A 115,343-nucleotide genomic window follows, 5' to 3' on the forward strand; every position below is an offset into this window, starting at 1 on the left:
TCCGCCGCCTGCTTGATGATCTGAACGGCGGCGTAGGAATAGAGCACGTAGCCTTCCGGATCGATGCCCTTGGCCTTGAACCGGTCCACCACTTCCTTGGCGGCCGGGCTCTTGCGCGGATCCGGGCCGAAGGTCATCAGGGTTCCGGCGGCGCCGGGACCGGCGATGGTCCAGAATTCCTTGTCGGTGATGCCGTCGCCGGAGAACAGCACGGTCTTCAGGCCCTGGTCGCGCATCTGGCGCACCAGCAGGCCGGCTTCGGGGTGCAGGCCGCCGTAATAGAGCACGTCGACGTTGGCGGCCTTCAGCTTGGACACCAGCGCGGAATAGTCCTTCTCGCCCGGGGCGATGCCTTCATAGACGACTTCCTTGATGCCGCCCTTGTTGATGGCCTTCTGTGTCTCGTCCGCCAAGCCCTTCCCGTAGGGGGTCTTGTCGTGGACCACCGCGATCTTCTTGTCCTTGAAGTTCTTCAGAATGTATTCGCCGGCCACCGCGCCCTGCTGGTCATCGCGGCCGCAGGTGCGGAACACGTTCCACAGCTTGCGCTCGGTGAAGGTCGGGTTGGTGGAGGCGGGCGTGATCTGCAGGATGCCGCCTTCCTCATAGTTCGTGGAGGCGGGGATCGAGACACCCGAGTTGAAGTGGCCGACCACGTATTTCACGCCGTCCGAGATCAGCTTGTTGGCCACCGAGGTGCCCTGGGCCGGCGTCGAGGCGTCGTCGCCGCTGTACGGCTGGATCTTCTGGCCGAGGATGCCGCCGGAGGCATTGATGTCCGACACCGCTTGGTCGAAGCCGTTCTTGAGCTGCGCGCCGAAGGCGGCGTTGGGGCCGGTCATCGGCGCGGCGACCGCCATCTTGACCTGGGCCTGGGCCTGGGCCGCGAAGGCCAGACCGGCGCCGAGCGCGAGCCCGGCGAGTAGAAGCTTCCTCATCCGTATCTCCTCTGGTTTTCCGGGCCCATGGTTTGCCATGCGGTCCGGCTGCAATGGGCAGATCGTGCGACTGAAGGCTCGAACCTGAACTTCAGCAGATGGTGATGGGCATTCTGCCGCAAAACCGCCGCCTGTCGATGGCGCCAATAGTGCGATGTGAGTGGCTCACGCCTTCGAGGCGGGGCCATCCCGGCGCATCCGCCAGGCGAACGGTCCGGCGTTCTCATAGATCCAGCCATAACGCTGGGTCATTTGCTGCTTGCGCACGGTGCGAAAGCCCAGCGTGGCGATGGCGAACAGGACCACCAGTTCCAGCAGGAAATGGTCCAAGGCGAATAGCGTCCCGTTGAACAATGCGAAGTGACAGAATCGGACCGCGCAGGTGACCAGCGCGGCATAGATGAACACTTGCAGGAAGGGATTCCAGCCCTTCGCCACCGCGCGCCCCGCCATCCAGGCGGCCCCGCCGCCCAAGGCGACGGTCACTAGCAGGAAATCGCCCAGGGACACCTCCACCACCGCCTGCGGGCGGGCGATGTAGAGTGCGAGCACGGCCACCAATGCCACGGCCGGGAAGACGATCATGGGCGAGGAGGAGCGCCCCGGATTGGGAATGGGAGTGACCATGTCAGTGGCCTCCTTCCAGATAGGCGGCCTGGACCTCGGGCCGCTCCAGCAGTTCGCGACCGGTGCCGCTCAGCGTCACCAGGCCGTTCACCAGCACATAGGCGCGGTGGGCAAGGCGCAGGGCATGATAGGCGTTCTGCTCCACCAGGAACACGGTCAGCCCCTCGGTGCGGTTGAGATTGCGGATGGCGTCGAAGATCTGCTTCACCACCAGCGGAGCCAGACCGAGCGAGGGCTCATCCAGCAGCAGCAGGCGCGGGCGGGTCATCAAGGCGCGGGCGATGGCCAGCATCTGCTGCTCGCCACCGGACAAGGTGCCGCCGCGCTGGTGCAGCCGCTCCTTGAGGCGGGGGAACAGATCGAACATGCGCTCCAGATCCTGCTGGAAGTGGGTGTTGCCATCCACCGCCGCGCCCATCTGCAGGTTTTCATAGACGCTCATGCGCCCGAAGATGCGCCGGCCTTCCGGCGACTGGGCGATCTTCATCCGCATGATGTCGTGGGTGGGCAACTGGGTGATGTCCCGGCCATCGAAATGGATCGAGCCTTCGCGGGCTCGGGGATTGCCGCATACAGTCATCATCAGGGTGGATTTGCCCGCCCCGTTGGCGCCGATGAGGGTGACGATCTCGCCCTCATTGACCTCCACATCCACGCCCTTCAGGGCGACGATGTTGCCGTAATAGGTCTTCACGCCCTTGACGGAGAGCAGCGCCGTCATAGGCCGACCTCCGCTTCCACATCCGCCACGGCCTCTTCGTCGACGCCGAGATAGGCGGCGATCACCGCCGGGTCGGCGCGCACTTCCTTGGGCGTGCCGTCGGCGATCTTGCTGCCGTATTCCAGCACGATCACATGATCCGAGATTTCCATCACCACCGACATGTCATGCTCGATCAGCAGCACGGACGTACCGTGATCGGCGCGGATGGACAGGAGCAGCGAATTCAGGGCTGCCGATTCGCGTGGATTGAGGCCCGCGGCCGGCTCGTCCAGGCACAGCAGCACCGGATCGGAGCACATAGCGCGGGCGATCTCCAGGCGGCGCTGGTCGCCATAGGGCAGGTCGCCCGCGGGATCGTCGGCGCGGTCCACCAGGTCCACCAGTTCCAGCCAGTGCAGCGCCTTGGCCATGCCCTCCTTTTCCTGGCGCTGCCAGGAGGGCAGGTTGATGAGGGCGCTGGGCGAGAGCAGGCCCGACCGGGTCAGGCGGGTGTGCTGGGCCACCATCAGGTTTTCCAGCACGGTCATGCCCGAGAACAGGCGGATGTTCTGGAATGTGCGCGCCACCTTGGCCGCGGACGACACCTTGTGGTCCGGCAGGCGCTCCAGCAGGAACAGACTGCCGCCCTTGGTCACGGCGGCGGCCTTGCCGTTGCTGGTCAGGGCTTCCAACTCGTCGTCGGTGGCCGGAACGCCGTGGGAGAGGGCAAGGCGCCCCAGCGTCGGCTTGTAGAAGCCGGTGATGCAGTTGAAGGCGGTGGTCTTGCCCGCGCCGTTGGGGCCGATCAAAGCGGTGACGTCGCCGCGCCCGACGGAGAACGACACGTCATTCACCGCGATCAGCCCGCCGAACTGCATGGTCAGGCGGTCCACCATGAGGATGGGATCTGCTTCCCAGTGTCTCATCCGTGGCCCTCCTTCACCAGATCGCCGGAGACCTTCTTGCGCTGCTTGAGGAAGATGGTGGCCATGCGGCTGGAGACCAGGCCGCGCGGACGCCACACCATCACCGCCACCATGGCGAAGCCGAAGATCAGCATGCGGTACAAGGTGGGATCGAAATCCGGCCCCAGCAGCCAGTCGCTCTTCAGGAAGGTGAGATTGCGCAGCATTTCCATGCCGCCGATCATGAACACGGCCGCGGCCGCCACCCCGATCTGCGAGCCCATGCCGCCCAGCACCACGATGGCCAGGATCATGGCGCTGTCCACGAAGGTGAAGCTCTCGGGGGAGACGAAGCGCACCCGCACCGCGAAGAAGGCGCCGGCGAAACCGCCGAACATGGCCCCGGTGGCGAAGGCGGTGAGCTTGGTCAGGGTGGTGTTGATGCCTAGCGAGCGGCAGGCGATTTCATCTTCCCGCAGCGCTTCCCAGGCCCGCCCCACCGGCATCCGCCGCAGCCGCAGCGTCACCAGCGCGGTGAGCGCGGAGAGGCCGAGAATGACGAAATAGAGAAAGATAATCCGGTGCATGGGATCGAAGGTGAGGCCGAAGGTGGCGGCAAAGCCGTTGTCCGCGGCCGAAAACGGCATGCCGAAGAAGGAGATGGGTGGGATGGAGGCAATGCCGGCGCCGCCATTGGTGAGATCGGTCCAATTGGTCAGCACCAGCCGGATGATCTCGCCGAACGCCAAGGTGACGATGGCGAGGTAATCGCCCCGCAGCCGCAGCACGGGGAAGCCGAGGATCACCCCCCAGAACGCGGCCAGGATGCCGCAGACCGGCAGGCAGACCCAGAATGACCACGCCGCCCAGAAGCCTTCGCCCACATGGGCATCAAAGAAGGCGTTCAGCGGCACGCTGGTGGAGAGCAGGGCGAAGGCGTAGGCGCCCACTGCGTAGAAGGCGACGTAGCCCAGATCCAGCAGGCCCGCGAGGCCCACCACGATGTTGAGGCCCCAGCCCAGCATGACGTAGGAGCCGATATAGACCCCGAGGTCGACCCAATAGCGGCTTTCCGACAATCCACCGGAGGCCAGGATCGCCAGGGCCGGATAGGCGATGGCGATGCCGAAGAAGGCGGGCTTGGCGAACGGCGCGAGCCGCTCGCCGACGGTGGACAGGACGGAGGGCGTACCCGCCGCGCGTTTGACCCGCCCCGGCCGCCAGATGGTGAGGTGCAAGGTCAGCCGCAGCCCCAGCACCACCAATGCGAAGATGGTCACGAGGCCGAACCGATAGGTGAGGCCCAGGGGGCCGCTGCCGCTCTCGGTGGCGCGAAAGCCCACCAGGGGCAGCAGAAGGAACCAGGTGATGATCCCGCTGGCGACCGCATCCTTCAGCGCGGTGGCGAGCGGGGAGGGGCGCGCGGAGACGCTCCCCTCCCGCGACGCGGCCTGCATCAGACCTTCTCCACTTCCGGACGGCCGAGCAGGCCCTGGGGCATGAACACCAGCGTGATGGCGAGGATGGAGAACGCCGCCACATCTTTGTATTCAATGGAGAAATAAGCCGACCAGAAGGTCTCGATCAGGCCGATCAGAAGCCCGCCCAGCACCGCGCCGGGCAGCGAGCCGATGCCGCCGAGAACCGCGGCGGTGAAGGCCTTCACGCCGGGCACGAAGCCGTCGTTGAAGTTCACCACGCCATAATACATCAGGTACATCACCCCGGCGACGGCCGCGAGCATCGCGCCGATGACGAAGGTGAGCGAAATGGTGCGGTCCACGTCCACCCCCAGCAGGGCGGCCATCTTGCGATCCTGCTCGCAGGCGCGCTGGGCGCGTCCCAGCGGGGTCTTCTGCACCAGATACCAGAAGCCGGCCAACAGCAGAACGGTGACGCCCATGATGACCATCTGCTTATAAGCCAGGGTCACCTGGTAGCCGTTATTGTCCATGAGAACGATGACGTCCGGAATCACCGGCGGCAGCGGCTTGTTGCGGGGGCCCTGGGCCACCTGGACGAAGTTCGCCAGAAGGATGGACATGCCGATGGCGGAGATCATCGGCGCCAGCCGGAACGAGCCCCGCAAGGGCCGATAGGCCACCCGCTCGATGACCCAGGACAACAGTCCGGTGAAGATCATCGCCACCACCAGGACGATCGACAGCACCAGGAAGATGGACGACATGCCCAACACCGTGGTGAGCAGCAGGAAGGCGATCAGGCCGATGAAGGCGCTGACCATGAACACATCGCCATGGGCGAAGTTCACCATGCCGATGATGCCGAACACCATGGTGTAGCCGATGGCGATCAGGCCATAGATCGAGCCGAGCGTGAGCCCGTTGATGAGCTGCTGGAGAAAGACGTCCATCCGTCCGATGCCCCTCTTTTGGACCCGCTTATTCTTTGGTCGTGCCTCATGAATGGGCGTAGCGGATCATTTCGACTCATAGCGCGGCTATCCTTGGGTGACAAACCCGCCCTTTGGACAGGGCGCCCCTCATTCCGTGCTTTTTGTCCGGCGCACAGCTTTCCCTTGTCGCGGCCCTGACGCAACATCCCGTGTTCCGAGTCTTTGGGAGGATACGATGGCGCTGGAAATGTCGGGCAGTTACGAACTGCCGGTGCCACGTGAGGTGGCTTGGGCCGCGCTCAATGATCCCGCCGTCTTGAAGCGCTGCATTCCGGGCTGCGAGGAATTGGACATGGTGTCCGAGACCGAGCTGAAGGCGGTGGTTGTCACCAAGGTCGGACCGGTGAAGGCCCGGTTCCGTGGCACGGTGACCCTGAGCGAATTCAACGCCCCGGAGAGCTATCGCATCTCCGGCGAGGGCGACGGCGGCATCGCCGGTTTTGCCAAGGGCGGGGCATTTGTGCGGTTGACCGCGAGCGAAACCGGCAGCACTTTGGATTATACGGCCGAGGCGCAGATCGGCGGCAAGCTGGCTCAGCTTGGTCAGCGCCTGGTGGCGGGGACAGCGAAAAAAATCGCCGACGAGTTCTTCAAGAACTTCGCCGAAGCGGTCGCACAGGAGACGTCCGAGGGAGCATGACCTCCCTCTTTTTCTGTGCACATCTCAGATGCTGTCCCGCTTTAAGCTCGATCCTTTCGTCATTGCCCTCGCCCTCACCGTCCTTCTCGCCATTGCCTGGCCCGCGCCCGGAGTGACCGATGGTCCGCTCCATGCGGACAAGGCGGCGAGCTACGGTGTGGCCTTCATCTTCGTCCTCTACGGACTTTCGCTTGCGCCCGAGCACCTCTGGAAGAGTGCCGGGCGCTGGCGCGTGCATCTGGTGGTGCAATCCTCCACCTTCATTCTGTTTCCCGTGGTCGTCCTCGCCGCGCACCCGCTCCTGGTGCGGGTGATGCCGCAGGAGATGGTGACCGGCTTCTTCTTCCTGGCGGCGCTGCCCTCCACTGTCTCCTCGTCGGTGGCGATGACCTCGCTGGCGCGGGGCAATGTGCCGGTGGCCATCTTCAATGCCAGCATTTCCAGTCTCATCGGCGTGTTTGTGACGCCGCTGCTGATGGCTTGGTACATGCACGCCACCGGCGGGCAGCTGGCGCTCCAGGATGTCATCATCAAGCTGGTGCTGCTGGTCATGCTGCCGGTGGGCCTGGGGCAATTGCTGCGGCCGCTGCTGGCGTCGCTCGTGGCGCGGCACAAGACGGTGGCGCGGATCGCGGACCGGGCGGTCATCCTGGCCATCGTCTATAATTCGTTCTGCGACAGCGTCGCTGGCGGGGTGTGGAGCCGTCACGATCCGCGCCTGATCGGCGAAATGCTGCTGGCGGTCATCGTGCTGTTCTGCGTGGTCTATGGCCTGGTGGGGCTGATCTGCCGGCTGGTGGGCTTCAGCGCCATGGACCGCATTGCGGTGCTGTTCTGCGCCTCGAAGAAGTCGCTGGCCACGGGGCTGCCCATGGCGCGGGTGATCTTCGGCTCGCAGGCGGAACTCAGTCTGATCATCGCACCGATCATGCTGTTTCATTTCGTGCAATTGGTCATCGTCAGCTTCATTGCCGGTCACAATGCAGCGCGGCTGGATGCGGAAGCAGCCCGCCCAAAGGCCTCCCCCGCAGCCGAAGCACCGCGGATGGTCGAAGAAAGCAGCGGCTCGCACCCGTGAGCTCAGCCGTCGCGCCGATCAGCACGCTTGACCGGCGCGACCCCCAAGTTCCAAACTGGAAAAGCTAAAAACGACCCCATCCATGCCCGAGCGTGCGGGGGCACCGTCGGGCCGGCCGGGCGATCGTCCGGGGAGGACGCGAATGACCAAGATTGCTGTAACGCTGAATGGCCGGGCCACTAGCGCGGATGTTGAGCCGCGGACCCTGCTGGTGCAATTGCTGCGCGACACCTTGCATCTGACCGGCACCCATGTGGGGTGCGACACCAGCCAATGCGGCGCCTGCGTGGTGCATGTGGACGGGGTCGCGGTCAAAGCCTGCACCATGCTGGCGGTCCAGGCGGATGGCACGCAGGTGCTCACCATCGAGGGGCTGGCCGGCGGCACGCAGCTTCATCCCATGCAGGAGGCCTTCCGCGAACATCATGGCCTGCAATGCGGCTTCTGCACGCCGGGCATGATCATGACCGCCGTGGACATGGTGGCGCGCCTCGGCACGGATCTGAGCGAGGGCACCATCCGCGAGAATCTGGACGGCAATCTGTGCCGGTGCACGGGCTATCACAATATCGTCAAGGCGGTGCAGGCGGGCGCTCATGCCATGGGCGCCCCGGCGGCGGCCGCGGCGGAATAAGCGCGGGCCTGTCGACCTCGCGCATCATTGCGGGCACGCCTGCCGCGGCCGGTACACGGGCCGGGCCAGAGGGCAGGGGGCGTGGACGCGCCGCTCCTGCCGCAGTCGAGATCTCGTTCGGCATGTCAACTGGCGTTCGACCGCGTTCGGCGGCGGACGCATCTCCCGGTCAAGCTCATCACAAGACGCGCCGGGGCCATCTCGTCCTTCAGGGAGGACATTTCATGACCGCCAGCATCGTCACCCCCATCGGCGCCTCTGTCCGGCGCAAGGAAGACCACCGCTTCATCACCGGCAAGGGCCGCTACACCGATGACATGGCCCGGCCCGGACAGGCGCACGCCTATTTCCTGCGCTCTCCGGTGGCCCATGCCAACATCCGCAGCCTGGATACCTCGGCCGCCGCTGCCATGCCGGGCGTGGTGGGCATTCTCACCGGCGCGGATCTCGCCGCCGACGGGGTGGGCGATCTCATCTGCGGCTGGATGATCCATTCGGTGGATGGCACCCCCATGCGCATGGGCTCCCATCCGGCGCTGGCCAAGGGCAAGGTGCGCTATGTGGGCGACCATGTGGCAGTGGTGATCGCCGAGACCCTCAACCAAGCCAAGGATGCGGCCGCCGCCATCGTGGTGGATTACGACGTTCTGCCCGCAGTGGCCGAGACCGGCCGTGCCCGCGCGGCGGACGCGCCGCAGCTGCATGAGGTGGCGCCCGGCAACACCGCTTTCTCCTGGGAACTGGGCGATGCGGCGGCCACCGACGCGGCCTTCGCCCAGGCGGCGCATGTGATCCCCCTGGATCTGGTGAACAACCGCCTCGCCCCCAACCCCATCGAGCCCCGTGCGGCCATCGGCGAATATGACAGCGGCGACGATGCCTTCACCCTCTGGACCACCAGCCAGAATCCGCATCTGGCGCGGCTGGTGCTCTCCGCCTTCGTGGGGCTGGCGCCGGAGCACAAACTGCGGGTGATCGCGCCCGACGTGGGCGGCGGCTTCGGCTCCAAGATCTTCATCTATGCGGAAGAAACCGTGTGCACCTGGGCGGCCAAGAAAGTAGGCCGGCCGGTGAAATGGACCTCGGATCGCTCGGAGGCCTTCCTCTCCGATGCCCATGGCCGCGACCACATCACCCGTGCGGAGCTGGCGGTGAACGGGGAGGGCAAGATCCTCGGCTTCCGGGTGAAGACCACCGCCAATATGGGCGCCTATCTCTCCACCTTCGCCTCGGCCATTCCCACCTATCTCTATGCCACCCTGCTGTCCGGCCAGTACGACATCCCGGCCATCCATTGCCATGTGGACGCGGTCTATACCAACACCGCGCCGGTGGATGCCTATCGCGGCGCCGGGCGGCCGGAGGCCACCTTCCTGGTGGAGCGGATCGTCGAGATCGCGGCGCGTACCCTGGGCATGGACGGGGCGGAGTTCCGCCGGCGCAACTTCATCACCAGCTTCCCGCACCAGACGCCGGTGATCATGGCCTATGACGCCGGCGACTATGCCGCCTCACTCGACAAGGCGCTGGCCATGGCCGACTACGCCGGCTTCCCCGCCCGCAAGGCTGCCGCTGCGGCCAAGGGCAAGCTGCGCGGCATCGGCCTGTCCAATTATATCGAGGCCTGCGGCATCGCTCCTTCGGCGGCAGTTGGGTCGCTGGGGGCCGGCGTCGGCCTGTGGGAAAGCGCCGAGGTGCGGGTCAACCCCACCGGCAATGTGGAAGTGCTCACCGGCTCGCACAGCCACGGCCAAGGGCACGAGACCACGTTCGCGCAACTGGTGTCCTCGCGCCTGGGCATTCCCATCGATCAGGTCAGCATCGTCCATGGCGATACCGACAAGGTGCAGTTCGGCATGGGCACCTATGGCTCGCGTTCCGGCGCGGTGGGCATGTCGGCCATCTTCAAGGCTTTGGACAAGGTGGAGGCCAAGGCTAAGAAGATCGCCGCCCACATGCTGGAGGCCTCCGAGGGTGACATCGAGTTCAAGGACGGCCGCTTCACCGTCGCCGGCACCGACCGGGGCCTCGCCTTCGCGGAAGTGGCGCTGAATGCCTATGTGGCGCACAAATTCCCCACCTCGGAGATTGAGCCGGGCCTGAAGGAAGGCGCCTTCTACGACCCGACCAATTTCACCTTCCCCGCCGGCTGCCATGTCTGCGAGGTGGAGGTGGATCCCGACACCGGCGAGACCCAAATCGTGCAGTTCGTGGCGGTGGATGATTTCGGCGTGGTCATCAACCCGATGATCGTCGAGGGCCAGGTGCATGGCGGCATCGCCCAGGGCGTGGGCCAGGCGCTGCTGGAGGCGGTGCATTATGACGGCGACGGCCAGCTCGTGACCGGCTCGTTCATGGATTACACCATGCCGCGGGCGGAGAATTTGCCGTCGTTCAAGGTCGGCCTCACCGAGACCCGCTGCCCATCCAACCCGCTGGGCATCAAGGGCTGCGGCGAAGCCGGGGCCATTGCGGCGCCGCCGGCGGTCATCAATGCCCTGACAGACGCATTAGGCACCGAGGACATCCCCATGCCCGCCACGCCCGCCAGGCTGTGGCAGATCATCCAGGCGCGCCGCGCGGTGGCCCAGGCGGCGGAATAGCGCCGCCCTCGCCATCCGCTTTGACCCATTTGCGCTCGCGGCCATGTGTCGGCCCGGGCCGGACACCAGATCAGGAGACAGGCCATGTATGCCTTCGACTATGAGCGCCCTTCCGCCGTCGACGCTGCCGTTGCCCTGCTGCGCTCGGTGGAGGAGCCCAAGGTGCTGGCCGGCGGCCAGACCTTGCTGCCGACCCTGAAGCAGCGGCTGGCGCAGCCCGGCACCCTCGTGGATCTCGCCCGCATTCCCGGCCTCTCAGCCATTGAGCGGCGGGGGGAGGGACTGTCGATCGGTGCCATGGCGCGGCATGCCGCCGTGGCGACCTCGCCGCTGGTGCGGGAGGCGATCCCCGCCCTCGCTGAGTTGGCGGGCATGATCGGCGATCCGGCGGTGCGCAATCGCGGCACCCTGGGTGGCTCCATCGCCAACAATGATCCCACCGCCGACTATCCCGCCGCCTGCCTGGCCCTGGGCGCGACCATCATCACCAGTGCCCGCCAACTGGCGGCGGACGATTTCTTCACCGGCCTGTTTGAAACCGCGCTGGCGGAGGACGAACTGGTGCTGGCGGTGGAGTTCCCGCTGCCGGCCCGCGCCGGTTACGCCAAGTTCCGCAATCCTGCCTCGCGCTATGCCATGGCGGGGGTGTTCATCGCTCAGGGGGCTGACGGCATCCGTGTGGCCGTCACCGGCGCCGGCCAGGGCGGCGTGTTCCGCTGGACCGCCGCCGAAGAGGCCTTGGCCGCGGATTTCCGGGTCGAAAGCCTGGCGGACATCGCTCTGGATGCGGATGACATCATGTCTGACCTGCACGGCAGCGCTGATTATAGAACGCATTTAGTTAAAATCATGGCGAAACACGCCATGGTTGCAGCTCTGAGGTAGGCAGGTAGCTACTACGGCGTTATTCGTCGATAACTAAGCAGAAGTCGTCAGAATTTCATGGTTTTAGTGGAAGGAGAGGTCGTATCTTGCTCGGGCGCCTGAAGGGGGGGTCCAAATGGCGTCGAGCTCATTTCCTGATGTTGTCGAGTTCGCCCTGGCGTTGCTTGCGTCAGGCGCGCTTGCGGGGTTGCTTGCTGGTCTGTTCGGGATCAGCGGAGGGCTGGTGATTGTTCCCGTGCTTCACCCGCTTTTCACAACCTTGGGTGTGCATAATACGATTGTCGTTCATATGGCGGCGGCGGTTTCCGTTGGCCTTATGATCCTGACCGTTGGCCGTGCGTTGCTTCAGCGGCGCAATGGGCTTGGGGAGGGCGATGGCCAGCCTCGGGCTTGGCTCTGGCCGATTCCAGCGGGCGCCGTCGCCGCAAGCGTGGTGGTCGCCGCCCTGCCGGGGCCGGAAATGCAGTTCATCTTCACCATCGCCATCCTGGCGGCGGCCGTGAAGATGCTGTTTTTCTCCAGCCCGGCCGGCATCACCGCCGCCCAGGGCGGGCCCAGCAAGGCCTCCTTCAGCAAGGCCTCCTTCAGCCTGCCCGGCGCCGGCTGGGGCCTTGAGTGGAAAGCGGGTGCCGATCGGGCCTCACGCGCATTTCAGCGTTTCGCCCAGTCCCCGGCAGCCACCTGTGCGCTGCTGGCTATTCCCGGCGTCATCGTCCTTGCCATGGCCGGGTTTGGCGAGCCGCGCCTGCCGGCCGGGATCATGGGCTATCTCAATGCGTTGGGCGTCGTGGTGATCTTGGTGACGTCCACATTGCTGGCGCCGGTGGGCGCAGAATTGTCCGGCCAGTTCCCCAAGCGCGTGCTGGAAGTCAGCTTCGGCATCTTCCTGCTGCTGGTGGCCGCCGAGTTCGCGTTTGAGCTGCTGGTCTGAGCTTTCCTGTCGGGGAGGCTTCCGGCATCTGGCATCCCGCGGTAAACCTGGGGGATGCCTGATCCCGCTGCCTTCCCGCCTGCGTCCATCGATGCCACTGCCGCGCTGCTCACGGGCGCAGGCTATGTGCCGGATCGGGCGCTCTCAACGGTTGTTCATCTCGCCCTGCGCATGGGCCGCCCCTTGCTGCTGGAGGGCGAGGCCGGAGTGGGCAAGACCGAGGTGGCGCGCACCCTCGCCAAGGCACTGGGCCGTCGCCTGATCCGCCTGCAATGCTACGAGGGGCTGGACTTGGCCGCGGCGGCCTATGAATGGAACTATGCGGCGCAGATGATCGCCATCCGGCTGTCGGAAGCTGCCGGCGAAAGCGACAAGGCCAGCATCGCCTCCGACGTCTTCTCCGAGCGCTATCTGCTGCGCCGGCCGCTGCTGGAGGCCCTGAGCCCCGATCCCGCCGGACCGCCGGTGCTGTTGATCGACGAACTGGACCGCACCGACGAGGCGTTCGAGGCCTTCCTTTTGGAAGTGCTGTCGGAGTTCCAGATCACCATTCCCGAATTGGGTACGGTGAAGGCTGCGGCGCCGCCCATCATCATTCTGACCTCCAACCGCACCCGCGAGATCCATGACGCGCTGAAGCGGCGCTGCCTGTACCATTGGGTGGACTATCCCACCGCCGAGCGGGAACTGGAGATCCTGCGGGCGCGTCTGCCCCATGTGGGCGAGGCGCTGTCACGGCAGGTGGTGGCGTTCGTCCAGGCGATCCGCAAGGAGGACCTGTTCAAGGTTCCCGGCGTGGCGGAGACGCTGGATTGGGCCACGGCTCTGGTGGAACTGGATGCGGTGGCGGTGGACCCGGCCCTGGCGGGCGACACCTTGGGCGTGCTGCTGAAGTATCAGGACGACATCGCCAAGACCGATGCCCCCGCCATCACCCGCCTGCTGGCCGAGGCGCGGCGGGCGAGCGCGGAGGCCCCATGAAGCCGCTGCGGCCATGAGCGAAGGCCGCCTCGCGCAGAACGTGCTCTATTTCGGCCGCGCCCTGCGCGCCGCCGGCCTGGGCGTGGGGCCGGGGACGATGCTGGATGCGGCGGAGGCCATGCGGATTGCCGGCATTGGCAGTCGCGAGGATCTCTATTGGACCCTGCATGCGGTGTTCGTGTCGCGGCGCGAGGACCATGCGGTGTTCGATCAGGCGTTCCAGCTGTTCTGGCGCCGCCGCGCTGCCGGCGACAAGCTGATGGCGCTGCTCTCGCCGGTGGCGGTGCCCGTCGCCCCGCAAGCGCCCAAGCCGGGCCTGCGCCGGGTGGAGGAGGCGTTCTTCGCGGGGGGAAACAAGCCGCAACCCGAGGCGCCGCCGGAGATCGAGGTGGATGCCCGCCTCACCGCCTCCGATGCGGATGTCCTGCGCACCCGCGACTTCGCCCAGATGAGCGCGGAGGAACTGGAGCAGGCCCGCTGCCGCATCGCCGCGCTGAACATGCCCGACGACCGGGTCCGCACCCGGCGGCTGACGCCGGACCCGCGCGGCCGGCTGGTGGACATGCGCGCGGCCTTGCGGGCCTCGCTGGCCACCGGCGGCGCCTTCATTCCCCTGCGCCGGCGCGGGCCGAGCGAGCGCCCGCCGCCGGTGGTGGCGCTGGTGGACATCTCCGGTTCCATGAGCGACTACGCCCGCCCGGTGCTGCACTTCCTGCACGCGCTCACGGCGCGGCGGCGGGTAGAGACCTTCCTGTTCGGCACCCGGCTCACCAATGTCAGCCGCGCCCTGCGCCACCGCGATGGAGATGCGGCGCTGGCGGGGGTGGCGCAGATGGTGCCGGACTGGTCGGGCGGCACCCGCATCGCCCCTTCGCTGCGGGCGTTCAACAAGGACTGGTCGCGGCGGGTGATGGCGCAGAACCCGGTGGTGCTGCTGGTCACCGATGGCCTGGAGCGCGATGCCGATGACACCTTGTCCCGTGAAATGGACCGGCTGCACCGGTCCTGCCGGCGTCTGGTGTGGCTCAATCCCTTGCTGCGCTATGCCGCCTTCGAGCCCCGCGCCCGTGGGGTGAAGGCGATGCTGCCGCATGTGGACGAGTTTCGCCCGGTGCATGATCTGGCCAGCCTGGAAGGGCTGGTGAAGGCCCTGTCGGGGGCACCGCAGCCGGTGGCCGGGGTGCGGCGGGCTGGAAGGCACAGCAGGATGGAAGGGACACTGCAATGACCCGTGTCACCGATCTGTTCACCATCGGCTATGAACAGACCACGCCGGCGGCGTTCCAGGCGCAGCTGAGCGGGGCGAAGGTCGGGCTCCTGGTGGACGTGCGCGCGGTCGCTGCGTCGCGGCGGCCGGGATTTTCCAAGACCGCTTTGGCCGCCGGCATCGCTGAGCACGGCATCGCCTATGTGCATCTGCGCGCCCTCGGCACGCCCGCCGATGGCCGCGCGGCCGCGCGCAAGGGCGATGTGGCCAGCCTGTGGCGCATCTATGAAGCCCATCTCGCCACGCCTGCGGCCCGGGAGGCCCTTGATGAGCTCACCGCGCTCGCCCAGGGCCGCCGGATCTGCCTGCTGTGCTTCGAGCGGCATGCGGAGGGGTGTCACCGGCTGCGTCTGGCGCAGATCCTGTGCGAGCGGCTGGACGTGCCGGTCACCCATCTGGTGCCCGACCCGTTCTGACCCGCGACCGCGATCTCTCAGACCGTGCGGCGCTTGAGCCGGAACACCATCACCACCCCGACGATGCAGGCCAGCGCGCCGGCGAGGAACACCGACGAAAACCCCGCCCGCGCCACCATCAGCCCGGCCAGCGGCCCGGTGAGGCCCAAAGCGATGTCCATGAAGGCGGTGAAGCTGCCGATGGCGACGCCCTGGCTCTCGCGCGGTACCCGGCGCACCGCGTCCACGCCCATGGCCGGGAACACCAGGGAGAAGCCGGCGCCGGTGAGGAACGCCCCCAGCCACGCCACTTCCATCTGCGGCGCGCCCCACAGCAGGGCTTGCCCGATCCCCTCGATGACCAGCGAGACGATGGACACCACCGCGCCGCCGTAGCGGTCCGGGGTGTGGGAGAACAGCAGCCGCGCCACCACGAAGCCGGCGCCATAGAGCGACAAGGCAATGCCGGCGCCGGACCAGCCGCGCTCGGCGAACGTGAGCACCACGAAGCTGCCCAGCAGCGCAAACGGGGCGGTGGACAGCGACAGCACCAGCCCATGGCGCCAGATCAGGCCCACCACCTGGAAGAAGGGCATGCGCGGGGCGCCGCCCTTGGCCGCCTTCGGCACACCGGGCAGCATGAGAGCGATCATCAGACCCAGCAAGGGACAGGCCGCCGCCAGGGCGGCCACAGCGGCAAAGCCGAAGCTGTCCTGCACCAGCACGCCGATGGGCGCACCCACCGCCAAGGCGGCCATGACCGCAATGCCGTTCCAGCCCATCACCAAGCCGGTCTGAGCCGGGCCGAGGCGGCCGATGCCCCAGGACAGCAGGCCGGTGATGAACAGGCTTTCCGCCAGTCCCAGCACCATGCGGCCGCAGACCAGCACCGCCAGGCTCAGTTCGGGCGAGGCCACGGCCAGGGAGGCGAGATAGGAGAGGCCGGAGAGCGCCGCCAGCGGCAGGCCGGTGATCACCGCCCACTTGGCGCCGCGGATGTCCACCATCCCCCCCATGACGCCGCGGGTCAGGACGGTGACCAGGGATTGGCTGCCCACCACGGCGCCGACGATGACGGCGCCGAAGCCGAGCCCGTCATGCACGCGCACCGGCAACACCGGCAGCGGAATGCCGATGGCCAGCATGGCCAGGAACGAAGTGATGGTGAGCGGAATGAGACGCGGAATGACGCTGAACAGCGCCGCATTGCCGCGGTGCGGAGGAGGAGACTGTGACATGGGAGAACGCGGCCTTCGTCGCGCGGCTGAGGAGCCGCTGCTGCGCGTTGCTTGACGTCAGACGCTTACGTGGAAGGCAAGCTTCCAATGCCCGGCTCTTTAGCGACGGGGTCCGCCGCGGTCAAGGCAGGGGACGCGCATTGGTCCGGTGATCGCGGCTGATGAGCATGGCCGCCGATCGGCTCAGGAGCCCTCAGCCCTTGAAGGTGATGGATTTTGCAATCTGCTCGATGGAATTCTTGGTGTCGCTCAGGCGGTCTTGGGGCACGATCGCCATCAGGCGGATGAAGCGCCCCTGCGCGCCGAAGGCCAGATATTGCGAGAACCGCCGCCCGTCGGCGGTGGTGCCGGTCAGCAGCAGCCCGTCCGCGCCGGCGAAGGGGACGCTGGTCTCGCCATCCACCGTGGCATTCTCCAGGCCATGGGTCGTTTCCAGCAAGGCCCGCGCCACCTGTTGGCGCTGGCTCGGGTCGATGGGCGCGGAGAGCTGGGAGGCGACGACAATCAAGGGCTGTGTTCCCTGCGGGTCCACGTCCCGCTCGCCGGCGGTCATGATGACGGCGGAGCCGGCGATGGTGTTGACCACCCGGAACGGCGCGCTCGCGCTGATGGCGAAGGGCAGGCTCGCCACCTTGTCCGCCAGCGAGGGTTCCTTGCCCAGCTTCAGGGTGGCCAGGGATTGCTTGACCGCGGCCGCATTCAGCTTGCTGCCCTCGGGAGCCTGGAGGGTGATGAGGACGGTCTTCTCGCCCTTCAGCACCATGAGCCATTTCCTGAACACCTGGTCCTTGACCGTCTGCGTGCCGCTGATGAGCGGAATGCGCCCGGCGCCGGTGGTGACCTGATCCAGCCCGGTTACCGTGATTCCACGGGGCGCCAAGGCCGCGCGGGCGGCGCCGAGATCGGCGAACATGGCGGCGATCTTGTCATAGGCTTCGATGGGCAGTTCGGTGACCATCAGGCTGGAGAGCCCGTCGGCGCTGGCGAAACCGGAAAAGCCCGGGGCCGGGGCAAAGCCCTGCGGCGGCGTCACCGAGACTGTGGTGCCGCGCACGGCCTGAGGCGCCTGGGCCAGCGCGCCGGTGCCGGACAGCGGGATCACCGCCAGCAGGACCAGACAGCTGCGGACGAGAAATAACCGCGCGGCGTGGAACATCGGATCTCCTGCGATCATGCTCATCGGCCCTTGGGCGATGGACCGTGTGCGCGTCTCGGCCATACGGCTTCGCAACCCGTCCGGGGTGACGCCATAGGCTGATAGCGAGGCTGTACGCCATATTCAAATCCGCGGGCGCCGGATGCGATCACGTTGTGGTTGCCGCGCCGCTCATTTCGGGTCGCGATCCGGCGCGGCGGCGCCAGCCATATAAGCGCGGGCCTTGGCCAGCGCCTCTGGGGTGTCCACGTCCAGGAACGCACCGGCGCCGGTAACCGGAATGTCGAATACCGCCTCGGGATGGGCCGAAATCAGCCGCCGGGCCCCGATATCCCCCTCCAGACCGGCCAGGTCCGGGAAGAAACGCCGTGACCACAGCACCGGATTGCCGCGCATCTCGCCGTCCATGGGCACGATGATCAGCCGGCCATCCTCGGGCGCAAAGCCCTCCACCAGCCGGTCGAGCAAGGCGGGTGCCACCAGCGGCATGTCGCCCAGCAGCACCATCGCCCCCTCCACGTCGGCGGGAACGGCGGCGATGCCGCGGCGCACGGAACTGGCCATGCCGGTGGCATGGTCGGGATTGTGGACGAAGAAAACCGGCAGCCCCGCCAGGGCCGCTTCCACGCGGGCATGGTCGTGGCCGGTCACCACCAGGACCGGGCGGGCCCGGGAGGCGAGCGCGGCCTCCACCACCCGCCGCACCACGCAGGCGCCGCCCACCTCTTCCAGCAATTTGTTCGGCCCGCCCATGCGGATGCCGCGTCCCGCGGCAAGCACGACGGCGGCCACCTCCGGTGCGCGAGCCGGCGTTGGCTCCAGCCGTGGCTGCGGGCGGGTGACGATTTCCATCAGCAGGCCGCCCACTCCGAGTGCTGCAACCTCTTCCGCAGTGACCGTGCGGCCGGCGAGGATGCGCATGAGCATCCAGTCGAAGCCGTTTTCCTTGGAACTGCGGGCGCAGCCGGGGGCGCCGATCACCGGCACGGGGCCGAGCCGGCCCAGCAAGGTGAGGTTGCCGGGGTCCACCGGCATGCCCAGCCGATCCACCACGCCGCCGGCCGCCTCCAAAGCGGCGGGGATCACGTCCCGCCGGTCGGTGATGGCGGAGGCACCGAACACGATCACCAGGTCCGCCTCCGCGCGCACCGCCTGCGCGATGGCGTGGCGCAGGGCCTCGGTGTCATGGGGAATGCGGATGTCCTGGGCGATGAGCGCACCGGCGCGGGCAAGCCGCTCGGCGGTGACGCGCAGGGTCTTCTCCACCACCTTCGGCATCAGGCCGGGCAGCAAGGTGGAAATCACCGCCACCCGCCGCCGCACGAACGGATGCACCGTCAGCAGCGGGGCGGCGCGGGACAACGCTTCATCCACCAGCGTTCCGGCCACCGCAAATGGAATGATCTTGACGGTGGCCACCATGTCGCCGGCCTTGACCGGATTGAGGTCCGGCAGGGTGGCAAGGGTGATGGCTTCGTCCAAGGCGTTGAAGCCATCGACCCCGACGCGGTCCACCGCCACGACGCCGTCCGTCAGGGCGAACAGATTGCTGCGCCCGGTAAAGGGGGCTTCCACCCGCACCTGTTGCCCGGCGATGCGTGTGGCCAAAGCCCCGGCGGCGGCATCCTCATGGATGTCGCCCGCTTCCAACTGCGCCACCACCACCTCGCGCACGCCAGCGGTGGCCAGAGCGGCGATCTCGATGGCACCCAGGCGGGTGCCTTTCTTGATCACCAGCCCCTCGCTGCGGATCGAGTGGGCGGCGATGGCGCCTTCTGCGGCGCCGAGCGGGACCGGCCCGAACTTCACGCAGCGGCCTCGCGGGCGGGGGCCGGCTTGCGCAAAGCCGCGATCACCTCGCCCAGCACCGCCACGGCGATCTCGGGGGGATTGGCGGCGCCGATGTCGAGGCCGATGGGGGCGTGGATGCGCCCCAGCAAGGCGGGCGAGAGGCCGCGATCCGCCAGCCGGTCCAGGCGCTTGGCATGGGTGCGGCGGGAGCCCAGCGCGCCCACATAGAAGCAGTCCGCCAACAGCGCCGCCTCCAGGGCTGGCTCGTCGATCTTCGGGTCATGGGTCAGGGCCACCAGCGCCGTGAACGGGTCCAGCGCCAGATCCGGCAGGGCGGTGTCCGGCCATTCGGCAATCACCGTGGTGTCAGGAAACCGCTCGGCCGTGGCGAAGGCGGTGCGCGGATCGACGATGGTCACGTCATATCCCGCCAGCCGCGCCATGGGCGCCAGGGCCTGCGAAATGTGCACCGCGCCGATCACCACCACCCGCGGCGGCGGCACATGCACGGTGAGGAACACCCGCCCGTCCCCTTCGCCCACCACCCCGCTTTTGCCCGCGCGCAAGGCCGCTTCCAACTGCGGGGCCAGCGGGTCCGTGGCGATTTCACTGGCCCGCAGCAAATGCTGGGCGCCGCTGGACAGATGGGTGATGAGCACGGTGGCGCGCCGCGCCGCGCGCTCGGCATTCAGCGTGGTGAGAAGGGCAAGATCCATGGGAAAATGAGTTCCTGAGAGGCTGAGCAGGCGTCAGTCGATGCGTTCCACATAGACGCGGATGGCGCCGCCGCAGGACAGGCCCACCCGCCATGCGGTCTCGTCCGCGACGCCGAATTCCAGCGTCCGCGGTTTGCCGGTCTCGATCACGTCCAGCGCCTCGGTGACCACGGCGCCCTCCACGCAGCCGCCGGAGACCGAGCCGAGGAAGTTTCCGGTGTCGTCGATCACCAGATGGCTGCCCACCGGGCGCGGGGCCGAGCCCCAGGTTTCCAGCACCGTGGCCAGCGCCACCGCCTTGCCCGCCCGGCGCCAGGTGGCGGCGGCTTCCAGGACATCGTCTTCGCGTGCGAGCATGGTGCCTCCCATCCGAGGTCCGGCAGGACGGCCCTTCCGGACCTCCCTGCCATTGCGTGGCGAAGCGCGGCCCCGCTTGGTGCCGGGCGCCCCTTGCCTATATAGACCCAGATATAAGGGGCGCCCCGCTGGATTGCAGCCCATCCGCCCATCACCTTCCGTTTTTCGCCGCGAGTCGTTCCATGTCCACCCTCCGCACGGCCGACGACCTCATCGCCGCCGGCCTTGCCGCCCCCGCCCAGCGGGGCGACATCGGCCGGGTCGGCGCGCGCTATGCGGTGGCCGTGACCGACACTTTGGCCGCCGCCATCGACCGCGCCGATCCCGCCGATCCCATTGCCCGCCAGTTCGTGCCGGATATCGCCGAACTCACCATCGACCCGCGGGAACTGGTCGACCCCATCGGCGACGAGGCCCATGCGCCGGTGCCGGGCATCGTGCATCGCTATCCCGACCGCGTGCTGCTGAAGCTGGTGGGTGTATGTGCGGTCTATTGCCGGTTCTGCTTCCGGCGCGAAATGGTCGGGCCCGGCGCGGAGCAGGCGCTCTCGGCGGAGGCGTTGGAGACGGCGTTTGCCTATGTGGCGGCCCATCCGGAGGTCTGGGAGGTGATTCTGACCGGCGGCGATCCGTTCATGGTTTCGCCCCGGCGCATGGCCGACGTGGTGGGGCGGCTCGCTGCCATCCCCCATGTGAAGGTGGTCCGGTTTCACACCCGCGTGCCCATTGCCGCCCCTGAGCGGGTGACGGCGGAACTGGTGGCCGCGCTGAAGGGGGAGGGGGCGACGCCCTATGTGGCGGTGCATGTGAACCATGTCCGTGAACTGACCCCCGACGCCCGCACAGCGCTGGCGCGGATGGCGGATGCGGGGATCCCGCTTGTGGCGCAGACCGTGCTGCTGCGCGGGGTCAATGACGATGCCGCAACCCTCGCGGCTTTGTTTCGCGCCCTGGTGGAGGTGCGGGTCAAACCCTATTACCTGCACCATCCCGATCTCGCGCCGGGAACCGGCCATTTCCGCCTGTCCATCGCCGAAGGTCAGGGGCTCATGCGCGCCCTGCGCGGGCAGGTCTCGGGCCTCGCCTTGCCCACCTATGTGCTGGATATCCCCGGCGGCGCCGGCAAGGTGCCGCTCACGCCGGGCTATCTGGAGCCGGAGGGGGGCGGCTGGCAGGTGAGCGACAATTGTGGCGGCATGCATCGGTATTCCGATGGCGTCTGACCCTGCCGCTTCCGGAGGGACAGAGTGTTAAGATTTGCGCAACTTCGGTGGGGCTGCGGCGGGCCAATGGCAACGTGGCGCCCGCCATGTGGTGGCGGGAACTGAGGCGCCGCAACGCCTTGCGGTCAGCATTAACGAAGTGTGAACAGCCCCGCTTGCCGTAAACGATAGCTCAGCATACCAGTATCGCCATGCGCCGGCGCAGCCGGTCGAGGATGGAGCATTGCAATGGCGGACGCTCAGCTTCAGCCGATCGAGCTGCTGTACTGGCCCACTCCGAACGGATGGAAAATTTCCATCATGCTCGAGGAGTGCGGCCTGCCGTACGAGATCAAGCTGGTGAACATCGGCAAGGGCGACCAGTTCGCGCCGGAATTCCTGGCGGTGTCGCCCAACAACAAGATCCCGGCGATCGTGGACCCCAACGGGCCCGATGGCCAGCCTATCTCGGTGTTCGAGAGCGGCGCGATCCTGCAATATCTCGGTCGCAAGACCGGGAAATTCTATCCCACCGACGAGCGCAAGCGGGTTGCGGTGGAGGAATGGCTGTTCTGGCAGGTGGGCGGCCTGGGACCCATGGCCGGCCAGGCCCACCATTTCCGGCTCTATGCGCCGGAAAAACTGCCCTATGCGGTGTCGCGCTACACCAATGAGGTGCACCGGCTCTACGGCGTGATGAACACCCGCCTGAAGGACAACGAATATCTCGCCGGTGACTATTCCATCGCCGACATGGCCTGCATCAGCTGGGCCAAATTGTGGGAGCGGCAGGGCCAGGACATCACCGAATTCCCGCACTTCCAGCGCTGGCTGGAGGCGGTGAAGGCCCGGCCCGCTGTGCAGCGCGGGCTGATGGTCAATGCCGAGGAGCGGGCCAAGAACGACCTGTCCAAGGACAAGGCGGCCCAGGGCGTCCTGTTCGGCCAGCGGGCGCGCTGAACGCGAGCGGCGCCCCCGCGGCGGACATCAGGGCCGGGCGGGCCGTGGGTGCCCGTCGATCCGGCTTCCCTCGCGATGGCGGGCGCTTTAGAAGGCGGGACGCCCGGCTGCGGGCGTGTCTGGGGAAACCACATCCATGTCTGCCGATCCACGCGCTCTGCTCGCCGAGGCTTCCGTTCTGCACCGGGCGGGCAAGGTGGAGGAGGCCATCGACGCCTACAAGTCCGCCGCGCGGCTCGCGCCGGGCAATGGCGATGTCCTCCGCATGCTGGCCCTGGCCCTGCTGCAGGCGGGGCGTGCGAAGGATGCGGTGCGCGCCGCCCGGCAGGCCCGCGACCTCGCGCCGCGCAATCCCAACACCCATGTGCTGATGGGCGCCGGCCTGCTGCTGGCGGGCGATCCGGCCAAGGCGCTGGCGGCCTTCGACCAGGCGGCGGCGCTCAATCCCGGCCTGCTGGAGGCGCACTTCCAGGCGGGAAACGCCTTGGCGGCGCTGGGGCGCTACCCCGCTGCGATCGCGCGCTATAGTCAGGCCCTGGCCATCGATCCGCGCGCCCCCGAGGCGCTGATGAACCGCGCCACCGCTTATGCCCGCCTGGAGCGTCACGGCGAGTCGCTCGCCGATTGCGAGCGCCTGGTGGAGATGCAGCCCTGGGTGCCGGTGCACCACATCGCCAAAGCCAATACCTTGCTGGAGATAGGCGACCTTCCCGGCGCGCTGGCGGCGGCCGAGGCGGCGCTCGCGCTCGGGCCGACGGCGGTCGCGGCGCTGGTGGTGGTGTATCAGGTGGCCCTGGCGCAGGGCGATGTCGACGGCGCGGCCAAGGCCCTGGAGCGGGCGATCCAGAGCGGAGATGCCCCCGCGGACCTGCGGGTGCGCTATGTCCATCTGCTGCGCCTGCGCGAGCAATTGCCCGCGGCGCTCAGGGAATGCGATGCGGTATTGCAGGCCCATCCCCGCTCGGCGGCGGCGCTTCAGGAGCGTGGCGAGATCAAGCGGGCGCTGGATGATGCCGCCGGGGCGCTGGCCGATGCGGATGCCGCCATCGCCATCCAGCCGCAGTTTGGTCTGGCGCAATTGACCCGCGCCGGCGCGCTCGGCGATCTGGGCCATGGTGCCGACGCCCGCGGCGCGGTGGATCGCGCCCTGCGCGCCGCGCCGAAGGAGCCGCGGGTTCTGTTCGCCCGCGCCGCCCAGGATCTCGCCCGCGGCCGCTGGGCCGCCGGATGGGCGGGCTATGAACAGCGCGAGCATACGCTGCCGCCGCCGTTCGAGCCGTTGCCCTTCCCGCGCTGGGACGGCCAGGCGCGGCCGGACCTGCTGGTGATTCTGGGCGAGCAGGGCATCGGCGACGTGCTGCAATTCGCCCGGCTCCTGCCGTGGCTGGTGGAGCGCGGTCTTGCCGTGCGCCTCCTCACCCGCCCCAGCCTCGTGCCCCTGCTCCGGGACATGGTGCCCGACGTGGACGTGGTGGGGGAATTGGCCGGCACGGAGGCCGGGGCCGGGAATGTCCAGTGGGCGCCCCTGGCCAGTCTACCGCTGCTGCTGGGTGCCGATCCGGCCCATTGGCCGAGCGTGCCCTATCTGCGGCCGCGACCGGACCGGGTGGCGAAATGGGCGCACCTGCGCGAGAGCGGCAAGCTGTTGGTGGGCCTGAACTGGCAGGGCAATCCCTCACGCCTGATCGATGTGGGCCGCTCGGCGCCGCTGGCGGCCATGGCGCCCTTGGCGGAGATTCCCGGCGTGACCCTGGTCTGCCTCCAGCACGGTGCGGCCGGCACCCAAGTGGAGCAGGTGCCCTTTGGTGCGCGCATCCTCACCCCGGGCGGGGATGTGGACGAGGACGGCACGTTCCTGGATCGCGCGGCGATCCTGTCTCATCTGGACGTGATGGTGACCACGGACACGTCGGTGGCGCATCTGACGGGCGCCATGGGCGTGCGCGGCTTCGTGGCGCTGCGGGCCGTGGCGGATTGGCGCTGGGGCGAGGCGGGCGAGCACAGCGTGTTTTATCCCTCGCTGCGGCTGTTCCGCCAGACCGAGGCCGGCAACTGGCCCGAACTGTTCGGCCGCATTGCACAGGCGGTGCGTGGTTTGCCCGGCGCGGGCGGTGCGTGATGGGGGCAGCGGGCGGCTGCAATCCCATGCCGGCAAAAATCATCAACCATTTGATTGCACCCACGCCTTGCAAAGGCCGCTTCGGTTGGGCATAGAGAGTTTGCGTGGAGACGTGGCCGAGAGGCTGAAGGCACTCGTTTGCTAAATGAGCAGACCCCCAAAAGGGTCTCGAGGGTTCGAATCCCTCCGTCTCCGCCACCTTCCCTTTTAAGTCCCTGATTTCAAAGATATTTTCTGAAGTCAGACGGCGCCACCCCACATATCCCCCCACATTCTGAATTGGCCAGTTTCTCGCGCGCGCGAGGCTTTTCTGGCGACTGCGTCACCCGATCGTCGTTGCTGCTTGCGCCGAGCGAGGCCCCTTTCGCCGGAGCGACCGCACTTTGCCGAACACCCGCTTTTGGAGCGTCTCTGTTCCGAAAATCGTGGAGTTTCAGCACTTTATTGACAGACAAGAGGTATTATGATATTGTCGTGGCGGCGCTAGACGCCTGCTCACACACAACGAGATCATCATGAGCCGCAAGCCTGCAAAGCTGGCGACGACGACGCGCGTCGCCCTTTTCACCACCACTGAGCCCTTCGGCGCTGCCATCGCCACGGGCGTCGATGCCGAGACGGCACACGCTCTGGCGCACTCCTTCGCCTGCGTCGCCGTCGAACTCGACGACCGCCTGCCCGAGGGCATGCTCGGGCGCCTCAAGAGCGTGGCCCTGACGCCGGATGTCGAGGCCTTGTCCCTGCCGGAGATCGAGGCCGACGTGATCGAGGCGCTGATAGAGCTGGCCGTACAGCAAGGCCATATCAAGCGGCCGCCGGAGACGGCCGTGGGCGGCAAAGAGGCCGATACGGCATCTGATGTGGCCGAAAGTGAGAACGCGGCTGGGGCGACTCGGCAAGCCAAGGAAACGGCATCTGCCGTGCCTGAGGCCGATGGCACGGCCTTACTGTCTGTCGCGGCGGCGGGGGACCTTTGGGCCCGTATTGCGGTCGGCCATGTGGTGCTGGCCCCGGATTATGACGATGGCGCCTTCTGCGGCTTCTGGCTGGCACAGGTCAGGGAGATGCGAGGGGACATGCTCACCCTGGAATGGACGGGCGAGTATGCCGATCAGCCCTCTTTCGAGCGCCACGTAAGCGCGTTGGGCCTGATGCATCCGGGATGCGGCGTTCAGCAGTGAAAGAACAAAGCAGGAACTAAATGTTGGAGGGCGGCATTTGCCGCCCTTCTCGTTTCCACCGGGCAGGTAAGGCGCTTTGACGTGTCGCCACTCTGCCCCAGCCTCGTAGGGCGCATCATGCAAGATCGTCATTTCAAGGACTCCGCGCGGCCTGTGCGCAGAGGGATGGCCTGTGCCATTGCCTTGGCCATCATGGCCTGTGTGTCTTCACCCGCTGTCCATGCCGCAGAGCGCGGCTATCCCGATCGCATCTTCCGCCAGACCTATGTGCTGCCGGACGGCCTCAAGGCCGACGACCTGTCGGGCCTGCAGATGACCTTGGGCATGACGCTCTCTGCCCAGGCGCCGGGTCTCCAGCCTTTCAATGCCGAACTGACACAGGCGATGGGGGGCCAGTGTGCCGCCGTCTTCGCGGGGCGCGCCGGGCGTTATGTGCCGGCAACGCCAGCGCAGTTCGCCATAGCTGAGAGGGCGGCGGCGATGCCGGCTTCGCCGGCCACATCGGCAGACAGTGTTGCCATCGCCTGCGCGGCACAGTCGATGTTGTTCCAGCTGGCACAGATCGATGCCAGAGCCTCGGACGCGCAACTGGCCGATCTCGCTCGCGAGATCCAGCGCCGGTTTGCGGCCGACTGGCTGTCGCTCGATCTGTTGCGGCAGCCCGGCCTCACCGAGGCGGCGCAGCGCTATGTGGCCCTGTTCCGGCGCGTGAGTCTGCTGCGGCGAGTTGGCGGCGTTGTGCCAGCCGATCTGCCGGCCTGGCTGCTGGAGGGACAGGTAAGGCAGGGCCTGCTCGCCCTTGTCGATGTCAGGGCTTTCGGTGCGCTCGACCAGAAGGTTGCCGCCAGCGAGAGCGATTGGCTGGCCGCCCAGCCGCGGAGGGCGAAGTGACCGTTCGCCTGATTGATCCCCGCACCGGCGCCTTTATGGACATCAAGGTCGGCTTCAGCTGGAGCCTGCTGCTCTTTTCAAGCTGCCTCGGCATTCCGTTGTGGCTGCGGCGCCTTCCGCTTTGGGCAGGCCTCGCCTGCGGCCTCGTGCTGATGAATTGGTTCATCCTCAGCCAGGGTGGCCGCGCGCCGTCGAGCATGCAGGCCTATGCGCTCATGTCCATTCAGATGTCGCTGGCCATTCTCAACATGGTCATGGCGGTGCGCGGCAATGAACTGACCGCCAAGGGGCTCTTGGAGCGGGGATGGGTGTTTGCCAATCCGACCTCGCCCGAGACCACTGTTGCCCGGCACAGATGGCGCATCGCCGATATCGCCTCGGAGAGCGAGGTGGAGCGCGACATTCGCTCGGCCGTCGCCCAGCAGTTCCGAGGCTGATGACGCGGCCGTGCCGGCCTCAACTCACCCGGCGCGGCCGTCCCCCACGCAAGGGAGCAGGCGGCGTCTCGCCTTCGGCCGGGAGCGCCAGCAAGTCCGCCGGCTCGACTTTAAGCGTCGTCGCCAGCCGATCGAGCAAGTCGATGGTGGGGTTTTCCGTCTGCCGCTCGATGCCGCCGACATAGGCGCGGTCGATCCCCGCATCGGCGGCCAGCCGCTCCTGGGAGAGGCCTTGGGCCACGCGGAGAGCTCTGAGGTTCCAGGCAAGGCGTTCACGGACGTTCATGGGCATAGGGAAGCATTATGACGCCCACAAACCCACTGGCAATAGACATCGTATTTGATATCTTCACATGACGAAGCGCACAGCCAGAGGCGAGGCGATGACAGGACAGGCCGATCGGCAATCAGAGGAAGCTATGGGAAGGGCAGTCTGCGAGCGCACTGAAGGCGACATTGTCGAATCCTGCGTGGCTCTTGCGCAGGCCCTTGCCGCCTTCAAGGGCGGATTTGACGCCGATCCCGACGATGACAGCACCTACGCCTTTGCGCTCGGCGCGCCGTTTCAGGTGCAGGCAAAAGAACTGCTGGCACGCCTCACGGTGCGGCCGGCAACCCATCCGATCGAGCTGGCCGCCAAGGCGCGCCTTGTGCCGCTGGTTCTCACGGGAAACGGCACCATTTCAGGCGAAGTCGAAGCCTTCGTTCTGCGCTTTGCCGACGACGTTTTGGCGCTGGCCGAAGCGCCTTCGATGCCGATGACCGGCATGGATCACGCGGCGCGATAGGTCCCGCAATCGGCGCACTTTCACACGATAGGAGGAAAACCCATGCCCGCGTTGCAGATTGATGGCATCAAGATCGCCACCATATCCGCCGAACTTGCTGCGCGCCTTTGGGAGGCACTCGATGTGCCTCACGTTCAGGCCGCTAGGCTGGACGTCGGCGAAGCGAAGCATATGAGCAAGCCGATCCCCGCACCGCAAGGGACAGCCATGACTGCATCATCCGTGCGCACGACTGTGACGCTGACCATTGAGGCGTCCACCGGAATCTCAATCGCTCAGGCGGCGGAATGAGCTGGGAGCGGGCCCACGATCCGCGCGTGGCCCAGGCTAGTCGTGATCCATATCGGGCCGGCTTCACCACCGATTCCGGCACAGCCGTCAGGCTGCGGCACTCGATGGCCCACGTGCGACACGGGCCAAGGCCGCACTCGCGCGCATTGCATCCACCCCGGCCTTCAGCGTCGAGAGCCTCCAGGCCAAGGCTCGGATCGTCCCGATCATCCTGTCGGGCAGCTACGGCAGCATCTCAGATGAAGAACGGGGCTGAACCGCCCCGGATTCACCGGAGGCCATTTGGTTTAAGTCATGCCGCCATGACTGTCTCACCGAGCATGGCGTAGTAGCGTTCCTCGGCTTCGGCCGGCGGGATGTTGCCGATAGGCTCCAGCAGCCGGCGATTGTTGAACCAGTCAACCCAGGTCAGCGTGGCGAACTCGACGGCCTCGAAGGATCGCCAGGGGCCGCGCTCCGCCTTGTAAATATGAAATACCAATCGCATAAAATCGCCAGATTGATTGACGAATATATGCTCCACTGAAGGTGTCCGTACCTCAAAATTGAATTATTTTTAGTAGTTGAAAAAACGCAGATAAGCATCTGCGGCTTACCGATTATTGGCATGCTATCGATCGGCACGTCCTCTTGATTTCATTCGGATTTTTGGGCTTTTTTGACAAAACTCCGACAATTAACGGCGGATTGCAAAATCCGCCATCTTGATTGAGCACAGGCCCCTTCGAACTCAGACCGGGTTAATGAGGATCATCTTGATCAAAAGATGATTGATATAAGGCATATTCCAATCATAATATTCCCGATATTTCGGAGTGACCGTCGGAGGGGGAGATGGGCGCGTCTGGGGAAGGTATTCTTGCGCTCGCCCGAAAGCATCTCGGCGAGATATATAAGATCACGGACACATCCGTTCCGAAAGACGATCCAGATTGGCGTGGGCCTTGGGATTGTGCGGAGTTCATTTCCTGGCTTGTGTATCAGGAATCCGGCACGCTCTATGGCTGCCTGGACAATACGTCTTCGCCAAGCAAGGCAAATGCCTATACGGGTTCTTGGAAGCGTGACGCCAATACGCTCGGAAAGCGGATCTCCGTCGAGGATGCCGCAGCGATCCCGGGCGCCGTGTTGCTGCGCTATCCGCCAACCGACGGCGCGATGGGACACATTGTCCTGAGCGACGGACAAGGGGGAACGGTCGAGGCCATGGGCGCTAAATACGGGGTCGTGCCTGGCAAAGTCAGCGGCCGCCGATGGGATACGGGCGTCCTAGTCCCCGGGATAAGCTATTCGAGCAGTCCCGCAGTAGAGGTCGCAGGCCCTGCTGTGCTTTACGCCCCCGGTGCGGCAAACATGGACCCCGGCACCGTCGCATCGCTCCAGCGGGCCCTGAAGGCGGCCAGATTTGATCCCGGCGCCATTGATGGCGTGTTCGGGAAGGCCACGGCCGAAGCCGTGGCTCAGTTCCAGAGGCATAGCGGTCTTGTGGCAGATGGTGAAGTCGGCGCCACGACCGCAGACGCGCTGGGCATTCAACTCGGCGCGAAGACGTCGATTCCTGCTGTTGCGGCACTTTTGGAGGGGAACATGAATCCCTTGATTGCCATTGCTGCGTCGCTTTTCCCGGAAGTGCTGAAACTCATCGCCGGCGATAAGGTGGGCGTGATCACCGCTAGTATCGGCAGGGCTGTCGCGGAAGCGACGGGGACGGATAATCCCCAGCAGGCCCGCGAGAAGGTGGCGAGCGATCCAGCGGTTGCCAGCGACCTTCAGGTTCGACTCGCCAAGATCGCGGTTGAGCAGGAGGACAAGCGGCAAGCGGCCCTGCTTGAGGAGTTGAAGCTCCGGCTTTCCGCCGAACAGGCACAGGATGCCGCCGCGCAGAACAATACGCATGACGCACGCCAGTTCTCTCTGGAGCTGATGAAGACGGGCGGCCCCAATTCATGGGCGCCATTCGTTATTAGCATGGCTGTTTTCATTATATTCGTTCTTTTGCTGTCGGGATTGATCGCACTTAAGGCTTTGCAGTTCGAGGTCGATGCGAACGGAGTGCTGGGTATTGCAATAGGCGCCCTCGTCGCTGCCTTCTCGACCGTGGTGAATTTCTGGCTCGGGTCTTCGCAGGGATCCCGCTTCAAGGACGCGGCCGCGGTCGGCGAGCAGGCCGAGCGTTCGCACCAGGCGCAGGAGGCGCTGAGAGATCAGGCGAAACTGGTCCAGAACGTCCAGAAGACTACCGGGGCCAATGCTGCGGCCTTGGCGGCGGCAGCGGCGAACGTGGCCACTGTCGCGGCCGGGGGGGCGTCCGGTTCGACCTTCTCCAATTTCGACAAATGCGTCGAGATAATCATCAAGTGGGAGGGGGAGGTGTATGAGAATGACCCGGAGGACGCTGGCGGCCCGACGAAGTTCGGTGTCACGCTCGAAGACCTGACCGCGTGGCGCAAGGGGCAAGATCCGCAGGCGGTCGTGGATGCCTCAAGCGTGCAGAAACTCGAACGTAAGGAAGCGTGCGAGATCTTCCGGTCGAAATATTGGAACCGGATGAAATGCGACGACCTTCCCCCCGGAGTTGATTTGGTCGTGTTCGATTTCGGTGTGAATGCGGGCATTGGTAGGGCGGCAACGACGCTTCAGAAAATTGTCGGAGCGCATCAGGATGGGTCCATCGGGCCGGCAACCGTCGCCGCAACGAAGTCGACGGACCCCAAAGCGGTGATCTCGCGCCTATCTGATCTACGGAGGGAGTTCTACGAAAACCTGCCTCAGGCGCCAAGGTATGGAAAGGGGTGGATCAATCGGACCAACGACGTAGAGAAATCCGCCCTCTCTATGGCGATTTAGGGCAGGGCCTTCCGGGAGTGGGCGGAGTACACTTGGCGGGCTTGATACTCCAAAAGACAGGCCCCCTTCAGGGCAATAGTCGACCGCATCGGTTTAAACAATCGGATGCAAGGGGTGCTGGCCGCACGATAACTGCCGGCGGCGGTGGTTTGTAGTCGAGCGAGGAGTGGGGTCGCTCGGTATTTTAATGCTGGCGTCAGCTCTTGATTGTGTTTCGGCGTGGAAGATTAACCCAATCGTCAGCGCTCGCGCGGCCCAACCGCTTTCTCTTGTAAAGGCGACTATCGACTTCCTGGGCGTTTTGATTGAGTTTAGAGAAAATTACGTCGAGTTTCAGGAGGGGGCTTTGACTGATCCGCTTACTTTGGGTGTCATTGGAGGCCTTGTCGCTCAAGAAGGCGTCAAGTTCTTGTACGGCCAACTCACGGCGCTGATTGATCGCGCTAGAAAAAAGAACGATACCCCCATCGAGGCTAAGCTTCCGCCCGATTTATTCGCGAACGCCCCGCCGCAACTGGTTATTTCCCCCACTAACGTCGTCGGGCACGAGCAGGCTCTTGATCGCCTAGCGAAAGAAATTGCGCCCTTTGTCCAGTCGCCTGATGAGATCTCCGGGATGCCGGGGCCTTCAATACTCGCAGCTATCGGAGATTTACGCGCGCTTATTGAGAGCTTGTCGGGTCAGCGCCTCGACTTCATTGGCGAGCCGGCTCGGCGATCGCCGATCATAGAGATCAGCGCCGTCATCGGTGAGATCGAGGGGCGGTTCATCGGCTTCGAATTCGGCGGCGGCGTCGATGTGCCGGACATCAAGTCGCGCTTTGAAATGACGCGGATAGGTTCCGACGCTAACGTCACCCTCTTCAAGCGCTCTTGACTCCTGGAGGCCGCCGACATGGCTACCGGCCGGGCCGTCGACTTCGGGTCGCTCCTTGACCAGGCTCGTTCGGATTTCGTCGGCCGGCGCTGGCTGCTCGCCCGTTTGCAAACCTTCATCGACGCGCCCGACGGCCCCCGCATTCTGGTTGTCGTGGGTGATCCGGGCGCGGGCAAGACGTCCCTGCTCGCCCACTTTGTCAATGAAGGTGGTTATCCGCATTTCTTCTGTGGGCGAAGCGATGGAGTCGCCGCCAGCCAGGGTGGCGGCTGGAGCGAACCGATCCGGTGCGCCGAAACGCTCGGCACGCAACTGGTGCGGAGCTATGGCGAACAGATCGTCGACTGGAGCCGCTGGGGCATCGATTGGGACCTGAAGGCCCAACGCGTCGATATCGAGGTGCGGGCGGCGGAGGTGGGCGGCCAGCTGACGCTGGCCGAAGTCGGCTCATACGTAGCAATTCCACGTCCCGCGTCCGCACCTGTCTTTCGCCTGCGCGCTCAGCTTGGCCTCAAGGCTGGAGCAAAGGTGACTGGAATTAACATTCAGAACCTAAGCGTCGATCCGATGCTGGCCTTTCAGGAATTGTTCCTAGGCCCTCTCCGTCGCGCAGCCGAGCGCGCGAGCGAACCCATCGTCATCGTCCTTGATGGGCTCGACGAATGGGATCGACAAGCCTGCGGGTTTGATCCGCTCGAACAGCTCCAGCGCGCCGATCTGCCCAACACGGTCAGAGTGGTTGCTTCGTCGAGGTTTTCATATGAGCTGCGTCTGCGGGTGGATGTGCAGCGACTCGACCTGTCCGATCCCGCGGTTCAAAGCCTACACGACCAGGATATCGCGGCTCTGACCCGCACCGCACCGGAGGTTCCGACCGACCTCGCCACTGAAATCGTGCGTCGCGCCAATGGCAACTTCCTGCTCGCGCACTATCTACTCGCCACCTTCGATCCGGCCCATCCCCAGGCGAGCGTTGAAAACTGGCCGACCGACGTTGACGACCACTACCGCGAGCAGATCGACCGGTTATCCGGTAGGCTATCTCGCGAAGGTCTGCGCGCCGATCTGGGCCCCGTACTGGCGGTCGTCTGCTCGGCGCGTGAACCGCTCGGGGCTGCGACTATCGCGCGGGCCACCAAGATCCCCGCTGACAGCGTTAGCGATCTACTAGCGCGCATTCGGGCCTTCGTGCGCCTCGACGTCTTCGACGGCGAACCACGCTTTTCATCCTATCATATCTCGTTTTCTGACTTCGTGCTTTCGGGTGCGGCCGGCTTTGGGTTGCAGCCGGACTCAGGCCATACCCGGTTGCTTGAGACGCTGGGCCCGCAGTCGGAGGAAACCTGGAAGGAGGTCGGCGACTACGCAGTTCGCCATCTCTCCGCGCACGCCGCCGCCCTCGGCGATGCAGCGATCGCGGCCATGCGAACGCTATTCGATGACGCTGGCTATCTGACCGAACGCTTGGCTCGCCTTGGATCCGATGCCCTCGGCGTAGACGCGCAAAGGGCACTCCAGATCGGCGCTGACGCCGGTTGGCTTACGGTGCTTGCCTCGGAAGTGACCTTACGGACGGGTCGGCAGGAGGCCGCCGGCATTGCACCGGCCCAGGCACTGACTGTGGCCGCCTGTCAGGTTGGCTTACAAGCGAAGGCCGAAGCCTTCGCGGCGCGATCCCCCGACGCCTGTACGGCCACCCCCCTGTGGTCGGCCGGCATGGAGGGCTCAGTGCTGATGGCCGCCGGTCTTGGGGCCGCCGGTCCTGTGCGCGATGCGACGCTGGCGGCCGCACGCTATCTGTCGCTGGCGACTGGCCATTACCTTGAAGTCTGGGATATTCTGGCTCGTCGGCGTTTGGCGCTGTTGGACGTCGGTCCGGACGTACACCTGACCATGGCCGAGCCCGACGCGAGCCACGTCTGGGCGACATTCGCCGGCGAGGGCAACCGCAGCGTGCTCAAGCGACTGGTCCTAACGACCGGCGAGGTTGTTAACGAAATACTGTTCGACCAGGCGGTCCGTCGCATCTGTGTCAGCCCCGAGGGAACACTGGTGGCGGTGGGCCTCGACAACGGTCGGGTGCTGCTATTGGAGAGCGCCGATGGCGCGATCGTCGCCCGAAGCGATCTTGGCGCCGGTGTCGAACGATTCAGTTTCACCGCGAACAGTCTCGCAGCGCTCACGCGGAATCGCAAAGTCGCGCTTTGGGGGCTCCCCGCACTTGAGGTCGAGGCCGTCGCCCTCCTGCCGAAGGATAATGACGACCGGCTCGCCTATATGGAGCAGACCTTCGGCCTCGCCATTGATGTAGCCGGGCGCTACGCGATCGTCGGCGGCGTCGACGGCGTCGTTACGCGCCTCGATCTCGAAGAGGCGGACGCTCCGCTTCGTCTGGCTCAACTGCCAGGTTGGGCTGACCACGTGAGCCTTTCGGACGGATGTATTCTGGCCGGCGATGCGACCGGCCGCGTGCATGTCCTCGCCCATGGCGGTAGTGCGCCGGTGAGCTTTCGAGCTCATGCCGCCCCACTTGCCCTCGTGGAGACGGACGCCGCCGGCCAGATTGTCACCGTGAGTGAGGACGGCGAGATCGGTGTTTGGCACCGCCCCGTTCCATCTCTGATAAGGCCGTCCGGCCATCCCGCCGTGGTTAGCGATCTTCTGTTCGACCCGGACGGGGCGGTGTTGCGATCGCTCGGCGTCGACGGCTCGATCATCGAATGGTCCCTAAACGGCCTAGCGCGTCAACGCGCTTTCATTGACCCGACCTTGGCCCGTGGCGCGCGGCTGACAGACGCCCCGGCGATCGTCACAAATGTGGGTGGCTTGGATCTTAGGCGGCTATCCGGCGCTGGCTCGGAGTTTGTTTCAACCACCCCTTGGCCGGCGATGATCATCGACAAGTGCAGCGCCTTGTTGACCGGCCCGCCGCCGGATCTGGCCCTAAGCCAGGATGCCGAGGTCGGCGCGCGCGACAGCGGCAATGACGTCGAGGTCTGGACGCTAAGCCCCGCCTATCCCCGTCTGCGCCTTGCGAAAGAACAGCTAGCTGGACGCGGTGCCTTGTCAGGGGATGGCCGGCTTTTGATCACGCGGCGCGACAAAAAGCTGTGGTTTCGCTCCCTCGATAAGCCCGATGAACCACATCCCTTGCCCTTCGGTGAGACCTTGCTATGTCCACCGTTTTGGACATCGCAAGGTATTCAAATATTGGTCGCCGAACGGGCCGAAGTCCGAAGTCTGAATATTGAGGACCTGCGCACAACAGCAGCCTGGACCATGACCGGTGACGTCCCGCACTTCGCGGCCGTCGCGCCAGACGGCGAAACCGTCGCCCTATTCGGAACCTATGGTCTCGTCGAGTTGCGCGATGCAACGGCGCGGCGTTTGGGCGCATTCGTGCTGCGACCGACCGTAACCGCCGCCGTCTTTCATCCCGATGGCAAGGGCCTAGCCGTTGGCGACGCGGCCGGCGGAGTCCATTACTTTGGATTGAGAAGGAGCACCGACCGTGTCGCGTAATCCCTTTTCGATGTATTGCAGCGCCGATCAAATCGCCGGCTTTGAGATGGAGAAGACGCGCGCCGACCGTATTCTCGCCCAGCACGCCGGGGGTGGGCCTGCGATCGTCATACTAGCGATCGAAGATATCAACTGGGTATACGGCCAAGCAAACTTCCCCTATCCGGCTGATATGGAGAATTCGCTAAAATTTCTCGATCGTTTCAGCACACTCGCCTCCAACAGCGCTCTCGAAGTTCTTAGCCAAGGCCGTGATCCGATGAGGATCTTCTTCGTCGATGCGATCTTCAAGGCCCGGTTCGAGACCCACAAGGCCTACGCTTCGGTCAAGTCACAATTTCGCCTCGTGGCCGATTTTGAACGTGGACCAAAGGCCGAGGCGAGCGGGGTCTTGCACGGCATAAAGCGGGTGGCCAGCAAGCTCTGGGGGCAGCCTCCCCTTGCCCCCAAGCCCGAGATCGACGCCGCCGAGACGGCGCGTAAATGCGTAAAAACTTGTGTTAACCGTCTGCAGAGTGAAACTAACCTGTCTGAAATTCTTCTCTTCGGCGTCATGCTATTGCGCGTCTGTTCGCTTGACGCCTTCCTAGACGCGCTGATGCAGCGTGTCGCGGCCCGGCCTAGCGACGTTATCGGCCAGACGGCCCTTGCGATGGTCCTGACCGATTTTGGCGACACGGCGGCGGGATTGACAAGAGCCCGCATCGCGCGCGGGTTACCCATGCCGCCACCCGAACTCTACGTATGGCAGGCCAAAGCGGCATGGCGCCGTGGTGAAACATGGGAGGGTCTGCAGGCCCTGGACGACATGTGTCCGGCCCCCGCCAATTGGCCGCTTTCGATTCGAGCTGGATTGCTCGCACTACGCGCGGCGCTGCTGTCGCAACAGGGCGAGCACGAGACTGCGGCTTACTGTCTGAAGCAGGCTGTCGAGATCGACGGAAGCGATGCGGCAGCGCATCTGTGTCTGGCTCAGGTCCTCACCGCGTGCGGTCGCTTCGATGAAGCTCGCGCTGCGGCCAAGGCGGCGCAATTGATCGACCCCAAAAGCGTGCTCGTCCAGACTGAGCTCTGCCGCGTGCTTGCGGCTCAAGGCCGTCAATCTGAGCTTCGGCGTGAACTCGGCAAGCTGTGCATCAGCGAGAACGGGCGTCTGGAGGCGCGGCGATTTGTTGCCAGCGCCGAGCTTGACGGCTGCCCCCCTCCGAAGCCGGGCCTCTTCGAGGGCCTGGATCAAGCGCGCCAGCGTGCCCTGTTCGACGCTCTACTGCCGAATTGGCTGCAGCTTTGCGAGGCCTCCCTCATCTTCAATTTCTTCATGTCCTTTTTGGAGTGTGGCCATCGCGGGCCGGAAGATCACGCCAAACATCTGTCGTACGCCTTCAGGCTCTTGCACAAGTGTCCTCTAGACACCGACGCTCTCGCGAGCGCTGGCGCTGTTTGGCTAAATTCGGGCCGACCGGACTGCGCTGCGGACTGGCTCGCGTCGGCTTGGGCGCTGCATTTGGGTGACGCCGGTGTGCCCGCGTTGCTGGCTATGGCGCTAGACCAAACCGATCGCGCGGCCGAAGCGTATGACGTTCTGACGCTCGCCGAAGAGCTTGGCCGGATGAACGAACGTGCCAAGGAGCGCTATTGCCGGTTGATCTGGAAGCTGCCGCGTTTGGATGTCATTAGTACCGCCTGTCTCTCGGAGAAGGGACGCGAAGCCGTGCGCGCCAGCGCCGAGTTGTTGCTTGCGCAGGAGCCGGAACTGAGACCCAACGCGCTGATGGCACTCTCGTTCGCGACGCTGTCCGATGATCCTGCCCGCAGCCTTGATCTGCAGCGCGAAGCGTTGGCCGCGCGTCCTCAGGAAGATACCTTCCATGAGTTTCATATCGCGACACTGAGGGCGGCCGGCCTCAAGCCCGAGATGGACGCGGCTTGCGAGGCTCAGGCGCAAGGTTTGCGGGCCCGTTTCCCGGAGCTCGACGCGACCCATTTTGCCGCTTTTGTGACAATCTTGCTTGACGAAGGTCGAACTGACGAGGCATGCAAATTCCTGCGCGCTGGCTTGCAGTTGGACGCCAATCTGCCAGCACTTCGCCTCGTCCAAGCCCGACTGTACATCGCCAAGGAGCGCATGTCAGAGGCCGTCGAGACCCTTAGAGTGCTAGCCTTTTCCGACGCTGATTGCACGCCTGCTGCCGCCGAGTGCCTCGGCGGTCTGCTTTCGAACGAGGGCCGCCATGAAGAGGCCTTGCCGGTATGGCGGCAACTACAGGTACTCTCGCCTGCGTCGGCGATCGGCTATCTCGGCGAGGGTTTCGATCTTTGGTTACTGGATCGCGACGCCGAGGCTGCCGCTCGTTTGGAGCTGGCTGTAGCGTGCGACAGCGACAACCCGGGCGCCTGGGGATTGCTGGGACAGGTCTTGTACAAGCTTGGACGGTTGGAGGAGGCCGTGCCGGCCCTCGAACGGGCGGTTTCAGCGCGGCCACGACCGCCGCAGGCCATCCTGAGCTTGGCGCTGACCTTGATCGACCTTGGACGGGCCGCTGAGGCCTCTGCCATCTGTACGGCTATCCTGGGCGAACCGCCCGCCCCAGCCGAGGCGGTACTTGGCCTCACCGAAGCGCTTTCGGCCCTGTCAAGGTTAGCCCAAGACGTGGTGTTCATCGAGGATTGGCTCGCGACCTCCAGTCCCGCACCCTCAGAGATTTTGCGGGTAATCCGCGTACTGCCGCGGCAATGTGGGCTCCGAGCCGCCGCCCGGATCGGCGAACTGGCTTTGAAGATGCACGCTGACAGCGCCGACCTTCTAGCGGAACAGACCTTCACCCTTGTGGAACTTGGCCAATTCGAGGAGGCCGTGGTCCTTGCACGGAAGGCTGATCATCTGGCCCCGCATGATCGTAATGTTATGTACGCATTGGCCCATGCGAGCGCACATCTGCCAGCCCTCGACAGCGCCACAGCGCGACACTTGGCAGATCGGCTGATCGGGGCGAGTGTCGAGTCGACCGCGTTGCAGCATGCCGCTAGTGTGCTGAGGGCCGCCGGGATGGACGCAAGTACCGCTTTCGAAGCAGCGCTCGCCGCGCACGAAGGGCATTGCGATCGAGCCTGGTGCCAGCTCAATCTGGGCCGGCTGGATGAAGCGGATGACAACATCATCAAGGCTGTGGCGGAGCATTCGGAACTGGGCCCGCATGTCGTTTACGCAGCGATCATTCGGTTTCTCCGTTCTGACGGGAGCGCCTCGGCCCGAACGGATCTAGGAGAGACTTTATGTGCTATTCGCACGCTGGAACAAGGCGCTGGCATTCTGGCAAAAATCCGCGCGCTGGCGCCGCAGTGGCGTCAGCAATCCATCGCCTCGCAGGAGCGGCTTCACGAACTGACGGTGATCGTCGACGCAGAAGCGTGCTTGGCGCTGCATACTTCTGAAGCCTCGAGACCGATATGAGCCTAGTTACCGGTCATCAGGCGCCACGCATGATCCTGACCGAAGTGCCGATGGCCACCGACCCGTCGGCAATCGGGATCCAATCACGGACGCCTCGTCACCCAACTCCTTCGCCGTGCGTTTCTGGGATCTGCGCAGCAGCGCTGATCAAGCGTGACAAGCTTCCGCGCGGTCTCTTAGGTCTCCTTCCCATTCATTGGTCGCCTCCCGAATGTTCGCCGATCTGCAAGCGGAAGGTGCCTCGTACAACACGTAGCTCCACTGACGCATGAATCGTCTCATGATTTAAAATATTTGAGACATGAACGCAGCCCCTATATATCAAACACTTGCGTGTCTCATATAATAGTCTCATAATGCAGTCACTATGATGATTGGCTACGCACGCGTTTCGACTGATGGTCAGACTTTAGATAGTCAGATTGAACTCCTGAGAGCTGCGGGTTGCGAGAAAGTATTCTCCGAGACCGCCAGTGGTGCAAAGACCGAGCGGCGCGAACTTCGAAAATGCATCACCGTACTCAGACCATCAGATGTGCTGGTGGTTGCCCGACTTGACCGCCTGGCGCGGTCAACCCGTGACCTCCTGAATGTGCTGGCCGAAGTAAGTGAGCGTGACGCCGCGTTTCGCTCTCTGGCCGACACCTGGGCGGACACCACCACGGCTCATGGCCGGCTCATGCTCACCATTCTTGGCGGCCTGGCTGAGTTTGAGCGGGATCTTATCCGAACACGCACTGGCGAGGGCCGAACACGCGCCAAGGCGCGCGGGGTGAAATTTGGCCGCAAGCCCAAGTTGACGGCCGAGCAGCAGGCGTACGTTGCCAAGCTACGGGCAGATGGCGAAGGCGTACGACAGATTGCCCGGATCATGGGCGTGAGCAGTGCCACGATCGGGCGTATTGCTCCATGCTCTTAGGCCGCCGTTGCGCCAATTCCGGACCTTGATCCTTTGTCGTAAAACTTACCTTTACTGCCAATTACCGAGCCAATTTATTCGAGGTGCCGAGCAAGAACCCACGCCAGTGCTGTCCTTCGATCCAGGATGGCAGCCTCATCATCGCTAAGATCCCCCGTTAGCACGCAAGCGGGGCAGGCGCTTACGCATTCGGGGACAGCGCAGTCTAGGATGCGCTCAATCTCTGACAAGAGGTCGGGCAGCAATTCCAACGCTTGGACGGAGAAGCCAGCGCCGCCTGAGGCCTTATCGTGCAGGAAGAGAGACACGGTGCGTGCTTCGGTCTCGTCGGCGCGTCGCGCGACCGCCAGACCCATTTCATCCGTCTCTATTCCGAGCCGGCGGGCGAGAGCTTCGCGGAGTGCCACTGCGAGCGCTATGCCTGCGCCAGGGTGAGGCCAATCCACCGGCTGAATCTCCAAAACGTCCGTGCTGAGCTGATGGCCCAAACGAAGGTTGGTCTTCAGCGCGTACTGACGGGCAGGGCCGCCACACTCCGTATCACTACCTACAAGCGGTCGATGTGGCCGCGCGGCCTGTTCGTCCGCGCGGCCGCAGCGCAGGCAAAGGTTGTAGCCATCCCCATCAGGCCCGGCGTTGCAGAAGAATACTGTGCCTTCGCGCGTTGCTCGCCACCGCCCTAGAAGCCGCTGTGGCAGAGGTGCCCAATCTGCACCACGGGCCGACACTGCGGTGGGTTCGGGCGGAACATAGGTCACGACGTCAGCGTCAGCGTGAGGTTCTGCCCGGAGATCAACGGAGAATCCTGCCGGCTGCAAGTACTCCACCCAAGTGGCTGAGCCCGCCCTGCAAACGGGACATTCAAGGTGCGCCAGATTCCTGTTGCGCTGTGAGCCGGATTCGCCACAGTTCTCGCAGCTCCAACGCCAAAGGAGCGCCTGCACCTGATTCGCAGCCTCTGCCGTGGCGGGTTGCTTCCAATTTAGAGTCACGCCGGCCGATTTGTGCACCAACCCGTCGAGCACGACTTCCGAGCCGGGCGCATATTCGCGGATGGCAATGTCGAGCTGTCGCTGGGGATAGGCATTGAAGCGCGACGCCTCCTCTTCATCGGGATCTGTTAGATCACGCAGGTCCGTAGGTACGACGAAAGAAACGACATCGGTAGGAAAGCCATGACCCGGCAGGACGCCGCGTCTTGCCAGCGCACTCAAAAGGTAGTCTTGGCAAAGCCGCCTAAGTTGGATAGCCAATCGCTCCAGAGCCGCAGCATCGCCTCCACAGCCGGCGGCTAAGGACTGGACACCACGCCACTCTGCGGCGAAGGCTTCATGGGCTGCTTCCATCGTGCGGGCGGCCATCTCATAGACCTCCTCGTCAGCTGCCAGGACCGAATTGCGTGTGAGCTGCTCGATCTCGCTGGCGAAGGCCTCACGGGTTTGTGGCGCGCGCGCCCAATCGGCTAGTCGCCGCGCGGCGCACACTCCAATTTCTTCTGCGCCGACCTTGTGATCGCAACCGAAGAAGGGGCCTGCCTGCATGCTGAGTGCATTGCCGCCGTGGCTCCGCACAAACGCGGCAAAGAGCACGGCGTTGATATGCCGTTGAACAATCACACGGCTATCGAGCGCAACCTTCGGCGCGTGCACCTGTCGGTTTAGGTAGCGCTCTGGGTCGCGAAAGGCATCGCGGTCCAATGGCCTGTCTTTGCAGAAGGTGAACCCCATTGAGATCGGCTGGCCACGCCGCCCGGCGCGGCCTATACGCTGTCTGTAATTCGCAATTGACGGCGGAAGGTTGGTCATCATTACATGAGAAACGGAGCCGATATCGACACCCATCTCCATCGTCGTGGAGCAGTTGAGGACGTTAATCGCTCCAGATTTGAAAGCTCGCTCATATGCTCGCAGCTTCGCTGGCCGTTGCTGCGCCGAGTGCTCCGCAGAACGGAAGTAATCAGAAAAATAGGCAATGCGGTCGCTAAGATCGCTCCAAGCTCCCCGCTCTCGCAGCGCAGCCACGGCTTGGTCATTCGCGAGCCAGGCACCAATTTGCTCGCGATCTCCGGCCGCCGTCCGGATACCGGAGCGACCTGGATAGGGAGCTGGATGCCTTGGCATCACTAGCCGCTCGGCAGGCGTGCCCTGCCCGCCCGGTGTCCGCGCTCCGTATGGCGACAGCCCCCTAAGCGTCACATCAAGCATCCGCCTAGTCGACGGGCAGTACCAGGCGCTGGTAACTGGGGCGATGCTGGCCTTGCGGAAGTCCAAGGCGAACTTGGTCTGGCCAGACCATCGAAGCACAGCGCCCAGCGCCTGCCAGGCGTCGCGGAAGACGTCGTCAAGAATGGTTCGAGTGGGGGCGTCGCTAGTTGAAATATTGAAGGCCTGGCACAGGAGGTTGACAATCATGGCCGTCCGCCCTCCAGACGGAGGCGTGAACCGCGGCCAAATCACCTCCCAACTCTGCGCCGACCTCTGCGGTTGGAACAGCAGCTCGCGCGCTCCCGATCTTGGAGGAATCCAGTGAAGGACATCGCGAGGCACCTGCACGGCGGAGCGGCCGCGGGCTATGAATGTGGTCAACAGATGCAGGAAGTCGCGCCAGTCCTGAGGACTGCCACCCAAGCCTATGAAGGCTGACGAGGCCTGCGCATCCGCCAGATTGTCGATGGCGGCGAACCGAAGCCGAGCTAGGCCCAGGGTCTCCGGCGCGTTTGCCCTGGGCGGCCGGCGGATGAACTCGCGGAGCAGGAGGAACTCGGCCAGTTCGCGGGTTCGACTGAAACGGTTATCGCGCCCGGCCCAGACGGAGCCGATCCAGATCCTTACCTCTGGCCGCTCTGCAAGTACGTCGACGATTTCGTTCCAGGGAAGCCCGGCTGTGCTGCCGGCCTCCACCCTAGCAAGCTGCCGTTCGAGATTGATGCGCAGCTCCACCAGCGCGGGTTCGGTCATGGCGCTGAGAAGATCGATCTGTGTCCTGAGTTGACCGGCGTCAGCTGGGTTTAGGGCCGCTCCTAGCCGATCCTGCACTGCGTGGTAGATGACCGATCGGACGAAGTTTCTTTCCGATGCAGTCTGCAGCTTGGCGGAAAGTCGCGCCGTGCCCTGCCGACTGTCGGTGAAAGAGAGCAGTTGGCGACCTTCCGAAGGCGGGACGGCACCCAAAGCCTCGACAACGATAGGATCGAGGGCTCCCTCAGGAATGGCCGCATCCGCGAGTAGAACTGGCGTGGCCCCGCCCAGGATGAAGGGGGCGCCGAAGCGTATTGATCGGATCAGGTCCGAGCCACCGCGCTCGCGCGCTCCACAACCGGGGCAGCGTTGTGGCGTCGCCCTGTCGTAAGCGGCTAGACGCAGACGGCCAGGTACTTCATTGGCATGCACAATGCCGGTGGACGGCTCAACGCAGAGCCACCTCGAGCCGGGCCTCAGTTGGCTAAGGGCGACCAACTTCCTCTCACCGTTGCCCTCAACCGATGGCGGCGGATTGCCGCCATCATCGTCCGGGTCGGGCACATCGCGATCGGCGTCAGCGGCAAATTCGTCTGTGATCCGCGCACGATGAGGTTGTCGAAGATTCAGGCCTGGGCGCTCTTCGACATCAAGAAAAGGCTCGCCACACGACGAACAGGTAACCACCTCAAAAAGCGGCGCACCGCAGCTGCACGCCTCCCCAAGTTGATGATGTATAGCGCCAAACGGCCAGCCGCCGGGGCGCTCTAGCGGGCAGGCAGGATCGAGGCAGCTCCACAAGCCCGAGACGGCCCGGTGAAAGGTGTGAACTCTGAGCGGAGCCAGCTTTTCCCCGTCGTCTGATTGCGCGTGCGCCATCTTCAGGGCTAAGTCTGTTGCCGATAAGTTGAGCGCCTCGCCCGCTGCCGCCATATGGCTCCAGGCCAGTGGCCCGGCATATAGTTGCTCCAGAAGAGGGCGCAGGCTCGGGTGGCCGCCGAAGTAGTCGAAGTGTCCGGCCTCCGGCACAGCTCCGCCGCCGTGCAGCTCAGGCAGTACTGGCCGCCTCTGATTGCCCTGAATCACGCTTACGCGCTCGCGTGGGGCGCCGGAAACGTCGGCTAGGAAGTCCCGCAGCGACCGCTCAACACCTTCGCCCCGGCCGATGGTGGCGGATGTCGCGACGACCCTTACATCGGCGGGCGAAACACCGAAGGCGAGGCAGACCCGGCGCAAGAGCAAGGCGATCTCCGCGGCCTTAGCCCCCACATAGCTATGGGCCTCGTCTAACACGATGTATCGGAGACATCCGCGGGACTTGCCCAGGATCGAAGCGTCATCGGGCCGCAGCAGCATATACTCCAGCATCGTCACATTGGTGACTAAGATGGGTGGCGGCGATGCTCGGAGTCGTACCCGATCGGCCACTTCCTCGGGACTCATATCCGCCACAGCGGCCTTCACGCGGGTCGGCATCAGGCCATTGTATAGAGCGAAACGGATGCTCCCGCCGAACGGCCTAGTCCAAGCGCGAAGCCGTTCCTGTTGACTGGCGATCAGCGCGTTCAGTGGATAAAGCATGATCGCTTGGACACCCTCCAAACGCCCCGGCTTAGAAGCCGCTTGACGGGCTAGGGAGTCGAGGATGGGCACCAAAAAGCACTCGGTTTTGCCCGAACCGGTGCCGCTGGTCACCAGCACCGAGCGTGGCGTCGCGTCCGAGAGGGTGCGCCAAACGGCTAGCTGGTGCGCATAAGGTTTCAAGTGCCGATCGAAGCGATACGGACGATCAGGTGTATCTGCGCCTTCCAGCGCGTCCACCAAGTTAGGATGCAGCAGGCTCCCGGCCAACTCACCCAGAGTCTCATCCGCGGTCACATAGGGCAAAGCTGCCTCCAGCAAAGGTGCCTGGGTGACTCCGCCGACGGCGATATCGAAGGCGCCAAGACGCCTCCGGATCTCACTCGCTAAGCCGGGATGGTTGATTCCAGTCTGCCCGATCACCCCCTCGGCAGTGCGACGACGTATTTCATCAATGGCGGCGAACGGGTTCATCATCGAAGAGCTCGTTGTCTGAGACCACTAAAGGGAGAGCGGCGCGCCACGCGCCAAGATCATCAGGGAGGCGGCATAGATATCAGCGAAGGATTGCGGCTCCCGGGCGCGCGCGTCTCGTGCTCGCCGTACCTGTTCGGCATCAAGGACGATGCGACGGGGATCATCCCATCGAGTCGCAGCAGCCAATGCGACCGCACAGGGGGCGTCGACGCCCTCCCTGAACCTGTCGTGAAACAGAAATAAGGGCAACCGCTCCGCCAGCGTGGAACCAGGCCGCCGGAAGCAAGAGACGGCCGAAACGCTCCGTTGCGGAGCATCATTCAAACCGAGGCCAAAGTCGTCGGCAGTGCGCCTGAGCCGATCCTGCACCCCCTCTTTCAGAGCCGGAACATCGTCGGCTAATAATGTTGTCCCGACGGCTAGTGCAAGGGGGGTGCGCAACATCGGCTCAAGGCCGGCAAGGGCGTCCGCGGCGGCTATGACCGTAGAGTCCGCCAATGAGGAGGCAGCGGCACCGGGGAGACCGTTAGCGACGAGCAATCGGTAGAGCGTCTTGCGGCGGACGTCGAAGGCAGAGATCCACAACTCCAGCGGCACGGCCGCCCACATGAAGGGCAGCTCACGCTCCAGCTGCCAAACCCGGCCCCTCGCCTCCGGAGTCTCGGCCGCAGCTGCTAAGCCTGCCAGAGCGGCGGGGTGATCGGGGAGCATAGCTAGGGCGTCAATGGCAGCGGGTGGAGCGCCGTCCAGAGCAGTGACTAGGTCCAGCAGAAATCCGCGGTCGACCGCGGCCTTAGTGGACTCCTCAAGCAGCGCCCTTAGCAGTTCGCCGACAACGGCGCGGCGCTGGCCACCTCGCGCGATCAGAGTCGCCCGCTGTAGCCGTCCCAAGCCTTCGATAGACAGGGGGCCACCAGTCGCCAAGGTCGGTCTTCCCACTACGCGGCCGCGTTGCCGCGCCATGACGATGCCTGGCCCCTTTAGATCGTCCGGCAACTTCTCGGCCCAGAAGCCTTGAGACACCACCCGACGCTCCGCAGTCGCCACCGACAGCCAGTCCAGTCGGCGCGCCGGACCAACTGGCGGTTCGGGAACCAGCGAAACATTCCCCGCTGTGGTGATCACAAGCGCAGCAGCATAGCGGCCAACCTTCATTGTACGGCCGCGCAGTCCCAGCTCCAGCGTGACCACATCGTCGAGGCCGCTGCTGGCGCTAAGCATGCGCATGATTTCCTCTGAAGCCGCCCAGAGCGGCAGTTCACCGTCGAACGCCAGATGGCTATAGGACCCGTAAGGACCGCGCAGCAGTAGCCGCTCATAGCCAGGCGAGAAGGCGAAGGCGCCGCGCAGGTCGTCCAGCATCACGCGGGCACCGTTATCCAGCAGAGTCCCCTCCGCGTCGCAGAATCCACCACCCGCAACCGGCGCGGGCACTGAGATCGCTAACCGCACTGTCGCCGACGTCAGAACAAGAGCGATGCGCCGCATTGGCCGGCCTTCGAAAGACACCTCCAGACCGGCAGGAACGGGGTACACTGCGACTTGGTCCATGGCCGCCTCAAGAGACCAGCCAATTAGGTTTTCCAGCGCATACGCAACGCCCCGTTCACCCGACGGCCGCGCCTTGATCGCGGCCCCTGCCGGGACGATTGCGACGCGCCGGCGATCCAGCGGCACACGGGACTTGGGATCGCACCAGACGACTTCGATTGGTCCGAGGCCGCTCCTAGCGTCGGGCGTCTCGCTGATCCAGTCGCGCCAGACCGAGGCACCTACCACGCGCCAAGCTACGCTACCACTCTGCGGTGCCTTGCTTTGCAGGCTGCTGCGCAGTTTCACTTGGGGGATTCCGGCGAAAATTACATTGCCGTTCGGCCCTTCGGCTCCTGCGAGCACAGGCCCCTCTAAGAGCAACTCGTGGGTATGGTCGGCGTCTGCACCGACCTCAATGCGATAGCCACGCATGCCCAATGGCCCAGCGTGCACCGAGCGGCTGGTTTCATAGAGATGGCTCGCTCCCTGCCAGATCGGCGTCTCCCGATCATCACTATCTACTTGGCAGACGACGAAATCTGGCGGCGTTAGTAGCCACACCTTGCGCCTGCGAGTGCTCAGAGAACCGCCGCCAAGATGGATCAAGGTCTGCGGCGAACTCTCCGTTTCGTCGCCGCGAGCATCGGCAAACACCAGCACCTCCGAGCGCAGCGGGGCGCCGCGGGGCCAAGTCAAGGTTTGCCGCCGATCCTCCGCCGAACGGAGCTCAACCTCCACGGGTTCTTCGAAAGGAAAGGAAGCAGGATCTCTCGCACTGCCACGTCGACGGCTCAGCCACCGCTGGGCGAGTTCGGCCGGAGGATCAAGCAGCGCCAATTCACCTTCGTAAACGGAGGCCAGTGCTTTCGTTGCGAAAACGCGCAACCGTCCCTCTGATGGATGCGCTGCTCCAGCTGGCAGGGCGATCTCTCCCTGCATCCCCAGCGTTAGCGCGGATACCCACCCCTCTCCCTCGCGCACTAACAGCCGTTGGCAGCCTGCCTCGCCAGTTAGGCGCTCAGTGCTGCCACTGACGAGGTCGTCGAGTAGCCGCTGTGCACTTTCGCCCGACAAGCCGATCGGCAGCGTCTCGCGCCAACCAGGGTGCACCACATCCAACCAGGTACTTGCAGATACCCCTTTAGGCCCGTTGGTCGCGGCATGGCGCTTCAAGGAGACCACGCCCCGCGCGAGCTCAGCACAGAGGATATGGAACTCGTCGTGGTCGTAGGACCCCAGGGCAGAGCCGGTCGTGCGCGACAGAGCCGGGGCGACCTCCTCATCACAGTCGCCTCTCGCCTCCAGTCTAGCGATGAGGGTTTGCAGGTGCACTGCTATCCGGCCGCGTTCGCGGGTCTCCAGCAGGCGTGTAGGAAAACCGCCCGCCAGGATGAGCGACAAGAGCCGCATCTCGCCGCCTGCTTTGTGCCGGGGCGCGAGGCCCCACCAAGCCAGCCCTTCTCGCGCTAGAGCCTTGATTGACGGCGCAGTCAGTTCGCGTATCACGTCAGGAAGCGGGCTGTCCCACCGATAGTGGCCACCCTGATATTCCCGCCGGTACCACTCCGCCACATAGAGGGCGAAGACTGCTGAGCTGGTGCGATTTGGCTCTGCGAGCCCACCCTGCCGGTGGATCGCCTCGAGTTGCGCCTTCAGAGCAGCAAAGGACGCCTCGTCGACAGCATATCGGAAGAGGGCGCGACCATCCGCGGCGCCAAGCCCAGCTCGGCGTATGATTTCGGCGAGCAGGGATTCGCCAACGCCCAACTTCAGACCCTCCCAGCCGACCAGGTGCGGAACTCGTCGAGGCATTGCGATATTGTGGGCCAGGTGACAGGCCGGCCGTGAGCAAGCTCATTGCGGATGCCTCGAGCCGAGTGGACCGCTTTGGGACAGCCCTTTGCGCTGTTGCCGAGTTGAATGGCGATCGGCCCCCAATCAAGCATCTCGACCTCAGGCATAGTCTGTTCTGTGACCCGTAGGTGGGGCCGATGGCGGGAAATTACCTCCCGACGGCGTTCCTCAATCCAGGGAAACAGCACGCCTAGCTGGCCGCGCCATACACGTTTGGTCAGGCTGCCCTTGTCGTTGCGTGCGAGCCAACCAGCGTGACGCGCCGCCTCGCCACCCCAGCCGTCCAAGTGCTGCGCCGCCGGCTGGTCATCCGCCTCCAACCACTGTTCAGTACAGAGGTCGGGCCGCAGGGCGTGCTTCATAGGCAAGTCTAACAAGATCTCAGTCAGACAAAGGTCCCACGCACCGACCTCCACGGCCACCGCAGCTTTGATCCGAATGGGTAGGCCGTCGGCCTCACTCAGGTGGGCAGCGGCGAAGGCCATTCCGTCTAGTGGGCCAACCAAGCCGGCGGCATCCACCGCATCCCAATGCTCGCCACCGAGTCCCTCCAAGGTACCCTCACAGACAGCTACAACCACCGCAGTCTCACTCCCGGGTCTCAGGCGGCCAGCACGGACAAACGTCTGAAGGTCGGCGGTGCATGCCCCGTCGGGCAGACGGACCAGGAAAACGGTGTCACGGGCGTTCTCGTTGACAGCAAGGGCCGCAAGCGACCGGAAGTCGGTCGCGAGCGTCTCATTCAGCACCACCAGAAGGTCGGAGGAAGCCCGCAGGTCGATCACCTGCAGCCGCATGAAACCATCTCGACTAATTTGGGCCCCGAGGGCACCCAGCACCCCATCTGCACCTTGGGCGTCGCGCAAAGCCACGCAGCGGCCCTTATAGACTCGATCAACAATGTCCTTCACGAACCGGCGCGGGCCAGGCAAGGACCACAGGTTGGGGTGCCGCACGTCAGCCCCTCTGCCGCGTCAATGCGGCTTCTACGAACGGGTTGAGCCGACGCTCAGCCTCGTAGCTCTGCTGGCTGGCGTGGCGTTCAACGAGGCCCAGCCGTTCAAGTTGGCGCATTGCCGCCTGTGGATCGTCGATTCCCACGTCTCGCATCAGGTCGTCCGATACCTCGGCGTCGTAGCCCACGTCCGCAATTACAGTGAGTGCGCCTCTCAGCGCATCGTCGTCCAGTCCGAGCAGCGCAAACACGTCTTCCGATTGATAAAGCGCTTCAGCGCGCTCCCTTAGCGTCTCGATCATTTCGGCCGCTGTTCGCCCCTTTGGCTGATCGAGAAAACGAGGGAACCCACCCGTCAGCCGGCGAATTTCCTTTATCTGCGCCTCGTCTGGCTGCACGGAGAGCGTGGTGCTCCAATGCCGCCTGACGAACTGACCGAGAGAGTTCTCCCCAAGCGGCGACAACGATACGATGTCATCGCCGCCCACCGCAGCGTCCAATTCGCGCCAATCGACGTCGTAGGGAACTAACAGGACACGCATTCCGTAGCGCCCATCTTTCTGAGCTTGGCGCACCCGAATGTTGCGAGCGGCCAAGATAATCATTTCAGCCCCCAGCCAAGGCCCCGATAGCACGAGGAGGCCGCGGTCCCTTTGGCCGACACGCGATGCCGCAGCCTCAATCGCCTGTTCGAATTGCCGCACATTCTGGTAGCTGCGCCTGTCGATCTTGACCTGGGTCTCGGAAATTTCCGACAAGGACAGTGCGACCTCGTCGAGTCCCAGCGCCCGTGACGACGCCAGTAAATGGACTGCGCTCGATGGCTTAGCTTCCGAGAGAAGCATGGTCTCCTGACGCGCAGTTAGCGGCGATGGGGTGGTGCCGCAAACTCGGCGAAGCGTTCCGGTGTCGAGACGGCTGGGGGCTTCCTTATCCGATAACTCCACCAGCTTGCGTTCGATTTGCTCGCGACCGCCTAGCATATCGGCAATCCGCGCGGAGCGGATCACGAAGCGGCCGTCAGACTGCTCGATAAGCACTCCGAGCCCGATCATTTCCTGCAGCAGGCCCTGGAACGCGTCGAGCGACTGGTCTTCCGCAAACCCTTGGGGCCACCATTCCAGGGCCAAGCGCTGCAATTCGGCGTCCTTAAGGCCGATCGGCAGCGTTCCTTGGTCTCGGCGCGCCAAGCTATCGACTAGCATGACGAATGTAATTAGGCGGTACCGCTCGTCGAGGTTGAGAGTGTTTTCGAACTTGAGCTGGATGTTCTGGCGGAAGGCGCTGTCCTGAAACGTCTCCTCAAGGTCCCGCTCTGTAATAACTATTGGCAGCGGGGAGCTGCCGGAGTGTCCCTGCCGTCTGCCAATGGACTTGTTCATCCGTTCGATCAGGCCCTTGGAAAAGGCCTGCAGCAGCGACGGATAGTACCCGACTTGGCTCAGCATCCGACCGGCAAGCGAAGGCGATTTGAAGACGAATCCAGCGGTAGCCATGGGGCCCTCGGCCATTGCACGCGCTTCTGGCAAGTCGCTGCCCATCAGTGGGCCGACGCGGACGGGCGTTCCAAAATGCAGCAAAGGCGAGTTGGGCGTACGCGCCAGCCGTTGCACGTCATGAAGGCCGGCGAACACGAATTTGCAGTAACGATCTGTCGCCTGCATCAGGTCGCGAATTTTCGCCAGGCTACTATACTGGTTAACTAGCTCTTGACGCAGGAATTCGTCTGCCTCGTCGACCAGAACCAGCAGACGCCTCCGGCGATCGATATCAAGCCAAGCGCGAATACCAGCTTCCACCTCCTCCTGATTTTTCAAATCGCGGTTTGCGAAACCTGCTTCTCCCTTCAGCTTGCGGCCGAGCCAAGGCCAGATGTTGTGGCCATTGGCGCCAGGCAACTCCGCCTGGAGATCGCCGTAAATGACCAGTTGGGCGGGCGGCTGATTGTGGCGCAACTGAATCTGTTTGAGTAGCGCCGTCTTGCCGAGCTGCCGGCCGCCATAAACCAGGCAAGAGCCATTGCGGTCCCATAGGTCGTCCAGCTCGTTCTTGCGACCGTAGAACATCTCCTGAGATGTGCGTGCAGCCGTGTCGGCGTAGGGCTGTACCAAGCCCATGGGGAGGGCGAGGTCGAAGATGTGACCGCGGCGCCGATCTCGCTGTGCAGCAAGGAAAACCACCAAGGCTTCGTCAATCAGTCCGTAGGAGGCAGATCCGCCTCGCCGGCGTACCGCACTCATGAACAGGTTGCGGCTTTTCAGCGGCAGATGCCCTATAACCACGACGATGGTGGGGGTGGTGGTAGAGCCGGTAAGCTGATCGAGCCAACTTGTCAGCTCCTCTCCGGTCTTTACCGCTGACGGCTCGGCCATGATGATCATATACCTACCGTTCGCCTCGCTTCCGAAAGCGGGAACCCGGCAAATCTCTCGATCGGCAATCTTGTCCGTATGAAGGGTCATTCGCCGTGGGGCACCCTGAGCCTTGCTGAGCGCTCCGTTGTCTTTTACCTCGGCCGAAGTGAAACCCAGCGCTTGCATCAGTTTCGTCAGGGCCACCTCGCGCCGCGATTGCGGATTCCGCAGATCCCGCCAGGCGGTCAGCAGTTCGCGGGCTCGCTCGGCTTCGTCGGCATCCAACGCTGAGAAGTCGGCTGCGGGTGTCCGCCTTCGGGCCTCCGCGGCCCTTATTAGGTCCGCAATACCGCGATCGCTCGGCGGGATACGTTCGTAGTCCTCTGTCAGACAGTGACGAGCGAAGTCCTCAAGTAACGCGCTGACCTTCTTGGCCGTCCAATCGACGTCATTGAGAGCCGCATCAATGTGTTCAGCCAAAGTGGCAAGGTCGTGATGCTCGGCCATTTCCTCCAGTTCGCTAGTGTTTCGGCCGCGTGCCTTTAGGTCCTCAATTTTCTCGCGCAGTGGAATGAGCAGAATTTCGAAACCATTTCGGACGTCCGCTTCGATTTCTTTGAGTTGCACGTCAAGTTCGGAAAAATCGAGTTGGGAATCATCCGCGGCAGTCTCCGCATGCAGAAACGTCAGCAAGCTGTCGAGGTGCGCCGACAAGCCCACGTCGATCCGAGCCATCTGGTCGGCCCCCAGAAGGTCATCGATTTTCCCCCGCAGTTTCTCCGCACGGACGGTTGTCTCTGTCCTCCAAGTGTCGGCGGAAGCCTTGAGCGCTTGCTCCAGCGGCGCGAGAGCCGCACCGTTGGCAGCCAGGCGTTCCAGTATCTGCCGCGCGGCGCCGAAGCGCCCCGCGTTGATAGCTGCATCAAAAGCGGCCTCAAAATCGGCGGGTCCCGCTGCAATAGATGGCCCCTGTCGCAGAATTGCTTCCACCTGGTCTGCGCTAGGCAGCTCAGCACCTCGGCGCGAGATCGGCGGATCGAAAAGTAGCAGGTCGTCGTTGAGGACCATTTCTAGCGTCAATGGCGATTCAGCCGCGACTTGCGACGAGGTGAGGAGGTCGGTCACGACATCGACCGCGGCCTGCACCGGAGCGCTCAGGTGTGGGTGGGAGCCTGCCACCGACATTAGGTCTTCCTGCGCGGCCCGAAGGTGGCGGCGCAATTCGTGCAGCTTTTCCAGAATGTGCTCACCCCGGGTGCGTTCGCACGCCTCGTGCGCTTCAACCCAGTGTCGAATGTGCTGAGCTGTCTGCCGAAGCCAGTCGGCAAGGCGGAGGCGGACCCCGGCTTCGAGCGGTCGGTCCTTGCGCGTCCGGTGAGCGACGTCGAGCAGATCAACCCTCTGCTCAGCAGAGTCCTCGTAGATCCATGCCTCTGCCGCCCTCGCCAGAGCGGTAGCATTGTTGGCCTTCTTTTCGACGGCAGCTATTGCCTCAGCGACGGGCCCCTGCCGGAAAACGTCAGTCCAAATGGTGATGGCCCGATGGAACTTGAGCCTGCGGCTTGGCGCTGTCGCGGCGAAGTCGAGCAGTGTCTTACGAGCAGCTTCCTCACTTGCCCGACGATCACCGTCAGCTGTGGCCGGCGCGAAGTCAGCGGGTGTGAGGTTGAGCCCGCGACCCCGAATTTCCGTGGTCACAAATTGGCAGAGTTCGTGGAGGCCGGCTCCGTAGTCGCCAAGATTGGCGCGGCCCAAAATCTCCACGCCCGACGAGTCGGGGGCGAATAGTGCCGGTCTGAGAGCGCCGGCGAAGACCGTCAGGCGGGTAGACGGTGTGGAGCTGGCTTCCATGGCTAGGAGGACCTCCTCCTGCAGAGTCTTGTAGCGGCTCGCGGCAGGTATCAGCCGCGAGGCACCAGCCGCCGCGCCAACCGCCAAGGCCTCTAAGACCACCGGCGTTGCCAGGCTCACCCCGAGGCCCTGTTCTTCTGCCGCCGAGGCGAGATGATATGCAAGTCCATAGCGCTTCCCCATCAGCGCCTGTGCGACGGCCGCCTCGGCAGGCGTGTCGATTGGCTTTGCGAGAACCTCTGGCGACAATTCCAGCGGGAGCGTCGGCGCCAGTTCGGCAAGCTGCGCGTCGGCCTGTGTGGGAACGACCTCGCTAGTCTCCGCTGCCATGGCCTCGGCCGCCATATTAGACACTTGGACTTCGCGCGCGCCCGGTGATGCTGCAACGCCCTGTTCAGCGGCGTTTTGCGGCGACCGGCTCCCCGTGCTGGCATCAGAAGAAATTCGTGGCTCGTCGGACATCGTGTCTAGCGCAGGATCCACTATCGGTGCTGTCGCAAGGCTTGCACTCGAGGCCTGCTCGCCTTCATTTCCCCCCGGCCGCTGCTCGGTAAGCAGGCACGGCAATCGGGCGTCCGCGAAGGCGATCAATGTCTGAGCCGCCTTACGGCGCCGGCTCCGCGCCGTCGCGTAAGCCTCATCCGCGGCATCCGTATCCTCGCGTGCTTGCAAGGCCTTGGCGTCGTCCTCGGCGTTCGCCGTGACCAACGCGTCCTTCACCAAATACTGCAACTCCACCACTGCCGCCTCGATCTTGCCGATCCCCGTGAGGTCATCGATCCCAAGCTCAAAACTTAGGACTTCAATGAAACCGTCAGTGGAGCGGCCAGCTACCGATATGGGCGGCTCGACAGCCCGTAAGGTGTCCGCGAGAGCCGCTAAGGCCACGTCGCGGCGAGATTGCAATGAGGCCGCAACCGACTCAGCCCATCGGCTGCTAAGCGCTCTTAGTCTTTCGCCTGCAGCGGCAAGCTCATGCGTTAGATCCTCCCCGATTGCGGCTTCGCTTAGCCGCCGCCCCAGATGAGCGATTTCCTCGCGCCAGGACAGCTCCAGCAAGGCGCTGGCGGCCTCTCTACCGGCGCCGTCTAAGGACCGCTCGGCGTCATCGTCCAAACCGCGCAACCAGCCCTCCTGCGTCCAATATTCGCCAAGCCTAGTGGCGAGTTCGCTGTGCTCCTCCACAAAATTGCGAACCATCTCAGCCCGATTTTGCTCCGCCACCGCCCCGCCAATCTCAAGCTGACTCCAAGCCATCCAGCTGGCGATGTCCCACGCCTCCTGCCGAATCATCGCTGAGATCATCGCGGAGGCCGACCTCGTCCTTCGCCGGCTATCGATGGGCAACTGCCTGCAACCGGCATTAAAGAGGGCGTTCAACAGGCCTCTTTTTTTCGAATCAAAACCGGCCACCCGATCTTCGAAAATGGCAAGTCCATTGGGTAAGCGCAGCAGATCGCAGACTGAGGAATACAAATCGCCGTGGGCCAGTTCCCAGCCGGGTACAGGATGCGACTGAACGCGCTGGCGGAAGAGCCGGTGCAGACTGGGCACCCAATCAAGCTTTTCTGCGAGGCTCTCCCCAGTAATGAAGGATGGCAGGCGCGCAGCCCACTCAACGCGCCTGGAATGTGTGATCGTGCTCACGTCGTCCATTGAAATCCCCCCAAGCACAACCTAGGCGCAATCTGCATTCGCGAAAAGTGGGCGCTTGGCGCCAACCAGGAGCGACGCGTTAACGCGATGAGCAAAGCGTCCTGCCCATAAGTCTTGGGCTTCGCGCCTACTCGCCTACTCGCCTGCGAGTGCTAGGTCGTGTGGACGAACCTGATCCAGATACGGATTGTGGCGAGTTGGACGAAGCCGAGGAAGCTGGAGGCGAGCTTGTCGTAACGGGTCGCGACGCGGCGTGAGTGCTTGATCATGTTGAAGAAGCGCTCGATGCGGTTGCGATGGGCGTAGGTCTGCCGGCAGACTGGGCGCGGGACCTTGCGGTTCGATTTGGTCGGGACAACAGGCTCGATGCCCCGGCCTTCTAGGTCGTCCCAGATGGCGACGCTGTCATAGCCTTTGTCGGCTAGCATGGCGACGGGATCGGGCGCGTCCTCGTTCATGAGGTCGCCATAGGCTGTCATTTCCGAGGCCTGACCGGGTGTCACGCTGAAACCGACCGCAAGCCCCTCCGCATTCGCTCTGGTATGAACTTTGGTCGTGAGCCCACCGCGCGAACGGCCAATACCGTTTCTCTGTATCCCCCCTTCCTCCGGCAGCGTGCTGGTGCGCCCGGACGATGCCGCGCCCAAGGAGGCGCCATTTTCTATTGCAAGTTGTTGAACCTCAGCTTTCAGGCTGAGTTGTCGGCATGGAACCGCCGATCTCGATGATGCGCTCCAAATCGAAGAGCAGCACGTTAACCTTTGCCGTGGGCATACCTTTGATGCGGAGCTGCCTCACGTAGAGCCGCACCTCCCGTCCTGGCAGCAGAATGCCTCGGGTTTCAAGGAGCTCGAGCACGTCAGCCTCCCCTCTCGCGACGAGATCGGAAAATCGTTCGCGGAGCACGGCGATAACCATTCGTCCCTGCAAGGTCCGGCGTATCCCATAGATGCGGGTGGCGGGTTTTGGGGCAATTTTGTCCCCGGGCTCGATGACCGGAAAGCGACGGTCACTTCCGGCATTACGGTTCAGCCAGGCCAGAAACTCATCTGCCTCACATTCGACAGGACGCACCTCTCGCCATGCGGCGCGGTAGATTTTCCGAATAGCCTTCGCCGCGTGCTTTTTGGTCCAAGGCGCAATTCCATAGTCGGCAGCCAGCATCGCCGCGGCATAGGTCACGGCAAATTTCTTCGCGAAGCGCTGGCCGAACGGCGTTTGAATAGGAAGGACAGCCCGTATGAACTTATCCGCCAAGGCTTTGGCCTTTGCCGGTCCGTCCGCATCCGCCAGAAACGCACGCACAAACCTTCGTATCGGGACACCGTGATTAGCGGCTATCGTCTCTTCGGCCTCCCGCGCCAGTCGGGCACGGTCAGGCGGAGAGGCCTCCAAGTCGAAGATTCCGCCATCATGCGGGGCGGGAACCGGAATGCCTATGAGACGGACCTGTTCGCCCTCTTTCCGCTGGAGGTTGCCACTGCCCTCGAGAGCCTCTTCGCCCGATGAGAGACCGATGACAAGATATTGAACATTGCGCAGATCGCCGTCCGCCGTCGCTTTGGCGGAGCGCTTCTTTCCTTGGCCGCCAGCCACCTTGAAGGCCAGCGTTCGGAAAGCCTGACGCCGCTGCGCCACTGACCCTTCCATTCTTCCCGCCTCATCGACCACCAGCATTGAATCGTTGCAGGCTGCCGCATCCTCCTCCAGTGCGCGGGGCGTCAAATCGAACGTTCGCAGGTGCTCACGACCGGCTTTTTCAATTACGGATTGGGCCGCGATCGTTGCAAGACTTTTCCCGGTGGAGCTTTGGCCGAAGAGGTGGAAGACTACGCCCTCATCGTATCCCATGGGGCGCAATAACGGCCCCGCCAATCCCGCGGCAAGCGTGAAGACCAGATAGCTGGAACCTGCGCACGCACTGCGGAGGCCATTCTTCCATGCGACAATCTTCCCCCGCGATAGCGTAGCGCGCAGTTCCGGGGCGATGGGTCGTAGATTGCCACGCTCACCCAGAATGCAGTCCTTCAAGACAAATGTATGCGTCCCGTGCCAGCCCGAGACCGATGTGGTGGCCACCAATTGGCAGCTCTCAACGGCCAAGGCCGATTTGAGGTCTTCGAGCCAATCCGGAGGTATCCGGGCGCCGAGCTGCGCAAGCGTGCGCTTCGCACCGCGCGGGTCATCCATCTGCGACCGGTCGATTGATACGGTGCCGATGCCGCCGCCGATCTTGTCGAACTCGACTTTGACGAAATACCCTCCTGTGTCGATGTTCTGGTGAATCTGAAGTGGGCGAACCCAAGGCTTTGGTGCGCGCGTCATCGCGAAATCCCCTGTGGAGGTGAGCCACTGGCGGCTCACCGGATAGGCAAAGAGAGAGCGCACGCGCGCACGTGGCACGCGTGTGCAGTTTGGCAAGTAATTCAAGGGAAAGGGGCAGTTGGTGCGTCTACAGAGCCCACCAACCGCTCTTTCGTGGGATTCTATCCCTTAGCTCAGCGACATTTCTCTGTGCCGGACTGCGCAAGCCGCATACCAATGACAAGCAGGCGATCACGCATCAGCATGCTCATGCGCCACGCGTCATGCTCGCGGAGATGCGCACTCGGCACACGAACATAGCGCTGCGCTTGCCGGCCGTTATCGGCCTCGTAGGCCACGCGCCCCTCAGGCAACGGCTTGGTGATGTATGCCAAGACGTGCGCCAAATCTCCGGGTTGGATTGCCTTAATCATCACCGGTTTGGGAACAGGCGTCGAAGACGACAATTTCAATGCTTTGCTGAGCTCTTGATAGGAAGCGCCGGTCGAAACGAGGTTGATTTCGCCTTGCCAGAGTTCGATGGAACCAACCGTGTTGAGGCTGGCCTCCACACATGCGATTCCTCGGATTCCCTTCAGATGTTGGATGCGGCGCTGTAGCCATCGGTGCATGGAGCGCGGCTTGAGGTCGTACAGGTTGCCAGTGTCGCGGGCCCAGCCCCAATTCACCACGGTCACAAGATGGAATTGTGAGCTGTGGCTCATCAACTGGTCGTGCGCATCAAGGATCGTGTCCCCACGGCTCGCCCAGTTGCCGAGGAGGCAGGCGGCTTGGCAGCGGTTCGGCTCCCGGCAAATGTCGTCCGCTGTGCATTGCCCAACCGCGCTCCAGCGGCAATCGGAAGATTGCGCGTTGCGGCGCATCATCTGAGCCTGCTGCTTGGCAACGAGGTCCAAGGGCTCAAAGTCGGGGAAGTCGCGGTCGACCATGCCGGCCCTGATCCGCTTCCGGCGGGCAGCTTGGTCGACGTTGAAAGGGGGGCAAAGAGGCTTGCGCATCATGCAACCCCCATCTGCACGAGGGAGTCGATGTCAGACGCACGCCAGGCGACAGAACGTGCGCCGAGGCGGACGGGGCGCGGGAAACGCCCTTGAGCAACGCCGGCGTACCAGGTGCTGCGGGAAACGGGCACCCGTTTGAGAACCTCCCGCAAACGCAGGAGGGTGGTGGGGGTGGAGGGCATGCTGAAGCTCCGGGTGGTCGGAATTGACCGGCCCGTTTCAAATAGCTGGCGCGCCAACTGAGATGGGAAAGGCCGAATTCGACCTTTCCACCCCCAATCTTTCGACTAGGCCTTAGAACGTTTTAGATAATTCTGGTGGAAGTCGTGGACGGCCTTTAGCTGCTTTCGGATCGTAGGCACGCTGACATACATCCCCACATCTTCTGTCATCGACGAAATTTTGGACGCCGCCTCGTTGTTTTTATCTGGTGTATATTTGTATGGAACATTTCCAAGCGCGTATATAATACTAAATATGGTCGCCTTATATTTCCCATCATCAATAATTTCATTATGTAAATTATTATACAGTCTGTCATATCTATTTTTTGGGTTATTCCTGAAAATTGAATTGAATTTTTCTGAAAGTTCCTTAGGAAATTCCGCGTCAAAGTTGCGCAAATGTTCATATATATCGCGGGCAGATGCCCTTTTATTCACGGATTTAAATCTTTTTGTTATCTGTTTAAATTCTTTAATTGTTGACATATCGGTCTCCTTTAACGGGGAACGGCTCCCCGGATCTCGACCAATCGCCAAATGCGCTGCTTCGGTGCTGCTCCATGTCGCGAGGTTTGCCCAATATCCAGCACGCACATCAGAGTGAATATCATATGTGAATTTATCGGGATTCTCCGATATTTCATCTAAAAGACCGCCATCTTTAGATAGCTCATCCTTACACTTCGCAATACATTCACGAATAAATGCCGGCGATCCAATCGTATAACTTTTTCCAACCTCGTCTCCAAACCGATAAACGGCTATCCCAACCATCATTGATTTAACTTCTAGCCTGCGCCTCAGTTCTTTAATATGCATCTAACTCTCCAAATACGCACACCAATCATTCATCAAGCTGCGGCGTTTTTCGAACAGGTCACCACGCCGGTAGGCGGCTTCGACCTTGCTCTCTATCGTGTGGGCCAATGCCATCTCGCACACATCGCGGGGATGGCTCGTCGCCTCGGCTGCCCAATCCCGAAAGGCCGACCGAAACCCATGCGCGGTGATCTCCAGCTTCATTCGCCGTAGCACCATCAAGAATGCCATGTTCGATATTGGCTTGTCGGGCGAACGACCTGGAAAAATGTAGCCTTGGTTTCCCAATTGGCTGGCCTCTTGGAGAATCTCGATGCATCGCACTGAGAGCGGCACGCGGTGGACGCGCTTGGCCTTCATACGCGAGGCCGGCACAATCCAAACCTTCTCGGTGAAATCGATCTCGCTCCATTCTGCGCCGATCACCTCGCCTGTCCGAGCGGCGGTCAGGATCAGGAATTCGAAGGCCAGACGCGTGGGCAAACCTGCGTCAGTCGCGCGCAGACGGGCAATGAACGCGGGAACGTCTACATAAGGAAGTGCGGCGTGGTGCTCCTTCTGATTGCCCTGCTTCGGCAACCCGCGCTCGACCCCCTCGATGGGATTGTCCCCCGTGCGAAACCCGGAAGCTTTAGCCCAGTCGAACACGGTGCCCAGGCGCTGTTTGAGTCGACGGGCCGTCTCCGGCTTGGTGAGCCAGACCGGCGAAAGAACGCGGAGCAGTTGCGGCGTTCCGATCGCATCGATGCGGAGGCTGCCAACCTCGGGGAAGGCATAGGTTTTCAAGGTGGTCAGCCACTGCGCCGCATGCTTCGGGTTCTTCCACGATGGAGCATGTTCGGCATGCACCCGCTCGGCCGCTTCGGCGAAGGTGGGCATCACCAGGACCGCCTTGCGCCTTTCCGCCAAGGGGTCGCCGCCCTCCCGTGCCATCCGGCGATGGACCAAAGCCTTCTCTCGTGCCTCGGCCAGGCTGACAAGGGTAACACCGCCTAGCCCCATGTCACGTCGCCGCCCCTGCACGACAATCCGCAGCAGCCACCGCTTTGATCCGTTCTTGTCGACTTCCAGATAGAGGCCATTGCCATCCGGATAACGGCCTGGGATCTTCATCTGACGCACCTGCAAAGCAGTCAGCGCTTTGTCCGGGTGCCTACCACGCTTTTTCATCCGCCCAATTCAGACCCCACATTTCACCCCACATTCTGCGTCAGATCTAGCAAGCTTTCAAGCGACAATGTCGGACAACGAATCTGCCATAAGCCGTTGATAATGCAGCATGTAGTCGCACGACATCAAACATGGGCAGACTTCAATTCGGCAGACTCCGTCTCCGCCACTTTCCCTTCAAAATGCTGTCTTTCCTGCGCGTCACGTGGGACGACAGCGCGCAGGCTCGACGGAGTGTCGCGCGCGCGATCGAATGTGCCGCGCACCGAAAGGGCCATGTGCCCCACGCCACACGCCTCAGCGTCCGCGACCGCGATCAGGGCGATGTCTGAACCTGCGGGCCGCACGCGCCGCAACGGCGCGGCGCGGAGTGCGGTCTGCGGGTTTCGGTCTCATGCACGCGGCTCACGTGCGCGCGTTCGGTCTCATGTGGGATGTGCCGGGATCGGACGGCATCCGCGAAGGAGGCTGCCTGCGTGCCCGCCGCCATCTGCCCGAAATCAGGCCAGAGGCCGTGACTGCCGGCCGTTGAAGCGGGCGGCATTCACGGCGTGTCACCGCCGGTGGCGGGGAGGGCGGCGCTTATGGGGTCTGTTTGCGCCCACCCACCGGGGACGGGTTGGGAATGTCCCCCGGAATGTAGTTCGGCAGCCGGCTGGTCGGAATGATCGCCAGCAGAGCCACGGCGGACATGATCATCAGGCCGATCTTCAATGCCCGCAGCCGCGCCTCCGTATTCACCCGCAAGGCCTCTTCCGCCTGGGCGGTGGTGGCGGCCATCACGCTCTGCAGCCGGTCATTGCTGACGAAGTTGATGCCGTCCAGATTGACCTGCGCCTGCAGCTCCGGCGGCAGCTTGGGGTTGGCCGCGAGGCTGCCGAGGATGAGTGAACTGAGCAGCCCCACCAGCAGGGCCCCCGCCACCGCGGTGCCCACCGCCGCCGCAAGATTGTTGGTGGTGCCCCGCAGGGAGCCAACGTCGCCGGCCAGTTCCTTCGGCGAGGCGGTGACCAGCACGTTGAACAGCAAGGTCACCAATGAGCCCTGGCCGATGCCGAACAGCACAAGGCCGATCAGGACCGGGCCGGCGCTCCAGTCGTTGCGCACCACGAAGGCCAGCCACAGCAGCGCGATGGTGCACAGCGCAAAGCCCGCCTGGCCGATCTGCCGCGGCGTGAACCGGGGATAGGCTTTCACGATCAGCATGGCGGCGAAGAACACCGTCAGGTTGAACGGCAACATGGCGATGGCGGTGGCCAGCGCCGAGCGGCCCTGCACGATCTGAATGTAGAGCGGCACCGAGAAGTTGAGCATCGCCTCAAGAGCGACGACGCAGAACATGGCATAGACCGCCGCCCGCTCCTGCGGGTTGTCGATCACCTGCAGCGCCAGGAGCGGGGTCTTGCCCGCCCGCTGGCGCCCGTGGGTCCAGGTGACGAAGGCAAATCCCACCATGATGCCGATGACGATCAGCACCGGCGCCGGTGAAAAGCCGGCGAGGTTGAACGGCGCCCCCGGGGTGGCGATCGCCAGGCCCCAGCGGTTGAGATTGTTGAAGCCGAAGCTGATGCAGATGATGGCGACCGCGGCCAGGATGACGCCGGCAAAGTCGATCTGCACCTCCGGTCGGCCTGCGTCGCGCTTCAGGCGGAAGCTCAGCACGAACACGATGACCGACAGCACGATGAGGATGCCGAACACCGGCCGCCAGCCGATGAAGGTGCCGAGGATGCCGCCGATCAGGAAGGCGGCGACGCCCGCGCCGGCGCGGGCCGAGCCGAGCGCGCCCAGCGCGGTGGCTTGCTGCGCGCCGCGATAGTTCTCGGCGATCAGGGCCACCAGCGAGGGCACCAGCGCCGCGCCCGCTGCCCCGGACAGGCCTTGGGCGGTGATCATCATGGTGGCATTGGGACTGAAGGTCATCAGGATCTGCGCCACGCCGAACAGCAGCACCACCGCGCGGAACACGCGCACCGCGCCATAGCGCTGATTGAGCTTGGCCCCCAGCATCACGAAGCCGGCCACCAGCATGGAATACATGACGATGCCGGTGGCCACCGTGGTCGGCGGCACGTTGAAGCTCGCCACCATGCCGCCCATGGCCACGGGGAGCGAGGCCACGTTGAAGGACATGAGGACCTGCCCAAGCGCGATGGCGATCATCGGCACCCAGGACTCTCTGGCATCGGCGGAAGACGGATGCCCCGCTGTGGTGGTGGTCATGGGCCTCTCCTCGAGATTATTCTTGGTTCAGGCGTGTTCCGCTCAGACGTCCGGCTTCGAGACGAACAGATCCATGCCGAGGCGCTGCGACAGATATTGCGCGGTCAACTGGCCTTTGACGCTGTTTCCGGCCGCGTCGAGCGGCGGCGCGAAGGTGCCGAGGCCGCCCTTGCCCGGGGATACGGTGACGATGCCGCCGCCGATGCCGCTCTTGCCCGGCAGGCCGATGTCATAGAGCCAGTCGCCGGAGGTCTCATACAGGCCCGCCGTCGTCATGACCGCCAGAGCGTAGTGGCAGATCTGCGGATCGACCACCCGCTCCCTGGTGATGGGATTGACGCCGCCGTCCGCCAGGGTGGCCCCCATCACCGCCAGATCGCGGGCGCTGACATTGAGGGAGCACTGGCGTGTATAGAGGTCGGTGGCTTCCTTGGGGTCGCTATAGATGCGCCCCATGCTCTGCAGCAGGCGCGCGATGCTGCGATTGCGGAAGTTGGTCTGCGATGCGGAGGCATAGACTTCTTCATTGAGCGGCAGCTCACGCCCGGCGAACCGCGACAGGCCTTGGTGAATGAAGGCCCACTTCTCATCCTCCGTGGCGCCGGGCACCAGGCTGGTGGTGGCGATGGCTCCGGCATTCACCATGGGATTGGTGATCCCCCCGGGGCTCAACTCGACGGCGGCGAGCGAATTGAAGGGGCGGCCCGTGCTGTTGGCGCCGAGCTTGGCGCGCGCCGCCTTGGGGCCGATCAACTGGCAGACCAGGGCGAAGATGAACGGCTTGGACACGCTCATGATGGTGAAGGGATGATCCACCGCGCCGGCGGAATAGACATTGCCCGTCGTGCCCACCACGCAGATGCCGAACAGATCAGCCGGGACGCGGGCGAGGGCAGGGTAAACCTGCGAGTTCTCGCCGTCCGTGTTCGATTTGAAGCGCTGATAGGCGTCCTGGATCAGGCGCTCGACCAGGTCTCCTGATGGCAGATGGCCGGTTGAAACATATCCCGGTTCGTCCGGGTCATCATTTGTGTGCCCCGTCGGCATGTTTCATGTCCTCCCCCTATCTCCAGCGTTGTGCTGTCTTATGTCTCCGATGTATATGCCGGGTTGTAGTCCTCGGGAAGAGATCTTGAGCGTATAAGGCGGCCGGAGCTCCTGATATCTCCCGCCGATGTTTGTTGTGTGCTGCGGTGCATCATGAATCTGGTTGCGGTGCTGGCGCTCAATGCCTGCGAATAGCTCTCGGTGCGGCCGACACGCGCTTGGGCGGCGGTGGCGGCGGTGGAGCGGGCCGGTTCGCCGCATGGCGCGGCCGCCGGGTTGCGACGCGAGCAAGAGCGCGCCTCCGGGGAACGGCCCAGGCGGCCGGCGCCCATCCTCCGGTGCGGGGGCCGGTGGTGGATGGCGATGATCGACGCGGTGGCGCGGACGCGCGGGCCGATCCCGCCGGCCGCGCGCACGGACCCGTGGCGACGGGCTCGATGATGCATTAGGTTCACCCGGCGTCCGCGCCCGGCCCCGCGCCGGGCGCCGCGATGCGGCAGGGGCTGCGGCCCGCTCTCCCCGGGGCGGACGCCGGGGTCGATCGCGTTCGAGGTGTCATGTTCCGCTTCCTCCACAGTTCGGACCTGCATATCGGCAAGCCCTTCGGCACCCTGCCGGAGGATCTGCGCGGCCGCCTGCGCGAGGCGCGCCACACGGTGCTGGACCGGCTGGCGGCGCAGGCGCGGGCCGGTCACGCGGGCACCATCCTGCTGGCCGGGGATTGTTTCGACACCGAGACCCCGAGCCCCACCATCTTGCGCCAGGCGCTGGCCGCCATGGCCGGGCACGCGCCGCTGCGCTGGGTGATCCTGCCGGGCAACCATGATTCGCTCCAGGCCGACGAACTGTGGTCGGCGGCCCGCGCCGCCCTGCCGGACAATGTGCTGCTGGCGACGGAGCCGGCCCCCATCACCCTGGCGCCGGGCGTCATGCTGCTGCCGGCGCCGTGCACCACCCGCCGTCCGGGCCGCGACCTCACCGACTGGATGGACCGGGCGGAGACGGCGGAGGGCGCCCTGCGCATCGGCCTCGCCCATGGCGCCATCCAGAGCTTTTCCGAGGACGGCGCCGGCCTCGACATCCTCGCCCCGGACAGGGCCGTGCGCGCCGGGCTGGATTATCTGGCGCTGGGCGACTGGCACGGCCAGATGCCGGTCAATGCCCGCTCCTGGTACAGCGGCGCGCCGGAGCCGGACCGCTTCAAGCATGAGGGGCCGGGCCGGGCGCTGCTGGTGACGCTCACCGCCCCCGGCGTCCTGCCCGATGTGGTGCCGGTGGAGACCGGCCTGTTCGACTGGCGCATCCTGCCGCTGGATCTGCTCTCCGGCGACGATGCCGCCGGGACATTCGCCCGCCATCTGCCCTCCGGCAGCGGCCGCCGGCAAACCTTGCTTCAGGTGCGCGCCTCCGGGCGCCTGCGGCCGCAGGCCCGGGCGGGCCTGGAGGCGGCGGTGGCGGCGGTGGCGCCGGAATTCGCTTATGTGCGCTTCGACACCGAGGCGCTGATGACCGACTGCCAGAGCGAGGACCTCGACGCCATCGACCGCATGGGCGCCCTGCGCCAGGCCGCAGACCAGCTGCTGGCCGAAAGTCGCGACGAGAGCCGGTCCGACGATGCGCGCCAGACCGCACGGGATGCGCTGGTGCGGCTGTTCTCCTATTGCGAGGCGATGCCGTCATGAAGCTGACCGCGCTGCGCCTGCACAATGTGCGCCGCTTCGGCGGCGTGGGCATCGCCGTTGAGAACATCGGCGCGGGGGTCAATGTGCTCTGCGCCGTCAATGAGTTCGGCAAGTCCACCTGCTTCGATGCGTTGCACGCTTTGTTCTTCCAGCCCCACACCGGCACGCCCCATGCGGTGAAGGCGCTGCGGCCCTATAGCGGCGGCAATCCGCTGGTGGAGGCGGACATCGTCACCGCCGCCGGCGCCTTCCGCCTGACCAAGCAATTCTATGGCGGCAAGCGCGCCATGGTGCGCGATCTGGGCACCGGGCGGCTGGTGGCGCAGGCCGACGAGGCCGAGCGCTTCATCGGCGCCCTGGTCCAGGGCGGCACCGCGGGGCCGGCGGGTCTGCTGTGGGTGCGCCAGGGCCTCACCGGCATCGAGCGCAGTGCCAAGGGCGACGAGGAAGAGGAGAAGCTGGCCCGCGAGACCGTCCTCACCTCGGTGCAGGGCGAAGTGGAATCGCTCACCGGCGGCCGTCGCATGGCCCAGGCGGTGGCGGCGTGCGGCGAGGAGCTCTCCCGCTTGGTGACCGCCACCGGGCGCCCCAAGGCCGGCGGCCCCTATGCCCAGGCGGTGGAGGAGCGCGACCGGCTGCTGGCCGGCGAAGCCGCGCTCGCGGTCGAGGTGCGCGACCTGCGCCTGGCGCTGGATCGGCGCCGCGCCCTGCGCGCCCGGCTGGCGGAATTGGAAAATCCCGAGCAGCAGGCGGCGCGCCAGAGCGATCTGGCCCTGGCGGAAGCCGCCTTTGCCGCAGCCAAGGCCCATGGCGAGGCCTTGAAGACCGCCGAGGTGGAGGCGGCGCTGGCCCGCAATCGCCGCGACAGCGCCCAGCAGGCGGTGGATGGCTATGGGACAAATCTCGCCCGGTTCGGCGTGCTGCGGGAGCAGGCCGCGGCGCGCACCCACGCCCGCGACGGGGCGCTGGCCCGGCAGCGGGATCTGGCCGCTGCCGGCCAGGCGGCCGCCGCCGCCGTGGATGCCGCCGAGCGCGACGAACGGGAGACCCGCGATCTGCTGACCCGCCTGGAAAAGGCGCTGCAGGCGCGTGAGGCCGCCGCCCATCTGGCCGGCCTCACCGACGCTTATGCCAAGGCCGAGGCCGGACGGGCGGAGGTGGAGACCATCGCCGCCGAGCTGAAGGCGCAGGCCCTGCCGCCCCAGGGCCTGAAGCAATTGGAGACGCTGGAAGGCGAACTGGCCAATCTGCGGGCGGTGATCGCCGCAAGGGTCCCGGTGCTGCGGATCGACTATGATGCGGGCGTTCTCGCCGCCATCGGCATCGACGGCACCCCCTTGGCCGACGGCGCGGAACGCCCTTTGACCGGCAGCACCGCCCTGGACATTGCCGGCGTCGGCCGGCTGACCCTGACCTTGCCGCCGGGCCGCTACGGCCAGGACGAACTGGCCGCCGCCGAGGCCCGGCGCAGCGCATTGCTGGCGAAACTGGGCGTCGAGAGCCTGGATGCGGCGCGCCGGCGTGAGGAGGCGGTGCGCGCGTTGAACGCCCGCCTCGACCTGGCCAGGCAGCGCCTCGCCTTGCTGGCGCCGAATGGCCTTCCCGCCTTGCAGGAGGCCATCGCCCGGCTGGAGGCCCAGAGCCACGGGCCGACCGAGCTCAAGGGCGATCCCGACGCGGTGCGCGGCGCCCTGGCGCGGGCGGAGGCCGGCGTCATCCAATCGCGCCATGCAGCCCGCGAGGCGCAGGTGGTGCGCGACGCCACCCATCAGGCGGTGGTGGAGGCGGAGCGCGCCTTGGCCACCATCGCCTCGGGCCTGTCCGCCTTGGCCGGCGTGCTGGGGGCGGAGGAGGGGCGGCCGGCGCAGATGGCCGCCCTGGCGGCGGCGTTCGAAGCGGCCGAACAGGCATTCGCGGCGGCGCAGGCACGGGTGGACGGCTTGCGCGCGGGGGCGATGGATCTGGCCGGCGCCGAGGCGAAGATGCGGCGCATGCGTTCGGTCCGCGATGGGGCGATGCAGGAGATCGCGCGCCTGCGCGAGGAGGCGGCGGAACTGAACGGCCAGATCCGCACCCGCGCGGATGCCGCCGTGGAGGAGGCGTGGCAGGAGGCGCAGGACCAGTTGGCGGCGGCGCACACGCGGGTCGCCGAGCTGGAGCGCGAGGTGGCGCTGCTCATCCGCCTGCGCGATGCTCTGGAGGCGGCCCGCGGCGCGGCGCGCGATCATTATTTCGCCCCGGTGATGGGCGAGCTGCGCCCGCTGCTCGGCCTGTTGTTCGAGGATGCGGCGGTCACCTTCAACGAGAAGACGCTGCTGCCCTCCACCGTGCGTCGCAACGGCGTGGAGGAGCCGGTGGGCGTGCTCAGCGGCGGCATGCGCGAGCAACTGGCCATCCTCACCCGGCTGGCCTTCGCCCGGCTGCTGGCCCGCGACGGCGAGCCGGCGCCGGTGATCCTGGACGATGCCCTGGTCTATTCCGACGACGACCGCATCGAGCGGATGTTCGACGCGCTGCACCGCCAGGCCAGCAACCAGCAGATCATCGTGTTCTCCTGTCGCCAGCGCGCCTTTGCCCAATTGGGCGGCAACATCCTGCGCATGACCCCCTGGACACCGGACATCTGAGCCCCGGACCGCGGCGCATGGGATGCCCCGCCGCGGCGGCGCTCAGAGCAAGGCGGGCGCGGCCCGCGACGCCACCACCACCCGGTTGCGGCCGTCTTCCTTGGCCCGGTACATGGCGGCGTCGGCGGCCTGGAGCATGTCGTCCACCGTGGCCAATGGGGCGCGGGACGTCTCCAGGCCGACGGACACGGTGACCGCCAGGGTCTCGGCGGCGATCTCCACCCGCATGGCCTCAACCGCGGCCCGCAGCCGCTCGGCGATGGCCAGGGCCTCGGGCAGGGGAGTGTTCGGCAGCAGGATGGCGAATTCCTCGCCGCCGATGCGCGCCACCACATCCTGCACCCGCACCGCGCCGGTCAGGGTGCGGGCCACCGCCACCAGCACCGCATCGCCCCCCGCATGGCCGTGGCGGTCGTTGATGGCCTTGAAGTGGTCCACATCCACGAAGGCGACACAGAAGGCGTGGTGGTTATGGCCGTGGGCCACATGCCCCTGCATGGTTTCGCGGAACGCCCGCAGGTTCAGCAGATGGGTCAGGTGGTCCTGCCGGGCAGCCGCATCCAGGGCGGCATTCTGGGCGGAGATGGTGTTGAGGGCGTTGATCGCCTGGGCGCGGAAGGCGTGGAAGAACAGGCCGGTGACGCACAAGGTGATGACGAAGGTGCTCGCCGCCAGCGGCGTCACCTGGATATCGCCGCTGGTCACTGCCGCCGCGAAGACGGCCAGCGCCGCCAGGATGGCGATCCACGCCGCGAGCCCGCCGAGGATCAGGAAGATTGCCCCCACCGCCGGATAGAACAGCAGCATGCGCAGCGGGTCCTCGTGCACGTTGAACTGCGCCGCGGCGATATAGAGGAAGCCGGCGGGAAAATAGATCAGCGCCACCGGCAGGAAACTGCCCGGGCGGCGCCAGAGGATGACGATCAGGACGCAGTTCAAGACCAGGAAGAGGGAATTGTTGGTGGTTTGCGCCGGGCCCAGAGGCACCCAGCCCATCTGCGCGGGGATGGTCATCAGGCCGCCCCAGACCAGAGCGGCCACCATCACCGTCATCAGGAACCGCCGGCGCAGCGCGGCGGTCTCCGGCGCGGGCGTCTTGCGTCCAGGTTGAGTGTCCACCATCGCTCCCGAGTCTCGTCGCAGCCGGTTGTATCGCTTGCCTTGGATACCCCGGATGCGACGGTTTCAGAAACGGGCCGCGGCCACCATGCGGCTTGGGCCGGAAAAGCGGGCCCGCACCGCCTGCCGGTCCGGTCAGCGCAGGGGCGCGTCGACCATCACCTGCAGCGTGCCTCGGGCGCAGGTCTCCACCCGCCCGGCGACCCCATAGACCGCCGCCAGCATGGCCGCGGTGATGGCCTCCGCGGGTGCCCCCTGGGTGGCCAGGGTGCCGCGGTCCAGCACCACCACATGGTCCGCATGGCGGGCCGCCAGCGCCAGATCGTGCAGCACCACCACGATGATCCGCCCCTCGGCGGCAAGGCCGCGCAGCAGGTCCATCACCACCGCCTGGTGGCGCAGGTCCAACGCGCTGGTGGGCTCGTCCAGCAGCAGCACGCGCGGCTCGCGCACCAGCGCCTGGGCCAGGCTCACCAATTGCCGCTGCCCGCCGGAGAGCCGGTCGATCGGGGTCAGCGCCAAGCCGGCGATGCCCATCTGCGCCAGCAGCGCGGCGGCGCGGACGCGGGCCTCGGCCGCGGAACAGGGGGCGGCCAGCGGCACCGCCATCAGCGCGGCAATCACCGTTTCCATCACCGTCAGGGCGATGCCCTGCGGCAGCGCCTGGGGCATGAAGCCCACCAGCCGGGCGCGGATGGGATGGGGCAGGGCCATGAGGTCGGTCTCGTCCAGGGTGAGCCGGCCGCGGGCGGGAATGAGGCCGGCCAGCGCCCGCAGCAAGGTGGACTTGCCAGCCGCGTTCGGACCCACCAGCGCGGTGAGCTGTCCCGGCGCGAATGGGGCCAGGGTGAGGTCGCCGATCACCGGGCGGCGGCCATAGCCGGCACTGAGTCGCTGGATCGAGAGGCCGGCGGCGCTCATGCGCGGCCTCGCCCGCTCAGCACCAGGGCGAGGAAGATGGGCACCCCCACCAGAGCGGTGACGATGCCCACGGGCACCACCACGCCGGGCACCACCAGCTTGGAAGCGGCGGCGGCCAGAGAGAGGATGAGCGCGCCGGTCAAAGCGCTGGCGGGGAGGAACAGGCGATGGTCCTCGCCCACCAGCAGCCGCGCCATGTGCGGCGCCACCAGCCCGATGAAGCCGATGACGCCCACGAACGCCACCGCCGCCCCGGTGAGCAGGCTGATGCGCACCAGCGCCGCCAGCCGCAGCCGGCCCACATGGACGCCGAAGCTCTCCGCCCGCTCAAGGCCCAGGCGCAGCGCCGTCATCTGCCAGGCGGCGGCGAAGGAGAACGGCAGCACGGCGGCCAGCACCACTGCCAGGATGGCATCCTTTTCCAGGCTAGCCCGCCCCACGCTGCCCAGGGTCCAGAACACCAATTGCTGGAGCGCCTGCTCGCTGGCGACGAACTGCGCCAGGCCCACCAGCGCATTGAAGGTGAAGAACAGGGCGATGCCGAACAACACCACGGTCTCCGGACCCGAGCCGCGCAGCCGCGACAGGGTCTGGATCAGCACCGTGGAGCCGAAGGCGAACAGGAAGGCATTGGCGGGAATGATCCAGAGCTGCGGCACGCCGGGAATGCCGACGCCCAGCACGATGGCCAGCGCCGCCCCGAACACCGCCGCCGATGAGGTGCCCAGCGTCAGGGGGCTGGCCAGCGGGTTGTTGAGCACCGTCTGCATTTCCGCCCCCGCCAAGGCGAGGCTGGCGCCCACCAGCACCGCCATCAGCGCCTGCGGCAGGCGCAGGTCGCGCAGGATCACGAGCGTGGTCCGCGGCACGCTCTCCGGCGCCAGCAGCGTGCGGACCGCGTCCGCCACGGTGAGGCCGGACGGACCGCTCGCCAGATCGAGCACGAAGGCGCCCGCCGCCAACAGCGCCAGCACCGCCACCACCAGCAGACGGCGGCGGGACAAACGCGCATAGGCCGCCACCGCGTCGGCGGCCGCCGCGTCCGGGGTGGCCGGCGCGAGGGGCGAGGCGGGGCGTGGAACGGAGGAGGCGGTCATGGCGCGAGGTCGATCCAATAGGATCCGGCCAGCGGGATCGCCAGAAAGCGGGCGTTCATCTCCGCCAGGGTTGCCTGCGGGTCCAGATCCGCGAACAGTTCGGGATGGAGCCACTTGGCCAGCGCCTCGGCCACCAGCACATTGACCGGCATGTTCACCAGATTGTGGTAGAGCCCGTGCACTTGGCCGGTGCGCACCGCTTGCAGTTCCGCCACGCCGGGCCGGGCCACCACCCGCCGCAAACTCGCCTGGGCCTCCGCTTCCGGCACCTCGGGGCCGAGCACCAGTCCGCCGGTGCCCGCCAGATGCGGCCCGCCGGTGGCGATGTAGATGGCCGGATCGGCGGCGAGGACATATTCCAGGCTGAGATGGCCATGGGTGGCGGTGACCATGTCGGCGGCGATGTTATGGCCACCGGCAAAGGGGATGAAGTCGCCGATGCTGCCGCGGGCGGGCACATTGCAGCATTCGCCGAACCCACCCGCATGGGCCTCCATCAGCACCTTGGGGCGGACGAGGCCGGGCGCCTTCAGCCGCTCGGAGATGCGCTGCATGTGGGCGGTGTAGAAGGCCGCATAGGCTTGCGCCTGTTCCGTGCGGCCCAGGGCCTGACCGAGGATGAGCAGGCTCGGTAGCGTATTTTCCAGCGGGTGCGCGTAGAAGTCCACGAACACCACCGGCACCCCGGCGGCGGTGAATTGCTGCACCATCTGCTCCGGCCGCCCGGCGCCGAGCCGCCCGCTCAGCACCACCAGATCCGGCTGCACGCTCAGGGCTTTTTCCACCGAGAAGCTGGCATCGGATTCTTCACCGACAATGGGAATGTCCTCCACCGCCGGAAACCTGGCCTTGACCCGGGCATAATTGGTGACGTCCCGCCGCTTGAGATCGGCGGACCAGCCGGCAAGGCGGGCCACCGGATCGGGATCGATCAGCGCCAGGGCAAACAATTGCCGCCCTTCCGCCAGCACGATACGCCGGGCCGGCGCCGGCAGCGTCACCGTGCGCCCGGCAATGTCGGTGAGGGTGATGGGCGCGGCGGCGGCGCCGGTGGCGAGGACCGCGGCCGCCATGAGGCCGAGCAGGATGCGGCCAAGCAGAGCGCGGCCAAGCAGGATGCGGCCCGGCAGGGGGCGACGCAGGCAACGGGCGAGGGGCATCAGGCTGGGAACTCCGGGCATGCGGGCGCAGCGGAGAAGCGCACCGCGCGGCTGATGGCGGCGGGCACCACGGAGCCGTGATGCTCGCCCGCGAACACATGACACGCCACCTCGAGCTGCGCCGAGGCGAGGGACCTGAGCCGCGCGGCCAGGGCCTGCGCCTCTTCCACCACGCGGCGCTCCGCGAGCCGCTGGGCCAGCGCCGGATCGGCGCTCGGCGTGGTCGCCCGCTCCAGGTCACCGGCGGTCAACAGCAGCCGGATGGAACCGGGCAGGGGGGACAGGCGGGCGGCAAAGCCCGCCTCGGCGGCGGCGATGGCGGGGCGATCCGCCCACAGGGACGGGCTGGAGGCGAGGGTGGTGCGGAACAGGCCGGGCATCGCCAGGAGCGTCTCCACGGCGAAGAACCCGCCAAAGGAGTGGCCGATCAGCGTCCCCGCCCCGCGGTCGAGGGGCAGCAGGCGGGCGAGCCAGGGCAGCAGCTCGTCCGCCAGCAGGGCGCGGAAGGCGGTGCTGCCCGGCGGCAGATAGTCCCGCGCCCGTTGCGGCAGATCGAATTGGGCCTCGGTCTCATAGCCGAGCCCGACCACCACCGGCTCGCCGAGCCCCGCCCCGCCGGGACGCAGCCCCTGGGTGCGGGCGGCATCCAGCAGGGTCCCGAACAGGGAATTGCCATCCAGCGCCAGCAGGAAGGGGTGCCCGCCCGGCGGCGGCTGGGTTTGCGGCCAGCCCACATCCACCCGCAGCACCCGGCCGTCGTGGGCGGCGAAGCGCCAGCGGCCGGTGCGCGGCGGGGCCGCGGACAGCGGTGGGGGCCAATCGGCGCCGGTCGCGGGCGGGGGATGGAGGCGGTGTGCGGCCATCAATAGGTCGCGCTCATCTTCAGCCAATAGGCCCGTGGCTCGCCATAGAAATTGAACAGGGCGGTGGAGCCGAGGCGGGAATAATAGACCTCGTCGAAAATGTTGGTGGCGGTGAGCGAGGCCTTGAAGTGCTTGTTGAAGCTGTAGCCGAGCTGGGCATCCACCACCGTATAGGCGCCCTGGGTGAGGGTGACGCCGCCGGAGGTGGAATAGAAGCTGGACAGGCTCTTGATGCCGGCCCCCACCCAGGCCCCGCGCAGCGCCGGATCCTGGAACTCGTATTTGGTCCAGAGATTGAAATTGTTGCGCGGGGTGTAGGTGCTGAAGGCGGTGTTGATCTGCGCCGCCGTGGCGGTGAGATAGACCGTGTCGGTATAGGTATAGCCGGCATAGACCTCCCAGCCCGGCCCCAGCTTGCCGCTGACTTCGAACTCGTAACCCGAGACCTCCACCTCGCCGGCCGCCACATAGACGTTGGCCACACTGGTGGCGAGGGCGCGGTTGGTGTCGTGGATCAGGAAGCCGGCGAGGGACGTCGTCAGCGCGCCGTCGAAGAACGAGCCCTTGAGGCCGATCTCATACTGATAGCCCTCGCGCGGGGGCAGCACGCTGCCGGAGGCGCTCAGCTCGCTCTGCGGAGTGAAGATGTCCGTATAGCTGACATAAGCGGAGACCTCGCGGGTCATGTCCACCACCAGCCCGGCATAAGGCACGAACGCGCCGTTGTAGCTTATGGGCGTGGTAGTGGTGGAGACCCGGCCGTTGGTGGTGGTGGCCACCGTGGACGTGTTGTCATACCAAGCGAAGCGGCCGCCCAGGGCGACATGCACCTGATCCAGCGGGTTGAGCTTCACCTGGCTGTAGAGCCCCAACTGCGTCGGATCGGTCTCGGTATCGCGATTATAGACGGTGGTGGGATTGGGCACCGCATAGGGATTGAAATTATAGACGTTGTAGGTGCCGCTCAGGCCGGTGGCGGTGGGGGCCAGAAGCGAGGTCTCCACCTGCCGGTAGTCCGCGCCGACGGTGAAGCTGTGGGATTGTCCGAACAGGGTGAAGGGGCTGGTCACATGGGCATCGGCGGAGAGCGAGGTCTCCCAATATTTTCCCGCCAGATACTGCATGGAGATGTTGCCATAGCTGGCGGCGGCGGTGGACATCGCGCTGGCGGCATAGGCGTATTTGTAGTCCGCAAAGCGATCTGAATAGCGGACCGAGGCCTTGGCCTCGCCGCCATTGTCCAGCCGGTGCTCCAGTTCTGCCACGTAGTCGGTGGTCTCGTTGTGGAAGGTGTTCCAGCCGGCGCCGATGAAGGTGCTGCGCGGCACGGACAGCAACTGCCCGACGCCATTGCCGGCATTGATGGCCGGCAGGCCGTTGAACGGCACCATGTCGCGCTCCTGGTGCCAGGCGTACAGCGAGAGGGTGGTGCTGTCGGTGAGGTCGAAGGCCAAAGTGCCGTAGCCGACCCAGACCTGGTTCTCATTGTAGTCCACGAAAGTGTTGCGGTTCTGGAACGCGCCGACGACGCGGGCTCGGGCGGTGCCGGCCTCGTTCAGCTTGCCGCCCGCATCCACCTCGGCGCGGGTGAAGTCCCAGGAGCCGTAATTGACCTGCCCGTTGAGCAGGTAGGCGCTGGTGGCGGGCTTGAGGATGCCGTTGATGACGCCGCCCGGCCCGCCATTGCTGGCGGCACCGCCATAGAACAGGCCGGCGGGGCCCTTCAGCACGTCGATGCGGTCGAAGATGGCCAGGTCCGGCTGGGTGCCATAGATGCTGTTGAGCGGGGCATAGAGCCCGTTCACCAGCATCTGGTCGATCTCGAAGCCGCGGGAATAGATGGATGAGCGGCCCTGGTCATTGGTCAGCACCACCATGCCGGTGGTCTTGCGCATGGCGTCCTCCAGCTGGGTGAAGTTCTGGTCCTCGATGCGCTGGCTGGTGACGGTGCTGATGGACTGCGGAATCTCCTTCCACAAGGTGGGGCCGCCGGCTCCGGTGCTGGTGACCGCCGCGGCATAGCTGTCCTTGCCTTCGGTGAGCACCGCCGCGTCGGTGAGCTGCGCCCCCTGCACGGAGATGGTATCGAGCGTGATGCCCGCATCCTGGGCCTGCGCCGGCCCGGGGATGCCGGCCAGAAGGGCGACGCCGCCGCTGGCCATCAGCGCGGTGCGCGCCAGCACGCCGGCACGCCGCGCGCCGGCCCTCTCTCCCGTTTCAAACTGGTGCATGGCCGCCTCTGATCTGCGCTGCGCCATGTCTGGCAGCAGCTTTCGTTTTGTTTAGGCGGCAGATCCCGGAGCATCCAGTGTAGAGATGTTTGCGCAAGCGTATTATGCGTTTGAGAAATCACCATCTGAGGAAATTTGAACCATAATAACATCGATGTTCGCCCAAAAATCGAGTTTTATTCAGTCGTTCCGTCATTTTGGAATGATAACAATTTGAATATTAGCCGCATCCGTTGACACATGGGGTGGAAAACTCCTCTATCGCCGCACATGAACACGCAGCATGGCCCCAAGGGGGCGGCAGCCGGTAACGGCGGCCCGCCCCGCGCACCCTCGCCGCTGGTCCGTCACGCGGACATCGCCGCGCTGTCGGCGGTGGCGGGGACCGGCTTTGCCATGCTGCGGCCGGACCTGGCGCCGGAGAGCGCCGCCCTGCGCGGGCGCTACCAGATGCTGAAGATGCGCTCCGGCCTCAGCCTGCATGCCTCCGACACCTTGGACATGCACGATCTGACCACCCGCATTGTCCATACCGAGGGCCTGACGGTGAGCCTGTTCCTGCAAGGACTGGCGGACGTGACCCTGGGCGGGCGGGCGTTCCTGCTCGGGCCGGCGGCCCGGGGCGGCGAGCTGGAGGGGGTGGTGATCGCCCGCGCGGAGATGGATCTGTTCGAACGGCGCGGGCGCTGCGGCAGCCATGTGCGCAAGGTCAATGTCACCATTCCCGCGCAGTGGCTGGAGCAGGAAGGGCTGGCGGATCTGGCCGATCATCGCGCGGTGCTGGCCTTCAGCCGCGACCATCTGGCTTCGGCGCGCTGGAAGCTCTCGTCCCGGCTGAAGGCGCTGGCGGAACAGATCCTGGACCCGCCCCCGTATAATGGTCTGCTCCAGGGCCTCTATCTGGAGAGCCGGGCGATCGAGATCGCGGCGGAGGCGCTAGGGGTGATGGGCCGCCTTGCCGCCCCGAGCGGCCCGCTGCGCGGGGCCGAGCAGCGGCGCATGTGGGCGGTGCATGATTTCATCGCGGCCCGGCTGGCGGACGACCTCACGCTGGACCTCATCGCCCGGGAGGCCGGGATGAGCGTGAATACCCTGCAGCGGCTGTTTCGGGCCGCGTTCGGGGTGACGGTGTTCGAGCATGTGCGTCAACGGCGGCTGGACCTGGCCCGCGCCGCTTTGGAGGAGGGCGACCTCACCGTGACCCAGGCGGCCTATGTGGCCGGCTACACCGCCCCTGCCAACTTCGCCACCGCGTTCAAGCGGGCGTTCGGGGTCTCGCCCAAATCGGTGCGCCGCGCAGGCGCGCCGGGTACAGCAGACATATGCGGGGGAGGGGCGGGACGGTCCGGCGAGGGCTGACGGGCGCGCCATGCCGGACGCGACGCGGCGGTCCCCGCACCTGTGGCGGAAAGGCCACAGGCGGGGCGCCTGCCGTCACCGCCCGACACATGCGGGTGCGGTGCGGTGGAACTGGCGGCCCGCGCAAGCGTTCTGGCCGGGCGCACACCGGCCCGGACCCGGCCGGGTCGGCCCCGTCGTCGCGGGGGGCGCCCGCCACGGGCCGCTGCCTTGGGCCAAAGAATCGCCCCCGGTCGGCGGCGAGCGAGCCGCTGGTTGCGCCGCCGGGCAGGGCGATTCTCATGGATTCGCGCCATTGTGGGCCGCGAGGGCGTGCTTCGGGCCGGTGCGCGGGCCGACGGCCGCGCCCGGACCAATTGTGGCGAGGGTTGCGCGGGAAGCAGGGCCGCTACGCGACACAATCAAGGCACAGACAGCATTCAGGCCCTCTCGGTCGGTAATATATTGGTGACTATGAAGCGTGCTATTCCTGCAACACCCCCTGGAAAACACCTGTTCGCAGGGCCTTGGGGCCATCCTTTGCATTGATCCCAGGTCGGCCTTTTGTAAGGTGACATTGCGACGAAGGGGGGCAGTCCCCGGTCGCCCCTTCCTGTGACGGCCCGTGAGGTGAAGACCTCATGATCAGCGCGGTGGGGGAATCGGGGCAAGAATCTCACGGGGTGCGTCAGCACCGACGATGCGGCGCTCGCTCCCTCGGAACAAAATTTTGGAGGTCACAATGAAGATGGTGAAAAGCCTTCTGCTCGGTAGCGTCGCGGGTCTCGCCGCCGTCGCCGGCGCTCAGGCCGCCGACCTTCCCGTCAAGGCGAAGGCTGTCGAGTACGTGAAGGTGTGCTCGGCCTACGGCGCGGGTTACTACTACATTCCCGGCACCGACACCTGCCTGAAGCTGGACGGCTACGCTCGCTTCGACACCTACATCAACGCGGTTGGCACGTTCAACCCGATGATCGCCAGCACCACCGGCACCGGCTTCAACGGTCAGGGTTCGGGCGCTCTCGGCTATCCCTTCAAGGATAGCGACGACAACAACTACCTGACCCGCGCCCGCGCCGTCATGGGCATGGATGCCCGCACGCAGACCGATTACGGCACCCTGCGTTCGTACATCCGCTTCGGCATGAGCTGGGATTCCCAGTCGGCTGCCGGCACCGGCGGCGGCATCGGCCTCTACTTCGAGCGCGCCTTCATCCAGTTCGCTGGCTTCACCTTCGGTTACACCCAGTCGTTCTTCGACACGGGCACCAGCTACGGCTACACCACGCTGTATTCTGGTTCGAACATGTGGACCACGGCTCTGGCCTACACCGCTCAGTTCGGCAACGGCTTCTCGGCGACCCTCGCCCTGGAAGACGCTGTGAACCGCACCACGGGCGTGAATGCGCTCGGCACCACCACCGGCCTGGTCACCGCGACCTCGACCGGTCTCGGCTATGCCAACTACGCTGGCGGCCAGCAGGTTCCCGACATCGTCGGCAACCTCCGCGTCGACCAGGCTTGGGGTTCGGTGCAGCTGTCTGCCGCCGCTCACCAGGTCAACTCTCTGACCCCGGTCAGCGCCCTCAACGGCACGTCCTTCATCGGTCAGAATTCGTCCAACACCTGGGGCTATGGCCTCGGTGCGTCGGCCGAAATCAAGCTGCCCGCCATCTCCCCCGGCGACAGCATCTACCTGCAGGCCAACTATGCTGATGGCGCCATCAGCTACCTCGGTCTCTCTGGCACCAGCCAGGGCCGCGCGACCTCGCTCGGCAGCATCACGCTCGGCACCAACGCCGCTGGCGCGATCACTGTGACCGATGGTGCGTTCTACACCCTGGCTGACGCCGTGTGGAACTCCACCACCCGCAGCTACAACACCACCAGTGGCTGGGCTCTGCAGGGCCAGTATCGTCACTATTGGGTCCCGAATGTCCGTTCGGCGATCTTCGGTGGCTATGTGGAAGTCAACACCCCGGCCAACACGGTCGGCGCGTATGACGTCAACATGTACCAGGTCGGCCTGAACACCATCTGGTCCCCGGTCAAGAACCTCGACCTCGGCCTCGAAGTGCTCTACTCGAAGGTTGATGGCCAGATGGGCCTTGGCTACTACAACAACACCACCGGTGCCGCTTGCGCCACCGTCAGCAGCAGCTGCTCCGTCGCCGGTGGCTCCACCGACGTGTGGTCGGGTGGCTTCCGCGCTCAGCGCAACTTCTGATCTCAACGATCAGTGGTTTAAGAACCCCGGCGGGCAACCGCCGGGGTTTTTCTTTGTCCAAAATCATCTCTCGATCGCAGATATTGGTCCATGCAGCAGCGCATCAGTTGTTGTTCTCCCGCTGTTGTCGGCCTGTCTTGAAGGCTGCATGAGAATTGCTGCAAAGAGACCGCGCACACCTATCCAGCCCCCATCTTTGGGGTGCATAGTTTTGGCAGGTGGAAGCATCGATTTGCGCGGGGGATGGTAATGAAGGCTCTTCAGGCAGGTGTGGCCGCGGCCGTGCTGCTCTCCGGCGGCGGGCTCGCGCAGGCCGCGGATCTTCCGCTCAAGGCTGCCGGCGTCACCTATGTGCGCCAATGCACCGCCGAGGGCGCCGGCTTCTATTACATTCCCGGTACGGATACCTGCCTGCGGGTCGGCGGCTATCTCTATGCGGAAGGCTATTTCAACACCTACAGCAATTATCCCGCGGTCAATGACAAGACCTATTCCATCGCCACCGCCGGCGTCATCCTGGATGCGCGGACCGCGACGGACTATGGGACCCTGCGCTCCTTCATGGAGGCGCGCTTCCGCTGGCGCACCGCCGATCCCTGGTCCGACGGCCCCAATGCGGCCGAGGTGGATCTGCGCCAGGCCTTCATCCAGTTCGCCGGCTTCACCTTCGGCCATCTGGAGTCGTTCTTCTCTTATTACGCCAACGCCAATGTGCTGGGCACGGATCCCGCCACCATCGGCGACGACACCAAGATCAATCTGATCGCCTACACCATGGAGTTCGGCAACGGCTTCTCCGGCACGCTCTCGCTGGAGGATGCCGCCTTCCGCGCCGCCGGGGTGAACAGCTATGATCCCACGCTGCCGGACACCCTGGAAAATTACCAGGGCGGGTCGCAGGTGCCCGACATCGTCGCCAATTTCCGCAATGACGGCAGCTGGGGCACGTTCCAATTGTCCGGCGCCCTGCATCAGGTGCGCGGCCTTGATCTGTTCGACACCCTGAACTCCACCAGCAGCTGGGGCTATGCGCTGCAGGGCGGGGTGATGTTCAAGCTGCCGGCCATCGCCGAGGGCGACACGCTCTATCTGCAGACCGCCTACACCAGCGGCGCCACCTCCTATCTCGGCCTGATCAATCCCTCGGGCGCGTTCGCGCCACCCGACGCGCTCCAGAGCGGCACCGGCCTCTCGCTGATCTCCGGCTGGAACGTCACCGCCCAGTTCCTGCACAATTGGTCGCCCACCTGGAATTCGGCGATCTTCGGCGGCTACGCCCAGTGGGACATCAACAATTCGGTGGCCGAGGCCACCTATGGCGCCTCGGGCGGGCGCAACGCCAATGTGGGCGCGAACCTGGTCTGGACGCCGGTCGCCAATCTCATCATCGGCGTCCAGTATGACTACACGCGCTATGCGGCCACCAATTATGTACAGACCGACTACGGCCTGCCGACCCAGAGCGTGAACGCCCATCGCGGCCTGGTCTATTTCGAACGCGACTTCTGAGCCCATCCGCGCCGGACAGGTCCGTCGCGCCGCTTCCGGCGGTGGCCGATCTGTGCTGAAGTCCGCTCTCCCCTGCGGCCTTCGGCACAGGGGAGGCGCCGCGCTGGCGGAACGTCGCGGAACGTCGCGGGGCGTGGGCGCTGCGGAGCGCCGGTGCCCCGGACGGGCGGGACGGGAGTGGGCGGATGGATGCGAGGTCGGGCCCCGGAGAACGGGCCGACGGCCCGGTGCAGGGGACCGGGCGGAGCAAGATGGGACATAGCGCGCGCTGGGATTGGCGGATCCTGGCCGGCGGCGGGCTGCTGCTGTGCGCCCTCATCGCCTTCGTGCTCACCACCAGCCGCGCCGCCATGGAGGCCGATCTCACCGAGCAGGCCATCGCCCGGCTGGATGAGGCCGGCGAATCCTGGGCGGTGGCGCGATTCACCGGCCGGGACGCCACCATCGTCGGCGAAGCGCTGGCCCAGGAACCCCGCGACAAGGTGCGCCGGACCATCGAATCCCTGCCGGGGGTGCGCACGGTGCGCGATGCCACCACCTTGCTGCCGGAGCGCCGGCCCTTCACCTTCTCCGTGGTGCGCGACGGCCCCGTGCTCCAGCTGGAGGGCTATGTGCCGTCGCAATATGCGCTGGTGCGCATGGCCGCCGCGGTCAAGGCCTTGCCGCCGGGGCTCACCGTGCGCGGCATGGATCGCCTGGTGCGCGCCCGCGGCGCGCCGCCGGGGGATTTCGCGGCGGTGGTCGCGTTCGCGCTGCAGGCCCTGGCGCAACTGACCTCCGGACGGGTCACCTTGTCCGACGACGCCTTCTCCATCGAGGGACGGGCGCCGAATCTGGCCACCTATCAGGCGCTGCAACGGGTGATGCATGATCCGCTGCCGCAGGACTTCCGGCTGGCGCGGTTCGCGGTGCGCCCGCCGGTGGCCGCGCCCTTCACCTGGTCCGCGGTGCGCAACGGCAATGCGGTGCGCCTGGAGGGCTATGTGCCCTCCGAGGACGCGCGCGCCAGCGTGGAAACGGCGCTGCATGCGGTGCTGCCCGAGGCGGGAATCACCGATACCACCCAGCCCGGCGACGGCGCCCCGGCCACCGATCTGTGGCTCAAGGCGGTGCGCTTTGCCGCCGCCCAGCTGGCCCTGCTGCCCCATGGCCGGGTGGCCCTGTCCGACACCGCCATCACGCTGGAAGGCGCCGCCGGCAGCTTCCCGGTCTATGACGCCCTGGCGGCGGCGCGGCGGGCACCGCCGGAGGGATTCCAGGTGGCGCGCTTCGCCATCGAGCCGCCGCCGGCCAACCCGTTCGTGTGGCGGATCTGGCGCCGGGGCCCGCAACTGCAATTGACCGGCTATGCCCCCAGCGAGGAAGCGCGCCGGGTGATGAGCGATGCGGTCAAGAGCCTGTTCCAGGGGGCGCAGGTGAGCGATCAGGTGCGCCTCGCCTCCGGCGGCCCGTCCGCCGAGACCTGGATCGCCGCGGTGACCTTCGCCTTGGCGCAGATCAACCGCATGACCCAGGGCGAAGCCGCCATCCGCGATACGGCGGTGACCCTCTCCGGCGAAGCCACCGACAGCACCAGCTTCACCACGCTGCGCGAGGCCGCCAAGGCGCCGCCCCCCGGCGTGGGCGTGGATGCGTCCAAGGTGCTGCCGCCGGTGATCTCGCCTTATGTGTTCGCCGCCCGCAGCGACGAGGCCGGGGTCACGCTGTCCGGTTTCTTCCCCGATGCGGACACCCACGCCGCGGTGGATGGCATGGTGGCGCGGCTGTTTCCCGGCGCCCGGCTCAATGATGTCTCCGCCATCGGGGCCGGGGCGCCCGAGGGCTTCCGCCTGGCGCTGGAGGCGGCGCTGCCGCAGCTGGCCCGGCTGGAGACTGGCGACCTGCGGCTGTCCGATGGTCAGGTGCTGCTGTCGGGCATCGGCGCCGCGCCCAAGTCCGGCGCGTTGATCGGCGCGCGGCTGGCGGCCGGCTTGCCGCCGGGCTTTTCCGGCGAGGCGGCGGTCGAGCCCGCGCCCATCGGCGTGCCGGTGGGGGCGGCGGAGTGCCTGCGCCTGCTGGAGGCGGCGCTGGGCCGCGGCCTGCGGTTCGACGACCGCGCCCAGCCCACCCCGGACAGCGCCCCGGCGCTGGATCGGCTGGCGGCGGCGGCGTTGCGGTGTCCGGCCCTGGGGCTGGAGGCGGCGCATCCCGCCCGCCTGCGGCCCGATGAGGTGATCGCGCCCGAGGTGGCGCAGGCGCGGGCGCGCGCGCTGGTGGCGGCCCTGGTGGCGAGGGGCGTGGCGGCGCCCCATGTGCAATGGATGACCCTGGTTCCCGGCTCGGCTTTGGCCGATGCGGCGCCGCGCGCGGAGCCGGCCCTGCCGTCGGCGGTGGGCGGCGGGGTGGCGATCGGGGTGCGCGATCCAGGCTGAGGCGCGCCACGGGGTGCAAGATGGGCGCGGATGCGGACAAGGAGCGGGCGCCGGATCGGCGCCGGCCGGGGAGGACGGATGGTTTATCTGGTGTGGGCGCTCTGGCCTTATGAGGTGCTGGCCTTCGGGCTGGGCTTCGCCACCATCTATCTGGCCCGCCGCGACGGCGTGCGGGGCGGATCATGATGGCGTTTGATTTGCACGCGGCGCTGCTGCTGCTGCTGGCGTTCGCTTTGGGCGGCGCGGTGGCCTACCTGCTGAAGCGGCGCGGGGAACAGCGCAAGATGTCCTATCTGGCGCAGGCGACGTGGCTGTCGCTGGAGGATGAGGCGGACGAGGCGCCGGCGCGGTCCGTGCCGGCGGCGGCGTCCGGCACCACCGGGCCTTCGCCGGGGCCGGGCGTGCCAGCGCCGCTGGCCGACACCGCGCCGGCGCCTGAGAATGTCCCGCCGACGGGGGCCCCATCGCCGGCACCGCCTGCGGACCCGGTGGAGGCGCCGCCGCCCCGGGTGGTGCGCCCGCGCCGGGCCACCGGGGCCAAGGCCACGGCCGAGCGGGCGCGGACGCAGGTGCCGCAGGAGATGATCCCGCTGGCCCCCGCGGACCCGGAATTGCCCTTGGGCCTGCCGGAGGCGACCGGCAAGCCGAAGCGGACCCGTGCCCGGCCGGCGCCCGCGCCCGAAGCGCCCGTGGAGCTTGCGCCCACCCCGTCGGAAGCCGGGCCGGCACCGGCCAGCCCGGCCGCTGCGCCGAGTGCCGCCGGACGCCCGCCGCCGCTGCTGGCGGCGCCGGAGGGGATGGCGGACGATCTCAAGCGCCTCAAGGGCATCGGGCCGCAGAATGAGCGGCGGCTCAACACCCTGGGCATCTACCATCTGCGGCAGATCGCGGCCTGGTCGCCGGAGGAGGTGCACTGGGTGGGGGCGACGCTGGCCTTCCCCGGCCGGATCGAGCGCGAGCAGTGGGTGGCGCAGGCCAAGGCGCTGCTGGATGGCGCTGCCCCCGAAGGCTGAGCCCGCGCGCTGCGGGCGGCGGGCTGGCACCGCGCTGCCCGACCGGTTCTCCAGGAAGGAGGCGCCGCGCCCAGGGGCCCCGGCGGCGCCGGGCGCGCTGTCCATGCGGGCGAGGCCTCACCCCCTGCAACGGCCGCGCCGCGCCGGCGCGGGAGCGGCGCTGCGCCCCCACAGAGACGCTTGCGCTTTGGTTCGGACCGGTTTAAACGCGGCGGCACATCAAGAGTTGGGCCCGACGCCCAACGCCAACCTGCTCCCGAGCAAGGTGGCGCTCCCCGCATACGGGAGGATGTGGCCGAACCGGCAATGATACGGATCCTGCCACTTGCGTCTGTCCAGCTCCGTGGAAGCGCAGTCATGCCTGATTTCGATCAGGCTGCGGTGGAGGACAGTTGCATGCCCATCAAGGTTCCCGACGATCTGCCGGCCCGCGCCACCCTGGAGGGCGAGGGCGTCATGGTGCTGCGCGAGACCGACGCGGTGCGTCAGGACATTCGCCCCCTGCGCATCGCGCTGCTGAACCTGATGCCCAACAAGATCAGGACCGAGACCCAGTTCGCCCGGCTGCTGGGCGCCAGCCCGCTCCAGGTGGAACTGACCCTGGTCAAGATCACCAATCATGTGGCCCGCAACACCGACAGCGGCCACATCGCCTCCTTCTATCGCGACTGGGAGGATGTGCGGGCCGAGCGGTTCGATGGGCTGGTGGTCACCGGCGCGCCGGTGGAGACGCTCCCCTTCGCGCAGGTGACCTATTGGGACGAGCTGCGCCGGATCTTCGACTGGACCCAGACCCATGTGCACGGCAGCTTCAATGTCTGCTGGGGCGCGCAGGCGGCGGCGCATCATTTCCACGGCCTGCCCAAGCATCTGCTGGAGGAGAAGGCGTTCGGGGTCTATCCGCACCGCAATCTGGCGCCGTCCTCGCCCTTCCTGCGCGGCTTCTCCGACGCCTTCGCCATTCCCGTCTCCCGCTGGACCGAACTGCGCCGCGACGACATCGCCCCCGACAGCGGCCTGAGCGTGCTGATGGATTCCGTCGAGGGCGGCCTGGGGCTGCTGGATGATCCGGCGCACCGGGCGCTGCACATGTTCAATCACATCGAATACGAGTCCTCATCGCTGGCGGACGAGTATTTTCGCGATGTGGCGGCGAACATGAAGGTCAGCATCCCGCGCAACTACTTTCCCGACGATGATCCCACAAAGCCGCCGCAGAACAGCTGGCGCAGCCATGCGCATCTGCTGTTCGGCAACTGGATCAACCAGATCTACCAGACCACGCCGTTCGATCTGCGGGACATCGGGCAGGGGTAGGGGCGCGCCCGGCGGCAGGTGTCGGGCTAGATCCTGCATCGGCGGGGGGCGCCGCTTCCGCCGGTGCCCGGCAAAAGCCCTCTCCCGCGTGCGGGGGAGGGAATCTGTCGCGCGGAAGAAAAGGGCGCTTCAGGGCTTGGAAGAGGGCGGTTCGGCGAAGGCTGGGCCGCGCCGCCGGTGCCCGGCAAAAGCCCTCTCCCGCGTGCGGGGGAGGGTTGGGTGGGGGCCGCGCGGCAGCGCGGAAGAGGCCATCCAGTGGCGTTCGATCTGGCCGAGATCGGTGGGGTGGCTGAGAGGGGGGAGAGGTTTCCGAAGCTGCGCTTCGGCCCCCACCCTGGCCCTCCCCCGCAAGCGGGAGAGGGAATCTGTCGCGCGGTCGAAGAGGGTGCTTCGGGGCTTGGAAGAGGGCGGTTCGGCGAAGGCGCTGCCGCGCCGCCCGCGCGCCGCAAAGCCTCTCCCGCTTGCGGGGGAGGGGTGGGTGGGGGCCGCGCGGCAGCGCGGAAGGGGCCCGTCAGTGGCGTTTGATCTGGCCGAGATCGGTGGGGCGGCTGAGAGGGTGGAGAGGTTTCCGAAGCTGCGCTTCGGCCCCCACCCTGGCCCTCCCCCGCAAGCGGGAGAGGGAAGCTGGCGCGCGGTCGAAGGCGGCCTTCAGGTTTCTGGCGGGTCCGCGGGCGGTGAAAAGACGACACCGGCGGCGGCCGCGATGGTTTCCAGGACGCCGGGCAGGTTTTCCAGCACGTCCAGATTGCTGAAGCGCAGCACGGTGAAGCCCAATGCAGCCAAAGCGGCGGTGCGGTCCGCGTCCCGGGCCGCGCCGGCGGGTTCGAAATGCTGGCCGCCGTCCACCTCAAGCACCATCCGGCGTTCGAGGCATGCGAAATCCGCCACATAGGGGCCTATGGCATGCTGGCGACGGAAGCCGAGGCCACAGAGGCGATGATCGCGAAGAGCGAGCCACAGGCGCCGCTCTGCATCGGTCTGGCTCTTGCGCAACGCGCGCGCCTGTCCGATGCGGTGGCGCCGGGTCCGCCAGTGATGCGCATCGCTGTCCGGTGCCATGTCGGCCCTCTTTGCAGAGCGCCGATGTTACGGGGGACGGTGCGCGCGTCCAGAGGCGCGTTTGATGGCGTCCGTCGCGGCGCGGCATCGCCCTGCTGGGGGCTCCAGGCGGCGGCCTCGCTGGCTCGCGGCCCACACCCAACCCTCCCCCGCAGGCGGGAAAGGGCTTGCAGGGCGCGACCGATTGCGCGCCGCCCCCCTAGCGGGTGGCGATGGGGGTGGTGCGGTCGGTGCCGAAGCGGGCGCGGTAGACCAGGTAATTCTCCATCACCCGCTGCACATAGTTGCGGGTCTCGGAGAAGGGGATCATCTCCACCCAGTCCACCGGATCCACGTCCGGGGAGCGCGGGTCGCCATAGCGGTCGATCCATTTGCGCACCGAGCCGCGCCCCGCATTGTAGGCGGCGAACACCATGATGGTGTTGCCACCGTAATTCTCCATCAGCTCGCCCAATTCTGCGGCGCCGAACTGCACATTGTAGGACTGGTCGCTCATCAGGCGCTGCTCAGAATAGGGCACGCCGGTCTTCTTGGTGACCTCAAGGCCTGCGGCGGGCGTCACCTGCATCAGGCCCATGGCCTTGGCGCTGGACAAGGTGCGCGGGTTGAACTGGCTCTCCTGGCGGGCCACCGCATAGACCATGGCCCGTTCCACCGGATTGCCGATGGAGGTGTAGGCCGGGATGCCGATGGTGGGGAAAGCCTGGGCATCGAGCGGGTGGCCCTCGGCCACGCTCTCCTTGCCCACCACCAGCGCGCCGCGGGCGTCGTTATTCTCCTGCGCCAGTTCGGCCAGCAGGCCCAATTGGGCGCTGTCCTCCATGCGCCAGGCCAGGTCGTAATACATGGTCATGGCCACGTCGCGCTCGCCCAAGGCATAGAGCAGGCGGATGGCTTTGACCGGCTCGATGCGGTTGAAGGTGGCGCGGGTGGAACCGGAGGCTTCCGGGGTTCGGCGCAGGGCCACCGGCGCCTGACCCAGGCGCGAGCGGGCCAACTGGCCGTAATAAGCGGTGCTGTAGCGGGCCGCGCTCTCATAATGGGCGCGGGCGCTGCCGGTGTCGCCGGCCGCTTCCGCCGCGCGGCCCTGCCAGAAGGCGGCGCGAGACAAGGTGATGGGGTTGGACTGGTTCTCGCCCACCTTGGCGAAATGGGCCGAGGCGGTGCGCGGGTCCTTCAGGAAGGCGAGGGCGATGAAGCCGGCGGTGAACTGCTGTTCGGCGCGGTAATTGTCGGCCAGCGGCGTGGCGCCGGTGGCGGCGACCCGATAGGCGGTCTTGGGATCGCCCGCATCCAAGAGCTCGCGGGCCACGAGGCGGCGCTCGATCCACCATTCGTCCGGATCCACCACCGCTTCCTGGCTCTTGGGCGCCTGGAGCAAAGCGGCGGCGGCCTCCTGGTCCTTCTGCGCCCGGCGCAGCAATTGCGACTTGGCGAACAGATAGGCCGGGTCATTGGCCAGATTGAACGGCACCTGGGCGAACAGCTTCGCCCCATCCGGGGATTTCTTGGCGATGGCGAGGCGGGCCTGGGTCAGCAGCACCACGTCGGAGCCGGCGCGGGATGCGGCGCGCAGGGCGCGAGCCTGGTCGGGCTTGTAGCTGTAGCGATCGGCCCGGGCCTTGTGGTCGGCGCGGGTCAGCAGCACGCCGAACTCGCCCAGCACCAGATTTTCGACATTCTCGCTCATGTCGTCGCTGCGCCAGGCATCGCGCACGAGAGCTGCGGCGGTGTTGCGGTCGCCGGAGGCGGCAAAGGCGCGGGCGAGCGCGATCTTGCCCTCGCCGGACAACGGATCGCCGTCGGAGAAGAAGGCGCGCACGGTGGCGGGATCGCGGTTTTCCGCCAGCAGCACCCGCTCGGCGCGGCGGCGCAAGGTGCTCTGGGTCGGCCAGCCGGACTTGTCGCGCAGGAAGGCGGCGATGTTGTCGAAGCCGTAGTCGTTGGGAGCGTGGCGGATCACCAGCCAGGTCACCAGGGTGCGGGCGACCGGATCGTCCATCTCGCGGGCGGCGGCCAAAGCCTCGGTGCCGCGGCCGTTCTTGGCGGCGGTGACCGCATTGCGCAGGGTGCCCAGTTCGCCGGTGGGTAGCGCGCTGGTGGCGGCGAGCGTCAGCGGCGCCGCGCGGGCGGCGGTGCGCGCGGCGGAGGCGGCAGACTTGCCCGCCGGCTTGGCGGCAGCCTTGGAATTGGCGTTGGCCTTGGCGGCGGCCTTGGTCTCGGTCTTCTTGGGATCGGTCTTCTTGGTCTCGGCCTTCGAGGCGGCGGCCTTCTTGGCGTCCGCGGCCTTCTTGGCGTCGGATTTCTTCTTGGCGTCCGAATCGGCCTTGGAACCGGAACTGGCGCTGCTGGTTGAGGATGCGGAGGTGTCCGAGGCCGCGTGCACCGGTGCCACCAGCGCGAGCGTCATCGCCAGGGCGGTGCAGGAGAGCAGGAAGCGAGCAGGCGACATCATAAATCCTCAAGGCCCAGCGTCGGAGCTGGCACGGGGGCGATCTTGGCCGACCCGCGTTGACGAAAGGCTAACCACCGTAAATATCGATGCGGGCGGTTTGGCGGCGCTGCAATCACCGGATGATAAGACACACCCTTTTCGTTCGGGTGACAACGCTGTATCTGATGCGGTCCGTCCTGCGCCCGCCAAGGTGCGGGGCGCATCGAAAATAGAAAACAAGGCTCCAGCCATGTCGTCCGCATCGCCCGCGTCGTTGTTTCGCGGCTCCTTCACCGCCCTCGTCACGCCGTTCCGCAATGGCGCCCTTGATGAGAAGGCGTTCCGCGACCTCGTGGACTGGCAGATCGCGGAAGGGACCAACGGCCTCGTGCCCGTGGGCACCACCGGCGAGAGCCCCACGCTCTCCCACGATGAGCACAAGCGTGTGATCGACTGGACCGTGAGCCAGGCGGCCGGCCGGGTGCCGGTGATGGCCGGCGCCGGCTCCAACGACACCGCCACCGCGATCGAATTCTCCCAGCACGCGCAAAAGGCCGGGGCCGATGCTTTGCTGGTGGTGACGCCCTATTACAACAAGCCGTCCCAGGAAGGGCTGTACCAGCACTTCAAGGCGATCGCGTCCGCCGTGGACCTGCCGATCTTCATCTACAACATCCCCGCCCGCTCGGTGGTGGACATGAGCGTGGAGACCATGGCGCGGCTCTATGAGCTGCCGAACATCGTCGGCGTGAAGGATGCCACCGCGAACATGTCGCGGGTGTCGCTGCAGCGCCAGGCGATGGGGGCGGACTTCAGCCAATTGTCCGGCGAGGACATCACCGCTTTGGGCTTCAATGCCCATGGCGGGGTGGGCTGCATCTCGGTGGCCTCCAATGTCGCCCCGGCGCTGTGTGCGCAATTCCAGGCGGCCTGCGCGGCCGGGGACTATGCGGCAGCCTTGACCATCCAGGACAAGCTGGTGCCGCTGCATACGGCGCTGTTCATGGAATCCAGCCCCGCGCCCACCAAATATGCCCTCTCCCTGCTCGGCAAGATGGCCGAGGAGGCGCGCCTGCCCATCGTGCCGGTGACGCAGGGCGCCCAGGTGGCGATCCGCGCCGCCATGGTTCATGCCGGGCTGATCAACTGAAACTGACGCAAGCGCGTGGGGGCGGTGTGCGGGTTCGCGCACGCCCCGTTTCGAGACCCTGATGGCTGAGAAAAAGAAAGACCTGCCCCGCAAAGTGGTCGCCGACAATCGGCGGGCCCGCTTCGACTATGACATCGGCGAGGTGATCGAGGCCGGTATCGCCTTGACCGGCACGGAGGTGAAGAGCCTGCGCACCGGCAAGGCCACCATCCACGAGAGCTATGCCGCTGGAAAGTCAGGGGAATTGTGGCTCTACAATTCCTATATCCCGGAATATCTGGAAGCCAACCGCTTCAACCATGAGCCGCGCCGCCCGCGCAAGCTGCTGCTGCACAAGCGCCAGATCCACAAGCTCACCGTGGCGGTGGAGCGCGAGGGCATGACGGTGGTGGCGATGAAATTCTATTTCAACGAGCAGGGCCGGGCCAAGGTGGAGATCGCGCTCGGCAAGGGCCGCAAGGCCCACGACAAGCGCGAGGCGGTCAAGGAGCGGGACTGGAACCGCGACAAGGCCCGCCTGATGCGCGACCGGGGCTGAGGCGCGCCACTGACCGCGCACCCCATCGCGCCGCGGAGGTCCGCTCATGCGGGCCCGGGCCCGTTCAGCACCGCATAGGCCACCCGCGGCGAATGGCCGAACAGCGCCTTGTAGGCCCGGCTGAAGGCGGCCTCCGATTCATAGCCGATGCGCAGGCCGATCTCGCCCACCCGCGCATCCCGCCGCGCGAGCATGTCCCGCGCCAGCCGCAGGCGCCATTCATTGTGGTAGCGCAGCGGCGGGCAGCCCACGAGCGCCGTGAACCGGTCGCAGAAGCTCGCGCGCGACATGCCGGCAATTCCGGCCATGGCCGCGACGCTCCAGCGCTGCATCGGCGCCGCGTGAATGGCCTTGAGCGATCGGGCGATGCGCGGATCGCTCAGCCCGCCGAGCCAGCCGGTCGCGCGGCCCTGGTGCACCCAGGTGCGCAGGGTGCGGATGACGATGAGGTCGATCAGCCGGGAAATCATCAAGGCGGCGCCCGGTTGAACGTCGCCGGCTTCGATCAACAGGAAGCGCGCGATGCCCTCGATCCATCCGGCGCCCTCGGCCCGCCGGATATGAATGTGCCGCGGCAACGCGAAGGTCATGCCCCGAAGGCTCTCGGGATCGAACCAGAACCGGCAGACCACCACCTCCGTGAGCCCCTCTGACGCCGCGAGCCGCAAGGCACCGGGGCCGCGCGGGAACAGCACGAGGTCGTCCGCATCGACAGCAACCGGCTCCCGCTCGTCGCCCTCGACGCGCAGCGTGCCCTTGGTGACGATGACCACATGGGCCGCGCCGGCCTCCAGATCCAGCGGCTCCAGCTCTGCCAGCGCGTGGGAGAAAACCCGGTCGCCGGTGAGGCGCACCTGCGCCAGCACGTGGGACAGCAGATCGCCGGAGGTGGCGCCCTGCGGCGCGCCGCCCGGATGATCGGTCAAGTTTTCCAGCAGTTCGGTCATGGCGAGAGAGCGGCTTCACGCTGTACACAACACGCCATCAGGGCGCGTATCGCCATGAGAATACGCGGTTTCTTCCGGATTTGAAGGCGGAATTCCCAGCCTGCCGGAAAGGTCCGCATTTGCCGATCATCCGGCCGAATGGCCAAACCCGAAAGGACGTTCCGATGAACATCCCGGTCCTCCAGCCGCCCGATCGCCTGTCCGCATCGCAGTGGCTGAAGTCCTATTATTTCATCCGCGCCGGCGTTTCCCTTGCCTGGGTGGCCGCCGCCTTCACGGTCGGACGGAGCATGCCGCCGGTGGCGGCGGTGCTTCTGGTCGCCTATCCCGCCTGGGATGCCATCGCCAATTTGGTCGATGCCCGGCAGAGCGGCGGCCTGAGGGCCAATCCCAGCCAGGCGCTCAACGTCCTGGTGAGCGCCCTGACCACCCTCGCGGTCGCCGTCGCCCTCGGACAAAGCCTGAATGCGGTGCTGGGCGTGTTCGGTGCCTGGGCCATTCTCGCTGGCCTGTTCCAACTTGTGACCGGCGTGCGTCGCTGGAAGACGGGCGCGCAATGGGCGATGATCCTGAGCGGGGCGCAGTCGGCGCTGGCCGGCACCATCTTCATCGTACGGGCCACCGGCGCGGGAACCCCGGGCATCACCGACATCGCCCCCTATGCCGCATTCGGCGCCTTCTATTTCCTCGTCTCGGCGGTGTGGCTGACCGTGGCGCTGGCGCGCGGCGCACAGGCGCGGGAGGCCTGACGCGGCCCGCCGCCGGCGGGGAGCCGCCCCGTTCGGCTCAGAGATCCCGTGTCGGTTCAGGTGCCGTGCAAAGCGAAGGCGGGGAAATCCACCGCCGGCATGGGCCGGCCGAAGCGGAAGCCCTGCAATTGGGTGCAGCCGAAGGTGCGCAGCCGGGCGGCTTCCGCGGCGGTCTCCACCCCCTCGGCCACCACGTCGATGTCGAACCCGCCGGCCAGTGCGATGGCGCTCTGGCAGATGGCCTGGCAATCCCGGCGCCGGTCCACCCCGGCGACGAATTCGCGGTCGATCTTCAGCTTGGAGAAGGGCAGGGCCTTCAGATAGGCCAGTCCCCCCTGGCCGGTGCCGAAATCATCGATGGCCACCCCCACCCCCAGATCCCGCAGCCCCACGAACAAGGCGCGCGAGCGGGTCAGGTCCTCGGCGGCGGAACTCTCGGTCATCTCCAATTCGATGCGGTTGGGCGCCACGCCCTCGAATGCCAGCACGTCGCGGATCTGCCGCAGCAGGCCGGGATTGCGCAATTCGCGCGCCGACACATTCACCGCGATCTGCAATTGCGGCAGCCCGGCCGCATCGCAGACCTTGATCGCCCGGCAGGCGGCGGTCAGCACCCAGCGGCCCACCTCGTCGATCATGCCGGCCTTTTCCAGCAGCGGAATGAAGCGGGACGGCGGCACATTGCCGATCAGCGGCCGGTTCCAGCGCAGCAGCGCCTCGGCGCTGACGATGCGCTCGGTGCGGGTGGCCACCACCGGCTGGAGGAACAGGCGGAAGTCGCCGTCGGTGACCGCGCGGCGCAGGTCGCGGTCCAGGTCGGCGGTGTCGTGATGGGCGTCGGTGCCGCTCAGGGCCGGGGCGGCCACCGCGCCGGAGACCGGCACCAGCGTGGCGGCGGCGGCGGCGAGCAGGCCTTCCGCGTCCGATCCGTGGCGCGGGAACAGCGCCTCGCCCGCATGCACCTGCGGGGCGACATCCTCGGCATCGCGCACGAAGGCATCAATCGGGCGTTGGAGCGAGGCGGGTGTCGCCTCGCCCTCCCGCGTCAGTTCCACCAGCGCCAGGGTGCGGTCGTCGATGCGGGCGATGGTGCGGGCGGCGTCGTCCTGCTCCAGGGTCTCGGCCAGGGTGTGCAGCAGTGCGCTGGCGACCCCCGGGCGCACCGAGCCCTCCAGCCCCATGATGCGGACCATGCGCACCCGGAAGCCGACGCCGGCATGGGCCAGTTCGGCGATGAAGCGGCTGAGAAAGGCGCGATTGGGAAGCTCGGATGCGGCGTCGTAATTTTCCGGGCCGCGCCGCAGGTCATCCAGTTCCGCCAGCAGGCCGGAGGCGTCGCGCATCATGTGGCCGGCGGCGTCGTCATAATGGGTGGGCAACTGGACGGTGCGCCCCTCCAGCGCATAGGCTTCCAGCGCCTGGGCGGTCAGCGTCACCGGGCGCAGCATCTGCTCGACCACCACGCCCGCCAGGCCGGCGCTGAGCAGGGTGCCGGCCAGTCCCAGCAGCAGATGGCCGGTCTCCAGGGCGAAGGCATCGAACATCCCGGCCGTGGCGGCCAGCAGCAGAAGCGCAAGCGGAAGGTGGGTGCAGGCCAGAAGGACCAGGATCAGCTTTTGCAGATAGGACAGAGGGGCGAGCCGGGCCATCTGCCGATAGAGCCACGACGCCGGCTGCGGCGGCGCTCCGCGGCGGGAGGCTCTGTCATATGTGGCGTGGTCGCGATGCACTGCGGCTGTTCCCTGGGCGCGGCAAGAGCCAATCCTACGGCTCCTTGCGGCTGGCAGATCATGGCCTACGCAGCGGGCGATGCAATAAAATATGGCAAGGATCGCCTGCATCTGACCCGAAATGAAGCGGCGGCGGCGGTGCCGCGGGGCGCGCGCGCCGGTCGGCGCGAAAGACTTGACCGCGGCCGCTGCAAATTTGCTTAGATGGCGCTGGCGTATCGGCCTTGGCTTTCGCCGTGGGTGCCGCCCGCGACCTCAGCGCCAATTGGCGCCCGGGTCCGATCCAACGGCCGGCTGATTCTTGTGAGACGAGGTGCCCCGTGAGCGACTTCCACTCTTTGCCCGCCGATCTTCCCGTGCCGGAGGATGATGGCGCCGCCGCGCATCTGCCGGGCTTGGAATTGCCCATCATCCGCCTCGTGGGCACCCATGGCGAGCATGTGGACCTGTCCGATCTGTCCGGCCTGGCGGTGGTCTATGCCTATCCCCGGACCGCTCATCCCGAGCTGCCGTCCCCCGCCGGCTGGGATGCCATTCCCGGTGCCCGGGGCTGCACGCCGCAATCCTGCGCCTTCCGCGATCATTTCGAGGATCTGCGCAGCGTCGGGGTCAGCCATGTGTTCGGCCTCTCCAGCCAGGAGACCGAATATCAGCGCGAGGCCGCCGACCGGCTGCAATTGCCGTTCCCGCTGCTGTCCGACCATCGCTTCGAGCTGACCCGCGCCATCCGGCTGCCCACCTTCAAGGTGGAGGACAAGACGCTGCTGAAGCGCATCACCCTGATCATCCAGGATGGTGCCATCGCCCATGTGTTCTACCCGGTGTTCCCGCCGGACCAGAGCGCCGCGCAGGTGGTCTCGTTCCTGCGCGATCGGGCCGGCTAGGGCAGGATCCGCGCCGGTGGGGGGGCGGGCCTCATCAAGAGCCGGCGCGGGCGTCCTCGGCGTCCAGATGGGCGCGCACCGCGGCGAACACCGCCTGGAACATGGCCGGGGTCAGGACGCCGGTATTGGTGTTGTAGCGGGAGCAATGGTAGCTGCCGAACAGCGTCTTGCCGGCGATGACGGCCTTGGCGCCGTGGCCGAATTTGGCCCGCGACATCCGCTCGCCCAAAGTCACCACCGTGGAATCATGGGCGATCTTGCCCAAAGCGACGATGGTGGTGAGCCGGGGCATGGCGTCCATGTCGGCGGCGAGAAAGGGCCGGCAGGTGCGGATTTCCTCGGTGGTCGGCTTGTTCTCCGGCGGCACGCAGCGCACCGCATTGACGATGCGGGCGTCATGCAGGGTCAGTCCGTCATCGGGGGAGGCGGCAAAGGTGCCGCGGGCAAAGCCGAAGTCGATCAGGGTCTGATAGAGCAATTCGCCGGCATAGTCGCCGGTGAACGGGCGCCCGGTGCGGTTGGCGCCGCGCACGCCGGGCGCCAGCCCGACGATGAGCAGCCGCGCATCCATGGGGCCGAAGCCCGGCACCGGCGCGTTGAACCAAGTGGGCTCCGCCGCGCGCCATTGGGTGCGGAAGCCGGCGAGGCGCGGGCAAAGCGGGCAGTCGCGCCCAGGTTCGGCAAGCATGCGGCGGTTCGGTCTCCGGCGTCAGGTCCAGATCGATCAGGTTTCGGTCGGATCCGGCAGGGGGGCGCCCCGGCGCTCCAGGAAGCGCGGCGTCTCCTGCATGCGACCGGCCCGTTCGGAGGGGTCTCTGCCGATTTTGCCCTGGAGGTCCACCAGGTCGATGAACACATCCGCCTGCCGGCGCAGGTCGTCGGAGATCAGCGGCGGCTGGGTGGAGATGGTGGAGACCACGCTCACGCGGATGCCCCGGCGCTGCAGGGCTTCCACCAGCGAGCGGAAATCGCCATCGCCGGAGAACAGCACGATGTGGTCCACATGGCCGCATAGCTCCATGGCATCGACGGCGATCTCGATATCCATGTTGCCGCGCACCCGGCGCCGGCCCTGGCTGTCGGTGAACTCCCGTGCCAATTTCGTGACCACGGAATAGCCGTTATAATCCAGCCAATCCAGCAGCGGGCGGATCGAGGAGTATTCCTGATCCTCCACCAGGGTCGTATAGTAAAAGGCCCGGAGCAGATATCCGCGTCCCTGGAACTCTTTTAATAGCCGTTTATAATCGATATCGAATCCCAGCGACTTGGTCGCGGAATATAGGTTCGCGCCGTCGATGAACAGCGCAATTTTCTCCAAACCTTGCATGCAACCGCCCGCTGGTAATGTTTTAGTTACGAACTTTGAAGAGTTTTAAACTGGACCTTAAGCGCATTTCTCGAACAAGCCGCGGCGAAGTGCAAGCGAAAAACGTATCCCGCGCTTGCCGCAACCTGGCAAATACGATATACGGCCAATCTTTCCCATCCCTTGCATCGCGATCCTGCGCCCTTAGGAGTGCCGACTTCATGGCCCGTGTCACCGTTGAGGATTGCATCGACAAGGTCGACAACCGCTTCGAGTTGGTCCTCCTCGCCGGCCATCGCGCCCGCATGATCTCCTCCGGTTCGCCGATCACCATCGATCGAGATAACGACAAAAATCCGGTGGTCGCCCTGCGCGAGATCGCCGACGAGACCGTCAGCCCCGAGGATCTGAAGGAAGACCTCATCCACTCGCTGCAGAAGTATACCGAGGTGGACGAGCCGGAGCCGGAGCATGTGCCGCTGCTGGGCAACAGCTCGGGCTCGGGCGACGATTCCGACGTGGTGTTCGACCGCATGACCGAGGAAGAGCTGCTGGCCGGCCTCCAGGGCCTGGTGCCGCCGGAACAGACCGACGACGACGAGGGCTGAGCCCTTCCGGACGGCGGGACCTTGGGGTCCCGTGGCGTTCGGTCTTTGAGGATGCCGAAGACACAGCGCCGGCGGCGCGCCAGAGGGCGAGCCGCCGGCGCTGTGCGTTTGGGCGGCGCATCGGCGGGGGCCTTGGCCGGGAGAAGCCGGTCAGGCGAGCCTGGACACGGCCGGCTGAAATCTGTGGACGGTATCCGGGGGAGACGCGCCGCCGCCCCGTGCGGGCGTGTCACGGCACATGCGGCTGCCGCCGCTGTCGCATGACAGTGTTATGCGACAGCGGACCTGACGGGGAATTGAGGGGAACTTCGCGGCGTTCCGCGCGGACGTGTCAGAAGCCGACGGCGGTGCCCACCAGGTCGTAGGCGTCGGCGGCGTCGATCTTGACCGTGGTGATCTCGCCCACCCGCAGCGGCCGGCGCGAGGAAATCCGCACCGAACCGTCGATCTCCGGGGCATCGCCCTTGGTGCGGCCAACGCCGCCGCCGGGGCCGACCTGATCGATGATGACCTGCTGGCGGGTGCCCACCTTGCGCTTCAGCCGGCGGGCGGAAATCACCTGCTGGGCGCGCATAAAGCGATCATAACGCTCAGCTTTTACCTCTTCGGGCACGGCATCTTCCAGGCCGTTGGCCGGGGCGCCGGCCACCGCCTCATATTTGAAGCAGCCCACCCGGTCCAGCTGGCCTTCCTCAAGGAAATCAAGCAGTTCCTGGAATTCAGCCTCGGTCTCGCCGGGGAAGCCGACGATGAAGGTGGAGCGCAAGGTCAGCTCCGGCACCGCCGCCCGCCAGCCCAGAACCCGCGCCAGGGTCTTCTCCTGCGCCGCCGGCCGCTTCATCCGCCGCAGCACCGAGGGGCTGGCGTGCTGGAACGGAATATCCAGATATGGCAACACCTTGCCGGCGGCCATCAGCTCCATCACCCGGTCCACATGGGGGTAGGGGTAGACATAATGCAGCCGAACCCAGGCCCCGAGCTCCCCCAGGGCCTCGGCCAGGTCGAAGAAGCGGGTGGACCAGTCGCGGTCCTTCCAGCGGCTCTCGGCATATTTCAGGTCCACCCCATAGGCGGAGGTGTCCTGCGAGATCACGAGGAGTTCCTTGACCCCTGCATTCACAAGCTTTTCCGCCTCGCGCATCACCTCGTTGAGGGGGCGGCTGACCAGGTCGCCGCGCAGCTTGGGGATGATGCAGAAGGTGCAACGATTGTTGCAGCCCTCGGAGATCTTCAGATAGGCATAGTGGCGGGGCGTCAGCTTGATGCCGTGCTCGGGCACCAGATCCAGGAACGGATCGTGCCGGGGCGGCACCGCCTCATGGACGGCCGCCAGGACGCTCTCATATTGCTGCGGCCCTGAGATCGCCAGCACGCTGGGATGAACCGCACGGATCTGCTCCGGCTCGGCACCCATGCAGCCGGTGACCACCACCCGCCCGTTCTCCGCCAAGGCTTCGCCGATGGCCGACAGGCTTTCGGCCTTGGCGCTGTCGAGGAAGCCGCAGGTGTTGACGATCACCAGATCGGCGCCGTCGTGGTTGCGGGTCAGCTCATAGCCCTCCGCCCGCAGCCGGGTGACGATGCGCTCGCTGTCCACCAGCGCCTTCGGGCAGCCCAGGGAAACAAACGAGATGCGCGGCGCACCGGAGGGCGGGCTGGTGGGCATGTGGGTGGGCGCGAGTTCAGCCATGGCGCTACGCGCGGGTCCATTGTTGTGCGAGAGGCCTGAGGCGTTACGGGAGGACGGCGCCCCCGTCAATCCCGGCGGGGACCGGCGGGCGCAGGGACGCCATGCATTTTCAGGGGGTGCCCTCTTCCGGGTGGCGTCGGTCGGGCCGGAATGGCGGGCGATGGCGGGGCGGCCCTTGAGGCCCCGCTTGCGCTTCACAGCCCGGGCGCGGCGCTCTACAAAACCTCGGGACCCCGGCATCCAGAGCCGGGGAGGGGAGGGTCGAAGCTCATGGTGTACCTTATCGCCTCGATCGCAGGCATCGCCGGCCTGCTGTTTGGTTTCGACGAAGGCGTCATCGCCGGCGCCCTGCATCTCCTGCGCGCCGAATTCGGCATTTCGCCCTTGGCGGAAGGCATCATGACCGCCACGGTCCCGCTGGGCGCGGTCGGCGGCGCGCTGATCGGCGGATGGCTGGCCCGGCCCGTGGGGCGTCGCAAGCTGTTGCTGGGCGCGGCTTTCCTGTTCGTGGTCGGCGCGCTCCTGTCGGCGCTGGCCCCCAGCCTGATCCTGGTGTGCGTGGCGCGCCTGCTGCTGGGCCTCGCCATCGGCGTCGCCGCCATGATCGCTCCGCTCTATATCTCGGAGACCGCCCCGGCCCGCATTCGCGGCATGCTGGTGTCCATTTACCAGCTCGCCATCACCCTCGGCATTCTGGGCGCCTATCTGGTGGGCTACACCTTTTCCGACTCCTGGCGCGCCATGTTCGCCGCGGGCATCGTGCCGGGGGCGGCACTGCTGATCGGCATCGCCATTCTCTCCGATACGCCGCGCTGGCTGGTGCTGCGCGGGCGCCGGGAAGAAGCGCGGGCGGTGATCGCCAAGACCCAGAGCCTGCCGATCGATGACCGCCTGGTCACCGCTGAATTGTCCGCCATCGAGGCGGCGGCGCAGGTGGATCTGGCGCAGGGAAGCTGGCGCGATTTGTTCGGCCCGGTGGCGCGCCCGGCGCTGATCGTCGGCATGGGCCTGTTCCTGTTGCAGCAGCTCAGCGGCATCAATGCGGTGATCTATTTCGCCCCCACCGTGTTCCGCCTGTCCGGCTTCGATTCCACCTCGACGCAGATGCTGGCGACGGTGGGCATCGGCGTGGTCAATGTGCTGGTGACGGTGCTGGCCATGGGGCTGATCGACCGCATCGGGCGGCGCAAGCTCCTGTTCATCGGCTTTGCCGGGGCCGCCTTGAGCCTCGGCCTCATTGCCGCCGCGGCGGCGACCGGCTCGCCGGACCTCCAAATCCTGGCGCTGATCGGGCTGGTGCTCTACGTGGCCTCGTTCGCCATCAGCATCGGCCCGCTGCCGTGGGTGATGATGTCGGAGATCTTCCCGCTGCATCTGCGCGGACCGGGCATGAGCGCGGCCTCCATCACCAATTGGGTGTTCAACTTCATCGTCGTGCTGACCTTCCCCGTGCTGGTGGCGGACATCGGCCTGGCCGGCGTGTTCTCCATCTATGCCCTGGTGTGCGTGGCGGGGGTGGTCTTCACCGCGCGCCTGGTGCCGGAGACCAGCGGCATTTCGCTGGAGGACATTGAGAAGCATCTGAAGGGCGGCAAGCCGTTCAGCGCCCTGGCGCGGTCCGTCAAGGCGGCGTGACGCAAAGCCCCCGGCCGCCACGCGCGGCCGGGGTCGTCCCTGTCAGAAGGCGAAGCGGGTGCCGACCGTGACCGAGCGCCCATTGCCCGGCTCGAACAAGGCCTGGTTGGCGCTCGCCCGCGCGGTGACGTTGGCGCTGGCGATATAGTTCACGTTCAACAGGTTGCGGGCATCCAGATAGATGGACGGGCCTTTGCCGCGATCGTAGCCGGCGCGGAAGTTCAAGAGCGCATAGGGCGATGAGTCCAAAGTGTTGGCGTCGTCCACATAATAGGCGACCGGCACCCATTCCACGTTCGGCCCCGCGTAGAAGCCGCTGGGATGCTTGTAGAGCAACTCGGCGCGCAGGTAATGCGGGGGAATGCCGGGCAGGCGATTGTTGCCCCACACCGGGTCATTGTTGAAATAGAAGTCGCTATAGGTATAGGCGACGTTCAACCACACTTGGTCCGTGACCGGGCCGGCGGTGAACAGGTCTTTCAGAACCGCCACGCCGAAGCCGGCTTCCAGGCCCTGGTGAATGGTGCTGCCCAGATTCACCACGGTGCAGGTCAGGCCCAGCGTATTGCCGGGGTCCTGACACTGGAGTTCGTTCTCCACCCAGGAGCGATAGAGCGAGACGTCCCAGGTGAAGTTCGGTTGCCGCCCACGGGTGCCGATCTCGATGGTGGTGGCGGTCTGCGCCTGGAGATTGCCGATGATGGGATCGACGAAGTTCGTCAGCTCCGAGAAGGTCGGCACCTCTCCCGAACGCGAGACATTGCCATACACCTGCGCCCCGGCCGCGGGCTCGAACACGAAGCCGGCCTTGGGCAGGAACAGGTTGTACTCATTGCCGCCGCTCTTGGCGTTGTAGAAGCCGGTGCGGTCGAGGGTGGCGTTGAGAAACTGGAACGCGCCAACCAGCGAGAATGTGGGCGTCAGGTAGAAATTGTCTTCCACATAATAAGTGGTGTTGGTGGCGGCATCGTTGGAGAAATAGGCAAGCGCACCGGCATTGCCGGCATTGTTGATGTAGCGCTTCGCGTCGGTCGTCCCGGTGCCGTAATTGATGCCGGCCACCAGGCGGTTGTTGAAGCCGCCGATGGTGCGCTCGTCCACCAGGCGGGTGAAGGCGCCATATTCCTCGTAATTATAGTTCAGGACCTGGAAGATCGGGTGGTTGAGGTCCTTGTTGGTGTAGAACACGCCGGCGTCGAGCTTGGTGGTGTCGGACAAGACCACCGTGGTCTTGTTGGCCAGCCGCACGGATTCGATATTGCGCTGGTAGTTCAGCAGCACATTGCCGGGCGCCGCGGTCTGCGGTGAGTTCAGCGCGACGGTCTTCGAGACGGCGCCGGGGATTTCCTGATTGACGTTGGTGGCGTTCAGATAAAAGCGCGTCTCCACATTGTCGTTCACCTGGATGCCGAAATTGGCGCTGCCGCGGGTGTTCTCGCCCGAAGAGTGCTTGCGGTAGCCGTCCTGGGTGATCCACGAGCCGGTGACAAAGCCGTCGAATGCTCCCTGGGCTCCGCCGGCGCTGGCCTGGAAGCGGTAGAAGCCGAACGAGCCGGCGTCCACCCGCACGACGGCCGGGTCCGCATCGCGGCCGGTGAAGGTGACGAAATTGATCGCACCCCCCAAGGCATTGGCACCGAACTGGTAGCCATTGGCGCCCTTGAACACCTCCACATATTGGAATGCGGTGGGGTCGATCTCCTGGAAGTCGCCGCCGCCATCCACAGAGCTGAGCGGGATGCCGTCCTGGAACAGCTGGATGCCGCGCAGATGTGAACTGCGCGAGATGCCGGATCCACGGATGGAGAGGCGGGTGTCTTCGCCCCATTTGGGCTGGGCGAACACGCCGGGCACGAAGTCCAGCATGTCCTTGACTGTGGTGGCGCGGGTGTTGGTCCAGGCATCGTCGGTGACCACTTCGACGCCGCCGGGCGTGAGTTCGATGGCGGCGCGTGCCTCTGCGGCTGAGGGGACGGTCAGCGAGCCGCCCGGCCCGGCCTGGACGCTCACCACCGGCAAGGCGACGGTCGCGTCTTCGGCCAAAGCCGAGGCGGGCAGGGAGAGGAGGGCGGTGGCGGCCAGCAATGCGCGGCGACTCGCCCGGCCCCGAAGGGCGGGACGGTGAGGGGGGATGAAGGCGGGCATGGCGATATCCAAGCGCCGACGCGCAGACGCGCATCCTGGCGGCAGGTGGGATGAAAGGCGGGCGGGATGAAAAGCAGGCGGGGCGCTCAGTGCCGAAGCTCAGCCCTGCGACGGCGGTGCGCGGGGGCGGGCGCTCTCGAACAGCGGAACCGGGGCGACGGCCCGCGTCACGGCGGGGGCGATGGCCTGCGCCAAATCGAACGCCCGCGGCGGTTCGGCGGTGGGAATGCCTAGCAGGACCGGTGTGCCGCCGGCCAGGGGGCAGGCGTTGCAGTCATGGAAGACGCGCGCCGGAGCGGTGCCGCCATGGTCGGCGCCTGCGCCCCCGTCGGATGGGGCAGAGAGGCAGAGGGTGAAGGCATCGGCGGCGCCGGGCGCCGCCATGGCCCCGGCGGCAAGACCGGCGAGAACCGCCTGCAGGACCACCAGATAAGCGGCAAGCCAATGGCCGAGCGTCGATGCAAGCCCGCGACGCCGCGCGCCGAGCGGCGTGCCGTCGCAATGGCACCCCCGCTGGTCAACCTTGGCGCCGTGGCGTTTCGCCGACAACCCGCTCTCCCTCAAACCTGATTCTCTACTTCAACATCCGACCCAGCCAGATCGGGTGAGGCCGGCCGGAGCGGTATCATTGATGTGGCAGTATCCACGACCGTTCTGCTCGGGTGCTGTCGCATCCTGGCTTCAACTTTGCCATCATTCTGCCTAGCACGCACGCGCGCCGACGTAACGGCAGGAACATGCGTCACGGCGGCGCAAGACTGGAGCCTGTCCAAACTAGCGCCGAGGGGTTCCGCGCTGCGGGATGTTGGCGCTATAAGTTCGTCAGCCAGCCAACCCTTTGCGGGGACGCCAGCCAAATTTGCAGAAATCGATTGCTGGTGGACGCGCGATGATGAAACGCGATGTGTCTTGCATGCCCGTGGCATGTACCCGGAGTGCAATGGCGACAGCGGTGCTGCTGTGTTGCGTCGGTCTATTCCCTGCGGCGGCGGTGGCCCAGGATCCTCTTCGTCTGGCACAGGCGACGACAGTCCCGTCGACAGCCCCCGCGGTCTCGGCTCCGGCAGCTGTCCCGTCGGTGCCGACCGTGTCGGCGCCTGCCGGTGCCCGCCCCGCGGCCTCACCCGCGCCGGTTTCGGGCTCGGCGGCCCCGGTGGCGCCCGCGCCTTATTCCGGCGCGGCGGCAGGTCCGGCCGTCCCGGCCGCGGTTTCCCCGATACCTGTTCCCGCCGCGCCAGCTGCTTCCGCCACCGTGGGCGCTCCTGCTGCTGCCGCTGGCCCTGCGTCCGCCACTCCGGCCACCCCATCGGCCGCTGGCGCTCCGGATGGCACGCCTTCGGCGCCGGTGGTCGGCGAGGGCCATGTGCCCCGGCCCGCCGGCACGGCCGGTGCGGGGCTGCCCCATGATCTGTCCCCATGGGGGATGTTCATGGCCGCTGCCATCGTGGTGAAGGCGGTCATGGTGGGGCTTGCCTTTGCCTCGGTGGTCACCTGGACCATCTGGCTGGTGAAGATGATCGAGCTGGTGTCGGCCAATCGCAAGGTTCGCCACGCCCTCCATATCCTGCGCCAGTCTCCGACCCTGATGGCCTCGGCCCGCGGCCTGCCGAAGAATGGCGGCGCGGCGGCGCGGCTGGTGCTGGCGGCGCTGTCCGAGGTGGATGCCTCGCGCGCCCTGCCGGCGGAGGGCATCAAGGAGCGGGTGGCGATTTCCCTCAATCGCATCGAGGCCGGGGCCGGACGGCGCATGTCTCTGGGCACAGGACTTCTGGCCACCATCGGGTCCACGGCGCCGTTCGTCGGCCTGTTCGGGACCGTCTGGGGCATCATGAACAGCTTCATCGGCATCTCGAAATCGCAGACCACCAGCCTCGCTGTGGTGGCGCCGGGTATCGCCGAAGCGCTTTTGGCGACTGCCATCGGCCTGGTGGCGGCGATCCCCGCTGTCATCATCTACAACGTGTTTGCCCGCGCCATCTCGAACTACAAGGCCAGCCTGTCCGACACTTCGTCCGAGGTGATGCGGCATCTGTCGCGCGATCTCGATCGGGAACAGGCGGGCGCCACGCGGCTGCGCGCCGCGGCGGAGTAGGCGCATGTCTGCCAAGCTCGATCTCGGCGGGGACGATCTCGTCGAAAATCACGAGATCAATGTCACGCCGTTCATCGACGTGATTCTGGTGCTGCTGATCATCTTCATGGTGGCCGCGCCGCTGGCCACGGTGGACGTGCAGGTGGACCTGCCCACCGCCAATGCCCAGCCGCAGCCGCGGCCCGAGAAGCCGCTGTTCGTCACCGTGCAGAACGATCTGGCGCTCTCCGTGGGCAATGATGTGGTGGCGCGCGAGGCGTTGGGGCCGGCGCTCGACAGCGTGACCCAGGGCGACAAGGCGCAGCGGGTGTTCGTGCGGGCGGACCGCGCGGTACCCTATGGCGACGTGATGGAGGTGATGAACCTGCTGCGCAATGCCGGCTATCTGAAGATCGGCCTCGTGGGCCTGGAGGCGCCCGACAGCGGGGCGGCTGCGGCTGCGGCTGCGCCACCGGCACCGGCACCGGCAGGCGCGGCGGCGCCGGGAGCCGTTCGGTGACTGCGGCCCATTGGCACGATCCCCACGACCACCGCCTGCGCGATGCCGCCGGGCGGTGGCTGTTGGCCGGTGTGCTGATTCTCTCGGTGCATGGTGCCGCCGTCTATGCCGGCCTGCATTGGCCGCACAACGAGGTGATGAGTGAGCCGCAGGCCGCTGCGGTGATGATCGATCTGGCACCCCTGCCGGTGGCGCCGCCGTCCGTGAGCGAGGATGTCGCGCCGGGGCCGCAGATGGTTCAGGCGCCCGATCCGGTGCCCGATGCGCCGGATACGCTGGAAGAGTCCGTGCCGCCGCCGACCCCTGAAGTGGTGGAGCAGCCGCTGGAAAAGATGCCAGACCTGCCGCCGCCGCCTCCGGTTGCGGAGGCCGTGCTGCCGACGCCGCGCCCGGTGGTGCAGGAGCCGCCTCCGCCCGAAAAGAAGAAGCCCGACGAGAAGAAGCCGGAAAAGAAGGCGAGCCGCAGGCCCGCCGCGCCCGTGACCAGCGCGGCACCTAAATCCGATGCACCCACCGCCAATGCCCTTGCCGCCCCCAGTTCCGGGGCCACATCCTCGCAATCAGCGGCACCGGCCACCTGGCGCAGCATGATCGTGGCGCATCTGAACCGGAACAAGAAATATCCGGCAGAATCGCGGGCCCGCAGGGAAGAAGGGGTGTCGCGCCTGCGCTTTACCATCGACCGCAGCGGGCGGGTCGTCGCCGCGAGCCTTGCCGGCACCTCCGGCCATGCGGCTCTGGATGGCGAGACGCTGGAAATGGTGCGCCGCGCCTCGCCTTTCCCGGCCCCGCCCCCGGAAGTGGCGGGTGCCACCGTCACCTTCACCGTGCCGGTGGATTTCAACGTCCGCTGAGGTCACCGCGCGGCGCAGGGCTGCCGCGCGGTGGGCGGCTTTGGACTTGGGCGGCACGCTATGATAAGCGAGCGCTCCTGCTGGCCGCCGTCGCCGCGTGGCCGTCGCACCGAATGTTTCGGAGAATACTCATGGCATCGCTCGCTGCGAACAGCGCCTCCGCCGCCTCGTCGGAGATGAACCGCTTCTTCTCCGCCTCTCTCGCCGAGGCCGATCCTGAGATCGCCGCCGTTGTGCAGGCGGAACTGGGCCGCCAGCGCGAGGAGATCGAGCTGATCGCCTCCGAGAACATCGTCTCGCGCGCCGTTCTGGAAGCGCAGGGCTCGGTGCTCACCAACAAATATGCCGAGGGCTATCCGGGCAAGCGCTACTATGGCGGCTGCCAGTTCGTGGACGTGGCCGAGACGCTGGCCATCGAGCGCGCCAAGAAGCTGTTCGGCTGCGGTTTTGCCAATGTGCAACCCAACTCCGGCAGCCAGGCCAACCAGGCTGTCTTCTTCTCGCTCATGCAGCCGGGTGACACCTTCCTCGGCCTCAACCTCGCGGCCGGCGGTCATCTGACCCACGGTTCGCCGGTGAACATGTCCGGCAAGTGGTTCAATGCCGTGCCGTACGGCGTGCGCGAGGACGACCAGCGCATCGATTATGACGCGGTCGCCCAACTGGCGGACCAGCACAAGCCGAAGGTCATCGTGGCCGGCGGCTCCGCTTATCCGCGCCTGATCGATTTCGCCCGCATGCGCCAGATTGCCGATAGCGTCGGTGCCAAGCTGATGGTGGACATGGCCCATTTCGCCGGCCTCGTGGCCGGTGGCGCCCATCCGAGCCCGTTCCCGCACGCCCATGTGGCCACCACCACCACCCACAAGACCCTGCGCGGCCCGCGCGGCGGCATGATCCTGACCAATGACGAGGATCTGGCGAAGAAGTTCAACTCCGCCATCTTCCCCGGCATCCAGGGCGGCCCGCTGATGCATGTGATCGCCGCCAAGGCGGTGGCCTTCGGCGAGGCGCTGCGGCCGGAGTTCAAGGTCTATGCCAAGAACGTGGTGGAGAACGCCCGCGCTTTGGCGGAGAACCTGCGCAGCCATGGCTTCGATATCGTCTCGGACGGTACCGACACCCATCTGATGCTGGTGGATCTGCGGCCCAAGCGGCTGAACGGCAAGGTGTCGGAGACGGCGCTGGGTCGGGCCCACATCACCTGCAACAAGAACGGCATTCCGTTCGATCCCGAGAAGCCGGCCATCACCTCAGGCGTGCGCCTCGGTACCCCGGCGGGCACCACCCGCGGATTTGGCGTGGCGGAATTCCAGCTCATTGGCGATATGATCGCCGAGGTGCTGGACGTTCTCTCGCAGAAGGGCGTCTCGGAAGACACGCTGGTGGAAGAGGCGGTGCGCGGCAAGGTGAAGAGCCTGCTGGACCGTTTCCCGATCTACAACTGATCCCAGACGGGAAGGGGCGTTTCAAGCATGCGGTGCCCCTATTGCGGCAGCCTGGATACCCAGGTGAAGGACAGCCGGCCCACCGAGGACAACACCGCCATCCGCCGCCGCCGGGTCTGCCCGGACTGCGGCGGACGGTTCACCACCTTCGAGCGGGTGCAATTGCGCGAGCTGATGGTGGTGAAGCGCTCCGGGCGCCGGGTGCCGTTCGATCGCGACAAGCTGGCCCGTTCGGTTGAGATCGCCCTGCGCAAGCGGCCGGTGGAGACCGAGCGCGTGGAGCGCATGTTGTCCGGTCTGGTGCGTCAGCTGGAAAGCCTGGGCGATACCGAGATCCAGTCCGAGACCGTTGGCGAAATGGTCATGGAAGGGCTGAAGCAGATCGATGATGTCGCCTATGTGCGGTTCGCGTCGGTCTATCGCAATTTCCGCGAGGCCAAGGATTTCGAGAGCCTGCTGGGGGAGTTGTCCCTTGATGGCGAGGGCAAGGCGGAAGCGCTGGCCAAGCTGAAGGGCGATGTGCCGGGCAAGACCGAGTGAGGGGCGAAATCTGCCTCGCGGCTTTTGCCCTTGGCTGCCCTTGCGATTTTTCCTGAGACCCTGGCGCTGAGCCTTCTGTGATGAGCCTCCTGTCATGAACTCTGCTCCGGGCGCCCCCAGCGTCAGTTCGCCCGAAGAGGACGAGGCCCTGATGGGCGAGGCGCTGGCGGTCGGCCAACTGGGCCTCGGCCGCACTTGGCCCAACCCCTCAGTGGGGGCGGTGGTGGTGCGCCAGACCTCCAGTGGTCCCCAGATCCTCGGCCGCGCCGGCACCGCGCCGGCCGGACGTCCCCATGCGGAGCCACTGGCCCTCGCCCAAGCCGGCGACGCGGCGCGTGGGGCGACGCTCTATGTGACCCTCGAGCCCTGTTCCCATTACGGCCGCACCCCGCCATGCGCCGATGCGGTGATCGCCGCCGGCATCACGCGGGTGGTGGCCGCCATTGAGGATCCTGATCCGCGGGTGCGAGGCAGGGGCGTGGCCCGCATGCGCGCCGCCGGCCTGTGGGTGACCGTGGGCGTCGGCGCCGAGCGGGCCCTTGAGGATCATGCCGGCCACATCCGCCGCGTCACCCGCGGTCGCCCCCACGTGATGCTGAAGATGGCGATCTCCGCCGATGGCAAGGTCGGCTTGGTCGGGCCGCAGCCGCGGGCCATCACCGGCGAAGAGGCCCGCGCGCGCGTCCACGCCATGCGGGCACAGGCGGATGCCATCCTGGTGGGCATCGGCACCGTGCTGGCGGACGATCCCCGCCTCACCAGCCGCGTGCCGGGGCTGGAAGACCGCTCGCCGCTGCGGGTGGTGCTGGACAGCGACCTGCGGCTGGCGGTGACCTCCACCCTGGTCCGCACCGCGGCGCAGGTCCCGGTGTGGGTGATCTGCGCGGAAGACGCCCCCGCTGACCGCGAGAAGGCCCTTGTGGATCTGGGCGTGGAGGTGCTGCGGGCGCCGCGAACTGCCGCGGGCGGGCTCGATCTGGCTGCGGTGACCAAGTTGCTGGGGCTGCTGGGCGTCACCCGGCTGATGGTCGAGGGTGGGCCGCATGTGGCCGCGGCCTTCTTGGAGGCCGGGCTGGTGGACGAGGTGACGGTGCTGCAATCGCCCGATACCGTGGGCGAGAGCGGCATTCCCGCCTTGCCTGGGCGCCCGCTGTCCCGACTGCTGGAGCCGGTGGGGTTCGCGGTGGTGGAGCGTGCGTCTCTCGGTCGAGACCGGTTGACGCGCCTGTGGCGCCACTGACCGGCATAGGCGTGTCGGCCGCGAATTTGTCGAGCCGGATCACAATCCCTGGTGATTGACCGCTTGAAATGTGAACACTCTGATCAAATCTGCTGAACCTCCGTTCTCGCCGTTGAGCCAAGGTCGGGCAGGCAAGGGCAGTCAAGATCCACACCAGGGCGGGATGTCCCGCACGGACGACACATATGTTCACAGGCATTGTCACCGACCTCGGCGAGATCGTCGATATCAAGGCGCATCACGAGGTGCGCACCCTTTCCATCGCCTCCGACTACAAGGCGAAATCCATCGAGATCGGCGCCTCCATCGCCTGCAATGGCGTGTGCCTGACGGTGACGCAGGTGAAAAAGGGCGGCCCCAGGCGCGCCGTGTTCCAGGTGGATGCGGCGCCCGAGACCCTGGCCATCACCACAGTGTCCGATTGGCGCGCGGGTGACCGGATCAATCTGGAGCGGGCGCTGGCCATCGGCGGGGAATTGGGCGGGCACATCGTCACGGGCCATGTGGACGGCATTGCCGAGGTGGTGGGACGGGAGGATTTCGAGGAAACCAGCCGTTTCACCTTCGAGGTGCCGGACGCTTTGGCGCGCTTCATCGCTGCCAAGGGCTCGGTTTGCCTCGACGGCACGTCGTTGACGGTCAACACCGTGAAGGGCAATCGCTTTTCCTGCCTGCTCATTCCCCACACCCTGGCGGTGACCAGCTGGGGCGCGATCGGCAAGGAGTCACAGGTCAATCTCGAGGTGGATCTGATGGCCCGATATGCCGCGCGGCTTGCACAGTTCGAGCCGGGCTAGTACGCCTCGCGGCGAATGTGGAGATGAAGTCATGGTAAGCACGCGCAATGAACGGGCGCGCACCGGGACGCCCGTGAAGGGTGCCCGCGTGCTGATCGTCGAAGGGCGCTATTACGAGGCGCTGGCGGACGAGCTCCTGGCCGGCGCCCGCGCCGTTCTGGAAGCGGCTGGCGCCGTGGTCGAGGTGATCACCGTGCCGGGCGCACTGGAAGTGGCGATCGCCGCCGAAATCGCCCTGGAAGCGGCCGCTGATTCCGACAAGCCCATTGAGGCGGTGGTGGCGCTGGGCTGCGTCATCCGCGGCGAGACCTACCATTTCGAGATCGTGGCCGGTGAATCCGCCCGCGCGCTGATGGATCTGGGTCTGACCCATTCCATGCCTTTGGGCAACGGCATCCTCACGGTGGACACCGAAGCGCAGGCGTGGGAGCGCGCCCGGGTCAGCGAAGGCAACAAGGGCGGTGGCGCGGCCGAGGCGGCGCTGAACCTGCTGCGCCTCAAGCGCCGGGTCTGGGCATGAGCGAGCCCGTCCCCACCGCCACGCCGGCCTCCAAGCCCATGCGCAAGGCCGCCGCGCGCCTCGGCGCCGTGCAGGCGCTCTATCAGATGGACGTGGCCGCCACTCCGGTGAACGAGATCCTGGCTGAATTCGAAAGCCATTGGCTTGGACAGGAAATCGAGGGCGACCAGTACCCCGATGCGGACATGACTTTGTTCCGCACCGTGGTGCAGGGCGTGCTGGCCGAGCAGCGCACCATCGATCCCCTGGTAGACGAGGCGCTGACCGCCGGCTGGCCGTTGCGTCGGGTGGAAGTGGTGCTGCGTGCGGTGCTGCGGGCCGGGGCCTATGAGCTCATGTCCAAGCCGGACGTGCCCGCCCGTGTGGTGATTGCGGAATATGTGAACGTGGCCGGGGCCTTCCTGGATCGCGATGAGACCGGCATGGTCAATGCGGTGCTGGATTCCCTGGCGCGCGATCTGCGTGCGAGCGAATTCGCCAAAGGTGCGTGATCGGTCCGTCCTGAGATGGGGTGTGGTGTGAGATGACGGCGGGAAGCGGCGAAGACGACATCATCGCCCGTTTCTTCCGGCCCATCGCCACCAGCCCGGCCGCCCGCGGCCTGTTCGATGATGCCGCGATCCTGACACCGCCACCGGGCTGCGATCTGGTGCTCACCAAGGATGCCTTGGTGGCCGGTGTGCATTTCTTCGCCGACGATCCGCCCGCCTCGGTGGCGCGCAAGGCGCTGCGCGTGAACCTCTCCGATCTCGCCGCCAAGGGCGCGAGGCCTTTGGGCGCGCTGCTGGCGCTGGCGCTGACCCGCCCCATGGACGCGGCGTGGCTGGAAGCCTTCGCCGCCGGCCTTGGCGCTGATGCGGCTCTGCACGGCTGCCCAATCCTCGGTGGAGACACCGTCAGCACGCCTGGCCCCATCAGCATCTCCATCACCGTGCTGGGAACGGTGCCTAGCGGCCAGTTCGTGCCCCGCACCGGCGCTGCGCCCGGCCAGGCCATCGTGGTCTCCGGCACCATCGGGGATGCGGCGCTGGGCCTGCAATGGCGGCTAGACCCCACGCGGGTTGGCTTCGCCCCCCTCACCCGGGAGGCCCAGGCGCATCTGGCGGACCGCTACCTGCACCCCCAGCCGCGTCTCGCCTTGGCCGACACCCTGCGGGCACATGCGGCTGCGGCGATGGATGTATCGGACGGTCTGGTGGGCGACATCACCAAGATGCTGTCCGCCTCCGGCTGCGGCGGAACGCTCTATGCCGCGCAGGTGCCGCTCTCCGACGCCGCACGGGCGGCGATTGCGCTGGAACCGGCCTTGCTGGCCACTGCGCTCAGCGGCGGCGACGATTATGAAATCGCGGCCACAGTGCCTTCGGCCAAGCTGGCGGCCTTCATGGCCTCTGCGGCGGCGGCCGGCGTGCCGGTGGCGGTCATCGGCGAGACACGCGCGGAGGGGGGACTAGATATAGTGGGCCCCGGTGGCGTGCCCCTGCATCTGGAGCGTGGCAGTTTCAGCCACTTTTGACGGCTGCAGCAGCGATTCTCTGCCCCAACCCGCACGGCGCAGCGGTTGTCCATGCGGATTCCGGAAACTTCGCCGGCTTGTGGATGACGTGCATAAGCGCCCTGCGGTTTCCCGGTCCGGCAGGAGCGCTATCCACAGCCCGAAATCGACCGCAAAGGGCTGGCGGTGAAGGGCTGTTAGGACTTTATTAACAGGGGCGCCGCACTATATTTAGTAGGCGCAACGAACTCGAAGCCCCCAAATCTGTGTTTGACGGCAGTGTCAGACTCGCACTAGCGTCAGTCTCACAAGCAGCGGAAACGGCTCGGGCCACAGGCTCAGGGTTGTTCTGCGGCTGTCTCAAACACAGCAGTCCGGTTTCAGGACGGCGCGCCCCGCCGCACCGACGCGTTTGTATCGCGGCCTGCCCGTTGACCACCTATCATGCCCCGGCTCGGGGCCCTGCGCTTAAGGGAGCATTCGGTCATGCGCGTTGAACGCCGCTATACCATCGAGGGTCGTTCGCCGTATGCGGACATCCCGTTCCGCGACACGGTCAGCGAGATCCGCAATCCGGACGGCTCGGTGGTGTTCCGTCAGGAGGGTATCGAGGTCCCGGCGCAGTTCTCGCAGGTGGCCAGCGACATCCTGGCCCAGAAGTATTTTCGCCGCGCCGGCGTGCCCGCGCGCCTGAAGAAGGTGGAGGAGAATTCTGTTCCCTCCTTCCTGTGGCGCAGCGTGGCCGATACGGACGCTCTGGCCGGCGTGCCGGAGAAAGAGCGGGTGATCGGCGAAATCTCCGCCAAGCAGGTGTTTGACCGGCTGGCCGGCACCTGGACCTATTGGGGCTGGAAGGGCGGCTACTTCGATACCGAAGCCGATGCCCAGGCCTTCTTCGACGAGCACCGCTACATGCTCGCCATGCAGATGGTGGCGCCCAATTCCCCGCAGTGGTTCAACACCGGCCTGCACTGGGCCTATGGCATCGACGGGCCGGGGCAGGGCCACTTCTATGTGGACCACAAGACCGGCGAACTGACTGCCTCCACCTCGGCCTATGAGCACCCGCAGCCGCACGCCTGCTTCATCCAGTCCGTCTCCGACGATCTGGTGGGCGATGGCGGCATCATGGATCTGTGGGTGCGTGAGGCGCGCCTGTTCAAGTACGGCTCCGGCACCGGCTCCAACTTCTCCTCGCTGCGCGGCGAAGGCGAGAAGCTCTCCGGCGGCGGTCGTTCGTCCGGCCTCATGAGCTTCCTGAAGATCGGCGACCGCGCCGCGGGTGCCATCAAGTCCGGCGGCACCACCCGCCGCGCCGCCAAGATGGTGGTGGTGGACGCGGACCATCCCGATATCGAAGCTTATGTGAACTGGAAGGTGATCGAGGAGCAGAAGGTCGCCTCCCTCGTCACCGGCTCGCGCATCAATGCCAAGCACCTCAAGGCCGTGCTCAAGGCCTGCGTGAATTGCGAAGGCACCGGGGACGCCTGCTACGATCCGGAGAAGAACCCGGCGCTGAAGCGCGAGATCAAGGCCGCCCGCAAGGCGCAGGTGGCCGATTCCGCCATCCGCCGCATCATCCAGTTCGCCCGCCAGGGCTTCACCGAAATCGACGTGCCGATCTACGATACCGATTGGGATGGCGAGGCCTACATCACGGTGGCTGGCCAGAATTCCAACAATTCGGTGCGGGTGACCGACGACTTCCTGCGCGCCGTGGAAGCGGACGCCGACTGGGATCTCATCCGGCGCACCGACGGCAAGGTCCACAAGACCATCAAGGCCCGCGAATTGTGGGAGCAGATCGGCTCGGCCGCCTGGCATTGCGCCGATCCCGGCATCCAGTTCCACACCACCATCAACGACTGGCACACCTGCCCGGCCGGCGGCGACATCCGAGCCTCCAATCCGTGCTCGGAATATATGTTCCTGGACGACACCGCCTGCAATCTGGCCTCGCTGAACCTGCTGCAGTTCCGCGACGCCGAGAAGCGCTTCGATGTGGAGAGCTATGAGCATGCGGTCCGGCTATGGACCATGGTGCTGGAAATCTCTGTGCTGATGGCGCAGTTCCCCTCGCGCCGTATCGCCGAACTCTCGTTCGAATACCGCACCCTGGGCCTGGGCTACGCCAATATCGGCGGCCTGCTCATGACCGCCGGCATTCCCTATGATTCCGACGAGGGCCGCGCCATCGCCGGCGCCGTCTCCGCCATCATGACCGGCGTGTGCTACGCCACCTCCGCCGAGATGGCGAAGGAACTGGGCCCGTTCCCGGCCTATGGCGCCAATGCCCAGTCCATGCTGCGGGTGATCCGCAACCACCAGCGCGCCGCCCATGGCATTGCCGCGGGCTATGAGGGCCTGTCCATTGCCCCGGTGCCCCTGGACCATGCCTCGTGCAAGGATCAGCGCCTGATCGAGCACGCCAAGGCAGCCTGGGACAAGGCGCTGGCCATGGGCGAGATCCACGGCTACCGCAACGCCCAGGTCAGCGTGATCGCGCCCACCGGCACCATCGGCCTGGTGATGGATTGCGACACCACCGGCATCGAGCCCGACTTCGCGCTGGTGAAGTTCAAGAAGCTGGCCGGTGGCGGCTACTTCAAGATCATCAACCGCGCGGTGCCGGAAGCCCTGCGTACCCTCGGCTATAGCGAAGCCCAACTGGCCGAGATCGAGGCCTATGCGGTGGGCCACGGCTCCCTGGCGCAGGCGCCGTCCATCAACCATGGCACGCTGCGGGCCAAGGGCTTCGACGACGCCGCCATCGCCAAGGCGGAAGCGGCGGTGAAGAGCGCCTTCGACATCAAGTTCGCCTTCAACCGCTGGACCTTCGGTGAGGAATTCCTGGTGAAGAAGCTGGGCGTCACCCCCGCCCAGCTCGCCGACCCCAAGTTCGACCTGCTCAGCCATCTCGGCTTCTCCCGGTCGGACATCGATCTGGCCAATGTCCATATCTGCGGTGCCATGACCCTGGAGGGCGCGCCCTTCCTGAAGGCCGAGCATCTGCCGGTGTTCGACTGCGCCTCGCCCTGCGGGCGCATCGGCAAGCGCTCGCTCTCGGTGGACAGCCACATCCGCATGATGGCGGCCGCCCAGCCGTTCATCTCCGGGGCGATCTCCAAGACCATCAACATGCCCAATGACGCCACGGTGGAGGACTGCAACGCAGCCTATCTGCTGTCCTGGCGCCTCGCGCTGAAGGCCAACGCGCTCTATCGCGACGGCTCCAAGCTGTCGCAGCCTCTGAACGCCCAATTGGTGGCCGATGACGAGGACGAGGACGAAGCGCTGGAGACCCTGGTGGCCCAGCCCAACGCCGCCCGCACCGCGGCGGTGACCGAGAAGATCGTGGAACGGGTGATCGAGCGCATCGTCGAGCACCGCATCCACGAGCGCGACAAGATGCCGGATCGCCGCAAGGGCTATACCCAGAAAGCGGTGGTCGGTGGCCACAAGCTCTATCTGCGCACCGGTGAATATGATGATGGGCGTCTCGGCGAGATCTTCATCGACATGCACAAGGAAGGCGCGGCGCTTCGCTCACTTCTGAACAACTTCGCCATCGCCATTTCGCTGGGCCTCCAGTATGGCGTGCCGCTGGAAGAGTATGTGGACGCCTTCACCTTCACCCGCTTCGAGCCTGCTGGCCCGGTGCAGGGCAACGATACCATCAAGTACGCCACCTC

The 115,343-nt window shown here is 66.0% G+C and carries 84 protein-coding genes, 1 tRNA gene, 2 pseudogenes and 1 riboswitch (1 of these 88 running past the window's edge); of the genes and pseudogenes, 48 read left to right on the forward strand and 39 right to left on the reverse strand.

The genetic code is table 11. The annotated features are described in order from the left end of the window. From AAG816_RS01495 to AAG816_RS01520, 6 genes are all read right to left on the reverse strand, one after another. Positions 1 to 938, reverse strand: a 938-nt coding sequence (locus AAG816_RS01495; protein WP_341987568.1) for a branched-chain amino acid ABC transporter substrate-binding protein, incomplete at its 3' end; no start/stop codon positions are given. 165 nt (positions 939 to 1,103) lie between these two features. Beyond that, positions 1,104 to 1,565: a DUF6867 family protein gene (locus AAG816_RS01500; protein ID WP_341987569.1), complete on the reverse strand. Its 462-nt coding sequence runs from the start codon at positions 1,563 to 1,565 to the stop codon at positions 1,104 to 1,106. Position 1,566: 1 nt separating this feature from the next. Beyond that, on the reverse strand, positions 1,567 to 2,286 hold the full coding sequence (locus tag AAG816_RS01505; protein WP_341987570.1) for an ABC transporter ATP-binding protein: 720 nt from the start codon (positions 2,284 to 2,286) through the stop codon (positions 1,567 to 1,569). Further along, the gene (locus tag AAG816_RS01510) at positions 2,283 to 3,194 is read right to left on the reverse strand and encodes an ABC transporter ATP-binding protein (RefSeq protein ID WP_341987571.1); all 912 of its coding nucleotides are present in this window, start codon (positions 3,192 to 3,194) and stop codon (positions 2,283 to 2,285) included. Before AAG816_RS01510 ends, AAG816_RS01505 begins: the two co-directional genes overlap by 4 nt. Continuing rightward, positions 3,191 to 4,630 carry a high-affinity branched-chain amino acid ABC transporter permease LivM gene (gene livM, locus AAG816_RS01515; protein WP_341987572.1) on the reverse strand — a complete coding sequence of 480 codons (1,440 nt, stop codon included), beginning with the start codon at positions 4,628 to 4,630 and terminating at the stop codon, positions 3,191 to 3,193. The genes AAG816_RS01510 and livM overlap by 4 nt, the downstream gene beginning before the upstream one ends. Continuing rightward, complete coding sequence (locus AAG816_RS01520) at positions 4,630 to 5,547, reverse strand: branched-chain amino acid ABC transporter permease LivH (RefSeq protein WP_341987573.1); 918 nt, start codon at positions 5,545 to 5,547, stop codon at positions 4,630 to 4,632. Before AAG816_RS01520 ends, livM begins: the two co-directional genes overlap by 1 nt. Before the next feature lie 217 nt (positions 5,548 to 5,764). On the opposite strand from AAG816_RS01520, the gene AAG816_RS01525 reads away from it, so the two are divergent. From AAG816_RS01525 to AAG816_RS01565, 9 genes are all read left to right on the forward strand, one after another. Continuing rightward, positions 5,765 to 6,229, forward strand: a complete 465-nt coding sequence (locus AAG816_RS01525; RefSeq protein WP_341987574.1) for a carbon monoxide dehydrogenase subunit G — start codon at positions 5,765 to 5,767, stop codon at positions 6,227 to 6,229. A gap of 28 nt (positions 6,230 to 6,257) precedes the next feature. Next, positions 6,258 to 7,307 carry a bile acid:sodium symporter family protein gene (locus AAG816_RS01530; protein WP_341987575.1) on the forward strand — a complete coding sequence of 350 codons (1,050 nt, stop codon included), beginning with the start codon at positions 6,258 to 6,260 and terminating at the stop codon, positions 7,305 to 7,307. 142 nt (positions 7,308 to 7,449) lie between these two features. Then, the gene (locus tag AAG816_RS01535; RefSeq protein ID WP_341987576.1) at positions 7,450 to 7,941 is read left to right on the forward strand and encodes a (2Fe-2S)-binding protein; all 492 of its coding nucleotides are present in this window, start codon (positions 7,450 to 7,452) and stop codon (positions 7,939 to 7,941) included. A gap of 224 nt (positions 7,942 to 8,165) precedes the next feature. Next, positions 8,166 to 10,544, forward strand: coding sequence for a xanthine dehydrogenase family protein molybdopterin-binding subunit (locus AAG816_RS01540; RefSeq protein WP_341987577.1), 2,379 nt, complete (start codon positions 8,166 to 8,168; stop codon positions 10,542 to 10,544). A gap of 84 nt (positions 10,545 to 10,628) precedes the next feature. Further along, positions 10,629 to 11,429 (forward strand): xanthine dehydrogenase family protein subunit M, encoded by an 801-nt coding sequence (locus tag AAG816_RS01545; protein ID WP_341987578.1) that lies wholly within the window; start codon positions 10,629 to 10,631, stop codon positions 11,427 to 11,429. 115 nt (positions 11,430 to 11,544) lie between these two features. Then, positions 11,545 to 12,360, forward strand: a complete 816-nt coding sequence (locus tag AAG816_RS01550) for a TSUP family transporter (RefSeq protein WP_341987579.1) — start codon at positions 11,545 to 11,547, stop codon at positions 12,358 to 12,360. 54 nt (positions 12,361 to 12,414) lie between these two features. Further along, entirely contained in the window at positions 12,415 to 13,341 is a 927-nt protein-coding gene (locus AAG816_RS01555) for a MoxR family ATPase (RefSeq protein ID WP_341987580.1), read from the forward strand. Between the two features lie 13 nt (positions 13,342 to 13,354). Beyond that, entirely contained in the window at positions 13,355 to 14,569 is a 1,215-nt protein-coding gene (locus tag AAG816_RS01560) for a VWA domain-containing protein (RefSeq protein ID WP_341987581.1), read from the forward strand. Further along, positions 14,566 to 15,024 (forward strand): DUF488 domain-containing protein, encoded by a 459-nt coding sequence (locus tag AAG816_RS01565; protein ID WP_341987582.1) that lies wholly within the window; start codon positions 14,566 to 14,568, stop codon positions 15,022 to 15,024. The genes AAG816_RS01560 and AAG816_RS01565 overlap by 4 nt, the downstream gene beginning before the upstream one ends. 17 nt (positions 15,025 to 15,041) lie before the next feature. Here the strand turns inward: AAG816_RS01565 and AAG816_RS01570 are convergent, their stop codons facing one another. From AAG816_RS01570 to AAG816_RS01590, 5 genes are all read right to left on the reverse strand, one after another. Beyond that, positions 15,042 to 16,241, reverse strand: coding sequence for an MFS transporter (locus tag AAG816_RS01570; RefSeq protein ID WP_341987583.1), 1,200 nt, complete (start codon positions 16,239 to 16,241; stop codon positions 15,042 to 15,044). 193 nt (positions 16,242 to 16,434) lie between these two features. Next, positions 16,435 to 17,397, reverse strand: coding sequence for a hypothetical protein (locus tag AAG816_RS01575; protein ID WP_341987584.1), 963 nt, complete (start codon positions 17,395 to 17,397; stop codon positions 16,435 to 16,437). A gap of 171 nt (positions 17,398 to 17,568) precedes the next feature. After that, complete coding sequence (locus tag AAG816_RS01580; protein ID WP_341987585.1) at positions 17,569 to 19,206, reverse strand: molybdopterin-binding/glycosyltransferase family 2 protein; 1,638 nt, start codon at positions 19,204 to 19,206, stop codon at positions 17,569 to 17,571. After that, positions 19,203 to 19,904 (reverse strand): XdhC family protein, encoded by a 702-nt coding sequence (locus AAG816_RS01585; RefSeq protein WP_341987586.1) that lies wholly within the window; start codon positions 19,902 to 19,904, stop codon positions 19,203 to 19,205. The genes AAG816_RS01580 and AAG816_RS01585 overlap by 4 nt, the downstream gene beginning before the upstream one ends. Before the next feature lie 33 nt (positions 19,905 to 19,937). Then, a complete protein-coding gene (locus tag AAG816_RS01590; protein WP_341987587.1) occupies positions 19,938 to 20,261 on the reverse strand; it encodes an XdhC family protein in 324 nt (107 codons plus the stop codon). Positions 20,262 to 20,443: 182 nt separating this feature from the next. Between AAG816_RS01590 and AAG816_RS01595 the strand changes: the two genes are divergently transcribed. The 7 genes from AAG816_RS01595 (at position 20,444) to AAG816_RS01625 (ending at position 27,051) form a co-directional block, all read left to right on the forward strand. Next, a complete protein-coding gene (locus tag AAG816_RS01595; protein ID WP_341987588.1) occupies positions 20,444 to 21,484 on the forward strand; it encodes a lysine-2,3-aminomutase-like protein in 1,041 nt (346 codons plus the stop codon). A 228-nt stretch (positions 21,485 to 21,712) separates the two neighbouring features. After that, positions 21,713 to 22,423: a glutathione S-transferase N-terminal domain-containing protein gene (locus tag AAG816_RS01600; RefSeq protein ID WP_341987589.1), complete on the forward strand. Its 711-nt coding sequence runs from the start codon at positions 21,713 to 21,715 to the stop codon at positions 22,421 to 22,423. 136 nt (positions 22,424 to 22,559) lie between these two features. Next, complete coding sequence (locus AAG816_RS01605) at positions 22,560 to 24,542, forward strand: tetratricopeptide repeat protein (protein WP_341987590.1); 1,983 nt, start codon at positions 22,560 to 22,562, stop codon at positions 24,540 to 24,542. Positions 24,543 to 24,648: 106 nt separating this feature from the next. Beyond that, positions 24,649 to 24,740 (forward strand) — tRNA-Ser (locus AAG816_RS01610). Between the two features lie 317 nt (positions 24,741 to 25,057). Further along, on the forward strand, positions 25,058 to 25,723 hold the full coding sequence (locus tag AAG816_RS01615) for a hypothetical protein (RefSeq protein ID WP_341987591.1): 666 nt from the start codon (positions 25,058 to 25,060) through the stop codon (positions 25,721 to 25,723). A 117-nt stretch (positions 25,724 to 25,840) separates the two neighbouring features. Next, positions 25,841 to 26,614 (forward strand): hypothetical protein, encoded by a 774-nt coding sequence (locus tag AAG816_RS01620; protein ID WP_341987592.1) that lies wholly within the window; start codon positions 25,841 to 25,843, stop codon positions 26,612 to 26,614. A 35-nt stretch (positions 26,615 to 26,649) separates the two neighbouring features. Further along, positions 26,650 to 27,051, forward strand: coding sequence for a hypothetical protein (locus AAG816_RS01625; protein ID WP_341987593.1), 402 nt, complete (start codon positions 26,650 to 26,652; stop codon positions 27,049 to 27,051). A 28-nt stretch (positions 27,052 to 27,079) separates the two neighbouring features. Here AAG816_RS01625 and AAG816_RS01630 read toward each other — a convergent pair. Continuing rightward, positions 27,080 to 27,337, reverse strand: a pseudogene (locus AAG816_RS01630) (helix-turn-helix transcriptional regulator); the annotation flags it as partial. Positions 27,338 to 27,404: 67 nt separating this feature from the next. Between AAG816_RS01630 and AAG816_RS01635 the strand changes: the two are divergent. Together AAG816_RS01635 and AAG816_RS01640 are read left to right on the forward strand one after the other, a co-directional pair. Next, a complete protein-coding gene (locus AAG816_RS01635; protein ID WP_341987595.1) occupies positions 27,405 to 27,839 on the forward strand; it encodes a hypothetical protein in 435 nt (144 codons plus the stop codon). 42 nt (positions 27,840 to 27,881) lie between these two features. Next, positions 27,882 to 28,130, forward strand: coding sequence for a hypothetical protein (locus AAG816_RS01640; RefSeq protein WP_341987596.1), 249 nt, complete (start codon positions 27,882 to 27,884; stop codon positions 28,128 to 28,130). Between the two features lie 292 nt (positions 28,131 to 28,422). Here AAG816_RS01640 and AAG816_RS01645 read toward each other — a convergent pair. Beyond that, positions 28,423 to 28,599: pseudogene (locus AAG816_RS01645) on the reverse strand (IS3 family transposase); the annotation flags it as partial. Positions 28,600 to 28,964: 365 nt separating this feature from the next. Between AAG816_RS01645 and AAG816_RS01650 the strand changes: the two are divergent. The 5 genes from AAG816_RS01650 (at position 28,965) to AAG816_RS01670 (ending at position 39,746) form a co-directional block, all read left to right on the forward strand. After that, positions 28,965 to 30,977, forward strand: a complete 2,013-nt coding sequence (locus tag AAG816_RS01650) for a glycosyl hydrolase 108 family protein (RefSeq protein WP_341987597.1) — start codon at positions 28,965 to 28,967, stop codon at positions 30,975 to 30,977. A 166-nt stretch (positions 30,978 to 31,143) separates the two neighbouring features. Further along, positions 31,144 to 31,854 (forward strand): hypothetical protein, encoded by a 711-nt coding sequence (locus AAG816_RS01655; protein WP_341987598.1) that lies wholly within the window; start codon positions 31,144 to 31,146, stop codon positions 31,852 to 31,854. A gap of 18 nt (positions 31,855 to 31,872) precedes the next feature. Next, entirely contained in the window at positions 31,873 to 35,376 is a 3,504-nt protein-coding gene (locus AAG816_RS01660; RefSeq protein ID WP_341987600.1) for an NACHT and WD repeat domain-containing protein, read from the forward strand. After that, positions 35,366 to 38,827, forward strand: coding sequence for a tetratricopeptide repeat protein (locus tag AAG816_RS01665; RefSeq protein WP_341987601.1), 3,462 nt, complete (start codon positions 35,366 to 35,368; stop codon positions 38,825 to 38,827). The genes AAG816_RS01660 and AAG816_RS01665 overlap by 11 nt, the downstream gene beginning before the upstream one ends. A gap of 367 nt (positions 38,828 to 39,194) precedes the next feature. Further along, the gene (locus AAG816_RS01670; RefSeq protein WP_341987602.1) at positions 39,195 to 39,746 is read left to right on the forward strand and encodes a recombinase family protein; all 552 of its coding nucleotides are present in this window, start codon (positions 39,195 to 39,197) and stop codon (positions 39,744 to 39,746) included. A 74-nt stretch (positions 39,747 to 39,820) separates the two neighbouring features. Here AAG816_RS01670 and AAG816_RS01675 read toward each other — a convergent pair whose 3' ends face one another. The 11 genes from AAG816_RS01675 to glsA form a co-directional block, all read right to left on the reverse strand. Further along, positions 39,821 to 44,761 (reverse strand): DEAD/DEAH box helicase, encoded by a 4,941-nt coding sequence (locus AAG816_RS01675; RefSeq protein ID WP_341987603.1) that lies wholly within the window; start codon positions 44,759 to 44,761, stop codon positions 39,821 to 39,823. 24 nt (positions 44,762 to 44,785) lie between these two features. Next, positions 44,786 to 48,061, reverse strand: a complete 3,276-nt coding sequence (locus AAG816_RS01680) for an STY4851/ECs_5259 family protein (RefSeq protein ID WP_341987604.1) — start codon at positions 48,059 to 48,061, stop codon at positions 44,786 to 44,788. 2 nt (positions 48,062 to 48,063) lie between these two features. Beyond that, complete coding sequence (locus AAG816_RS01685; RefSeq protein ID WP_341987605.1) at positions 48,064 to 49,059, reverse strand: hypothetical protein; 996 nt, start codon at positions 49,057 to 49,059, stop codon at positions 48,064 to 48,066. Between the two features lie 46 nt (positions 49,060 to 49,105). Beyond that, positions 49,106 to 54,964 (reverse strand): ATP-binding protein, encoded by a 5,859-nt coding sequence (locus tag AAG816_RS01690; protein WP_341987606.1) that lies wholly within the window; start codon positions 54,962 to 54,964, stop codon positions 49,106 to 49,108. A gap of 152 nt (positions 54,965 to 55,116) precedes the next feature. Continuing rightward, positions 55,117 to 55,611, reverse strand: coding sequence for an IS5 family transposase (locus AAG816_RS01695; protein WP_341987607.1), 495 nt, complete (start codon positions 55,609 to 55,611; stop codon positions 55,117 to 55,119). A 34-nt stretch (positions 55,612 to 55,645) separates the two neighbouring features. After that, the gene (locus tag AAG816_RS01700; protein WP_341987608.1) at positions 55,646 to 57,352 is read right to left on the reverse strand and encodes a DUF927 domain-containing protein; all 1,707 of its coding nucleotides are present in this window, start codon (positions 57,350 to 57,352) and stop codon (positions 55,646 to 55,648) included. 110 nt (positions 57,353 to 57,462) lie between these two features. After that, positions 57,463 to 58,290: a hypothetical protein gene (locus AAG816_RS01705; protein WP_341987609.1), complete on the reverse strand. Its 828-nt coding sequence runs from the start codon at positions 58,288 to 58,290 to the stop codon at positions 57,463 to 57,465. Positions 58,291 to 58,577: 287 nt separating this feature from the next. Further along, the gene (locus AAG816_RS01710) at positions 58,578 to 59,333 is read right to left on the reverse strand and encodes a hypothetical protein (protein ID WP_341987610.1); all 756 of its coding nucleotides are present in this window, start codon (positions 59,331 to 59,333) and stop codon (positions 58,578 to 58,580) included. After that, the gene (locus tag AAG816_RS01715) at positions 59,334 to 60,503 is read right to left on the reverse strand and encodes an integrase arm-type DNA-binding domain-containing protein (RefSeq protein ID WP_341987611.1); all 1,170 of its coding nucleotides are present in this window, start codon (positions 60,501 to 60,503) and stop codon (positions 59,334 to 59,336) included. Between the two features lie 582 nt (positions 60,504 to 61,085). Then, a complete protein-coding gene (locus AAG816_RS01720; RefSeq protein ID WP_341987612.1) occupies positions 61,086 to 62,726 on the reverse strand; it encodes an MFS transporter in 1,641 nt (546 codons plus the stop codon). 42 nt (positions 62,727 to 62,768) lie between these two features. Further along, the gene (glsA, locus tag AAG816_RS01725; protein ID WP_341987613.1) at positions 62,769 to 63,773 is read right to left on the reverse strand and encodes a glutaminase A; all 1,005 of its coding nucleotides are present in this window, start codon (positions 63,771 to 63,773) and stop codon (positions 62,769 to 62,771) included. Positions 63,774 to 64,330: 557 nt separating this feature from the next. On the opposite strand from glsA, the gene AAG816_RS01730 reads away from it, so the two are divergent. Continuing rightward, positions 64,331 to 65,455 (forward strand): DNA repair exonuclease, encoded by a 1,125-nt coding sequence (locus AAG816_RS01730; RefSeq protein WP_341987614.1) that lies wholly within the window; start codon positions 64,331 to 64,333, stop codon positions 65,453 to 65,455. Beyond that, positions 65,452 to 68,082: a DNA-binding protein gene (locus tag AAG816_RS01735; protein WP_341987616.1), complete on the forward strand. Its 2,631-nt coding sequence runs from the start codon at positions 65,452 to 65,454 to the stop codon at positions 68,080 to 68,082. The genes AAG816_RS01730 and AAG816_RS01735 overlap by 4 nt, the downstream gene beginning before the upstream one ends. A gap of 42 nt (positions 68,083 to 68,124) precedes the next feature. On the opposite strand, the gene AAG816_RS01740 is transcribed toward AAG816_RS01735, so the two are convergent. The 6 genes from AAG816_RS01740 to AAG816_RS01765 all read right to left on the reverse strand — a co-directional run bounded on the left by AAG816_RS01740 (position 68,125) and on the right by AAG816_RS01765 (position 75,473). Next, positions 68,125 to 69,201, reverse strand: coding sequence for a diguanylate cyclase (locus tag AAG816_RS01740; RefSeq protein WP_341987617.1), 1,077 nt, complete (start codon positions 69,199 to 69,201; stop codon positions 68,125 to 68,127). Positions 69,202 to 69,336: 135 nt separating this feature from the next. Next, positions 69,337 to 70,122 carry an ABC transporter ATP-binding protein gene (locus AAG816_RS01745; protein WP_341987618.1) on the reverse strand — a complete coding sequence of 262 codons (786 nt, stop codon included), beginning with the start codon at positions 70,120 to 70,122 and terminating at the stop codon, positions 69,337 to 69,339. Continuing rightward, the gene (locus tag AAG816_RS01750) at positions 70,119 to 71,219 is read right to left on the reverse strand and encodes an iron ABC transporter permease (RefSeq protein WP_341987619.1); all 1,101 of its coding nucleotides are present in this window, start codon (positions 71,217 to 71,219) and stop codon (positions 70,119 to 70,121) included. Before AAG816_RS01750 ends, AAG816_RS01745 begins: the two co-directional genes overlap by 4 nt. After that, entirely contained in the window at positions 71,216 to 72,379 is a 1,164-nt protein-coding gene (locus tag AAG816_RS01755) for an ABC transporter substrate-binding protein (protein ID WP_341987620.1), read from the reverse strand. Before AAG816_RS01755 ends, AAG816_RS01750 begins: the two co-directional genes overlap by 4 nt. Beyond that, positions 72,379 to 73,242 (reverse strand): alpha/beta hydrolase-fold protein, encoded by an 864-nt coding sequence (locus AAG816_RS01760; RefSeq protein WP_341987621.1) that lies wholly within the window; start codon positions 73,240 to 73,242, stop codon positions 72,379 to 72,381. The genes AAG816_RS01755 and AAG816_RS01760 overlap by 1 nt, the downstream gene beginning before the upstream one ends. After that, on the reverse strand, positions 73,242 to 75,473 hold the full coding sequence (locus AAG816_RS01765) for a TonB-dependent siderophore receptor (RefSeq protein ID WP_341987622.1): 2,232 nt from the start codon (positions 75,471 to 75,473) through the stop codon (positions 73,242 to 73,244). Before AAG816_RS01765 ends, AAG816_RS01760 begins: the two co-directional genes overlap by 1 nt. Positions 75,474 to 75,743: 270 nt before the next feature. Between AAG816_RS01765 and AAG816_RS01770 the strand changes: the two genes are divergently transcribed. From AAG816_RS01770 to metA, 6 genes are all read left to right on the forward strand, one after another. Next, positions 75,744 to 76,832 (forward strand): AraC family transcriptional regulator, encoded by a 1,089-nt coding sequence (locus AAG816_RS01770; protein WP_341987623.1) that lies wholly within the window; start codon positions 75,744 to 75,746, stop codon positions 76,830 to 76,832. 721 nt (positions 76,833 to 77,553) lie between these two features. Continuing rightward, entirely contained in the window at positions 77,554 to 79,038 is a 1,485-nt protein-coding gene (locus AAG816_RS01775) for a porin (protein ID WP_341987624.1), read from the forward strand. 249 nt (positions 79,039 to 79,287) lie between these two features. Continuing rightward, a complete protein-coding gene (locus AAG816_RS01780; RefSeq protein ID WP_341987625.1) occupies positions 79,288 to 80,547 on the forward strand; it encodes a porin in 1,260 nt (419 codons plus the stop codon). Positions 80,548 to 80,798: 251 nt separating this feature from the next. Next, positions 80,799 to 82,958, forward strand: a complete 2,160-nt coding sequence (locus AAG816_RS01785; RefSeq protein ID WP_341987626.1) for a flagellar motor protein MotB — start codon at positions 80,799 to 80,801, stop codon at positions 82,956 to 82,958. Between the two features lie 182 nt (positions 82,959 to 83,140). Beyond that, positions 83,141 to 83,971, forward strand: coding sequence for a hypothetical protein (locus tag AAG816_RS01790; RefSeq protein ID WP_341987627.1), 831 nt, complete (start codon positions 83,141 to 83,143; stop codon positions 83,969 to 83,971). Between the two features lie 211 nt (positions 83,972 to 84,182). After that, positions 84,183 to 84,292: riboswitch (SAM-I-IV-variant riboswitch) on the forward strand. 75 nt (positions 84,293 to 84,367) lie between these two features. Further along, a complete protein-coding gene (gene metA, locus AAG816_RS01795; RefSeq protein WP_341987957.1) occupies positions 84,368 to 85,288 on the forward strand; it encodes a homoserine O-succinyltransferase in 921 nt (306 codons plus the stop codon). A gap of 648 nt (positions 85,289 to 85,936) precedes the next feature. Here metA and AAG816_RS01800 read toward each other — a convergent pair. Beyond that, positions 85,937 to 86,347: an endonuclease domain-containing protein gene (locus AAG816_RS01800; RefSeq protein WP_341987628.1), complete on the reverse strand. Its 411-nt coding sequence runs from the start codon at positions 86,345 to 86,347 to the stop codon at positions 85,937 to 85,939. Between the two features lie 199 nt (positions 86,348 to 86,546). Continuing rightward, positions 86,547 to 88,802 (reverse strand): lytic transglycosylase domain-containing protein, encoded by a 2,256-nt coding sequence (locus tag AAG816_RS01805; protein WP_341987629.1) that lies wholly within the window; start codon positions 88,800 to 88,802, stop codon positions 86,547 to 86,549. Positions 88,803 to 89,031: 229 nt separating this feature from the next. Here AAG816_RS01805 and dapA point away from each other — a divergent pair, with 229 nt between their 5' ends. Together dapA and smpB are read left to right on the forward strand one after the other, a co-directional pair. Beyond that, a complete protein-coding gene (dapA, locus tag AAG816_RS01810; protein ID WP_341987630.1) occupies positions 89,032 to 89,931 on the forward strand; it encodes a 4-hydroxy-tetrahydrodipicolinate synthase in 900 nt (299 codons plus the stop codon). Positions 89,932 to 89,992: 61 nt separating this feature from the next. Then, on the forward strand, positions 89,993 to 90,469 hold the full coding sequence (gene smpB, locus AAG816_RS01815; RefSeq protein ID WP_341987631.1) for an SsrA-binding protein SmpB: 477 nt from the start codon (positions 89,993 to 89,995) through the stop codon (positions 90,467 to 90,469). A gap of 44 nt (positions 90,470 to 90,513) precedes the next feature. Here the strand turns inward: smpB and AAG816_RS01820 are convergent, their stop codons facing one another. Further along, positions 90,514 to 91,416 carry an AraC family transcriptional regulator gene (locus AAG816_RS01820; protein WP_341987632.1) on the reverse strand — a complete coding sequence of 301 codons (903 nt, stop codon included), beginning with the start codon at positions 91,414 to 91,416 and terminating at the stop codon, positions 90,514 to 90,516. Positions 91,417 to 91,580: 164 nt separating this feature from the next. Here AAG816_RS01820 and AAG816_RS01825 point away from each other — a divergent pair, with 164 nt between their 5' ends. After that, positions 91,581 to 92,165, forward strand: coding sequence for a DUF308 domain-containing protein (locus AAG816_RS01825; RefSeq protein ID WP_341987633.1), 585 nt, complete (start codon positions 91,581 to 91,583; stop codon positions 92,163 to 92,165). Between the two features lie 56 nt (positions 92,166 to 92,221). Here the strand turns inward: AAG816_RS01825 and AAG816_RS01830 are convergent, their stop codons facing one another. Next, the gene (locus tag AAG816_RS01830) at positions 92,222 to 93,814 is read right to left on the reverse strand and encodes an EAL domain-containing protein (protein WP_341987634.1); all 1,593 of its coding nucleotides are present in this window, start codon (positions 93,812 to 93,814) and stop codon (positions 92,222 to 92,224) included. A gap of 401 nt (positions 93,815 to 94,215) precedes the next feature. Between AAG816_RS01830 and AAG816_RS01835 the strand changes: the two genes are divergently transcribed. Further along, positions 94,216 to 94,779, forward strand: a complete 564-nt coding sequence (locus AAG816_RS01835; RefSeq protein ID WP_341987635.1) for a peroxiredoxin — start codon at positions 94,216 to 94,218, stop codon at positions 94,777 to 94,779. A 34-nt stretch (positions 94,780 to 94,813) separates the two neighbouring features. Here the strand turns inward: AAG816_RS01835 and AAG816_RS01840 are convergent, their stop codons facing one another. Beyond that, the gene (locus tag AAG816_RS01840) at positions 94,814 to 95,467 is read right to left on the reverse strand and encodes a uracil-DNA glycosylase (RefSeq protein WP_341987636.1); all 654 of its coding nucleotides are present in this window, start codon (positions 95,465 to 95,467) and stop codon (positions 94,814 to 94,816) included. A gap of 36 nt (positions 95,468 to 95,503) precedes the next feature. After that, positions 95,504 to 96,109, reverse strand: coding sequence for an NYN domain-containing protein (locus AAG816_RS01845; protein WP_341987637.1), 606 nt, complete (start codon positions 96,107 to 96,109; stop codon positions 95,504 to 95,506). 200 nt (positions 96,110 to 96,309) lie between these two features. On the opposite strand from AAG816_RS01845, the gene rpoZ reads away from it, so the two are divergent. Further along, on the forward strand, positions 96,310 to 96,696 hold the full coding sequence (rpoZ, locus tag AAG816_RS01850) for a DNA-directed RNA polymerase subunit omega (RefSeq protein ID WP_341987638.1): 387 nt from the start codon (positions 96,310 to 96,312) through the stop codon (positions 96,694 to 96,696). Between the two features lie 331 nt (positions 96,697 to 97,027). On the opposite strand, the gene rimO is transcribed toward rpoZ, so the two are convergent. Further along, entirely contained in the window at positions 97,028 to 98,362 is a 1,335-nt protein-coding gene (gene rimO / locus AAG816_RS01855; protein WP_341987959.1) for a 30S ribosomal protein S12 methylthiotransferase RimO, read from the reverse strand. 294 nt (positions 98,363 to 98,656) lie between these two features. On the opposite strand from rimO, the gene AAG816_RS01860 reads away from it, so the two are divergent. Beyond that, positions 98,657 to 100,021: a sugar porter family MFS transporter gene (locus AAG816_RS01860; RefSeq protein WP_341987640.1), complete on the forward strand. Its 1,365-nt coding sequence runs from the start codon at positions 98,657 to 98,659 to the stop codon at positions 100,019 to 100,021. Between the two features lie 42 nt (positions 100,022 to 100,063). Here AAG816_RS01860 and AAG816_RS01865 read toward each other — a convergent pair whose 3' ends face one another. Together AAG816_RS01865 and AAG816_RS01870 are read right to left on the reverse strand one after the other, a co-directional pair. Next, on the reverse strand, positions 100,064 to 102,166 hold the full coding sequence (locus tag AAG816_RS01865; RefSeq protein WP_341987641.1) for a TonB-dependent receptor: 2,103 nt from the start codon (positions 102,164 to 102,166) through the stop codon (positions 100,064 to 100,066). Positions 102,167 to 102,265: 99 nt separating this feature from the next. Continuing rightward, positions 102,266 to 102,715, reverse strand: a complete 450-nt coding sequence (locus tag AAG816_RS01870) for a hypothetical protein (RefSeq protein WP_341987642.1) — start codon at positions 102,713 to 102,715, stop codon at positions 102,266 to 102,268. Between the two features lie 874 nt (positions 102,716 to 103,589). On the opposite strand from AAG816_RS01870, the gene exbB reads away from it, so the two are divergent. The 11 genes from exbB to AAG816_RS01925 all read left to right on the forward strand — a co-directional run. Continuing rightward, complete coding sequence (gene exbB / locus AAG816_RS01875; RefSeq protein ID WP_341987961.1) at positions 103,590 to 104,258, forward strand: tonB-system energizer ExbB; 669 nt, start codon at positions 103,590 to 103,592, stop codon at positions 104,256 to 104,258. Positions 104,259 to 104,262: 4 nt separating this feature from the next. Beyond that, on the forward strand, positions 104,263 to 104,757 hold the full coding sequence (gene exbD, locus AAG816_RS01880) for a TonB system transport protein ExbD (RefSeq protein WP_341987644.1): 495 nt from the start codon (positions 104,263 to 104,265) through the stop codon (positions 104,755 to 104,757). Beyond that, positions 104,754 to 105,611: an energy transducer TonB gene (locus tag AAG816_RS01885; RefSeq protein ID WP_341987645.1), complete on the forward strand. Its 858-nt coding sequence runs from the start codon at positions 104,754 to 104,756 to the stop codon at positions 105,609 to 105,611. The genes exbD and AAG816_RS01885 overlap by 4 nt, the downstream gene beginning before the upstream one ends. Positions 105,612 to 105,742: 131 nt before the next feature. Continuing rightward, positions 105,743 to 107,059, forward strand: a complete 1,317-nt coding sequence (glyA, locus tag AAG816_RS01890) for a serine hydroxymethyltransferase (protein WP_341987646.1) — start codon at positions 105,743 to 105,745, stop codon at positions 107,057 to 107,059. A 27-nt stretch (positions 107,060 to 107,086) separates the two neighbouring features. Then, complete coding sequence (gene nrdR, locus AAG816_RS01895) at positions 107,087 to 107,599, forward strand: transcriptional regulator NrdR (protein WP_341987647.1); 513 nt, start codon at positions 107,087 to 107,089, stop codon at positions 107,597 to 107,599. Positions 107,600 to 107,693: 94 nt separating this feature from the next. Then, positions 107,694 to 108,839: a bifunctional diaminohydroxyphosphoribosylaminopyrimidine deaminase/5-amino-6-(5-phosphoribosylamino)uracil reductase RibD gene (gene ribD, locus AAG816_RS01900; protein ID WP_341987648.1), complete on the forward strand. Its 1,146-nt coding sequence runs from the start codon at positions 107,694 to 107,696 to the stop codon at positions 108,837 to 108,839. A gap of 185 nt (positions 108,840 to 109,024) precedes the next feature. Next, positions 109,025 to 109,636, forward strand: coding sequence for a riboflavin synthase (locus tag AAG816_RS01905; protein WP_341987649.1), 612 nt, complete (start codon positions 109,025 to 109,027; stop codon positions 109,634 to 109,636). A gap of 31 nt (positions 109,637 to 109,667) precedes the next feature. Further along, positions 109,668 to 110,156: a 6,7-dimethyl-8-ribityllumazine synthase gene (gene ribH / locus AAG816_RS01910; RefSeq protein WP_341987651.1), complete on the forward strand. Its 489-nt coding sequence runs from the start codon at positions 109,668 to 109,670 to the stop codon at positions 110,154 to 110,156. Then, entirely contained in the window at positions 110,153 to 110,647 is a 495-nt protein-coding gene (gene nusB / locus AAG816_RS01915) for a transcription antitermination factor NusB (protein ID WP_341987652.1), read from the forward strand. The genes ribH and nusB overlap by 4 nt, the downstream gene beginning before the upstream one ends. A gap of 32 nt (positions 110,648 to 110,679) precedes the next feature. Then, positions 110,680 to 111,672: a thiamine-phosphate kinase gene (thiL, locus tag AAG816_RS01920; RefSeq protein ID WP_341987654.1), complete on the forward strand. Its 993-nt coding sequence runs from the start codon at positions 110,680 to 110,682 to the stop codon at positions 111,670 to 111,672. A 465-nt stretch (positions 111,673 to 112,137) separates the two neighbouring features. Then, on the forward strand, positions 112,138 to 115,343 hold the 5' portion of the coding sequence (locus AAG816_RS01925; protein WP_341987656.1) for a vitamin B12-dependent ribonucleotide reductase. 511 nt of this gene lie beyond the right edge of the window; 3,206 of the gene's 3,717 nt are visible here — the first part of the coding sequence; it begins with the start codon at positions 112,138 to 112,140; the stop codon falls past the right edge of the window.

Origin of the sequence: Azorhizobium sp. AG788 (genome assembly GCF_943371865.1) — a bacterium.
Taxonomy (GTDB): domain Bacteria; phylum Pseudomonadota; class Alphaproteobacteria; order Rhizobiales; family Xanthobacteraceae; genus Azorhizobium.

What these genes read in the sequence shown, in the direction of transcription:
- AAG816_RS01500 (WP_341987569.1), bottom strand. Translation starts at nt 1,565, where the DNA reads ATGGTCACTCCCATTCCCAATCCGGGGCGCTCCTCCTCGCCCATGATC.
- AAG816_RS01505 (WP_341987570.1), bottom strand. Translation starts at nt 2,286, where the DNA reads ATGACGGCGCTGCTCTCCGTCAAGGGCGTGAAGACCTATTACGGCAAC.
- AAG816_RS01510 (WP_341987571.1), bottom strand. Translation starts at nt 3,194, where the DNA reads ATGAGACACTGGGAAGCAGATCCCATCCTCATGGTGGACCGCCTGACC.
- livM (WP_341987572.1), bottom strand. Translation starts at nt 4,630, where the DNA reads ATGCAGGCCGCGTCGCGGGAGGGGAGCGTCTCCGCGCGCCCCTCCCCG.
- AAG816_RS01520 (WP_341987573.1), bottom strand. Translation starts at nt 5,547, where the DNA reads ATGGACGTCTTTCTCCAGCAGCTCATCAACGGGCTCACGCTCGGCTCG.
- AAG816_RS01525 (WP_341987574.1), top strand. Translation starts at nt 5,765, where the DNA reads ATGGCGCTGGAAATGTCGGGCAGTTACGAACTGCCGGTGCCACGTGAG.
- AAG816_RS01530 (WP_341987575.1), top strand. Translation starts at nt 6,258, where the DNA reads ATGCTGTCCCGCTTTAAGCTCGATCCTTTCGTCATTGCCCTCGCCCTC.
- AAG816_RS01535 (WP_341987576.1), top strand. Translation starts at nt 7,450, where the DNA reads ATGACCAAGATTGCTGTAACGCTGAATGGCCGGGCCACTAGCGCGGAT.
- AAG816_RS01540 (WP_341987577.1), top strand. Translation starts at nt 8,166, where the DNA reads ATGACCGCCAGCATCGTCACCCCCATCGGCGCCTCTGTCCGGCGCAAG.
- AAG816_RS01545 (WP_341987578.1), top strand. Translation starts at nt 10,629, where the DNA reads ATGTATGCCTTCGACTATGAGCGCCCTTCCGCCGTCGACGCTGCCGTT.
- AAG816_RS01550 (WP_341987579.1), top strand. Translation starts at nt 11,545, where the DNA reads ATGGCGTCGAGCTCATTTCCTGATGTTGTCGAGTTCGCCCTGGCGTTG.
- AAG816_RS01555 (WP_341987580.1), top strand. Translation starts at nt 12,415, where the DNA reads ATGCCTGATCCCGCTGCCTTCCCGCCTGCGTCCATCGATGCCACTGCC.
- AAG816_RS01560 (WP_341987581.1), top strand. Translation starts at nt 13,355, where the DNA reads ATGAGCGAAGGCCGCCTCGCGCAGAACGTGCTCTATTTCGGCCGCGCC.
- AAG816_RS01565 (WP_341987582.1), top strand. Translation starts at nt 14,566, where the DNA reads ATGACCCGTGTCACCGATCTGTTCACCATCGGCTATGAACAGACCACG.
- AAG816_RS01570 (WP_341987583.1), bottom strand. Translation starts at nt 16,241, where the DNA reads ATGTCACAGTCTCCTCCTCCGCACCGCGGCAATGCGGCGCTGTTCAGC.
- AAG816_RS01575 (WP_341987584.1), bottom strand. Translation starts at nt 17,397, where the DNA reads ATGTTCCACGCCGCGCGGTTATTTCTCGTCCGCAGCTGTCTGGTCCTG.
- AAG816_RS01585 (WP_341987586.1), bottom strand. Translation starts at nt 19,904, where the DNA reads ATGGATCTTGCCCTTCTCACCACGCTGAATGCCGAGCGCGCGGCGCGG.
- AAG816_RS01590 (WP_341987587.1), bottom strand. Translation starts at nt 20,261, where the DNA reads ATGCTCGCACGCGAAGACGATGTCCTGGAAGCCGCCGCCACCTGGCGC.
- AAG816_RS01595 (WP_341987588.1), top strand. Translation starts at nt 20,444, where the DNA reads ATGTCCACCCTCCGCACGGCCGACGACCTCATCGCCGCCGGCCTTGCC.
- AAG816_RS01600 (WP_341987589.1), top strand. Translation starts at nt 21,713, where the DNA reads ATGGCGGACGCTCAGCTTCAGCCGATCGAGCTGCTGTACTGGCCCACT.
- AAG816_RS01605 (WP_341987590.1), top strand. Translation starts at nt 22,560, where the DNA reads ATGTCTGCCGATCCACGCGCTCTGCTCGCCGAGGCTTCCGTTCTGCAC.
- AAG816_RS01615 (WP_341987591.1), top strand. Translation starts at nt 25,058, where the DNA reads ATGAGCCGCAAGCCTGCAAAGCTGGCGACGACGACGCGCGTCGCCCTT.
- AAG816_RS01620 (WP_341987592.1), top strand. Translation starts at nt 25,841, where the DNA reads ATGCAAGATCGTCATTTCAAGGACTCCGCGCGGCCTGTGCGCAGAGGG.
- AAG816_RS01625 (WP_341987593.1), top strand. Translation starts at nt 26,650, where the DNA reads ATGGACATCAAGGTCGGCTTCAGCTGGAGCCTGCTGCTCTTTTCAAGC.
- AAG816_RS01635 (WP_341987595.1), top strand. Translation starts at nt 27,405, where the DNA reads ATGACGAAGCGCACAGCCAGAGGCGAGGCGATGACAGGACAGGCCGAT.
- AAG816_RS01640 (WP_341987596.1), top strand. Translation starts at nt 27,882, where the DNA reads ATGCCCGCGTTGCAGATTGATGGCATCAAGATCGCCACCATATCCGCC.
- AAG816_RS01650 (WP_341987597.1), top strand. Translation starts at nt 28,965, where the DNA reads ATGGGCGCGTCTGGGGAAGGTATTCTTGCGCTCGCCCGAAAGCATCTC.
- AAG816_RS01660 (WP_341987600.1), top strand. Translation starts at nt 31,873, where the DNA reads ATGGCTACCGGCCGGGCCGTCGACTTCGGGTCGCTCCTTGACCAGGCT.
- AAG816_RS01670 (WP_341987602.1), top strand. Translation starts at nt 39,195, where the DNA reads ATGATGATTGGCTACGCACGCGTTTCGACTGATGGTCAGACTTTAGAT.
- AAG816_RS01675 (WP_341987603.1), bottom strand. Translation starts at nt 44,761, where the DNA reads ATGATGAACCCGTTCGCCGCCATTGATGAAATACGTCGTCGCACTGCC.
- AAG816_RS01690 (WP_341987606.1), bottom strand. Translation starts at nt 54,964, where the DNA reads ATGGACGACGTGAGCACGATCACACATTCCAGGCGCGTTGAGTGGGCT.
- AAG816_RS01705 (WP_341987609.1), bottom strand. Translation starts at nt 58,290, where the DNA reads ATGATGCGCAAGCCTCTTTGCCCCCCTTTCAACGTCGACCAAGCTGCC.
- AAG816_RS01710 (WP_341987610.1), bottom strand. Translation starts at nt 59,333, where the DNA reads ATGCATATTAAAGAACTGAGGCGCAGGCTAGAAGTTAAATCAATGATG.
- AAG816_RS01715 (WP_341987611.1), bottom strand. Translation starts at nt 60,503, where the DNA reads ATGAAAAAGCGTGGTAGGCACCCGGACAAAGCGCTGACTGCTTTGCAG.
- AAG816_RS01720 (WP_341987612.1), bottom strand. Translation starts at nt 62,726, where the DNA reads ATGACCACCACCACAGCGGGGCATCCGTCTTCCGCCGATGCCAGAGAG.
- glsA (WP_341987613.1), bottom strand. Translation starts at nt 63,773, where the DNA reads ATGCCGACGGGGCACACAAATGATGACCCGGACGAACCGGGATATGTT.
- AAG816_RS01730 (WP_341987614.1), top strand. Translation starts at nt 64,331, where the DNA reads ATGTTCCGCTTCCTCCACAGTTCGGACCTGCATATCGGCAAGCCCTTC.
- AAG816_RS01735 (WP_341987616.1), top strand. Translation starts at nt 65,452, where the DNA reads ATGAAGCTGACCGCGCTGCGCCTGCACAATGTGCGCCGCTTCGGCGGC.
- AAG816_RS01745 (WP_341987618.1), bottom strand. Translation starts at nt 70,122, where the DNA reads ATGAGCGCCGCCGGCCTCTCGATCCAGCGACTCAGTGCCGGCTATGGC.
- AAG816_RS01750 (WP_341987619.1), bottom strand. Translation starts at nt 71,219, where the DNA reads ATGACCGCCTCCTCCGTTCCACGCCCCGCCTCGCCCCTCGCGCCGGCC.
- AAG816_RS01755 (WP_341987620.1), bottom strand. Translation starts at nt 72,379, where the DNA reads ATGCCCCTCGCCCGTTGCCTGCGTCGCCCCCTGCCGGGCCGCATCCTG.
- AAG816_RS01760 (WP_341987621.1), bottom strand. Translation starts at nt 73,242, where the DNA reads ATGGCCGCACACCGCCTCCATCCCCCGCCCGCGACCGGCGCCGATTGG.
- AAG816_RS01765 (WP_341987622.1), bottom strand. Translation starts at nt 75,473, where the DNA reads ATGCACCAGTTTGAAACGGGAGAGAGGGCCGGCGCGCGGCGTGCCGGC.
- AAG816_RS01770 (WP_341987623.1), top strand. Translation starts at nt 75,744, where the DNA reads ATGAACACGCAGCATGGCCCCAAGGGGGCGGCAGCCGGTAACGGCGGC.
- AAG816_RS01775 (WP_341987624.1), top strand. Translation starts at nt 77,554, where the DNA reads ATGAAGATGGTGAAAAGCCTTCTGCTCGGTAGCGTCGCGGGTCTCGCC.
- AAG816_RS01780 (WP_341987625.1), top strand. Translation starts at nt 79,288, where the DNA reads ATGAAGGCTCTTCAGGCAGGTGTGGCCGCGGCCGTGCTGCTCTCCGGC.
- AAG816_RS01785 (WP_341987626.1), top strand. Translation starts at nt 80,799, where the DNA reads ATGGGACATAGCGCGCGCTGGGATTGGCGGATCCTGGCCGGCGGCGGG.
- AAG816_RS01790 (WP_341987627.1), top strand. Translation starts at nt 83,141, where the DNA reads ATGATGGCGTTTGATTTGCACGCGGCGCTGCTGCTGCTGCTGGCGTTC.
- metA (WP_341987957.1), top strand. Translation starts at nt 84,368, where the DNA reads ATGCCCATCAAGGTTCCCGACGATCTGCCGGCCCGCGCCACCCTGGAG.
- AAG816_RS01800 (WP_341987628.1), bottom strand. Translation starts at nt 86,347, where the DNA reads ATGGCACCGGACAGCGATGCGCATCACTGGCGGACCCGGCGCCACCGC.
- AAG816_RS01805 (WP_341987629.1), bottom strand. Translation starts at nt 88,802, where the DNA reads ATGATGTCGCCTGCTCGCTTCCTGCTCTCCTGCACCGCCCTGGCGATG.
- dapA (WP_341987630.1), top strand. Translation starts at nt 89,032, where the DNA reads ATGTCGTCCGCATCGCCCGCGTCGTTGTTTCGCGGCTCCTTCACCGCC.
- smpB (WP_341987631.1), top strand. Translation starts at nt 89,993, where the DNA reads ATGGCTGAGAAAAAGAAAGACCTGCCCCGCAAAGTGGTCGCCGACAAT.
- AAG816_RS01820 (WP_341987632.1), bottom strand. Translation starts at nt 91,416, where the DNA reads ATGACCGAACTGCTGGAAAACTTGACCGATCATCCGGGCGGCGCGCCG.
- AAG816_RS01825 (WP_341987633.1), top strand. Translation starts at nt 91,581, where the DNA reads ATGAACATCCCGGTCCTCCAGCCGCCCGATCGCCTGTCCGCATCGCAG.
- AAG816_RS01830 (WP_341987634.1), bottom strand. Translation starts at nt 93,814, where the DNA reads ATGGCCCGGCTCGCCCCTCTGTCCTATCTGCAAAAGCTGATCCTGGTC.
- AAG816_RS01840 (WP_341987636.1), bottom strand. Translation starts at nt 95,467, where the DNA reads ATGCTTGCCGAACCTGGGCGCGACTGCCCGCTTTGCCCGCGCCTCGCC.
- AAG816_RS01845 (WP_341987637.1), bottom strand. Translation starts at nt 96,109, where the DNA reads ATGCAAGGTTTGGAGAAAATTGCGCTGTTCATCGACGGCGCGAACCTA.
- rpoZ (WP_341987638.1), top strand. Translation starts at nt 96,310, where the DNA reads ATGGCCCGTGTCACCGTTGAGGATTGCATCGACAAGGTCGACAACCGC.
- rimO (WP_341987959.1), bottom strand. Translation starts at nt 98,362, where the DNA reads ATGCCCACCAGCCCGCCCTCCGGTGCGCCGCGCATCTCGTTTGTTTCC.
- AAG816_RS01860 (WP_341987640.1), top strand. Translation starts at nt 98,657, where the DNA reads ATGGTGTACCTTATCGCCTCGATCGCAGGCATCGCCGGCCTGCTGTTT.
- AAG816_RS01865 (WP_341987641.1), bottom strand. Translation starts at nt 102,166, where the DNA reads ATGCCCGCCTTCATCCCCCCTCACCGTCCCGCCCTTCGGGGCCGGGCG.
- exbB (WP_341987961.1), top strand. Translation starts at nt 103,590, where the DNA reads ATGTTCATGGCCGCTGCCATCGTGGTGAAGGCGGTCATGGTGGGGCTT.
- exbD (WP_341987644.1), top strand. Translation starts at nt 104,263, where the DNA reads ATGTCTGCCAAGCTCGATCTCGGCGGGGACGATCTCGTCGAAAATCAC.
- glyA (WP_341987646.1), top strand. Translation starts at nt 105,743, where the DNA reads ATGGCATCGCTCGCTGCGAACAGCGCCTCCGCCGCCTCGTCGGAGATG.
- nrdR (WP_341987647.1), top strand. Translation starts at nt 107,087, where the DNA reads ATGCGGTGCCCCTATTGCGGCAGCCTGGATACCCAGGTGAAGGACAGC.
- ribD (WP_341987648.1), top strand. Translation starts at nt 107,694, where the DNA reads ATGAACTCTGCTCCGGGCGCCCCCAGCGTCAGTTCGCCCGAAGAGGAC.
- AAG816_RS01905 (WP_341987649.1), top strand. Translation starts at nt 109,025, where the DNA reads ATGTTCACAGGCATTGTCACCGACCTCGGCGAGATCGTCGATATCAAG.
- ribH (WP_341987651.1), top strand. Translation starts at nt 109,668, where the DNA reads ATGGTAAGCACGCGCAATGAACGGGCGCGCACCGGGACGCCCGTGAAG.
- nusB (WP_341987652.1), top strand. Translation starts at nt 110,153, where the DNA reads ATGAGCGAGCCCGTCCCCACCGCCACGCCGGCCTCCAAGCCCATGCGC.
- thiL (WP_341987654.1), top strand. Translation starts at nt 110,680, where the DNA reads ATGACGGCGGGAAGCGGCGAAGACGACATCATCGCCCGTTTCTTCCGG.